We start from the raw sequence: 115,343 nt of genomic DNA on the forward strand, positions 1-115,343 counted from the left end.
CCGCGCGCGAACTCACGAAGGTCTATCGCATGGGCGATGTGCAGGTGGACGCGCTGCGCGGGATCAATCTTACGGTGCCACCGGGCGAGTTCCTGGCGATTCTGGGCGCCTCCGGATCGGGCAAGTCCACGCTCATGAATATTCTCGGCTGCCTCGACCGGCCTACCTCTGGCCAATATTTTTTGAACGGCAGCGATGTGGCCGGGTTGCCGCGCGACACCCTCGCCCGCGTGCGCAATCGCACGATCGGTTTCGTATTTCAGGGCTTCAATCTGCTGGCCCGCACCTCCGCGATTGAAAATGCGGAATTGCCGCTGATCTACACGGACATGAGCGCCCGTGACCGCCATCTGGCCGCCCGCGAAGCGCTCGAGCGCGTCGGCCTCGCCGACCGCCTGGATCATCATCCGTCGCAACTTTCCGGCGGCCAGCAACAACGCGTCGCCATTGCGCGCGCCCTCGTGAACAAACCGGCCCTGCTGCTCGCCGACGAACCGACCGGGAATCTCGATACGCGAACCAGTGAAGAGATCATGACTCTGCTCCACGATCTGAACGGCGCGGGCATGACCATCATCCTGATCACGCATGAACACGATATCGGCGCGCATGCCCGTCGCCGCATTACCCTGCGCGACGGCCAGATCGTGCACGAGGAGGTCAACGCTTGAACCAGCAAGGTCGCCGCGCCGGGTTGCGTCCTTGCAACCCGGCCGGAATCGGAGTCTGCCTGTGAATCTCTCCTCCCTGCTTCGCGTTTGCCTGCGCGCGCTCTTGCGCAACAAAATGCGCTCGGCGCTGACCATGCTGGGCATTATTATCGGTGTGGCCGCGGTGGTGTCGATGGTCGCCATCACCACCGGCGCACGCACCAGCGTGCAAACGCAGATCTCCTCGCTCGGCGATAACGTGTTCATGATCTTCTCCGGCAACTTCCATCGCTCCGGCGCGCGCATGGCCGCCGGAACGCGCAACTCGCTGACCGCCGAGGATGTTGACGCGATCCGGCAGCAGTCGAAAGACGTGCATCAGATTACGCCGACGATCCGCACCAACGCGCAGTTGGTCTCGGCGGACCAGAACTGGTCCACCTCGGTGCTCGGCGTGAATCCCGAGTACATTGATATCCGCCGCTATGAAATTCAGAGTGGCCGGATGTTCTCCGATGTCGATATGCGCGGCGCGTCGAAAGTGTGTGTCGTCGGCCAAACCGTTATCACCAACCTGTTCAACGGCAATGATCCCGTCGGCCAGACCATTCGGATTAGGCGGCTGCCCTTCGAAGTGGTCGGGGTGCTGGCCGCGAAGGGACAGGCCGCGATGGGACAGGATCAGGATGATGTCGTGCTGATCCCGTTCACGACCGGCGCCAAAAAATTCCAGAGTGGCGATACGCGCGTTGGCATGGTCTTCGGCTCGGCCCGCGACGGCCTCTCGTTGACCTCCGCGCAGGCGGAGATTCGCGATATCCTGCGCGCCCGCCATCAGCTCGGCGACAAGGACGACGATGATTTCACGATTCGCACGCAGTCCGACATCTCCAAGACCGTGGAAGCATCGGCGAACGTCATGACCTATCTGCTCGGTTCGGTCGCGATGGTCTCGCTGCTGGTGGGCGGCATCGGCATCATGAACATCATGCTCGTCAGCGTGACCGAGCGCACGCGCGAAATCGGGATTCGGATGTCCGTCGGCGCGCGCGAGGCGGATATTCTGCGACAATTCCTGCTCGAAGCGCTGTTACTCTCCGCGATCGGCGGTTTGATCGGCGTGCTGCTCGGCGGCGGCGTTTCGCTGCTCATCAGCAAGCTGGCCGGCTGGCCCACGCAAGTCTCGATGCCGTTCGCCGCGCTCGCCTTGGGTTTCGCGGCGATGGTCGGCATCTTCTTCGGCTTCTATCCGGCGCGCAAGGCGTCGCGCCTCGACCCGATCGAAGCGCTCCGGTACGAATAGGGCGGAGGGGTGGGTGATTTGTCACCCCGCTTAGCTCCCCTGTGAACGGGGAGAGATCAATATGAAAACGGGACGGCAAGCTGCTGTCCCGTTTCGTCTTGTTTTGTGGCGGCGTGCCCTCGTCCGGTCACGACGTGACTTGGCGGTCGCGTCACGTGAACCGCAAGCTCAATGAGTCCTCCCGAGCGGGGCCCGTGCCGCACATGCCGCCGCGTGCAGGACCAGCATCACAGCCACCGCGATCATAGAAACCTGTGACGACTTCATTTGCTGACTCCTACTTGACGATGTGAAGTTGCTTCACCGTCTCTGTGTTTCCAACTCGTATTGACACGAAGTAGACACCACACGGCATTCCGGCGGTGTAGAGCGTGTAGCGGCGCTCTCCGTTGGACCCGGCCATCTCCATCGGGATCATCAGGCGGCGACCCAAGACATCCGTAATTAGTACCGTCAGATTCCCGTGTTGGGCAGGCTGAACAACCAGTTGGGCTGCACCACTCGACGGATTCGGAATGATCTCTGCTGTGAGCCAGTCAACATGCTCTTGCCGAGCCGGCGACACCGACATATCTGGGTACACTCGTGCCAATCGGATATCGTTGGAACCGGGAGAGAAATCGAATTGGGAGCCCGCGAATATGTAGCCGTTGTCATCGGTGCGAACAACGGTCTGGGCTGCGGCAAACATAGAGCTTCCGATCTGCTTGGTCCATACCGTGTCGCCTTGAGCATCAACACGCATAGCGAAGAAGGTCTGGTCATCGGTTGGGAAATCGGTACGTTCGAACCCCGCAACGATGACGTCCTGCGCATCCCCATACGTTGCCGCCAAGGCGCGTTGCCACCGTCCGTGGAATGCGTAAGTCCGTTCCCACACCAGTTCCCCGTTCTCTAAGATCTTGATCAGGTAGATTTCGTGTAGAGGTGCCGTCGCCGCGTCCGAATTTGCAACAATCACAATGGCGCCCTGCACCGAAAGTACCGCAACCGCCTCATCATCGCGATCTGTCCCGTACCGCCGAGTCCAAAGTGTATCCCCATCGTCATCCAAGCGCACAACGTAAACGTCGATCTCTGTTCTCACTGGCGGCGGGGTCTCGTACATGATGTACCCGGCACACACAATCCCGCCATCCGCACAGTTGGCCACCGCACTTCCGTGTGTCACCGTGGGGTACGGCATTGATACGGCCCGTGCCCAGATCACCTGCCCGGACGAGTCCCACTTCATCGACACTAATTGACTCGTTCCCGTCGACACAGACTGCTGGTAACCGCAGGTGAAGAAGATGTCACCTCCCGCCGAAACTACGTCCTCGATTGCGGCGAAATCGGTGTTACCGGCGCTTCTCGTCCATACGCTGTCGCCGTCGATTCGCATCCGCACCAAGTACGATCTGGCGCCTTGGGCTGAAGTCACGCTGCCCGCTGCAACAAATGACAACTGGTCTATCATGTCGATGCTGTGGAATCGTGAACTGCTGCCTGCGGCGAACAGTCGTGACCACTCAGTCTGGCCTGTTTCAGCGCACATGTATACCGTGCCCCATGCGTGGCCCGAGTCATCGTCCGCTACCCCCGCGAGGACAAATCGACCATCAGGCAATGCCGTGGCATCATATGCGACTTGATCGCCCGCAATCACCCATGTTCGCGTCCACAGCGTATCCGGCGGCTGAGCGAAACAGCTCGCGATCCCCACAAATAAAACACACCTCGCCGCAAGCAGCAAGGTATCGGCAAGGTGTTGGTGCAGTGTGGGCCGTCCGTCAGGAACGGCCAGAATGTTCGGCAGGAAGATACTCATGGTCGGCATGTCAAACCTACTTCCGTTGGGCCCCTCAAGTGCTCTTGAGGGAATATAGCAAGGCGAAGCAGCAGAGTCAAGTTAGCATTGTTACAAACTCATGACGCTGAGGCAGTTCTCATCCCACTGCCGCAGGCGAAGAGCAGCGGATCTGCCCCGTCGAAGTTCGCCCGGAGCCGCGTCTCCATCACCGACGGCGAGCTGGGGAACCGTTGCGGGCGCGCCCACCTACCGGGAACTTGTATCGGACTGAGGAGTTTTGAAGATTAACGACGGCTGATTCGACCGTTGTGTGAATCTCTAACCTCTTCACGGGAGGCCGCCATGAATTTTCTGTCACTCACCCTCACTATCTTACTCGCAGTTTTCAGCGTGCTCAGCGCGCCGGCCGCGTTCGCGGCCCAGCCGGATATCGGCTTCAAAGGCATCGGCCCGCGGCTCGGCTATGTGGACCCCGAATCCGGACTCGACGGCGCGCTCGAGTTCGGCGTGGATTTCCAGCTCGGCGAATGGGCGCCCCAACTGAAGTGGGATGCTTCGCTTAGCTATTGGAGCAGCACGCAGGAATGGGGCTGGGCCGGACGCGCCTACGACTGGTCGTTGAACGATCTCGCCATTCGCACCGGAGTCAACTACCACTTCCTGCAAGGCGATTGGGAACCCTATGCCGGCGGCGGACTGGGCTTGCACCTGTATTCCTGGGACTATGCCGGTTCCCCGACCTATACCGACAAAGATGACAGCGAGCTGGGCTTCTACATCGATGGCGGCATCCACCACCAGTTCAACAAACAGTGGTCCGGGCAGGCGCAGCTCCAATTCGACTTCGCCGATGTTGACCAGACCGCTATCTTGCTGCAGGCCATCTATCATCTCGGCAAGTAGCGAGGACTGACCTCCCTACAACAAGCCAGCGGCTTCAGCCGCTTACGACCCCTTCCTGTCCACTCTATCGAACCGCCCGTCATTCGGGCGGTTCTTGTTCTATCCATCCCGGCCTGCCTGTGCCTTCCCAGGCCTCACCTCTGTAAAAACACGTAGTTGCTCTATTTTGACGATTTGTTGTGAACGTCTTGACAAATCCGTGAGACGGACTTATCATAGTATTACGAAAATGTTACGGTCTTATCGGACAGTTCCGCACCCGGAGGCCAGTCCATGAAAGCACCTACTTCTCTTTTTCGGTTTGCATGGCTTGCGGCGATCGCTGCTGGGCTGCAAACCGCGCACGCGCAGCCGCCCGGCGAAAACTGCTTCAGCGCACCCGTCATCCCGGCCCCATTCTCATTCAACGGGCAGACCGGCGCCACCGATGATTGCCCGCTGGGTCCGCGTAATGACGTTTTCTACATGCTGCACGTGCCGTCCACCGGGAACTACACCGCGAGCCTCTGTGGAAGCCCGGGAGATCTCTCACTCCGGATCTGGACCAATTTTACGTGCTGCAGCGGTCCCAGTGTCACGACCGACAATACGTGTGGTGACGATCCGAGCATCACGGTTCCGCTCACCATCGGCGCATTAGCCTACTTCGAGATCGGAAACACAGTCGCCGGGGGACCGGCACCGTTTGTCTTTCAACTCACCGGCCCGCCACCCGCTCCGTGCACCGGGACGCTCTCGATTCCCGTGGACCAGACCGTGTTCCCGCCCACTGTCCTCGGCATCACGTCGCATCAGGTCTTGATGATCGAGAACACCGGAGCTTCGGATCTTTGCATTACCGAGATTCGCACCAACGGTTCCGTCTGGACCGTTACGCCGGACAGCATCACCCTGCCGGCGAGCAGTCAACTGGGACTTGACATCGCGTTCACTCCGGCTTTCGCTCACGATTACCTCGGCACGATCGAGCTCGTCACTTCCGATCCCGCGAACCCGCTCGATTCGATCCTTGTCGAAGGAACGGGCTGCCGCGGAGTGGTGCAACCGGGTCCGCCGCTTCTGCTCGATGCCTACTCCCCCAACGCGGTCTATTTCCGCCCGCCGTGGGTGCAGGCCAATCCCGATCAGGAATACGCGATTGAAGTCTGGTCACCCGCCGACCCGCTCGAATATGCAAACCATCCGCGGGGGCTGGCGGACAATCCCGTTTGGGCCACGTCCGCGCAGTGGGGCATCGGCAGCGCCGGTGTGATCGAGGGCTTGGCTCCCGAGACCGACTACCAGTTCCGCCTCATCGCCCGCGACTGTACGGGCCAGCAGTTGACCAGCGCACCGGCGTATTACACCACCGGTCCGGAGATTGTGATCGCCAATCCCGACCTCGTGATCAAAGCGGTGGACGACACCACGGCTACCTTGTACTGGAATCCCTGCCGCGATACGAGCGGAGTCGTCGTCACCAACTATGGCTACCTGCTCTATAGCAGCGACCACCCCGACAGCACCGAAATTCCGATCGAATTCGTGCCCCTGCATCTCACCTCGGTCAATGTCCAAGTGGGGACCCCTTGGAAGTTCTACACGATCGAGCCGCACTCGCAGAACTCCTGGTACGGTCCCCGGCCGTTCATCTCCTGGCCGCCCGACGGCTGCACGCTTGCCGGAGAGCAGGACATCATCCTCAAAGATGCGCTGCACTATACGGTCGAGTGGGACTCCTTCCGCATCGAGAGTGATTCCGCCGGCTTTCCCGTTCTGCTCGGTTCCAGCTGGATCAACAACACCGACCTGCTGGGCGAACTCGGCACGCGCGTGGATTTCAACGATCTCGGCAACGGTCCGCATGTCATCACCGCGACCGTCGTTGACGACTCCGGCTACTCGCATTTGTCATCGGTGCTGGTGAACGTCGTGGACGCGCCCTATGCCACGTTCACCGCGACGTATGATCCGGGACCCCGGCAATTCCGCGTGACGGAAGCCGCCACCGTCATTCCCGCCGGCTTTGCTCAGACGGGCACGCTCTGGCTCTGCTCGCATGTCGGCGAGCGTTACGGCCCGGCGATCACGTTGAACTGGGAACCTGCCTTCGACTCACTGATGATCGTCAAGCCGCTCCCGCAGGTCAATGACGGCTTGCTCTATGAACCGAACTACTGGTTCCGCGCTGCCGATGAGAACGGCGGATTACAGCCGCGTTCCGAGCAGACTCCGGTGACCCTTACTCACATCCGCTGCTGCTGTGTCGAGTTGACTCTGAAAACCGCGGGCCAGGCGGATGGCTCCTATTCCGGCTTCAGCGGAGTGCTCGGTGCGGTCGTGAACTGCAGTGCGCGCTCGAACACTTTTGAAGTCGGATTTGGGTTTGAAACCAAACGCAAACTGCGTCTCGAGTACTCTGAAACTCCCGGCGAATGCACGTGGGGGCAGGATGCCAAAGGCACGCGCTACTTCGACACCGGCGTTTGCAAGAACAACACCTGCACCATCGTCAAGCAGGATACGATCACCAAGAAGCACAAAGGGGTAAAATACCCCTTCACCGACTCGACAACCGATGGCTTCGGCAATGACGGTTACGGCAAGAAGGGCGTCGGCAAGTCCGATGGCCGCAATCGCGGGCCGCGCGATGAACGCGGCATGCCCGGCCGCGATAAGGTGAAGAAGACCGGCAAGGCGGAAGGCACGATCACCAGTTACGATTGGCCGGGCGATACGGGAAAGCTCCTGAACAAGCAGTGCGCCCGCGACAACGCGCAGAATCGATTCTTCTCGCGCGTCGATCCGCCCTGCGACGCGGGGCTGCCGTGCTGTCTGATGTGGGATATTAGCTGGGATGTGACGTTTTGCATGGGCCAGAACAGTTGCACCATCACGCAAACCGTACCGCCTACGCTCACCATGGTTCCGACGCCCGAAGGTTGCCCGGCGCTCGCCGGCGACTGAGCGGCACTTCGCCCTGCACGGAGCGGAATCCCCATGCACTGCGCAGCGGGGCAGCCAGCAAGCTGCCCCGTTGCATTTTGACCGCGTGAGGTTGCGCAGTGAACCGCTCTCGCGTCAAACGAGCGGGAGCCCACGCTCCCGAACCGACCACCACTCGCCGGTTTCGGTTCGCCAGGGCACCGACTTGACATGGCACCTGCTTTGCATCCACAATGGCGAAAGGAGGTGCAGCACCTTGAAATCTACCACCGCGCCGAACTCAGCTGCCCCGTTCAAGATCTGTCCGATGTGCGGCTACCAGTGGGTGACCGTCGAGCAGCTTGTGACCGACGGCACGCTGCGAGTCAACGGCTATCAGGCTGCCTTTGGCCGCGCCGAAGATGGGCTGATCTTCCTGACTCACGAATGCCCCGGTTGCAATACCACGCTGGCGGTCGGGGCCGCCAGCTTTGCGCATTGGAATCTCGGTCCGCGCTGCGATCATCTCAGTGCGTTCGAGGAGAACTGCCCCAGATACTGCACGGACCGTGAGAATCTGGAACCCTGTCCCGCCGATTGCTCGATGCGCTGGGTGCGCGATGTGCTGCAATATCTGGAGCGACACGAGATTCCACTCTCCGGGCTGGTGACCAGCGATTCAGCGGACCACCGTGGCTTCAGCGCCTGACGCCGTTCGGTCCACGACAACAGCAAAACGGGACAACCACACAGGCTGTCCCGTTTTTTGTATTCGCAATCCCGCACCGCCCGTCAGCGCATCAGCAAGAGCTTCTGCGTCGCGACGCCGTGTATCGTGCTGAGGCGTACAAAGTAGATTCCGCTTCCGACAATCGAGCCGTGATCGTCCACACCGCTCCACTTCAGCTCCTGCATTCCTGCAGGCAGCGGCCGATTCATCAAGGTCGCGACGCGCTGTCCGAGCATGTTGTACAATTCAACCGTCGCCAGCTCCGCGGTCGGCAGCTCGAATCGAATTGTCGTTTCGGGATTGAACGGATTCGGAAAGCAGGGATGCAGCACCAGGGATTGCGGCAGCGAAACCGGCGGCACCGGCGGCTCGACCGCCAGCATCGAACGCAGCGTGTCAATGCAGGCGCTCAGCAATTCCCGCGCATCCTCCGCTTGCAGAAAATAGAGTGGGAAGCTCAGCAGGATCTGTCCCGGCGCGATGATCCCCACCGGTTGATTTCCAAGTCCGCTCGAATCGGTCGGCAATACGACCGACCGATAGAGCGGCACGCCCGGCCAGCGCGGCCACATCAGGTCGATTTCGGGTAGATAGTCCAGCGAATTGCCCCGCCATCTCAGCGACTGGACCTTGGTCGCATCAATGGCTATGTCCGGGAACGAGGTCAACGTGCTCGTCGCGCCGACGAATTGCAGCGATTGGCTCTGCGGCGACCACCGGTTCCACACTTGCAGAGAGTCAAAATTGAGCGGCAGCAGCCAGTGGAAATCGAACTCGCTGCGTAACCGGCCGACCTGAAGTGCGTGCGTGGTGAATATCCGCCGGCCCAGCCGCAGCAATCGGCCATTATGTTCGAGATACTGTCTGAGCACCTCCGCGCGAGCGACGGCAAGCGGGTAGTTCGTGAGATTTCGATTGTCTTCGCTATGCCAAATGACGAGATCGTAATTGGCCAAGGTCTCCAACGAGTAACGGATGCTGGCCGACTCATGCTGCTGGAGGGTGTCGAACGGCAGATTCAAGGTCTCCATGATCTCCCGATACGCGGCATCGACCAGGGTGTCCGCAATGCCGCCAGTCAGATTGAGGTCATTCAGGTTCGCCGGATCGGTCTCGTCGATGAGCAGAATTCGATGTTCGGGGTGCCAGGCGATAGCACTCGCTTGGCTCGACGGCAGACTGGTGAGGCCGCGCGAATTCAGGGCGAACAGGCGATAGCGATATTCGCGACCGGAGATGAGGATTTCATCATCGAATGCCGTTTGCGTTGCGGGGAGCGTGGACCGCATCGTGTCATCCGCCGCGGAAATGCGCATAATCTGATAACTGATGACGAGCGGATCATTACTCGCATTCCAGCTTACGCGAATGCCGTCGCCAAACGCATGCGCCGTGATACCGGTGACCGGCAGCGCCGCGCCGACTCTCACCAACGTATCTTCGCGCGCACTCGAATAGCCGCTGTCATCCACGGCCTCCACGGCCAGAAGTACGTCCTCACCCAGCTGCAACCCGGTCGCGGTGAATTCCAGGCCCGGGATCGGACTCGGTGTCAGCGGAGAAGCCAGCGAGTCGTTCCAGACCCGGACAACATTGTAACCGACGATGTGCTCACCAGCTGCGGCCGACCAGACCAGGTGCACTTGCGTCGCGTCGTTTCCGACCGGACGCAGATTGGCGACGGGCCGCGGCGGCTGGTAGCTGTAATTGCTGTCCCACATCATCCGCGCGGTGCGATAGGTCCGCAGCAGACCGGTGAAATCGTAGAGCGTGGGATCGATGTACAGCGGATCCACCTGCGGGTGCTCCGGATCATGAAATCCCGGTCCCATCAAGAGCGCGAACGTGACCGTGAACTCCTCGCCCGGATTTAAGCGGTACACGCACGCCCCCGCGGGATCTATGTAATCGAACACGCCCACCGGATCGAGGGAGAGCAGAAATCGTGTGTCATAGCCGTTGACGATGTCTGCGCAGTTCTCATTGACCTCGCTCCGCCACGCCTGACTGAGCAGCTCCGGCGTGCATGGCTCCCGATAGAGTTGCGGGTGCGATTGCCGATAGGCCAGATCGCAGTTCAGCACCTGGTCGTAGTCCTGCTCCCCCCCGTCCAAAAACCGGTACTTCGCCAGGTCTCCCATCGGGGTTCCGGAATCGGGGTGCGCCAACCAGCCCGGCGCAAAGTCGTAGGTCAAGTCGCCATTAGACATCCACCAGTTGTAGCCCGTCACAGCATCTGCATTGTCGCGACTCCAGCCGGAGATCCCGATGGCCGCCGGAATCCCGATCGGCCCGGAATGCGAGGCGCTGCGGCGGCCGTCATTGTCAGCCACGTAGCCGATATTCACCGTGTCGCCCGTCAGGGTGTCCGTCAGCAGAAAACCCGTGAGGTCATCCGTGTGCTCATTGAACAGATCGTAATATCCGACGTCGGAGTCACAATAGAGACCGAGCGCCGGGTTGCGCAAGACGTTGGTGCCGATATTGCGTACGCGAAACTCCAGCAACAAAAAATCCGCAAATTGCGGACTCGTCCAACCCAGAATGCTCTGCGTTACCTCTACACCCAACGGGCGATGCGGTCCATCCACTGGATCATCGACCAGCCAGTAATCTTCCGTCAGCGTGTCCGCATAGACGGCGATTGCTTCGAGGTGCGCCCGCGCGGCCGGATCGAAGATGTCCTCCCCGAAGCAGTTGACCGCACCGGGAATGTTCGAGCGCCACCTGATGCCGTGCTGTTCACCCTCGCCTGGCCAGAATTCGTTCACCGACGGATTCAGCCACCCGTCAACACCCACGCTCACGCGAGGCGTTAGCGAATCCGGTCCCTCGACGATCTCCGCGCCGAACCACAGCGCCGCCTGATACAGATAGTGAACACCCGATCCCGGCGGGTACTCCAGCGACTCCGCCCAGCCACCCGGAGGACAGGGGTCCGTGAGTGCATCTTGGCTCGGATCGCTGTTTCCGATGTACCCGAAATTCGTGATATTCAGATCCAGCCGGCCGTTCCGTATGACGGCGTTTTCAATGTTGGGATTGGCGACATCCAGCGCCCTCCGCCGAACCGGCCCGCGACCCGCCGCCGGATCGGAAATCGCCGCATAAACAGCGATCGGCAGCAATAACACGGAAATGAACAGCCGCTTCATGGTAAGCCCTCCGCAGGTTGAACCGCCCCGGTGTGCAACATGAATTTAATGCCCGCCCGGGTGATTGTCAAGTAGCGGTTCGAAACAACCAAAACTGGTTCGCGGGCAGGCTCGAAACCTACCCGCAGCGAAACTGAAGCAGACTACGGTCACGAACGCCGCGTCCGCCGATGCCAGCTGTGCTCCCCGTATCAGTATTGTCCTGCCGCGCGGTCTGCTGGGCAGAGTCGAACCCCCGCCCGGTGTTGGCACCCCGCTTGCACCCATTTCGGAACAAATATGAGGGTCATTCGTATGCAACCGGCTTCATCTACGACCGTCGCTTCATGTTTCAAGGCCTGCCCGATGTGCGGCTACGCGTGGCACACGATTGAACAACTCGTGACAGACGGCACGCTGCGGGTCAACGGCTATCAAGCCGTGCTGGACTCGCCCGTGGACGGAATCTTCTTCCTGACCCACGAGTGCCCCGGTTGTCACTCCACACTCGCCGTGCCCGTGACCAGCTTCGCCGACTGGAATGTCGGCACGCGCCCCGCGCATCTCAACGCGCTGCAGGAAGGTTGCCCCGGCCACTGCGTCAATCGGGACGATCTCGAACCCTGCTCAGCGGAGTGCTGCATGCGCTGGATCCGTGATGTCCTGCAATACCTGAAACGCCACGAAATGCCGTTAGCGGATTAGTCCGCGTCGGGTGCGGCTCTCCCCATATCCCCTGCAACGAAACGGGACAGCACCTCGCTGTCCCGTTCTGATCTCAGTTCGACATTCCCCGCCAGCGCTTCCACTTGAGCGACCGCCACCGGAGATCGGCTTCGCCTCCGGTGAGGAGCAGGGTAGGGGGGCGCATCGGTCACTCCTTGAGCAAATCCTCCACCCACAACGGCAGCTTGTCGGCCAGATTGTAGTCGAAGCCCAGCTCCTCGTAGCGGACCGTGCCGTGCTTGTCAATCGCGCACAAGTACGGAATCCCGTTGAAGCCATACAGCTTGGAGAGTTCCTTGTTGCCGTGCAGGAGTTCCATCGCGTAGCCCTTCTTCTCCATAAAGATTTCGCTCTTCAGCCCCGGCTCTTCCCACACATTGACCGAAAAAATGCGCACGCCCCGTTTGGGCATCTGCGTCTTGATATACTGATCGATGACGGGCATCGCCATTCGGCACGGCCCGCACCACGTCGCCCAGAAATCGAGCAACACCACCTGCCCGCGCAGGTCCGACAGCTTCACGGTCTTCCCCGTTTCGTCTGTCAACTCCCAGTCCGGCGCGGGCTTGTCAAGCCGATGTTCACGCAGCCCGGCAACCAGTTCCTGCGTCGTGGACGCCTTGCGCGCGGCGACTTGTGCGGTCACGTCCTGCCACTGCGGATCCGCGTGCAGGATCTCCAGATCCGTGTCAGAATCCAGTCGATAGGTCTGCGCAAAGCCGGCGGCGGCCGCGGCCCTCAAATGCGCGAACGCTTCGCCGCTGTTGCCCGACAGGGCATAGAGACAGGCGATATTGTATTCGGCGTCACCATGGTCATCGGTGCGCGGGGGATGCTGGAAGTACGCAATCGCCGCGTCGTACGCGTGCGCCCTGCGCAACGCGGTAACATAGCCGCTTTGAATCTCGCTCGGTTTGTATTCCGCCCCGCGCTGTCCCGCCGCAATCAGCGTTTCAACGTCGGCCGTGATCTCCGCCAGCGCCTCGTCGTACTTGCCTTCAATGCAGAGCAACTGCGCCCGCTGCTCCACACCCGCCCAGTCCGCCGAGTCCTTGACCGCGCGCTCGTACTGTGCTCGTGCCGCCGCCGCCTCGCGCTTGTAAATCCGGTAGGCAAACAGAAATTGCTGCGGGAAAGAAGACTCGGAATCGACCTCCGCAAACCGCTGGAACAGCGGCTCGTCCTTCGGGAGCTCCGGCTTCAGCTCCGCCTGTTTGGACGGTGCCGTCGAGTTCTCAAACAAATCGTAAACATACGTCGCGAGTAACAGCCGGTAGCCGTACGACCACTTGGGGTCAAGCGCCACGACCTGACGGCCAATTCGGATCTTGTCGATCGCCGTCGGCGCGACTCGTCCGTAGAGATAGCCCGCACGAGCGGAGTTTGGGTCGCTCTCCCAAGCAGCGCGAAAACGATCAACGACCCCCGCCGAATCCAGCGCCTTCCACTCGTCCTCGGCCTTGCGTGCGACGTCCATGTCCGGAGCATGGTCGGCGTAATCAGCAAAGACTGCCGTCAGTTCGTCCCGGGTCGTAACTCCCTTGAGCGCGGCCTCATACCCCTTGCGTGAATAGTCCGCGGCCTGCGCTTCGGCCAGCCACAGTCCCAGCAGCAAGGCCGCGGCAATGAATACCATTGAAAATCGCATCATCCAGCGTTCGTGTAAGTTAGGAGTGAACTTGTCGTTATCTAACATAGCTAAGATAGCATTTGTTCCCCGGATTCGCAACCCCGGACTGTCCGGCCTTCAAGCGATGTACAGTCAGACCCCTGCAAAGTTACAGCGGCCTCGTCCGGAGTTGATTTTCAATGCCTTCGGTGCTAACTTAGACCATTCGCCTCCCTTTCCCGTGTATCCGCCATGTCCGAGCACTTTCCACAACGGATCCCCGGCGCGACGTCCACCGCCGCACCGCTCGAAGTCCGCGCTCCGTACGACAACGAGTTGATTGCCACGTGTGACACCGCCGACGCACGCGCTGCCGAGCACGCATTGGCCACGGCGGACGCCCTCTTTCGCGACCGTTCCCGCTGGCTGCCGCTGTCCGAGCGGCTGGCGATTCTCGAACGAGCGATCGACTTGCTGAGACCGCAGGCGGAGTTGCTCGCTGTCGAAGCCGCGCGCGAAGGCGGCAAGCCCTTAGCCGACTCCCGGGTGGAAGTGACGCGCGCGCTGGACAGTCTGCGCATCTGCGTGGACACGATCCGCACCTCAGGCGGGCGCGAGATTCCCATGAATCTGAATGCCGCTTCGACCGGTCGCTTTGCGGTCACCCGGCTGGAACCCATCGGGGTCGTCACGGCGGTGAGCGCTTTCAATCATCCTCTGAATCTGATCGCACATCAGGTCGGACCCGCGCTTGCCGCGGGCTGCCCGGTGCTCATCAAGCCCGATCCGCGCACGCCGCTTTCCTGCCTGCGGCTCGTCAACATCTTCCGCGACGCCGGATTGCCCGCCGCATGGTGTCAGCCCGTGATTACTGCCGACAATACCGTGGCGCAGAGCATTGTCGCGGATCCGCGTGTGGCGTTCTTCTCCTTCATCGGCAGCGCGCGCGTGGGCTGGATGCTGCGCTCCAGGCTCGCGCCGGGCACGCGCTGCGCGCTCGAACACGGCGGTGTCGCCCCGGTGATTCTCGCGGCCGATGCGGACGTCCGCGCCGCCGTCGCGCCGATTGCCAAGGGCGGCTTCTATCATGCCGGGCAAGTCTGCGTTTCCGTGCAGCGTGTGTTCGTGCATGAAAGCGTTTTCGGCGAATTCACGTCGCAACTGGTTCACGCCGCGCAGCAGCAGAAGATCGGCGATCCCACGCTGCCCGAAACGGAAGTTGGTCCACTGATTCAGGAGCGTGAGCTCGTGCGGGTGCATGACTGGGTGCACGCTGCCGTACGCGGCGGCGCCCGGCTGCTCTGCGGCGGCAAGCCCGTGAACGCGTCGTGCTACGAGTGCACGGTGCTTGCCAATCCCGGACCCGACGCGCAGATCAGTACGGCGGAAATCTTCGGTCCGGTGATCTGCGTCTACGCCTACCAGGATCTTGACGACGCGATTGCCCGCGCAAACTCGCTGCCTTTCGCATTTCAAGCGGCCGTGTTCACGCGCAGCATCGACACGGCATTGCGCTGTCACGCGCGGCTGAACGCCTCGGCGGTGATGGTCAACGATCATACCGCGTTTCGCACGGATTGGATGCCGTTCGCCGGATTGCGCGAATCGGGCCTCGGCATCGGCGGCATTCCCTATTCCATCCGCGACATGCAGATCGAAAAGCTGCTGGTAATCAAATCCGCGGAGACCCGAGCATGAGACTTCGATCATACTTCGTTCCTTCCCGCCGAGCGGGGACGCACGGCGCGGCGAGCGCCTTTCAGCAACAGCCCGCACAGCCGTACGCACGGAACCAGACAGAACAGCAGCGGGCGACTCTTTCGAGTCGCCCGCTCCATACTATTCGCGGCGGCAATTGTCTCCCGGAATGATTCGCGGCGGCACTTGTCTCCAAGTGCCCCGCTCTTCCACCGAGCAGCGTTTCCTTCCCAGCCGGAATCAAAAGCCCACCCCTTACTTCACGGCAATCACTCGTGCCGTCAGTTCCTGCCCGCCGCTCGTGAGCTTCAGCAGATACACACCCGTGCTCACGCTCGCTGAACTCCAGCGCAGCGCGTGCGAACCGGCCGGGAAGTTCGTGTTCGCGAGCACGGCCACACGGCGGCCCAGCATGTCAAACATTTCGAGCCGCACCTGACCCGCGTGCGGCAAGACAAACGGAATCGTCGTCTCGGCATTGAAGGGGTTCGGATAGACCGGCCCCAACGACAGTTCCGTCGGTACGACCGGGCCGCGATCGTTCGCGGCATTCGCCGTCGTCACGAAGCTCCAAATCGGTCCCGGTGTCGTGCCGATCGCATTGACCGCGGCGATTTCCCAGAAGTAGGTCGTCGCAAAGTCGATCACGCCGGTGAGATCGTACGAAGTATCGGTCAACCCCTGCGCTAACGGTGCCGGCGGATTCGTCGTACCGAAACACACATTGTACGATTCAGCGCCATCCGCCACGGACCACGACAGCACCGCGTTCAGCGGGATTTCGATCGCGCCGTCGTCCGGCACCGGATTTCCGCTCGCATTCGGCAACACACCCGTGGCAAAACTCCAGGTTTCACCTGTGGTCGTCCCCGCATCGTTGCGCGAATCCACCCGCCACAAATACGTCGCACCCGGCGCCAACGGATCCGGCGCGAATACGGTGAAGCCCGAATGATTCTCCACGAGTAATTCCAGGGAGTCCCCAGCAACTCCAAAATAGATGTCGTGAGTCTCCGCTCGCGCGCCGGGCTGCCAAGACAATTCAATCCCGGATAGCAACTGGTCTATGGCGCCGCTGGCAGGTTGCGGATCCGACGCGGCCTCGGGCGGCTGCGGCACAACCAGTTCCGCGGCGATCGCGACTATCGTGGTGTTGGGGCCCGGTTGCAAGCCTTGGTGCGCGCCGACATACAGGCGGACGGTACCCGTTCCGGCAGCGGGAGCCTGCCAGTTGAACGTCGCCGACACCTGATCAAACTGCGAGAGATGAATGCCGTTCGTCTCGCCCGCGACACTGTAGGTCGAAGTATGCGACCCGCCGGAGAGCTGCCCGGCGTTCTGCGTACCGGTTCCGATGCGGCAGGATGCATTGAAATTCTTGATCGCCAGTCCCGACATCCGCTGAATCGTAATCAGGTACGTGGAATCCGGCACATACTCCGCGGGGAATCCGCTGATTTGCACCGTCCCTCCGGCGGAACCATGGCAGGTTGAAGCGCAGGTCCCACGGCCCGGTGATCCGGAGTAACCGGTATTGGTCGGTACGGCATACAGAGCGACTGTCATCGCCAGGATAATGCCCGCAGTCCAGATTGACTTCATGTTGCTTTCCTCTGCTTGCTTACACTTACAATGGCGGTTACCCGGCGGCAGCCCGACCGTGGTCGCCTCGAAGTCCGGCGGCCACTCGCCCTGCCAATCATTCCTTCCACTTGATCGTACAACCAAACGCCTTGGTCACACGTGTCGTAATCTGATCGGGCGACCCGGCCAACAGCAGATCGAGCGCGTCTTTCAGGTCGCGCTTCTTCACCTGACCCGGCTCCGTGTTATCGTCGATCCGGCCCCGGTACTGCACCGTCATCTCCGGTGGGAATAGCAGATAGGCTTCGGGCGTTCGATTCGCTCCGTAGGCCTTCGCGATCTGCTGCGTCGAGTCGTACAAGTACGGGAACGGGTATTTCTTGTCCGTGGCCCGCTTCTGCATCTTCTCAAAGCTGTCCTCGGGCTGCTTCTTCGGATCATTCGGATTGATCAGAATGAACTTCACGCCCTTGTCCGCATAGTCCTGCTGCAACTGGATCAGTCGCGGTTCGTAGGCCTGCGAGAACGGACAATGATTGCAGGTAAAGACCACGACCACCGCCTTGGCCTCGGCCAAGTCGGTTAGCGACACCGTCTTCTCGTCAACGTTTTTCAGTGAGAAAGCGGGTGCCACAGCCCCCGGTTCCGGCCCGGCCGCAAAGGTCCGCAGGACTCCGGTAAGCATGACCGCAAGCAGCGACCGCTGAAGTGCTGTATTCATCTTGCTCCCGATGGGATTACCACAGGTATGAGTGTTCAATTCGGTTTCTGACTGTTCAGTTCCGTCGGTTCAGGACGACCTTGACATTCTCGCTCTGTTTCGGTATTTTTGAACATATGGTTCGCCAAGCTACTCGTTTCCGTTTTCCCGACAAATCGAGTCTAATTTAGCGGTTATTCCTGTTGAGTGTCAACACCCCGCAGCTTCAAAAACGAAAAACCAATGCAGACTTTCTGCCACATCGAAATCCCGGCTGTCAACCTCGATCGCGAAGCCGGCTTCTACCACCAGCTGTTCGGCTGGACCACCGAGGTCATGCGGCCCGGTGAATACCTATTCATCTCCGCGTCAGATGGAGTTCTGCTCGGTGGCCTCACCCGCGTGGGCAAGATGCCGGACAATTCCGAGTTCCAGAACTATGTGGCCGTTGACGAAGTCGGAGCGGCGCTGGTCAGGGCGCGGTCTTTGGGCGGCTCCGTGAGTCAGGAGCGGCGCGATCTCGGTAACGGTATGGGGTTCATTGGTGTACTGAAGTCACCCGACGGGTTCTACCTCGGTGTGTGGTCCCCGAAGTAGGCGACGACTCATGCTCATCCACCGACTTACTGATTGTACAGAGTTTGTCGCCGGGGACGGCACCCGGCTCCGGGAGCTGCTCCACCCTGCCAAGCACCTCATCTCGGCACGTTACAGCATCGCTCACGCAAGTCTTGCACAGGGGCAGTCCTCTCATCTGCATCAGCTCTCCACCTCAGAAGTGTACTACATTCTGAGCGGCGTCGGGCGGATGCAGATCGATGATGAAACCCGCAGCGTATTTCCCGGAGACCTGATCTATATTGCACCACAGGCGAAACAGCGAATAACTTCACTGGGATCTGATGCTCTTGAATTCTTGTGCATCGTTGATCCCGCCTGGCGCGCCGAGGATGAGGTGATTCTCGAAGCCACATAAAGTGATCGGGCGATTGACCTGAAGTCAATCGCCCGATCCAGTTCGATCTGCTGCGCGGGGTCTTCGGACCCCGGCGAGTCCAGCCGGTTATGCGCGGGAAGAAGCTTTCGCAGTTGCCGGGCGCTTGCCCCGACGATTATCGATCGTCGCCTTCTCCTTGGGTTCGGACATCGAGATCTCTTCGATCATATTCTTGCCGACCCATTCTTGAAGCGCTTCCTGCGTAAACTTTATCTGTCCACCCAGCCGGAAGTGTGGAACCCCCCAGCGCTTGTAGCCGTTTCGCAAAGCAGCGGGAGTCTTGCCAAGGAACTTGGCCGCCTGCTGAATGTTGAGAATCACCATGGTTGCATCGTCCTTTCTTGATGTCGCGTTAAACGCCAATCCGGATACCCAAATGAATGGCGGTCGCACTCTGTAAACCTCGCGCCGATTGAAAGGTTCCCACGAACCTCCAAATCCTTCACCTAATCTCCTAACCCCGCCCGATTTTCCACATCTCTGACGGAATCAAAATTTCGGAACATCAAGATCTTACAAACGAATTCCCCGCGCCGCGACCCCACATCAACCCTACTCAGAGTGACGTGAACCTGCATGGAAAACCCGTGGTCTTTATTGTTACAGATTGCAGCCGCTGGAATGATACTGATATTTCTCTTCTTTCGCAAGAGGAATAACAAATCAGACCAAAACACTCCGATTCAACGAGTGGAGGTCAAACTCAGCGGCACTTTCCACCCGGCGGAGACGCGGATTCAGGTTAATCGACCCACGCAACTGCTGATTCACCGCTTTGAAACCGAACCGGAGCACGAGCTGTTCGAAATCGAGGAGCTGAATCTGTATGAATTGCTTCCGGCGAAGCACACGACAATTATAGCATTTACAGCGGAGAAGCGGGGAAGCTTTGGGATGGTAGTGGCCGGCGAGCGGGAGGCGGGGCGACTGATCGTCGAATGAGGTGAATTCCGGAAGCACAGCGTAGTCTCAGGCAGAGGACTTTAGAGAAGGCAATCTGGCGCGCGAAATAGGCGGCCTGTCTTCCGACCACGGAAGAAGCCGGATCCACAACCCGGACCGGGCGAGGCCCGGGATGGACCGAATTGAGGCGGCGGCCCTTGATTGTGGCCGCCGTTCCTTGTTTTAGCGTGTTGCCGTGAGATAGGCTGCGATGAAGAGGAGCGCGGTAATCGCGCCGAATATCAATAGCGTCTTGACAATCAGTCGAACCGCCTCGGCTTTCTGCCCGGCGATCAAGAGCTGGAGCGGTTGGGCCAGAAAGCAGTATCCCATGACGGCTACGGAAAGGGTGAGCAGGGAGATCATGGCAATCGGGACCACAAACGACGAGGCGCTGTGTTCGATTCCCTGGCTAAGAAACAGACCCGATCCGACGACGGTAATGTAAGCCGCGGCGGCGAGGGCATTGATCAGCGGGTTTTTGGTCATAGCATCAGCTCCGGGTCCAAGACCCCTTCGTGCTTGAGCAGCCATTCTTTCCGCCAGATTCCGCCGCCGAAGCCGGTCAGCGCGCCGTTGGTCCCCAGCACGCGATGACAGGGAATAATGACCGGCAGCGGGTTGCGTCCGCAGCACACCCCCACGGCCCGCGCGGTCTGGGTTTTTTTTGTGAGCGCGACGGCCAGTTGGCCATAGGTTCTGGTCTTGCCGAAGGGAATGCGTTCGAGCGCACGCCAGACCTTGAGCTGCAGATCGGTTCCGGTCATCTCCAGCGGCAGGTCGAATTCGGTCCGCTTGCCCGCGAAATACTCGGTCAGTTGACGCCTCGCTAATGTCAGGATAGCGCTGTCGCCACGAGTTCCGCTCCTGCCGTGCGCCACGCCTGCAAACTCGACCTGGATCAGAGCGTTGTCATTCGCAGCGAGATAGAGGTCGCCGATCGGGGTGGCGAGGGTGGTCCAGCGCATGGGCAGAGAGGATGAAGGATGAAGCAGATTGTGGAAGCAGGCGCAACCTATTTTTGACCAAACAAAGTGCTCTAACGCAATGGGTTAGCCGCATTTATCTCGAATGAGACTAATCCAAACCGCTGATGTCTTTTGCAGATACGCAACCGAAACGGTGGTGTTATGTGTCCGAATGGCGGGGGGATGCAGGATTTTTGACGGAACGAACTTCTTTGCCGAAAACTTACACTATGGATAGTCAATTGCAGAGGAGACCGCGTCCCCAGCCTGGCATGAACGATCGATGCAGATGACAGATGGTACATGGGCTGAGAGTTGGAGCCTCTTGGCATAATATAATATACGAAGAATTGGACAAAAAGTCAATAGGTGAACGGGAAACAGCCCAAGTGACGGACGGGATTAGTATTTAAGGCTCAACGTAAGCGGATACTTGACAAAATGGTGATATTTGTAGATATTGAAGAGAGGGAAGAAGGCGGAGGGATGAGGGATGAAGCAGAAACGAGGAAGTACGTCGCGTCGCATGGGCATGCGCTCGGGATTGGATCGACAAAGCACATTACATTTTAGCGGAGCGGGCGGGATGCCGCCGCGTCGGATAGGAGAGGTAATCAAATGAAGCTCGCGTCAGGATTCATGGCATTGCTGGTGTTTGGCAGCATCGCGTTTGCCAATGTAGCTCCCGTTGTCAGCAACGTTACCGCCGTTCAACAGCCGTTGCCGTCGCAGCTCGTGCAGATCAGCTACGACGTGTCCGATGCTGACAATGACACGATGACTGTCTCATTGCAGATCTCGTCGGATGGCGGCTCCACATGGACTGTGCCCGTGAACACCGTGAGCGGAAACATCGGTGACAGCGTTCTGTCCGGTGTGAACTACCAGATTATTTGGGATGCGGGTGCGGATTATCCGATGCAAGTCGGAACGCAGTATCAGGTGAAGGCGATTGCCGATGATCATCAGGTTCTTGTAGGGACGGTTCCGGTTCCGGCTGGTCCGTATTCTATGGGGGCTACCTATCAGGACGAATCCCAGCCAATCCACACGGTGAATTTACCGCTGTTCTATATGGACATCTATGAAGTGACCAACACTCAGTACAAAGCCTTCTGTGATGCCACAAGTCGCGCCTATCCACCCGATCCGGGATTCTACGTGCCTGACTACTTTACCAATCAGGCCTACTCCACCTATCCCGTCGTCAATGTTGAATGGTACGATGCTGTGGCTTACGCGACTTGGGCGGGAAAGCGTTTGCCTACGGAGGCGGAATGGGAGCGGGCGGCCAAGGGGAGCGTAGACAATCGCCAGTGGCCGTGGGGGGATACCTGGGTCGCGGCCAATGCCAACATTGAGGGCAATCTTGCCGACGGCTACACTTATACTTCACCCGCAGGTAATTACCCGAACGGCATCAGTCCAGCGGGGTGTTATGACATGGCGGGGAACGTGTGGGAGTGGTGTGAAGACGATTATCACTTGAGTTACAACGGTGCACCCACTGATGGCAGCGCATGGATAAACGACCCGCGCGGCTCCTACCGTGTTATTCGGGGCTTCTCGTGGAACGGGCCCAACACGCTCGCACGGTGCGCCTGTCGCTACGAGAACAACCCGGCGGATCGCGACTGGGCCATCGGATTCCGTTGCGCCAGCTCGCAAACAGCGGTTGGCTTTGGCGTCAGCCCGTTGTTTAGTTTGGACACAAGACCAATTAATCCGCCACCCTGTACAAATCTGGCGGGCAGCCTCGTTTCTTCCAATGTAGTGCTGACGTGGGCCGACCCAATACAAGATACACTTAGTCGCCCGTTCACGATAAACTTCGTGGAAGTTTGGCTGGGGGCGGTTGAGACTGGAACATTGCTTGCCACGGTCAACCCCGGCGTGCAGACCTTGACGCATCACAAGAACGAAAACGGTTGCAGTTACTGCGTTCGCGCACTGGCCGGGGAATACTACGGGGCTGCGGTATGCGTCGAGACGCAGGAACTCTGCGATACGACAGGACTCCATCGCAACATGGCGCTGGAATGCGGTACTGGCTACGGGATTGGGCAAGTGGGCGGATCACCGCCTGCGCTCGCCGTGGACAACAGCTTGTCCAGCGCGTGGTACACGGAAAGCACGACGGGAAGACTGGTGGTAGCACTGCGGACCTTGTGCGCCTTGGACAGTCTGGTGCTTCACGTCGCCACCTATCCCGACGGCAGCGCCCGGCACGTCGTCTCGATTTCGTCCGACTCCTCGCAATGGCAGACGCTATTAGATACCACGGCGTTCTGGACCGACAGTCAGCGCCTCGTGATTCCCGCGAGTCCGCTGGATACAGTGAAGTACATCTCGCTCTACACGCCCTCGTCCGTGTCCTTCGTTGCATGGTATGAGGTTGAGGCGTATGGACGGCCCTTGCAATGCCGCGCGATGCTTAATGTCGAGCCCCCAGCTATTGGTTTCGGGACGATCAACTGCGATAACCCCTCTGTGCAATACGTCCAACTAGTTAACCTATCTGCGGTCCCGGTGCCCATTCTCAACCTGATCAATTCAGATCCTCATTTTGTTCCTGAAATAGCGCTGATTGGCAGTTGGATCGCACCCTATTCCAGTGGTTCTTTGACCATACAATTTCAGCCATTATTGGAGGGAGCCTTTCAGGATACGTTGTATGTTGTTTCCCGGCTGTTCGGACCGGATACCTTGCGGATTCCCATGTCAGCAGCTGTGCTCTGCCAAGCGACGCTCAACACAGTACCCTCATCTCTCGATTTCGGAACGATCGGTTGCGATAGTTCGGCAGCGCGATATGTTCAAATAGACAATACATCAGAGTTCCCTGCGCCCATTCTTGGCCTGTACAATTCCAATGCCGATTTTCATCTCGACACGTCGCCAATTGGCAGTTGGATCGCACCCCATTCCAGCGCTGGCCTAACGGTGCAAGTCCAGCCGGTGTCGGAAGGATACTTGTGGGATACGCTACGGATCGTCTCCCGACTTTCCGGATCAGATACATTGCTGATTCCGATAACGGCCACTGTGCCTGTGTTCCCGACCGTTCCTGAGAGTCTGGTCGTAAGGCGGGGGACCGGGACCCATATCAACTTATGCTGGGCACCCGTTACGCATTCCATCTGCGAAAACGCTTTGACAATTTCGCAGTACAAGGTCTTTGCTGCGTCCAGTCCGAACGGACCATTCGCGCAGATTGGCACATCGGTGACGAACAGTTATGTGCATCCATTTGTCCTGAACGCACATCCCATCTACTTCTATCGGGTGACAGCATGGGTGGATACCCCCGTGCCCGAAGGAATGGTTCTGGTTCCGGCGGGGCCGTTCACCATGGGAGCTGACTATCAGCCACCGACTTCGCTACCCGTTCACACTGTGAATGTCCCGGCGTTCTACATCGACGTCTATGAAGTGACGAATGCGCAGTACAAGGCGTTTTGTGATGCGACAAGTCGCACTTATCCGGATGATGCCGGATTCATTGGTATGCTCAATTACTTCACGAATCCTGTCTATGCGAATTACCCCGTAACAATGGTCTATTGGGAGGATGCCGTCAGCTACGCAACATGGGCAGGAAAGCGTCTGCCCACAGAAGCGGAATGGGAACGGGCCGCGAAGGGGACAGACAATCGCCTGTATCCGTGGGGAGATACATTTGTAGCGGCCAATGCAAATCTTGGTCTTAGCAATCCAGACGGCTTCGACTACCCCTCACCGGTGGGCAGCTATCCCGTTGGAGTTAGCCCCGCTGGATGTCTTGACATGGCAGGTAACGTTGCGGAGTGGTGTGAAGATGACTGGCACGATGACTACACTGGTGCACCCACCAATGGCGGCCCTTGGATTGACGATCCGCGAAGCTGGTATCGTGTCTTTCGGGGCGGTTCGTGGGCTCTTGGGTACTCGTGGGCGCGGTGTGCCTTTCGTTCACCCACTGTGGCTGAACGATTCAGCCACGGCGGCTTCCGTTGCGCGAAAACTCCGTAGGCGCATATAGGCTTATATTCTCCGAGCGCATGTCCATGCGGCGCTACGGAGATTTCCGATATCGCGCGGCCGTGCGGCGCTACGGAAACGGACCCCCTTGGCCCCGGTCCGATGCAATCGGACCCTACAGCGGAGGGGTGAAAGCTGACGGGCGGCGCAGCCGGTCGCGGCAAACCGACATCCTGAATCTGATCACCCCTCCCGGTCTCCGGCTCAGCGGGGAGAGAGCTTAGTAAGAACGGCACCCTGCGGGGTGCCGCTTGCTTGTTAAGCACCGATTGACTACCATGCCTCCTCATGGCGCGAGGGCGGCGAGTATTCGCCGGCAGCGCTCCTGCCAGGTGTAGTGCTCGGCCACATGCCGGCGGGCGGCGGCGGGCATGGGGGACTTGTCGATCAGCGGAATCGCCTTGCGCAGGGCCGCGACCAACGCCTCCGGATGATCCGGCTCGAACAAGATGCCGTGCACACCATCCTGCATCACTTCGGTGATCGTGGGAAACGCGGGGCCGACGATCAGCCGTTCCGCCGCCATATACTCGAACAGCTTCATCGGCGAGCAGATCGCAATCGTGCGCACCCGCCAGGTCCACATCATGAGCTCGATATCCGCCGCGGCGAGCCAGCGCGGGACGTCGTGATGCGGCACCTGACCCGTGAACCTCACGTTTGAGCAGGACAACCGGGCGGCCTGCGCCCGGTAGTTCTCCACGTCGCCGCCGACTCCGCCGACGAGCACGAACTCCGCTTCCGGCATCCGCTGCGCGGCGGTCAGGATCAGCTCAATTCCGCGATTGGCGTAGAGCGAACCGGTATAGACGATCAACGGTCCGCGCGGGGCGAGGTTCAACGACTGGCGCGCGTCGCGCTTGCTCAGCGTGTTGACGAACAAGGACAGATCGACGGCATCGTGGGCGACATGAATCTTGTGCGCGGGCACACCGAGCTTGCGCCACTCGCGACCCAGCGCGGCCGAGATCACGACGAACTTTTTGCAGTGACGCCGCCGGGAACCGGCCACCATCAGCCGCTGCATGACCCAGGTCAAAAGTCGTGATTCGCGATGCAGCTCCAGCTCGTGGGCTTCGAAGACGAACGGCACGGCTTGCAACGGCAGCAGCAGCATGGCCCACGGCGCGCGCGTGTAGATCAGATCCAACACCGCTTGCCGAATTGCCCGCCGGGCACCCGGCAGCGAGCCGAGCATCCGCAACCGGCCGAGGACGGTGCGCCGTGGCAGGAATACCACATCAAACAGCAGCGGCTGCCCGAACCATTCGCCCGCTTCTTGCACAGCAGCTTGCTGATCGGCATACCGCTCGTTGCGCGGAACAAACAGGGTCACGTCATGACCGAGCAGCGCGAAGGCGCGGCACATCTGCACAATGTGAACGATGTCCGCGTCGAGCGACGGAAACGGCACGGGATAATAATACCCGATTTTCATCGCATTCTGAGTATCAGTCTAAGTCCGAATTCAGCTAACCCTCATCCCCAATCATAGATGTGCGGAATCTGCGGAATCGTCGATCCGGCGGGAACGATCGAACATAGCGAACTGTCGGCGATGGCCGCGCGGATGCACTATCGCGGGCCGGATGCCGACGGGGCGTGGGTGAGCGCGGACCGGCGATTCGGACTCGGTCATCGCCGCTTGTCGATCATCGATCTTGATCCGCGCTCGAACCAGCCGTTCTTGAGCGCGGACGGGCGCCTCGTGATTTCGTTCAACGGCGAGATCTACAATTACCGGGAGCTGAAGCGCGAACTCGAAGGGCGCGGTCATCATTTTCGCACGGCGTCGGATACGGAAGTGATCCTCTCCGGCTACCGCGAGTGGGGGCTCGACTGCCTGCACCGGTTTCGCGGCATGTTCGCGTTCGGCTTGTTCGATCTGGATCGCGAGCGGCTCTGGCTGGTGCGCGATCGCTTCGGCAAGAAGCCGCTGCTCTATTATCGCAAAGCTGATCTGCTGGCCTTCGCGTCGGACTTTCGCTGCTTCGAGGAATCGCCGCGCTTTGATCTCCAGCTCGATCTGACGGCGCTCTACGATTGCCTGACGTACAATTACATTCCCGCGCCCAAGACCGCGTATCAGCATGTCCGCAAGCTCGAAGCAGGCTGCTGGATGTTGTGGGAGCGTGGCGAATTCACGGAGCGTCGCTACTGGGACATCACGGAATTCGGCACCAACGATGTCCCGCTGGCTCAGACGGTGCAGCGCGTGCGCGAGTTGATCGACGAGTCCACGCGGTTACGGATGATCTCGGATGTGCCGGTCGGCGTGCTGTTGTCGGGCGGACTGGATTCGAGTACGGTGGCCTATTATGCGCAGCAGCACTCCGCGACGCCGATCAAGACCTTCTCCATCGGTTTTGATGTCAAGGCTTACGATGAGCTGCGGCACGCGACCTACATGGCGGAGGCGATCCACGCCGAGCATACGACGCAGGTTTACGACTTCGAGGCCGCGCGTGCGGATCTGAAGGAGACGATGCATTTGTACGGCGAGCCGCACGGGGATTCGTCGATCTTTCCGACGACGGCAGTGAGTCGTATCGCGCGGCAGCATGTGACCGTAGCGCTGGCGGGTGACGGCGGCGACGAGGTCTTCTACGGTTATCGTCATTTCCTCGCCCATGCCCGTCACGCCGTGCAGGCCCGGTTGCCGTTGCACGAAGTCGGCCAGCGGGTCTGGCAGTCGGTTGTGCCGATGGGGGCGAAGGGCCGCAACTACGGATTGCGCTATTTTCTCGAGGATCTCGAATTGCACACCGTGCTGCTGGGCGGGCTGACGCGCGCGGACAAACTGCGGCTGGTGGCGGACGATTTGCTCGATGCGACGAAGGACTACGACGACTACTGGTTCTTCCGCAAGTACTGGCGGGCGGAGCTGCCGCTGGCGACGCGGTTGCAATATCTCGACTTGAAGACGTACCTGGTCGAGGGCGTGTTGATGAAGGTGGATCGCGCCAGCATGTCCTGTTCGCTCGAAACGCGCACGCCGCTCTTGAATCATCCGCTGGTTGAAGAGGTCTTTTCCTGGCCGGAGCGCGTGCGGCTGGACGGCGACACGTTGAAATACCTCTTCAAGAAGGCCATGACCGGCGTGCTGCCTGAGCTCATTATCGACAAACCGAAGCAGGGGTTCAGCATTCCGTGGCGCAGTTGGGTGCGCAACATCGAGGAGTTGCGCATGATACGCGGCCGCGGCCTGTTTTTCAAGAAGGGGTTGGTGCTGCCGCCGCTCTACACGGCGCTGGCGATTCAGGATTGGCTGCGGATCAAGACGCAGGGTCGGTTCGTGTAAGCCCCCGCGTCGCGACCCCACTTCGCGTGCGCGGGTCTGGAGACCCTCGAACTGCTATTTAACGGCGGCCCATGGTCGCCGTTTCTCGTTACAATCCGAAGAAATAGTAGCCGACGAAGACCTGGAATCCGTTGGTCTTGAGCTCCGGCTCGTTGTCCATGTCGTTCGCGCTGGAGTAGTCCGAAAGATCAACCAGGCCGAGGTTATATCGCGCGTCGAATTCCAGCGCGCTTCCGCCGAGCGGCAGCAGCACGCCTGCGCCCACATTCAGACTGTAGTTCTGGCTCTTCCACTTGTCAGTGATCGACTGCTGCTCGCCGGGCGCGTCAACTTCGGCCAGCGTATTGAAGCCGACCTCCGGACCGATTTCGATGAACGGCGATGCCTTGGCGGCAGCGAATTTGAAAAGCAGGAACGGCGCGAGCACGATTTCGTCGTTCTTCAGGGTCCCGTCGCCCGCGGGGTTGGTAAACTTCGCGCCCTTCTGGACGAATAGCAGCTCGGCGCGCAGCGCGAGTGGCGACGCCGCACCGAAGTCGATCAGGGCCATCGGCCCGATCCCGAATCCGGTGCGAGTCTTGTAGTCGATCCCGCTTACGTTTTTTGCAGCCACGTTCGAGAAATTGACGCCAAATTTTCCGCCGAGGCGTAGTGCCGCGTTGCTGACGGAAGTCAGGCCGAGCAGCAGGATCGCGCTGACGATGAACACGCGTTTCATAAATCACTCCTCTTTCAGGGAAAGTTCGGGTAAGAGAGCAACGTTCGGGCACGGTTGCCGCCGGCGGCTCCTGTGTTCTTTAACTCATCGCTGCAGCATCCGTTCCGGCCAGACGAAGAGCTGGGGACGCACTTCGACCTCGAGGACGCGCTGATGCAGCTCACAGAGTCGCCGGATTTCGCGGGCGGTCGCTTCGCCGGCTACGATGATCGAGTTCGCACGCTCCAGCGGCAGCGCGTGTTGCACGAGCACTTCAGCTTGCGGGTGCGTGGGGATGGACTGGGCCAGGTCGCTGCGCGTCGCGCCCTCGACTTCGGCGGTGAACATCGCGCGAAATCCCTCCCGTCCCGAGCCGACATGGCGGCCGCGATCATGCGCCGCGGACATGGCACAGAAGCGCGTCGTCTCCCGACTCAAGAGCGCGAGCTCCAGCGCGAAATGCACCCAGTCGGCCTTCCAATCGCCCTTCGAGCGCCGATAGAGCAGTTCGACGTTGGGCAGCGTCAGCGAGCAATTGACATAGTCGAGACCAACGGCATATTTCTCATAGCGGTTCGGATCGTGCAGGTAGCGCGCGGCGCGTTCACGTCCATGGCGCGCGATCAGCCCGGCGGCGGTGTCGATGACTCCGCTTTCGAGAATCGCGGGCAGGTTCTTGTAAAGATGCGTGGAGTGCAGCAGCAGCGTGATTCCGCGCCGCCGCGCATCCGTTTCCACCGACGCCTCACGAAACGGCCACATCACACGGCTCGCAGTCGCGGTTCACGCGCGAGCACGAAGGACACGGCGATCAGGCAGAGTACGGCGAAGCCGAGCATCGTGATCGACGCGCCGATCCACGCCGCCAGCAGTCCGGCCAGCAGACTTCCCACCGGCAGAAATCCGAGAAAGGCGGTGGTATAGAAACCGAGCACGCGACCGCGCAGATGATCGGGCGAGTGTTGCTGCAACAGTGTGTTCGTGGACGCGAGCATATTTACGAATGAAAAACCCGCGCCGAACAGCATGGCGAGCGAGAACCAATACCAATGCGAAAGCGCGAACCCGCCGACGAACACGGCGAGACTGATCGCGCCGACGATCACAGTGAAGCCCCGCTTGGCGCCGGGCGGCAGCGTGGCCTGCCGCAAGCCGCCGGCCAAGGCGCCCAGCCCGATTGCTCCGGTGAGCACTCCCAGGCCTTCCACCCCCACGTCGAGGATCCGGTCGGCGACGAGGGGCATCAGCGGCACATAAGAGAAGCCGACGACCGCGTAGATCATCACGTTGAGCATGAGCGTGCGGTGCAGTGGCGAACCGCGCACGTAGTCGAACGCTTCGCGCAGTTGCTGGCGGACGGGCGCGCTGTTGCCTGGCGATTGCGGAAGATTCTTCATCATGAACAGCGTCGCGATCAAGCCGAGAAACGAGACCGCATTGACCGCGAAGATCCCGCCTTCGCCGATCACGGGAACGAGAAAGCCCGCGATGGAAGGACCGACCAATCGCGCGGCATTGAATGTTGTGGAATTCAGCGCGACGGCATTGCCGATATCTTCCTTACCGACCAGGTCCTGCGCGAACGAGAGCCGTGCGGGCGTGTCGATGGCGACGAAGATTCCCGACACGACAGCAATTCCGAGAATGATCTCCGGTGTGACCTGTCCGGTGAGCGTGACGATGGCCAGCGCGGCGGCGCTGAGTCCGAGCCCGAGCTGGGTGACGACCAGCACGGACCGTTTGAAATGCCGGTCCACGATCACGCCGCCGAATGGCCCCAGGATTAGGGATGGAAGCTGCGGCATCGCGCCGATCAGACCCAGCCAGACGGTCGAGTGCGTGAGCCGCCAAACGAGCCACGACTGCGCGAGCACTTGCATCCACGAGCCGAGCATCGAGATCGCGAATCCGAGGAAGAAGAGTCGAAAGTTGCGGTGCTGAAATGCGCGAAAGGTCGGGTTCATTCTGTCTGGCTTTCCCCCCACGTTGTGGGGGGATCAAGGGGGGGTCGGTAATCTTGCTCCAGGATGTCACGTTCTTCTGTCGCGCCGCACAGCCGTGCGCGCTCGGGGATACCTGACACCCCCCTATAATCCCCCCTTGAAAGGGGGGATAGGGCTCGGGAGTGATGATTTCTGCTCTTAACTGTTGCGAAGCGCCACTCCGTCAGGTCGCAACAACTCAATGTTGGCACGCTGTCCCCCCGTTCACGGGGGGACAACAGTGGGGTTCGGTCAATCTTGCTCCGGAATGTCACGTCCTTCCGTAGCACCGCACAGCCGTGCGCGCTCGGGGAAATACCTGACACCCCCCTATAATCCCCCCTTGAAAGGGGGGATAGGGCTCGGGAGTGATGATTTCTGCTCTTAACTGTCGCGAAGCGCCACTCCGTCAGGCCGCAACAACTCAATGTTGGCACGCTGTCCCCCCGTTCACGGGGGGACAACAGGGGGGGGCAATCTTGCTCTGGAATGTCACGTCCTTCCGTAGCGCCGCACAGCCGTGCGCGGTCGGAATTCTCCGGTTCAGTATTTCCAGCTCAATGTGACTTGCCGGAACTGCTGATCCGGATAGCGGTCGTCGTACCACGGATAAACCGGCAGGCCGTCATAGTCGATCACGCTCTCATGGTACTGCACGTCAACGCGGCTGAGCGCAGACTCGTCGAACAAGCGGAAGAGTCCGTTGAGGGACACGCCGAACCCGTTGGTCTTGTAGGAAATCCACTGAATTCCGCCGCGCACTTCGCCGCGCCGCCAGTAGAAGATGTCCAGCAGTCCGATTTCCCAACCCTCGCGGACCAGTACATCCTCACTACTCCGTCCCTGCACGAATTGCTTCACCGGCTGGATTCGGCCGAGCGGGTTGGTATAGCGATAGCCCCGGCCGTCATAGCCTTCAATCAACTCATCTTCCGCCTGAATTCCGGCGCTCAACGAGATCGCGTGCACTGCACGACGCTCGTTCACGGGGACATTCCATGCGCTCAAGATGGTGAACCCCAGCTGGCCGTTGCGCGGCAGCGGATCGCCGCCACCCATGGTAAGCCCATCGTACTTGACGGTTCCACCGACATTCGTCATCGTGTAGCTGGCTCCAAGCAGAACGGAAATCGGCAATGGTTTCGCCAGATTCTGATGCTTGGCTTTCCGAATTGCCGCCAGTATATTCCAATGCACCTGCGTGCCGAAATCCGTGGCGAAGGCGTCGGCGTCGTACTGCCCAAGGTGGGAATCGATATATTTATGCGTGAAGCCGAGCCCCAGATTCCAGCAGTCATGGTGCAGGCCGCCCGACAACGTCAGTCCATAAGCCCGCTCCCATGAATGAAACTCGCCGATCATCCGTCCATTTTCATCGTAGGATGAGATCGTGCCCATGTCAAACAGCACTTCGTTGTAGCCGACCGCGATGCTGAGCGGCGCGGTCCAGCCGAAGTACTTTTGTAAGGACTGTGGATCGAAACCGTAATACGCGCCGCGGGCCGCATACTCGAAGTCGAGGCTGGACCCGCCTCCGAGATACCAATCCAGGCGCTCGGTGTAGAGCGCCGCCGTGGCGCGGTGCTCTCTGGCCGCGACGCCAATTTGCCCCGGTCGCGTGAACATGCTGAGCGGATCGGCGTCGAACGGATCAAAATAGAGTCCGCCTCTGCCGATGGCTTCCGGCGATTGCGGATAGTTGAGAAAGAAGAAGGTGCCGCGAGCCGCGTGAAGCTCATTTATTCCCAGCAGCAGGCACAGCAACAGTCCATAGCGAAACATGTTTGCCCCCTTCAGGTGCGTTTGCAGCGATGTCAGTCTCGACCGGATTTCCCGAGCTTCGCAAGTGCCGATGTGAATTTCAGATTCTTGCTCAGCGCGCGCGCATAGTTGACTTCACAACCCGCACCCTTGGCGCGACACAGCTCAAACACGCTCTGCCGTTCGCGGGCAGTCCAGCGGTCGAAATCCGGAATCGCCAGGGCCCACAGGAGCATCTGTCCGGCGCGCACTTTCTCGTCCTTAGTCCATCGCGAGCTGTCCAGCCCCCAGCGGAGGTGACACTCTTTCAGTACTCGTGATTCGAGACCTTTGCGGCTTCCGTTGAACAAGTGCGCAATCGTTTTCGTTGCAAGCAGGCCCACCGACCCGAGCGGATATTCGCGATACTCGCTCGGTGGACGGCCCGCCAGTGAGAGTACGACATCCGCCTCCGCGATCTTCTTGAGCACGGATTTCGGAGTGCGGTAGCCCTTCCGTTTTGCGATTAGCGCGCGTTCGCGATCGGCGATCTTGCGAATCGCCGGGTCAACGGAGCGGAAGCCGAGCTTGTCATAGAACCAGTAGGTCCCCGACACCAACCCCTCCGTATTGCCCTCGCCACCGAGTTGCCAGCGGCGCGTCACCAGCCACGGCGCTGGACAGACCGCGCGGCAGATGCGGCCGTACTGCGCATAGAGCCAGGCCGCTTCACCGCCCCGGAACGTATCGAACACATTGATCGAAATTTCGGAACGCTGGCCGGTCAGGCCGCCCGCGCCGTACCCGATGGGCACGTTGTTCTTCAGAATAATGCAGCCCCAGCCCGCCTCGATCGGCAGCCGCATTTGCGGTTGCATAAACCACCACACGATCCGGATTCCGCGGTCGAGGGGGATGTCATAGACCTCTTCCGGATTGCCGTAGGTGAGCGGGTACAGTTCGCGATGGCGGATCAGGAGCGTCGAATAGACCAAATCGAAGAACTGCAGGCCGAGCTTCCGGGACACGGGTTTCGGCAGCACGAGCGGCCGGTTGATCTCTCTGACGAGGTCAAACGACGTTCGCGCGGCCGTGGGATCCCAGATGAACATTTTCCGGGGTTGCCCATCGTCAACCAGCGTGCGCGACGGACCCTCGGGGATCAGTTCGAGGGCCAGCGGGAGCTGCAGCGGGTTGTAGATGTGCTCGCGGATTCCCGCCGGGAACGCGGCCTCGAACCGGTCCAGCAGCCACGCCAATGCGCTCTGTTTGCCCCGCGCGGCCTCAATCAGGTCGCGGGAGCTCAGGTCGCCGTCGTCGCCGGCATCCGCTTCCACGGCCGTCAGGAACATGGGTAGCAGCGCGGCGAGCGGGTCCGGGTCTTTGTGGTCGAACTCCTCCCAGTCGATGTCGATCTGACCCTGTTGTCGCCCGGCGAGCCAGCGCACGGGCAGGTCGTCGAAGGCATAAAACATCCGCGACCCGACGACTCCGCTTTGGTCAAGGGAGGTTCGCTCGTCGTCGTCGAGGGCGCGAACCCGCGCGTAGAACTGTTGCAGCTCGCGTTCGCAAAATCGACGGACTTCGAGGCTGCGCGGATAGGCCTTGTAGAAGAGCAGCGCTTCGTGTAGTGCGAGTAGTTCGTTGCCGCTCGTGCTGCGTGCGGCGAGCACTTGCAGGATCTCGAGGGTGCGTGGCGGACTGGGCCGCGCGGCGAGTTCCTTGGTGAGGGAAGAAAGGGATGGCATGGATCGGGCGGGAAGGAGGAAGCACTGGGGAATCGGACGACTGAGACCGACTGGCCAGGTGCTGAAATGGACTCACTGAGCAGGGGCTGCGTCCCTGCCGGGAAGAACGGGGCGCGCGAGACAACTCGCAGCAGGCGACCGCACTCCGGAAGCAGAAAGCCGGCCACGGGGAACGAACCCACGGGCCGGCTTTCCAGTTCGCCGAAAACAGAGGCGACAGAATTACATGCCCATCGTGGGCTTCTTCGCCGCGACCTTCTTCGCTGTCCGCTTCTTGGTCGTCCGCTTCTTGGCCTTCTTCGGGGCGGCCTTCTTGGTCGTGGCCTTCTTGGCGGTGGCCTTCTTGGCGGTCGACTTCTTGGCGGTGCTCTTCTTGCGCTTCGGAGCGGCCTTCTTGGCAGTCGACTTCTTGGCGGTGCTCTTCTTGCGCTTCGGAGCGGCCTTCTTGGCGGTCGACTTCTTGGCGGTGCTCTTCTTACGCTTCGGAGCGGCCTTCTTGGCGGTCGACTTCTTGGCGGTGCTCTTCTTACGCTTCGGGGCGGCCTTCTTGGCGGTCGCCTTCTTGGCGGTGGCCTTCTTCGGGGCGGCCTTCTTGGCGGTCGACTTCTTGGCGGTAGCCTTCTTCTTGGGGGCAGCCTTCTTGGCGGTCGCCTTCTTGGCCGTGGACTTCTTGGCCGTGCTCTTCTTGGCAGGCGTCATAACACGATCTCCTTGAACTGATGACTGGGCAGGGACTCGTTCGGAAACGATGAGTGTTGGGCCGGCAAGCTCTCCGCTGCCCACTTCTCGGGGAGCCTGGGATCGGCCAGTTTTAGAGGTCCGTGCGGCGGACCTGTCGTCGCTGGCCTTCCGCACAGTGAGCGGACCGGCCAACAATCCTATCAACAGCCTTCGAACGAAGGCACTGATCTCGTTTCCGAATCGTACGTGACATCGAGCGACGTCAGCGCACTTTCTCGACCCGACTTAGGTTGCAACCATCGGGCCAATTCGCTTGCAAAGCGCGGCAACGCGCGTTGTCGTTCCCGTTATTTTGCGTGTGGTCGCGGGGTTCCGCGCGTCCGCGAAGTGCATTCTGGCGGGATTTCCAAGGGCGGAATTCGCTCACTTGAACCAGCCTCGCCGCCGTTTGCGGGAGGCCGTCTTCGCGACTCTGCGCTCGCTTTTCAGGGCTTTTTCGCGAGCCCTAACGACCTCTTCCTTGGCATCGAGCAGATCGCACAACCAGCCGATGGTCTCGCGTCTTTCCAGGGCTTCCCGGACCAGATCATACTGGCGGGTGTCGAACAGCGCATGGACAAATGGGGCGAAGAACAGCATCGCTTGCGACCCCACGAAGTTCAGCGGTCGCGCGGATTCCAGAAAGAGCAGGGCTGGTACGGTCAGCCTGCGGGCGGCGACGCCGGCGGCCAGCCGGTCGAATAGCTCGACCTGTTCCGGGCTGAGATACTCGGGCGGGGCCGGACCGCTCATCGTTCGGCGCGCGGGATCGATCGTTCCAGAAAGCTCTTGAACTCTTGAGCATTCCGGCCCAGTTGAACCCACAGTCCGCGATACGGATCGAGCCGATTCGGTTCCGCGAACGGGGACAGAAACACGGCCCGCGCCCCCGGTACGAACCGTTTGTACCCGTTCAGCCGGTGCGTCGTGCGGAACCACCAGCGGCTGAATTCGATCTCGGTTTCACTCACGCGGTAGCGCTGTGGAACCCAGAACCGGTTGAGGGATCCGAGCAGGAAGACCAGGCTGATGAGTGCCCATTCACTCGAGTGGAAGCTGAGGCCGACCAGCAGCGGAATCAGCACCAACGCGGCGACGAAAACCGTCGATCGCGCGTGATCCGCGCCCAGCGGCAACACACTCCATTCAAAGATCACATCGGTGTCACGCATCAAACCCGTAACCTCCGATGGCAGATAAGGCGAAATATATAACACGATTCTTGAAAATGCAAGTCCTTTCGCAAAAAAAGCCAGTACTTTGCGTTGGAAACGCGACTGCATCCGCATTCACGGAGCGATGTTGCCCGAATTCATGCATCACACCGCTCCAATCCTGTTCGAGAATTGCTCTCTGCTCCGGTCCGCGCGGTCGAAGATATCCACAGGACGGTGCTCCCATCGCGGTTCGCCGCGTGCCGCCGTGCCGGATTCACCGGGTCAGTGCGCCGCGAGCCAACTTGGGCCGTGGCCGATGTCCACGATCACCGGAACGGACATCGGCAGCGCGTGCTGCATCTCCTCGCGGACCATCGTCTCCAGCGGTTCGCGGTCGGCTTCCGCGACCTCGAACACGAGTTCGTCGTGAACCTGTAAGAGCATCCGGGCGGCAATCTTTTCCGAATGCAAGCGGCGATGAATGCCGATCATCGCGAGCTTGATCATGTCGGCGGCGCTGCCTTGAACGGGGGTATTGATGGCCGTGCGCTCGGCGAATTCGCGGACTTGCCGTTCCTTGGCCTCAATGTCCGGGATGCGCCGCTGGCGGCCCAGAATCGTCTCGACGAATCCCCGTTCCCGGCACGTCACGATGGTTCGATCCATGAATTCGCGGACCCCCGGATAGAGCTGGAAATAGGCATCGCGGAACGCTTTGGCCTCGTTTCTCGGGATGCCCAGCTCCTGCGCGAGGCCGAAATCGGTTTGGCCGTAGATGATGCCGAAATTGACCGTTTTGGCCGCGCGCCGCATGTCCGAATTGACCGTAGTCAGGTCGCACTTGTAGATCAGCGCGGCGGTCTCCGCGTGAATATCGCCGCCCCGGTTGAAGGCCGCGACCAGCCGCTCATCGCCCGACAAGTGCGCCATGATCCGCAGCTCGATTTGGCTGTAATCGGCGGAAACCAGAGTCCAGCCTGCCTCGCCCGGGACGAAGGCCTCGCGGATTCGGCGGCCGACTTCGGTTCGAATCGGGATATTCTGCAGGTTGGGGTTGTTGGAGGCCAATCGTCCGGTCGCCGCCACGGTTTGACTGAACGTCGTATGGACGCGCCCGGTTCGCGGATGCACCATCTGCGGCAGCGCCTCGACGTAGGTGCTCTTGAGTTTGGCCAGCGTCCGGTATTCGAGCAGTTTGAGCGGCAGATCGTGCATCGGCGCGAGGGTCGTCAGCGTGTCCACATCGGTGGACGGGCCGGTCTTGAGCTTCTTCTGGACCGGCAGCTTGAGCTTGTCGAACAGGATTGTGGCGAGCTGTTTGGTTGAGTTCAGGTTGAACGATTCTCCCGCCGCGCGATAGCACTCGTCGGTCAGCCGGATCAGATCGCGATCCAGCTCTTTGCTCATTTCGGCCAGCAGCTCGACATTCAGCCGGATGCCGTTGAACTCCATTTCGCGCAGCACGGGCAGGAGCGGCAGTTCGACCTCGGTCAGGATCTTCTCCTGTGAGGCGAGCATGGGCTTGAGCTTGTGCGCCAGCCGCAACGCGTAATCGGCGTCCTCGCAGGCGTATTCGCAGACCCGCTCGACCGGAACCTCGCGCATGGTGATCTGGCTCTTGCCCAAGCCGATCAGCTCGTCGGTGGCGATCTTCGGCAATTGCAGGTAGTCCCGCGCCAGCGCGTCAATGCTGAGCGTGCGGCTGCCGGGGTTGATGATATAGGCCGCGAGGATGCTATCGAACACAATCCCGCAGGTCACGACCCCGTGGTTCAGCAGCACCAGCGTGTCATATTTCAGGTTCTGTCCGGTCTTGGGCACCTGCTCGTCTTCATAGAGCGCCCTCGCGAAGGACAAGAACGCCTCGCTGCCCCTCCTGCTCTCCCCCCCGTTCACGGGGGGGCTGGGGGGGGGTCCAAGATCGGCATTTGGATTATCGGCCATGCCCCCTCCGAACAGATCCAACCTCCGGCTCTCCCTCCCGCTCATGTGGCCTTCGCTCTCCCCCCCGTTCACGGGGGGGCTGGGGGGGGTTCTCAGATCGGCATTTCGATTTTCGATTTTGGATTTTGGATTTCCGGCATCCCCCAGACTCGCCACATCCACATACCACGCCTCACCTTCGACGATCGCGAAACTGGCGCCCACGATTTCGGCTCGCATCGGATCGACGGATGTCGTTTCGAGATCCATGGAAAGCAGGGGGCGCTCGCGCCGCCACTTATCCACAAGTTGCGATAGTGTCGCTCGATCCTGAATCAAGCGGTAGTTCCGCACCGACAGCGGTGCCTGCGCTCCGGCCGGAGCCGCCGCACCCGCCATCTTGCGGATGCGCTCGAGCAGCGAGTAGAGTTCGAGTTCGTTCAACAGCCGCTCGAGTTCCGCATTCAGGATCGGCTTGAGATCGCACTGGTCATGCCCGAAATCGACCGGCGCGTGCGTATCGATGGTGACGAGTTCCTTGCTCATGAGCACCTGTTCGCGGTCCCGGAGGAGCGCGTCCCGCGCTTTGCCCGGCTTCATTTCCGCGGCGGCGTCGAGCACAGCCTCCACGGAACCATGATCCAGCACCAGCTTGACCGCTGTTTTCGGTCCAATTCCGGCCGCTCCGGGCACGTTATCGGACGTGTCTCCCATCAGCGCGAGCACGTCAATCACTCGTTCCGGCGGGACGCCGAAGTGGGCTTCGACCTCCTTTGGCCCCATCACGAGCGTCTCTTCCTTGCTCGGATTATAGAGAAAGACGTGCTCACTCACCAGTTGCTGGTAATCCTTGTCTCCGGTCACCATGAAGACATCATAGCCCTCGGCTTCCGCCTGCCTGGCCATGGTGCCGATCACATCGTCGGCCTCCCAACCCGGTCGAGCCAGAATCGGAATTCCGGTGGCCTTCAAGACCTGATCGAGTCGGCCCAGTTGATCCACCAACTCCTCGGGCATCTTCTGTCGCGTGGCTTTGTACTCGGTATAGGCTTTGTGGCGAAAAGTCGGTTCAGCGGTATCGAAGACAATCGCCAGATGCGTCGGCCGCTCTTTCTCGATCAAGCTAACCAGCGTATTCAGGAAGCCGAAAATGGCGGACGTGATCTCGCCCCGGCTGGTCTTGAGCGGGTTGCGCAGGAAGGCGAAGTGCGCGCGATACATCTGCGCCGAGCCGTCGATCAGGAAGATTCGCTTGTCCATAGGTCGAGTCCGTGGTCGTTCAATTCTGCGCCCCGGGCAGGGTCAAGTTCACGCCGAGCGGGGTCTTCAGACCCCGCCGGAAACCGCTTTCGCAATTCAACGTCTCCATCAGTGCAATCTAACTAATCGCTGCAAATAGGCAAGCCGTGCGGTTCGTGGATCCCTCTTCGGTGGACCGTCCCGCTTGACTTTCTCCCAGATTCTGCTTCTTTGTAGAGGTGTCTTTCTAACCATTTGTTCAAGTGAAAACCATTCCCATGTCTGCCGACCCGAAACCACAGCAAATCAATATTCAGTTAGACGAGAAGATCGCCGAGGGGATCTACTCCAACCTCGCTTTGATCTCCCACAGCCCGGCTGAGTTCTTTATCGACTTCGCCCGCATGGTACCCGGCGCGCCCAAGGCCACTGTCCAGTCGCGGATTATCATGACTCCGTCGCACATGAAGTTCCTAATGAATGCGATCAAGGAGAATATCGAGCGATACGAGAAGCAGTTTGGCGAGATTAAGCTGCACGGTCAGCCGCAGCCCGGCGGCGGCGGCTTCGGCTTCAAACCCGGCGGCGAAGGCCAGTAGGCCGCGCGCGGCCGGAATCTGCCTCGAGTCCCCCTCCGTTCGCGGGGGGGTCAGGGGGGCTCGGAGCCCCCGCCGAGCCGTGCGTCCTCGCGCGGCCGGACTCGGAGCGTCACGCCGGGTAGGGCACCGGATAGCAAGTTACCCCGAGCAGGGTCTCCCGACCCTGCCGGAATCCGTATCGAGACTTTGATTTTTCAATTTTCGTTTTTCATTGCTTCTTCCCATGTCCCGAATCAATCCACTCATCCTCCTGTTGCTCGTCGCGGGACTCGTGCTTTCCTGTAAAGATCCGAAAGACCCTGTGACTCCGCCTGCGCCCGTGGTGCCGACCGGGCCCAACCTGTTCACGATCGTCAGTGTGACGCAGTACTCGATGAATCTGACTTGGAACGATCGGTCGGAGGATGAAGACGGGTTCAAGGTCCAGGTCTATATCGAGTCGGAAAGCGCCTGGTTTACCCAGGCGAATGTGGCCGCGCATGCCGGGATCGGAACGGTGACCTACGAGCTGACCAACCTCTCACCGGGGACAGTTTACCGGCTGCGGGTGGTCGCGTGGAACGCGGCGGGAGAGTCGGCTCCGTCCAATGAGCAGCAGCGGTCCACGACCGCCGCGCCGTTGCCCCGCGCGCCGTCGGACGTACAGGCGGTGGCGCTTGCTGCGGTCACGGTTCGCGTGACCTGGCAGGACAATGACGTCGTGGATGCTTTCGTGATTCAGCGCCATGTCGCGGGGGGGCAGTGGGCGGATCTCGCCACCGTCGGTGATGCGGTCGTGGTTTACACGGACAACACCGTGAGCGCGGAGACGACATACTACTACCGCGTCGGTGCGCAGAACGAGAATGGGATCGCCTGGAGCGCGGATTCCGCCGTGGTGACGACACCGGCGCCCGGCGCGCCGTTGGCCCCCGACAGTTTGGTCGCCGAGGTCGTGATCGGCCGCCGCGTCATTCTGCATTGGTTGGATCGCGCCGTGAACGAGACGGGCTTCGAGCTGCAACGCGCGCCGTACGGACAGCAGTTCCAGCCGCTGGCCATGCTGGGGCCGGATGTGACCCAGTACAATGATGAGTTGGGGACGAACCCGGATGTTTACAACTATCAGTTGCGCGCCTACAACGGCATCGGCTCGTCCGGCTGGGTTCGCATTACCGTGGATTATCGCTACTGTTCGGACGGGCTCATTCCACTCTGCGAGGGCAACACCTGGGACTACGTAGTCTCCGACACGGTCGGCGAAGATTATGAGATTCGCGTGCAGTCGCTGCGTCCGGAATTCATCGACGATCTCGACTGGTACGGGATCCGTTCGATCCGCACCGGCACGCCCGACGTCGATACGCTGTATTACTGGCGGAACATCGACGACACCGGAACATTCCAGCTCGATTACCCGGCTCCGGTCCCGGCGGCGGGCAACCTGCTCTATCGCTGGCCGGCCGCGCTCGGCAGTTACACCGTAATCAATGGTGACTCCGTGCAGTTGGTTTCGACGGGAACCACCGTACTGGGCCGCACGGAAGCGGGCGAGGATACGGCGTTCACGAACTGCCTTGCGTACGAACATCGTTACCACGGCTCCGACCGCTATGATCAGGTCTTCATTCATCCGAATGATATTGGAGTGGTACAGCTCAAACAGTACGTCCGCGGCATTGGCGTGGTCGCCGTCCGCGATCTGATCCGCTGGCACATCCAAAACTGAACTTGCTGAACCTCCAGTAACTGAGAACGGCGACCGCCTTGGTCGCCGTTTCTGCTCGGGTCTCCCCCCACATCCAGTGGGGGGCCGGGGGGGATGCGCGTCTTCGCGCAGCTGTTCTTCCTCGCCGCACGCTGCGCGTCTCCGCGCCGCTCCACCGCCCTGCTTCCTCCCTCATCCTTCCAGTAGCAGCATTCCCCCCTCCATCGGTCCGCCCGACGGCTCTGCAATCACGACCGGCAGGTTGCGAATCTCGATTTCCTGCTCGATCAGCGGTCGCAGGATCTCGCGCTGTTCCCACAATCCGCCCATGATAACCACCGGCACGGCATGCGCATCGGGCAGCAACGGCTCCGCGATTCGCTCCACCAGGTCCACGAGTTCGATGGCCATTCGCGTCAGCATCTTCATCACCGACGGATCTTCCTGAGCGTATTGGAACGCCAGCGGTGCCAGCTGCGCCCACTCGCTCGGCCCGAAGTTTTCGGAGTAAACCTTGGTGATTAGCTGTGGCGTGAATTCCAACCCCAGTTGTTCCAGGACTGCGGAATGAAACGGGGATAGTTCATCGTTCTCATACTCGAAGAGACACTGCCGGATGATCTCGCGCCCCAGCCAAGCTCCGCCGCCTTCGTCGCCCAATAGCGGTCCCCAGCCACCGACGCGCTTGAATTCGCGGCTGGCCGGTGTCTGGCCGTAGGCAATCGTCCCCGTTCCGCAGATGAGGAGCACACCCTGTCGGCCTCCGGCGAACGCCCCTCGATACGCCAATTCCGCGTCCGGCACGACATGAATCTTGCAGGTCGGCCACTCAGTCCGGGCCGCGACCAGGGCGGCATTCCGTTCTTGTTCGCGTCCGACTCCGGCCAGCCCGAGTACGACGGTATCAAACCGCGCGTCGCCGCCGAGCAGGTGCCGGAGGTCGCGCAGCACGGCTCGCAGGCCTTCCGCTTTGACCTTTCCGAAATTGGACGGTCCGGATTCCGCGGTCGCCAGAATCCGTTTGTTGGGAATATCCACGAGCCACGCCCGCGTTTTGGTCCCGCCGCCGTCCGCGATCAAGGCATGCACGTCAATAGACTCCGTTTTCGAGAATCGTCCCGGGTAGGAAATACCCGAGTTCTTTCAAATCGCCCACCGCCTTTTCGAGCGCGCCCTGCCAGCGGTTATGCATATTCTCCGTTAGCGGCAGCAGGTAATCGGGCTTCAACTCCAGCGAACCCGCCCAAGCCGGTCGGGTCACATCGAGCTGTTGCACCACCGCTTGTGCTCCGGGTGAATTCGTCGGCAACGCCGCCAACACATCGGTAATGACCGTCATGCGCTCAACTTTAGAGCGGGCATTTCGCCGCGCGTCCTCGACCGCGGAGATGGCATTGAAGTAGGCGCTGCCGCCTGCCCCCGTGGTTCCACCGGGCAACTCCGACAGCGTCGTGCGATAGTCCACGGACTTGATATCCTCGTTCATCTCGCTCAGCAGAATATTCCCCTGCCGCGAAAGGGCAACCGCGAGAAACCGGCCAATCTCGCGCCAGGCGTCAGGGGGTTCTTGTTTGTGCCGCAGGCTGATTGCCGCGCAGACCAGACTCGCCTGCAACAGGTACGGCAGGGGGTCTTTGTCCTGCACTTCGAGTGGCCGGACCAGCTCGGTCGTGAGGCGGCAGAACTCCAGCCAGACCTTCATCCGGTCCGGCTTTTCATTGACCAGTTGAATCGCCAGTGCGCGCGCATTCTCGATGTCGCCGCTCTTGCGCAACGATTCGACCTCGCGGAACGACTCGTCGCCGACGCATCCGCCCAGCGCGATCAACAGCGTGAAGATAAGTATAGTGCGCATGATCGTAGGATTTGCTTTCAGATTTCAGCGTTTCACTCGCCCGCCGGGGACTGATAGTTTCGCCGAGCCGTGCGACCTCGCGCGGCCGGGATCGGAGCGTCAGACCGTTCCCCGGTTTCCGGGGCAGTCAGATGGGGTTGGTCTTCGGCAATGGACTCCCCCCCGTCAGCGGCGGAGGACAACGGGGGGTCTGTACCAGCCAGAATTCGTGCCGCACCCGGCGGCACCGTGCTCGGCGCCATCGCCGTGCGGGCTTGTCGCCGAAATCGGAATCCGCCGAGCGGGGACTGTGTCCCCGCCGGAATTGACGGCAGTCAAATTCCGTTGTGCTTCAATCGGCATCAAATGCCTCAGATTCCGGCCGCGCGGGGACGCACGGCTCGGCGAGCGCCTTTCAGCAATAAGCGCCATCCAGCCGTGCGCGAGCTTCAGACTCTATCCGCCGAGCGGGGACTGTGTCCCCGCCGGAATTGACGGCAGTCAAACTCCGTTGTGCTTCAATCGGCATCAAATGCCTCAGATTCCGGCCGCGCGGGGACGCACGGCTCGGCGAGCGCCTTTCAGCAACAAGCCCGTGCGCCGTTGCGGAATTCAGATTCTAAGTCTGCTTCAACTTCGCCAGCACGACCCGGTCCGCCTTCGGGAACGCGTAATCATCGAGTTCGGCCGGCGTCACCCAGCGATAGTCCGCCACGGCCAGTTTGCGAATGCGTCCCGACCGGACCCGGCAGTCATAGCAGTGCAACGTGATCGAGAAGTGCGAGTAGCCATGATCGACGCTCATCAGATGCTTGCCCACGGCGATTTCGATCCCCAGCTCTTCCAGGATTTCGCGCGCGACGCACTCCTCCAAGGACTCGCCGTCATGTTGCTTGCCGCCCGGAAACTCCCAGAGGCCGCCCAGCATCCCTTCGGGTGGTCGCTGCGTGATCAGGACTTTGCCACGTCGCCGGATCACCGCCGCGCCGATTTGATAGTGTGGAATCCGTTTCGCCGGAGTTTTGCGTGGCAGGACCGTGACATCGGCCAGCGAGGCTCTCGCCCGGCATTCCGTCCTCAACGGGCAATCTTCGCACATCGCCGAGCGCGGCCGGCAGAGCGTGGCGCCCAACTCCATCAGCGCCTGATTGTAGTCGCCGGGACCGAGTTTCAGCCGGGTAATCTCCGTCATCAGCGATTCCGCGACGACCCGCAGCCGTTTCAAGGCAGGCGTGGTCTTCAGAATCCGTCGTTCGCGGAGCACGCGGGCGAGGACGCGCTCCACGTTGCCGTCAATTACGGGCACCGCTTCGCCGTAGGCGATCGAAGCGATCGCGGCAGCCGTGTAGGCGCCGATGCCCGGTAGTTTTCGCCATTCCGCCGCCGCATGCGGCAGCCTTCCGGTTTCGGCAACGAGCCTGGCCGCTTTGTGCAGATTCCGCGCGCGGGCATAATAACCGCAACCTTCCCACGCTTTCAGCACCCTGTCCATCGGTGCCGCGGCCAGGGTCTCGACCGTCGGAAACTGTCTCAGGAAGCGCGCGTAGTATGGCTTGACCGTCTCGACTTGCGTCTGCTGAAGCAGAATCTCACTGATCCAAATTCGGTACGGATCACGTTGCTCACGCCACGGCAGCTCGCGCTTCTGTTTCCGGTACCAGCGGAGCAGCGCCCGCAGCGCGTTGGCCGACAGCGCCGGTTTACTTTTCGGCATGCAGGTCCCGGCGGGCAAACAGGTAGAAGTCGGGTGCCCAGTCCGTGACAAAACTCTCAATCGGTGCGAGGACGTCGGTCTTTCCGTTCATCGACGCTCGCCACAGCGGCTCATAGAGTTCGGCGATCATTCCGCCGCGCATGGCGCGCAGATTGTCCTGATTCGCGGTCACGAAAGCATATTCCGGACGTTCCGCGAGCAGGATCGTCTGCAAATCATTCCGGAAGGTCATCGCCTGCGGCCAGACCAAGCCCGGCTCGTCCAGAATCTGCAATCCGGTATAATAGCCGAACGCGCCGAAGTCCATGCCGTAGGCCCGCATTCCGGTAAATGACTTCCCCGCCACCCACTCGCGAATCTTCGAATACACGTTGCTCTCCATCCGGTCACGTCCGAACGCCGCCGCAAACCCGACCCATGCTGTCACGATGAAAACCGCCGCACCGATTGCAATCCTCTCCGTCCCGGGCAGGGGACGCCCGTTGGATTCCCCTCTGTTCACGGGGGGGCAGGGGGGGGTCACGTCGGCCCCGGGCTTGCGGATCGCATCAACCCACACCCCGGCAGCCACCGCCGTCACCACCACCTTATAGAACCAAATTGGCACACAATACCACGCCCATAGATGCGCGCCGGTAATCATCCAGACCAGCAGCAACAGCACGGCCCACGGAGTATAAACCCGCACCAGGGCGGACGCGCTCCACGCGCTGCGCAGTCCAACTAATGTCGTGATTGTGAGCACAAACTGCAATGGGTCCCGCAACGGAAACAGGGCCAGCGTGAAGACCTCATGGTAGTGGTTCGGCAGCGCCATCTTCCCGGCCACGGACTGCGGAATCCAAGTTCCGTAGTACCACCGTTGCAACACCGCCCCCAGCGTGACGATGACGAATCCGACCGCTGCCGCGGCGAGCAATCGCTGCCACTCGGTGCCTCCTCCATGCACGGGGCGCAATGCAGTCTCCCCTTTTTTTACGGTAGGGCAGGGGGGAGTCTCTACCTCCCCGCCGAGCCGGGTCTCCAGACCGTGTTCCCCGCCGAGCAGGGTCTCCCGACCCTGCCGGAATCTACCCGGACTTCGCATTTTTCTCACCACCGCATACCCGAGCATCCCCGCGGCGCACAGCGCCCCTTCCGGTCGCACAAACACGCTGGCCGCAACGATCACGGCGGACGCGATCAGCCGCCCGTCTAAGAGCAGCAGCATCGCCCCCATGGTCATGAGCAGGAACAGTGACGATTCCATGCCGCTCACCGCCGTTTTCGCCAAGAACAAGTCCAGCGCGAATAACCCGACCGCCACCGTCGCCGCCCGCGCGCGGCCCTCGTCGCGCAGCCGACGATAGACGAGCAGTGCGATCACCGCATCGAGCAGCAGTCCAAGCGTTCGGGCACTCCACACGAGCCGCAGGCCCGCTGCCGTCGGAGCGGCCAGCACCAGCCCCCACAGTGGTGTGCTGATCCCCTGCACCCGTTCGCCTGCATTATAAAGAAAACCTTGCCCGGAGACAAGGTTTTCCACAAATCGAAACGTGATGAACGCGTCATCGTAAAGATAGAAGCTGTACATCGCCGCCAGCCGCGACACGATGAGCGCGAGCAAAAGTGCGAAGAAGGGGCGCAGCGGAGGAGGCGGTGAGGTTTGATGGGGAACGTGGCGCGGCAGAGTAACAACCGGGGAGCAGCCATCCTCCCGTTTGACGGGGGATAGCGGGCGGGTAGCGACGCTCAATTCATGGACACTTCGCCGAGGTCCATTTCCAGCAGAAACCGGATCGTCCCGGAGACCGGCTCCATCGGCATGTCATCCGATCGATCTCCGAGCCACCAGCCCTGCACCTCCTCGGAACCATCGAGCCACACTCGCATCATCCGGCGATTGGTCACCACGAGCACCGATTGACCGGGATTGAGCCGCTGGAGTCGCCACCGCCGCCAGAGCATGGCGACTGCCACGAGTCCGAACAGCCCCAGCCAACTCAATAGCGCCAGCGCCACCGCGACCGGATCCTGAAAGATAAACGCCGTGGTCCCCACAATCAAGAGCGGAGTCACGAGCATCATGGTCTTGAGGACCAGGAAATGGCGGGCCTGATGCCGGTTGCGCGGATCGGGCCAATCCTGCACGGTGCTTACGAACTCGTTGGGCCGCAGGTGCTCCTGCAACAGGTCCAGCAGCTCACCGGCCTGCCGGTGGACCGCCATGAACTGCTTGGGCGTAAGCTCGCCGCTGCTATATCTTTTGAGAGTATCGAGGTCCATGATTTGACGTTGCCCGAGTCCCGCTTGGGCACCCCACCATTCAACCACTACAAATATACGCTTCCCGTCTCACTACCGCAAGCCCGCAATGGCCTGCTGCGTGAGCTGGTCAGGATAGGCTAAAGAGTTGCTTTTCAGGAGAAAAAGGCGGATATTGAGACTCCATGAACCCGTATTATCAGGACTTTAGCCGTACTCTCCGGGCTTTCCTCCTTGTACTCGGCTGGACCGCTGTGGTTTCCGCCCAGCCGGTCCCGGATTCGTTGACCTGTCCGGGGGACTCCCTACGGATTATACCTTGCGGTCCGGTCGTCGGTTCGTTTGGCCCGTCGGCTCGCGTCACCGTGGCCGATACCGTGGCAGGCTGGGCGAAAGTGTATGTCGAGGGCTGGGTCCCGGTGGACCGGGCGATCCCGTTCCTCAATCAGGTTCGCCTTGACAGCGTTTCCGCAAGGGCCGCCCTCGACCTATTGCCGGCCTCCGTCAGCAAGCCGTCCGACGTCCGCCGGCAGTGTGAGGCGACGACTACCAAGGGCACGCGCTGCTCCCGCAAAGCCGAAAAGGGCTCGCGGTACTGCTGGCAGCACAAGAACTGAGCGTCTTTCTGCCGAGGCACCCATCCCCTGGTGCCCGGAATCTGTCGCCGCGCCGTGCGTCCCCGCGTGCCCGGAACGTGTCAATCGTAGCGGCGCACTGCGTGCGCTCTGTTTCGCCGGGCAGGGACCATGTCCCCACTGGAGTCGGTTCGGTTCGCCGTAATCATTCTCGAAGTTTCGCATTTCCAATCTTGAAATTCCTGCTTTCCCTCCTCCTCTTGTTACCAGCCGTCGCACCCGCTCAGCCGCTCCTGCAGCCGACGAGCGGTCTCGCCACGGATTACGAGTGGGAGTTACAATCGCCCAATCGCACGTTGTTCCGTGATCTGACTCCCGTGGGCCGGATTTCGCTGCGGCACATCGGCGGCATGGGCGGTATGTTGGGCAAGAAGGGTAAGGACACGGGTGAAGACCTCTTCGTACAGGCGGATGTCGCGTTTATTCCGGGCGATACGGTACGGTTCTTCGCCGCCAACATCTCGCTGACCAACGGCGGCGTGCAGGCCGAGAGCATACTCGATGCCGGCGAGCTGCCCGCGCTCTATTCCGCGTTGAAATACATGTTGCAGACCGCCGGGCATATTATTGATACGGATCGACCTGACACGCGCGTGCAGCATCGCTCGAAGAGCGGTTTGACGTTCATGTTTAGTCAGCGGGGCACAGAGCAGGGTTTTTCGATCAGCTGGCCGGTCGGGCCGGGCCGGGTTGTCGAACGCGGACTTGAAGCGGATCAGTTTCAATCCCTGATTGATCTGCTCGACCTGACCATGTTTGAACTGCGGCGGCAGGGTGCGGTGATTCAGGCCGTTGTGGAGCTCCCGCGATGAGTCCGGAGCCGAAAGTTCCGGCCCAGCCGCGTCGCCCCAAACCGCGAATTCCGCTTCCCACCCAACCCGCCAAGGTGATCGACGACGACAAGGTTTACAAGCGTAAACCCAAGCATCCCAAGCGCATCCAGCCTTAGTTCGCCGTGCGTGTCGCGCTCGCCTTCTTCCGCCGCGCGGGTTGTCTTCGCGTTTTTCCGCCGCGCGGGTTGTCTTCAACTCGCCGGAATCCGACTGCTTGTGGCGGCACGTCAAATAAGTCTTGACGTGTCCACCTCTGCCTTCAGGTTTCAAGTTTCACGTTTCAGGTTTTCTGCACTTCTCCCCATGTTCTACAAAGACCTCATCCCCAAGACCGCCGCGCTCGCCGCGGGCCGACATGTCATCTACGCGTTGAACGACGGTCGTGTGGAGATACGCAACGTCGGCCGGCGTCATCATAGTCTGGCCGCGCAGCCGGAATTCCGCCTGCATCTGCATTTCGATCAGCGCGAGCTCACGCCGCGCCATAGCGATTTCTTCAGCGATTTTCTGCTCAAGATCGAAACCCGGCACGAGTTGCGGTTGGCCCTGACGGAGACCTGCGAACTGGTCTGCAACGGCAGCGATCCCATTGAGAGCGCGCAGCATCACAAGCTGCCGGCCTATTTTGCCGAATGGGGGGAAGGCACGTGGTCGTTTCAGATGGGCATGTATCAGACGGGCGGCCTGCCGACGGAAGTGTTCCTGTGCGGGTTGCAGACGCTAATTCGCGTCTATCAATTGAATGATCCGACGCGCAACTGGCCGGAACTCTATCGCGTCGGTTTTGTGAATCTGGAGAAGGGCCAACCGTTGCTCGACGTGGTGAGATCGCTGGCTCCCATCGTGCGCCCCGGCAAGCGCTATTTTGACCGGCAGGAACGCAAGCTTGCGTGAGCTGTTGTGGGTGGGCAGCGGCGGGTTTCTCGGCTCGGTGCTGCGCTATTATGTCGGCGGCTGTGTACAGCGCGGCTTGCCCGGCTCCGCGTTTCCCATGGGCACGCTGGCCGTGAATGCCCTCGGCTGTTTGGTGATCGGATTGCTCGCCGGCCTCGCGGAGTCGCGTTTCGTGCTCTCGGCGGAAGCGCGGCTCTTCTTGTTGATCGGCGTGCTCGGCGGCTTCACGACGTATTCTTCGTTCGGCTACGAAACGGTTGCGCTCGCTCGTGACGGCCAACTGCTCGCGGCGTTCGGTAACATCGCATTGCAGCTCGTGCTCGGCCTCGGCGCGGTCTATCTCGGCCTCGTGGCCAGCCGCTTCCTGTAACCGGGTCCGCCGCGCAGGGGCTGTGTCCCTGCCGGAATCGGAATTCCTGCGGCAGCACGTCTGCTGAGTCTTGACGTTCCCCGCTCTGCCTTTCACGTTTCAAGTTTCACGATTCAAGTTTTTCTTCCCATGCTCTCCGGCGACGGCCAACTACTTAGAATTTTCATCGGTGAAAGCGACCGCATCGACGGCAAGCCGCTCCACGAGTGGATCGTCTTGCGCGCGCGCGAACACGGCCTCGCGGGAGCCACGGTCCTGCGCGGTCTCGAAGGCTTCGGCGCGCACAGCCGCCTGCACACGGCCAAAGTACTGCGGCTATCGACGGATCTTCCGCTGGTCATCGAGATCATCGACAAGGCCGAGAGGATTGAAGCGTTTCTGTCGGTGATCGATTCGGCGATCGTCGAAGGCCTCGCGACCGTGGAGAAAGTGCACGTTCGCTGGTATCGCGGTCGCCAGCCGCGCGAGGGTTGATGCACACCGCGGCCTGGATCGTGCTCGGGGTATGTCTGCTGGCGATGCTGCACACGTACGCGCTCTATCCGCTGACGCTGCGGCTGTTTCGCCGTCGCTTTGTCGATCCGCCGCATTTTCCCGACGGGGCCTGGCCAACCGTGGCGGTATTGATTCCGGCGTACAATGAAGAGCGCGTGATCGGCGAGAAGGTCCATAACGCGTTGGCGCTGGAGTATGGGCCGGGCAAGCTGGAAATCCTGATCGGCTCTGACGGTTCGACCGACCGGACCAACGAGATTGTGCGCGGGATTGCCGATGCGCGCGTGAGATTGATCGAGCTGCCCGGTCGCAGCGGCAAAGCCGGCGTGTTGAATGCACTCGTCGCTTGCACGGAGGCCGAGATCCTTGTCATCTCGGACGCCAACGTGGAACTTGCCGCGGACGCCGTGGGCAATCTGGTGCGGCATTTTGCCGACCCGCACGTCGGCGTCGTGAATGGCGGCAAGTACATTCGGGTTCCGGCCGGCGCCATCGACGTCGCGGGCGAAGCGACCTACGGCACGTACGAGAATCGCCTGCGCACGATCGAGAGTGAGGTGGGCGGCATGTCCGGCGCGCTTGGCTCGCTGATGGCCGTGCGCCGCTCGCTGTATCAACCCTATGGACGCGGCGCGCTGAATGATGATACGGTGCCCGCGATCTGGGCCGTACTCGCGGGCTTGCGGCAGGTGCATGATCCCGCGGCCCGCGCATTCGAAGAATCGGGGGCGTCGGTGCGCGAGGAATACCGCCGTCGCGTGCGCATCGGTGCGGGCAATTTCCAGACGCTCTTTCGCTACGCCCGCGTCTTGCAACCGCGGTACGGTCTGGCCGCCTACAGCTATTTCTCGCACAAGGTGCTGCGCTGGGTCTTTCCCTTCCTGATGATCGGCGCGCTGGTTTCCAGTTTCTCGCTGCGCGCCACGCTGCCGGGCTACTACCTGTTTTTAGTCCAAGTGTGCGGCTATGCGGCGGCGCTGCTCGGTGGCCTGCTCGGACTGGTGGGAATCAAACTGCGCATCCTGTCCCTGTTGTTTCTCTTCGTGGCCCTGAATGTGGCGCTGTTGCAGGGCTTCTTTCGTTACGCGCGCGGCATTCGCGCCAGCACCTGGGAGCGCACCGACCGCGCCTGAGGTCCCGTCTCAACTCCGCTGAAGCGGGCGGCAGGGGCCGACGGCGTCGCCCGCTTTTCCCCGCCGAGGCGCCCGTCCCTGCGTGCCCGGAAGCGGATCGTCAAGTTCCAAGTTTCACCTTTCAAGTATTCTTCGATGCCCCGCATTTCCTGGGACGAATATTTCTTCGGCATTTCGCATCTGATCGCGCAACGCAGCGTCTGCCCGCGGCGCAAGGTCGGCTGCCTGATCGTCCGCAACAATCAGATTTTGTGCACCGGCTACAACGGTCCGCCGGCGGGCCATCCGCATCCCGATGAACTCGGCGGTTGCGAGCGCGAGCGCGAGGGGGTGAAGTCCGGCGATCGCCTCGAACTCTGCTGGTGTTTGCATGCGGAGCAGAACGCGATTCTACAGGCCGCGCGCAATGGCGTGTCGATCGAAGGCGCGACGATCTTTGTGACGGTCTTTCCCTGTCCGATTTGCGCGCGCATGATCGCCAACTCCGGCATTCGTCACGTGAAAGTGTTCGGTAATTACGCGGGCGAGGAGCGCTCGAAGCTCATGTTTGAACGCACCAAGATCGACGTGAGTTGGCCTGACGTGACCGGTTTCAAGTTTCCTCTCGAAGGCCCCGACGGCTGGTGACGAATCCGCTTTTCTCTCGCCTCCTGTGTGGGGATCAAAGGGGGAATTAACGTTCCCTGCCGGAATCGTGCTTGACCGGTCCCCGTAGCGCCGCACCGCCGTGCGCGATCTGCCTCTGCCGCCGCCAATCCAATTGCCCATCGCCGGGTTCGGGTGTGTTGTCCCGATCTTCCCGCGGTGGGCTTTTCTTGGGGATCAAGTTAGATCAACTCCGCCACAGATTGTCTCGCAAGCCGGGGGCAGATAACGCACCGTATCGGGCACGGAGTTGATTCTAATTGTTGCGGTCACTACCTTGTTGACAGGATGGCAACAATCACCGGAATCGATCCATGCAAATACGAAATCTGTTCTGCCTGCTGCTCTGCGCCGCAACCTGCACCGCGCAAGTTCAGCAATTCAACCCCGCCGGCATCGGCGGCGGCGGTGGTCTCTTCTACCCCGCGCTCAGCCCGCAGGATTCGGCGGAGTTCCACCTCGCCTGCGACATGGGCGAGTTCTTTCAATCTTCCGACGCCGGAGTGTCGTGGCAAGTTCCGTCTTTCCGCGAGTTGCGTTCGAGTGACCGGGGCCGCGTCAAGTACAGTGGCGATCCCCTCGTTCGCTACGCGCTCAGCGGTGGTGACGTCATGGGTTTGCACAAAACCACGGATGGCGGAAACGACTGGTTTCCGGTGGTGGCCGATCCCACCGGCGGTGAAGCTTACGGCCTCGCGGTTGCTGTGAATTCAAGCAACCGGCTCGTGGTCTCCGACTACAGCAGTGTGTACTACTCGGGCAACGGTGGCAGCACCTTTTCGACCCTCGCCTCGAACGGTGGCGGTTTGCATCTCGCCGGAGCGGCGTTCCTCGGAGACACGATTTACGTCGCCACCGGCAGTGGTCTATTCAGTTCCGCAAACGGTGGCAGCAGTTTCGTTCCGCTGAATCTGCCCGGCATTCCGGCGGGTCAAACCTACCTTTCCTTCTGCGGCGCCAGACAGGGCGCGACCGTTCGCCTGTTCTGCATCGTGGCCGCCGTGGCCGATGTCTATCCCGGCATCGGCGGCGCGGATTACGGCATCTTCAGCGGGCTCTATACCTGGACGAGCGGCGACGCCTCCTGGACGCAGCGCACGGCCGGGATTCAAGGCGGTGATCGGCTGTTCTACATCGACTGCGCGGTGGACAGTGTCGAGATGGCTTATGCCGCGGGCGCGAGCATTTCCAGTTACAATCCGATCGTGCTCAAGACCACGAATGGCGGCACCGCTTGGCAGAGTGTGTTCCTGACGACGAATAACCAGAACATCACGACCGGCTGGTGCGGTGACCACGGCGATGTCAACTGGGGTTGGGCCGAGTGTCCGCTCGGCTTCAGCGTCTGCGCGACGGCTCCGCAGCGGGTGCTGATCACGGATTATGGTTTTGCGCATTTGAGCACCGACGGCGGAGCGAGCTGGCGGCAGGTCTATCTCGATCCCGCCACTTCAAATCCGGCGGGCAGTCAAACCCCGCGCTATCAAGCGTACTCCAGCAACGGGCTGGAACCGACCTCCGTATGGCAACTCCTGTGGGTGGATTCGCTGCGCATGATCGCGAGTTTCACGGACATTCGCGGCGTGCGCTCCACCGACGGTGGAACTTCGTGGTCGCGACTCAAGCTTGACACACTCGGGACGTTCGGCGTGAATACAGTCTATCACACGATCAAGCACCCGGTATCGGGACTGCTCTACGCCGCGACCTCTTCCGTTCACGATCTGTACGAGAGCACGTATCTGACCGACGGTTCGATGGACGGCGGCCGCGGGCAACTCTGGTACAGTGGCGATTTCGGCGCGACCTGGTCCGTGCTGCATGACTTCCTGCATCCCGTGATCTGGGTCGCGAGTGATCCGACCAATCCCGCGCGACTCTATTGCAGCGTCGTCCACAGCACGCTCGGCGGCATCTATGTCACGAACAACTTGCCAGACGGTCCCGCGGCGACGTGGACCAGGCTGAGCGCACCGCCGCGTACGCAGGGACACGCCTTCAATATTCATGTGCTGAACGACGGGACGCTGCTGGCCACCTACTCCGCCCGTCGCGCGGGATCGCCGTTGGCGTTCACGCCGAGCGCGGGCGTCTTCTATTCCACAAACGGTGGCACGAGTTGGCTTGACCGCTCTGACCCCATGATGATCTACTGGACGAAAGACCTCGTGATCGACCCGCACGATCCTCTGCAAGACTCGTGGTTCGTGACCGTGCGGCGGGGCTGGGGCGGACCTCCGAATGAACTCGGCGGATTGTTTCGCACCACCGATCGCGGCGCGAATTGGACGCGCATCAGCGATCAACTGTACGCCGAATCGTGCCGCATCAGTCCGCTCGATTCCAATGCAGCCTACCTCTCCACATCCGAAAGCGGCTTGTGGTATTCCTCGAACGTGCGCGCCGCCCTGCCGACCTTCACGGAGTTGACCGCTTTCCCGTTCGCGCATCCATCCCGGATCTTCTACAATCCCGCGGATCCCGGCGAAGTCTGGTTCGGCAGTTTCGGCAACGGGCTGCGCTATGGCTCAGCGGCTTCGCCGCCGCCAGCCGTCTCCGATCTCACGGCGATCTTTGCGGCAGGACAACTGCTGCTCCGCTGGTCGGCAACCGCTGGCGCACAAAGTTACCGGATTTACGGAAGTCCCGATGCCGCGTTTGGTTCGTTGACGTTGCTGGGTACCACGAGCTCCACCGAGTATGCGCTGCCGACTCCGGACGATCGCTATTTCTATTACGTGACAGCCAGCGACGCGCCGTAGTCGAAGGCAGCCCTGCGTGCCAAAAACAAATCGGGAGACCAACATGGGTCTCCCGATTTGTTTCCATCGCAGCGGGCCGGTATCTCGTCCTCCGCCGAGCAGGGATTGTACCCCGTTCCGCCGAGCAGAGATTGTAACGCGTCTTCCGCCGAGCAGGGATTCCTTCCCTGCCGGCACCTCGCTCAACCATTCACCCCGCGCAGGGTCTCCAGACCCTGCCGGATGGTCGCCCCGCCTATCGGATGTTCAAGTCGATGTCCACCTGTGCCGTGAAGTAGTTCTCCACGCCCGCCAGATCGGCATCATTGAGAATATCGTAGCCGAGCAGGATCGATGCATTGTCCGCGAACTTCCATGAGCCGCCGATGTTCATCGTTCCATACGCGCTGTTACTTCCGACATACTCCAGACAGAGCCACAGCTTGTCCGAAATCTCCGGCATCGAGCGCTCCCAAGCCGCCAGCAAACCCGTGTTCGATTTCTCGCCTTCGCTGTCAAGCAACAGCTTGTCATTTCCGCTGAAAAAACCTACGGAGAGGCGGCCCACCTGCTCGAACGACATCGCGGCCTTGCCATACACCACGTTGTAGTCTGTCTTGTCCGACTCGGTGCCGACATCAAAAACACCGACGGCCAACGCCGGAAAGCGACTCATCAGTGTGTTCTCGGGCACACCCAGCTTCGCGTTGAAATAGAGCGGATAGCGATCAAACGCGCCGAACCCGGCCTTGTGATCGACTCCCACTTCCAACTGCACTTCCTTGGTGGGTAGCACACCGCAGGTCAGTCCCAGATTCGTCACGGGCGGCAACTGCACACCCACGTCTCCGGGCAGCGCGTCCAGTTGTGTCGGCAGATACATGTCCGCCGTGACATGCAGGACTTTGAACGGTTGAACGTCCGTCGCCGGTCCCCAGATGTGCGTGGTCGCTGTCGCCAACGCCAGGTTCGCCGCCGGGACCATCAGTGAAAGCAAAATGATCGTACGCAAAGTTCGCATGAAGCCTCCTATTCGTATGCGATTTCGCCGTGCAGCGATTGGTCCAGTCCCTTTTCCTCCTCACCTTCCGTCGTGCGAACGCGGGTCAGCTTGTTGATGAGCCACAGCATGCCCCACGTGAACACAAAGGCATAAATCGAAGAGACCACCACCGCCATGAGTTGCGCCATAAAAAAGCTGGTGTTGCCCAGCAGCAGTCCGTCCGCGCCCGCCGAGTTCACCGCTTTGTCCGCCAGGATCCCGAGCAGAATGATCCCGATCAAGCCGCCCACGCCGTGCACGCCCCAGACGTCGAGCGCATCGTCCCAACCGAGTTTGTTCTTCAGGCTCACGGCGAAGTAGCACACTATGCCTGCGACAATACCGATCAACGCCGCGCTCGTCGGAGTCACGTAGCCCGCGCAGGGCGTGATCGTCGCCAGACCCGCCACCGCGCCCGTCAACAGTCCCAGGAACTTCGGTTTCTTCTCGATCATCCACGCCAGCAGCATCCACGTCGGGCCGGCAAATGAGGCGGCGAGGTCCGTGTTCAGAAATGCGAGTCCGGTTACCGCATCAACCGCCAGCTGACTGCCCGCGTTGAAACCATACCAACCGAACCACAGCAAACCCGTGCCCAGCGCCACCAGCGGAATGCTGTGCGGGACCGCATCCCCCACTCTCCGCCGTCCCACATACAGCACGGAGGCCAGCGCGGCCATTCCGGCGATATTGTGCACCACAATCCCGCCCGCGAAATCCAGCACTCCCATCTTCGCCAGTACACCGCCGCCCCATACCATGTGCACGAACGGAAAGTACACCAGTGTCAGCCATGCCACCAGAAAGAGCAGGTACGCGCTGAACCGGATGCGATTGGAAAATGCGCCCGTAATCAACGCTGGCGTGATGATCGCGAACATCATCTGATACGCGACAAACACATACAGCGGGATGTTCCCGGCGCCGAACGGACACGGCGTCGTGAGCGAAATCCCGCTCAGGAACGCCTGATCCAGATTCCCGATAATCCCGCCCTCACCGCCGCTGAAGCAGAGCGAGTAGCCGTAGGCCCACCACACGATCGTGGTCACGCCCATCGACACAAAGCTCTGAATCATGATCGTCAGCACATTCTTCCGCCCGACCAAGCCGCCATAAAAGAACGCCAGTCCCGGTGTCATCAGCATCACCAGACTGGTCGCCACCAGCATAAAGCCAGTATTTCCAGTGTCAAACATCGAACGTCCTCCAGGTGAATCGGATCAATCCATGGAGGACCAATTTAGGTGGCGACGCGGTTAACCGCCATCGGGAAAACGCTGATTCTGAGCGGGGGAATCCCTGACACCCGGTCCCGCTACTCCAAGGATGTCAACCCCTCGCGGATCGCGTACCGCGTCAGATCCGCCACGGTGAACAGATTCAGCTTTTCCATGATATGCTGACGATGCGTCTCCACGGTCTTCACGCTCAAACTCAGCTTGTCCGCGATCTGCTTCGTCGTGTTACCCTCCGCGATCAGTTGCAGCACGGTGCGCTCGCGTCCGCTGAGTAAATCGTAAACCCCCGTGGCGGGTGGAGCGGCGAGCTTCAGGAACTCCGCGATAATCTGCTGATTCGTGGATTCAGACAAATAGTACTGATTCTGCGTCACGCGTCGAATGGCCCGCACCAGCTCCTCGGGTGCCGCGTCTTTCAGGACATAGCCACGCGCGCCCGCCCGCAACGACTCGATCACGTAGCGACGGTCGGCGTGCATCGAGAGCATCACCACGCGGATATCCGGCTCCTCGGAAACGATGCGCCGGCACGCCTCGATGCCGTTCAACTCCGACATCGAGATATCCATCAGGATTACATCCGGATGCAATTCCCGCGCCAGTGAAATCGCTTCCAGTCCGTTGCCCGCCTCACCCACGACGTTGAGCCCTTGGTGCGACGTGAGCAACTCCCGCAGCCCCAGCCGAAAGAGCTTGTGATCGTCCGCCAAAATCACGCGAAGTTCGCGCATCTACCCCTCCCGCCGCAATAGCAACCGAACCCGTGCTCCCGCTCCCGGCGCCGCCTCGATCTGCATCTCGCCGCCCAGATACCGCACGCGCTCCCGGATGCTGAATAGACCAAATCCTGCCGCATCGGAACGCACGGCATCCGTGATCGCCGGGTCGAAGCCGCGGCCATTGTCGCGCACTTCGAGCGAAATTTGCCGCCGATTCGCTCGCAGCGAGACCGTCACCGCCGCGGCCTGCGCGTACTTGACCGTATTGGTCAACAATTCCTGCGTGCACTTGAATAACGTCACACGTTCCGCCTCCGAAAGGGTGCTCGCATCGCCGGTCGCGCTGAACGTGACCGGCAGCCCATGCCGGGTCTGATACTGTTCGACCAACCACTCCAGCGCCGCGGCGAGTCCCAATTCATAGAGAATCGGGGTGCTGATCTCAAAGATCAGCCGCCGCGCATGCCGGATCGCCCGATCCAACAGCGTGGCGATTTCTTCCAGATTCTGCTCGAAGCCGCAGAATACCGCGTCGCCGCGAAACTGCTGGATCCGCAGCCGCAGGAACGCGAACTCCTGAATCACATGATCGTGCAGGTCCGTCGCCAACTCCCGCCGTTGCCGCTCCTCCGCCAGCGCAAGTTCCGCCGCCAACTTGCGCAGCCGGTCGCGGTACTCTTCGATCTGCGCCCGCGCCGAACGATGCTGCGCGATCTCCTGTTCCAGTGCCGCCGTACGCTCGCGCACCAGTTCTTCCAACCGGCGCGCCGTCGCGAGGATCTCCGCATCCGCCAGCTGGTGTTGAAAATAAGTCTCGAGCATGTCTGCCAGCGACTCAATCAGCTCGCGTTCCTCCGGCAGAAACGGCCCCTCGCCGCACTCCGGACGCGCTTCGAGATAGCAGACCTCAACGGTTCCGCAAAGTCCCTCGCGCGGTTCAAACGTCGCCGCCTGCCGCCACACCGTCGCGCGAAATCCGGGCGAAAGCGCCTCGTGATCCTCAAACTGTATCCGCGCGCACGCAACATCGGGATATTGCCACGCCGCCGGAAGCTGCGCGGCAACCGCGCTCAGGCAGTCGCCAATCGACAACCGCTCGTCCTGCAACAGGCGTGCCGTCCGGTGCAGCGCCGTGAGTTCCTTCACGCGCTCTTCCAGCCGCCAGCGGGTCTCGTCGGCAGGCGCGGTCACGCTGACCCCGGCCACGTGTGTGCCACCGCTGCCGCGTCCACCCTCGGCTTCCGCGCGAACCGGTCCAGGAGCGTGTACATGACGGGAACCAACACGAGCGTCAGTAGCAGGGATGAAATGAGTCCGCCGATGATCACGATGCCCATCCCGGATCGCATCTCCGAGCCCTCGCCCAGCGCCAGTGCCAGCGGCATCATGCCCAGCACCATGGTCATCGTCGTCATCAGAATCGGCCGCAGCCGCAGCGGTCCCGCCGTGAGCAACGCCTCGCGCATGGTCAGGCCCTGACTCCGCAAGTGCTGCGTAACGTCCACAATCAAGATCCCGTTCTTGGTCACCAGTCCCAGCAGGATCAGAATCCCGATCATCGAGAACATCGAAAGCGTTGCTCCGCTCAGCGCCAGACCGAGAAACGCGCCGATCAGCGCCACCGGGACCGAAAACATGATCGTCAACGGATGCACGTAACTCTCGTACAGCGTCGCCAGAATCATATAGACAAACAGCACCGAGAGCGCGATCGCCGTCAGCATGTCCGTCATCATCGTGCGCATATTCTCCACGTCGCCGAAGGCGAAAAACGTCACGCCGCGCGGCGGTTCATAGGACTCCATCGCCTGGTCAAAATCGCCCTGCACCGCGCCCAGCGAACGGCCCACTACATTCGCCGACACCGTAATCAACCGCTCGCGATCCTTGCGCGTAATCGACGATGGGCCGCCGGCCCGTTGAATTGTCGCCACGTCGCCGAGCTTGACCATCCGCCCGGCCCGATTGCGAATCTCGATGCGCGAGATCAGCGACGGATCCTGCCGGTATTGAGACGATAGCAGCGAGCGAATGTCCACCTCCACTTCGCCCGTGCGAAACCGCGTGATGACGGTCCCGGTGACCGCGTTGCGCAAGGTCCCCGCGATTTCGCCCGGCGTCAACAGACTATTCGCGGCGCGCGCCCGATCAATCGAAATCTGCATCTCGGGCGAACCCAGCTCGTAGCTGGTCTGCACGTCGCGCGCGCCCGGCACCGCCCGCAACGTCTTGAGCGCGTATTGCGCCGCCACCTGCACCGAGTCGAGGTCTTGCCCGCGCACCTCGTATTGAATCGGTTGCGCGTTGGCCATGCCGAACAGCCCGATATCACTGACCACAACCTCCATCCCCGGAATGCCGCGCGCGAAAGCCGCGATCTCATTCTGCGTCTGCCGCGTCAACTGCCGCCGCTCGTGCTTCGCGCTCAACCGCACCTGAATCGTGCCCAGCCGGGCGTTCGTCGTGATCCCATTCTCGGTTTCCTGCTGACCGATAATGGTCAACATCTGCACCAGATCAGGGTTGTTCAGAATGAACTCCTCGATCTTCGCCATCGCCGCGTTGTTCTCGGCCAGGGTTGTGCCCAACGGCATCTTCGTCGTGACCGCGAACTCGCCGCGATCCGTCGGCGGAATGAAGTCCGTGCCGATCAGGCCGAGCGGAACCAGCGCGATCGAACCGATCATCAGCACGGTAATTCCCAGCAGCACCAGCCCGCGGTGGTCGAGCGCCCACGTCAACACCGTGCGGTACCCGTGTTCCAGCGCGGCAAACCACCGCTCGAAGCCCCGCGCGAAGCCGCGCATCCAGCGCTCGCCGGCCACCGTCTCCCGCGTGTTCATCCGACTGGAAAGCAAGGGCGTGATCGTAAACGAAACCAGCAGCGACATCAGCACGGCCGTCACGAACACTCCCGAGAATTCGCGGAAGATGTTTCCCACCAGCCCGCCCAGAAACGCCACCGGCAGGAAGATCACGACGTCCACCAGCGTGATCGAAACCGCCGCCAATCCGATCTCATTGCGCCCCTGAATTGCCGCGGTCTTGGGATCGGCCCCCGTTTTCAGACAGCGATGGATGTTCTCCAACACGACAATGGAATCATCCACCAGCACGCCGATCACCATGCCCAGCGCCATCATCGTCATCAGATTCACCGAAAACCCGAACAGCTCCATGCTGATGAACGTGGACACAATGGAAATCGGTATGGCGATCAGCACGATCAGCGAATTGCGCAGCGAGTGCAGGAACACCAGCAGCACCAGGGCGACCACGAGCAGCGCCTCGGACAGATTGCGCTGAACTTCGGCGATGGCGTTGCGCGTGAAAATCGTAATGTCCTGGGCGACTTCGATCCGAATCGAGCCCGCGTAATCCCGCTCCAATTTCGCCAGTTCCGCGCGAATCCGCTGCGAAGTCTGAACACTGTTCGCCTGGGCCTGCTTGACGACTTGAATGCCGAGCGCGGAACGGTTATTCAGCCGCGCCAGCGAGCGTTCCGCTTTGATCGTATCCGTGACCGCGGCGACGTCCCGCAAATAGATAGCGCGGCCATCCGCCAGCGGAATCCGCGTGCGTTCGATCTCTGCCAGCGATCCATACTTGCCGGCGACGCGCACCGTGAAATCCTGCGACGCGCCGTACACCTTGCCCGCGGGGACATCCAGATTGTCGGCGACCAGCACGCCGTTCACATCCTGCAACGACAAGCCATAAGTCTTCAACTTGGCCGGATCCACGGCGATCTCGATCTCGCGTTCTTCCGCGCCGGAGATCGCCACCTGACCGACGCCGTCCACCTGCTCCAGCCGCGGCCGGATCTTCTGATCGATCAGCGTGAACAAGTCCGGCCCCGCGAGTCCGCTCGTGACCGCGATTCGGAGAATCGGCAGCGCGCCGATATCCGCCTTGTAGAACTGCGGCTCCTCGGCATCGTCCGGCAACTGCGCCCGCATCGCGCTGACCACGCGCTGCGTCTCCTGGGCAATCTGGTCCGCATCGGCCGACATGTCAAATTCGAGCACGACCACCGAAGCATTCTCCTGATTGTAGGAGCGAATGTGCTTCAGCTTGTTGAGCGAGATGACTGCGTCCTCGATCGGCTTCGTCACCATGGTCTCGATTTCCTTCGGACCCGCCCCCGGCCATACCGTGACCACCGTAACCCACGGCCAGTTCATCGATGGCAACAGGTCCACGGCCAGCCGCTGGTAGAGGAAGAGTCCGACCACCGCGATCGCCACAAAGAACATCGCGACCGCGGTCGAACGCTTGATGGCAAGTTCGGTCAAGGTCATCTGGACTCACCCCGCAGCGAGAGCTGAATCGGCGTGCCTTCGGCGAGGAGTTGATTCCCGGTAACGATCACCGTGTCGCCCGCCTCGATTCCGCTGACGGCTAACAGATCGCCCTGCGTTCCCAGCGTCTTCACTGCGACCTTATGCGCTGTCTGTCCCCGTGCGACAAAGACGACCAACCGCCCCATGTCCACCAACGCCGCGGCGCGCGGAATCAACAGCCCGTGTTCGTCCGTGCTCCCCGCAATGATGACGCGCGCAAACATCCCCGACTTCAGTCCGGCGCGACCCGGAATCTTGACTTCCACCGGATACGTCCGCGACCCCGGCGCGGCGCGACTGCCGATGGAATACACCTCACCGCCGATCGAGTCCGCCAGCGTCTCCACGATTACGGTGGCCGGCGCCCGTTCTTTAACCAACGGAATCTCCGCCTCCGAAATCTGCACCGTGATCTTGAACGCGGAAGCGTCAACAATTTGGGCAACCGGCATCCCGCGCTCCAGCATCTGGCCGACTTCCACGAAGCGCGAGGCCACGCTGCCGGCAAACGGCGCGCGCACCGTGCCGTCGCGATAATTCTTGTCCGCCAGCCGGTACGCCACCTCCGCGCCCTTCATTCCCAGTCGCGCACCCTCCAGCTCGGAATCGGAAACGCTGCGTTGCTCGTGCAGCTTCCGAACGCGCTCGAAATCGAGTGTCGCTTTGTCAAAGCCGACTTTCGCGCGCTCGGCTTCGAGTCCCAACAGCTCATCATCCAACCGCGCCAGCGGGGCCCCGGCGGCCACCTGCTCTCCCGCTTCCACCGCGACGGCGGTCACGCGACCGCCGACCTCGGCGGAGATCACCGCCTCGCGATTTCCCTGCAACGTACCGGTTTCTTCCAGGCTTCGCACGAACGCTTGCGGCGTCACCACCAGGCCGGCGACGGGCACCGTGAGGCTCACGCCATCGCTCGCGACTTCCGTGCGCGCCGAACGAATCAGCCGCGTCGTAATGAGCGCCAGCAGCACGATGGCGAAGATCAGGAGTGTTGATTTGGTCTTTCGTGTCATGATAGTTCTCGGTATCGTTAGCGGGTAAAGGGTGCGTGCCCCGCCGCCATTCTGGCCTCCGCCGTGGCCATCAGCCGCCCGAACTTCGCGTTCGCCAGCGCCACCCGCGCCACCAACTCGTCCAGGAGCGCCGCGTCCATTTCCAGCGGCGTCAACTGCCCCTGCGCAAATTTCGTCTCCGCGATCGTTCGCGCCTGCGTCGCCGCGTCCACCGTCGTGCGCGCCGCGGCTTCGCTCTCCAGCGCCGCGCCATACGAACGCAGCGCCGATTCGTATTGCAACCGGGCTCCGCGTTCGGCCTTGCGGACGTTCAAATCCGCCCGCAGCCACTCCGCCTTTTGCTGCTGTGCCCGGCCCCGGTAGTAGCCGCCCGTCCAGATGGGGATGGACAGGCCCAGCCCGCCATAGACCGCCGAGAGATTATTCCGCGGCTGGATTCCCCACTGGTCGTTCTGCCACGTCCACGAATATTTCACCTGCCCGCCCAGGGTCGGCCAGCGCGCGTTGCGGTAGATCACGTAGATGCTCCGCTGCATCTCGTTCAAATCGCGCAGCGCCTCCAGATCGTCCCGCGCCAGGATCCGTTCGGCGCCGCCGGTCGAATCGATTTGCAGCGTGAAGTCATCAAAGTCGCCTTCGCAGCGGAACGCGGTGTCCAGCGACACTCCCAGCCACTCCTTGAGCGCGAGTTCCGCGAGTTGTCGCTGATTCTCCGCCTCCCGCAGCGGCGGCCGCTGATTCATCGACTGCACGTTGACGCGCAGTACATCGTAATCGCTCAATAACCCCACGTCGCGCATGCGGGTCGCGCGCGCCAGCGAACTGTCACTGATCGACAAGCTGAGCTGTCGCGCCTGCACGACGTCGTGCGCGAGCAACACACTCCAAAACCGCCGCAACGTTTCCAATTCCACCGCGCGGTCCGTATTCGCCGCCTGATGGGCGGTGGCCCGCTGCGCGGCGTACGCTCCGCGCAATCCGGCTGCGATGCGCCCAAACGTCAGCAACGGCTGATTCAACGTGAGATCCGCCTGCACGGTGTTGTCCTGCTGCATCTTCAACGCCATGTAGTCGCCCGTCTCGGGATTCGGAAAGAAGATCTTGCTCGCCTTGAACGCGCGCTGGTAGCCGATCTCCCCAGCGAGTTGCGGCAGCGCCGCCGACCACGCCTCCGCAATCTGACCTTGCACGCCCACCCGATTGATGCGCGGATCCTCCAACGCCAGCGCGCGCGACTTTGCAATCGCCAGCGCTTCATCCAGCGTCAACGCGTACGCGTTGCCGCCGCCCAGCAGCGTCAGCAGGATGGCCGCGGTCCACCATCGACGAGCCCTCATGCGCGCGCCTCCGGTGAGCGGGGCGCGGCCGCGGTGACCAGGGCGTCGTAGATCAGCTTGGTCGTGGTCTCGATCACCTCGATCGGATTGATGCTCGGATCCATTTGTGCCCGGATCATGATGCCGTCGTATAGCGCGTTGATCGCCTGCGCCACCTCGCGCGTGCGAAAGGCGCGGAAATGTCCATTCTCGACCGCGCGGTCGAAGAGCGCGGAGACCGTGTCGTCCCATTCACGGTGATACTGATTCAGCCGGTCGCGAATTTCCGGATAACGGTTCGACAGGCTCACCAGCTGATTGAACAGCAGGTCATGCGCCGGATTCGTCTGCATCCGCTCCAGGAACGCGCGATGGCTCTTGTACAGCGCCTCGACGCCCATCTGATCGGGATCGGCCATATGCACGATCTCCGCCTGACTGCCGTGCACGAAGCGGTCCGTGAGTTCAAACAGAATCTCGAGTTTGCTCGGAAAGTGCCAGTAGATTGCGCCCTTGGATAGTCCCGCGGAACTGGCGATGTCGTCCACGGAGCTGTTCTCGAATCCCTTGCTCGCGAAGAGCTGGAAGGCCGCATTCAGGATCTGTTCTTTGCGGACGTCTCGTGATTGATGCTCTGTCATGGTTCCTCCAATACTGACCGGTCGGTATAAAATGGAGTAGCTGATCCCGACAATTGTTGCCCGAGACCGGAGCCGAATTGGACCAAGTTGGTATAAAAACCGACCAGTTGGTATAATCTAATATCTTTCTCGACGAGAAGCAAACCCAATCCGCTGACCCGCTGCGAAAATAATCGATCTAAATTATTTTATTGCAATGATTTAGCAGATCTCTATAGCGACGTATTCAATATCATCCCCGCTGCCTCCTGCAGACGGCCGCTGCATCGAAATACTTCACCATGCGGCCAAAACCCACCAAGGATCCCTCATGCGCCGGTTTTCACATGCGACAGTTTGCGGCATGAGAAGTGCTACGGTGTGGGATAACGAATCGTCCTCTCGGCGTTACTCCACAGAAACTCGCAGCACCTATGCGTCTTGCTATCTTAACCAGCGGCGGGGATTGCCCCGGTCTCAATGCGGTCATCCGCGCCGTCGTGCGCGCCGCGAACGATCGTCATCAGTGGGAAGTCGTGGGGATCAAGAACGGCTGGAAAGGCGCGGCCACCGGCGAACTGGTCCCGCTCCCGGCTAAGGCCGTCTCCGGCATTCTCTATCGCGGCGGCACGATCCTCGGCACCTCTCGTTTCAACCCCATGCAGGATAAGCAGACGACCGCCCGCATCTTAGAGAATCTCACGCTGCATCAGATTGATGCGGTGATCTGCGTCGGCGGCGACGGGACGCTGCGCGCCAGCCATGAGCTGGCCAAGCTCGGCGTCAACATCATCGGCGTCCCGAAGACCATTGACAATGACATCGCCGCCACCGATGTAACGTTCGGCTTTCACACGGCAGTGCAGATCGTCACGGATGCGATCGATCGGCTGCACTCCACCGCCGAGTCCCATGCCCGCATCATGATTCTCGAAACCATGGGTCGGCACACCGGCTGGATCGCGCTCATGGCCGGCATGGCGGGCGGCGCGGACTTGATTCTGATTCCCGAGCGGCCGTTCAGTTACGAAACGATTTGTGATCAGCTCGCCAAACGCCACGAACGAAAATCCTTCTCCATCGTCGTGATCGCGGAGGGCGCTCACCCCGCGGGCGGCAAGCCGGTGGATCTCGGCGAACTGGACGCCTTCGGTCGGCCACGGCTGGGCGGGATCGGCTTTGAGCTGGCCCACGAGATCGAAACGCGCACGCAGATTGAGTCCCGCGTCACCGTGCTCAGTTACGTGCAGCGCGGCGGCTCCCCCGTGGCTTACGATCGCATCCTGGCCACTCGCTTCGGCGTCGCGGCCGTCGCGGCCGTGAAAGCCAGGCAGTACGATCACTTCATTGCGCTCAAAGGCGAACACCTGGTCCCGATTCCCATTGCCGATGGTATCGGCCAGCCTAAGACCGCCGACGACGAACTGTTCAGCGTCGCGGAGCTGTTCTTCGGGTAATTGAGACTCTTCGCCGCGCCGGGCCGGCATCGGAGCATCGGCTCTCCCCCCACATCCTGTGGGGGGCCGGGGGGGTGCGCGTCTTCGCTCATCGGGAACTCTCGTCCGACATCGGAGCTCGGCACTCCCCCCCACATCCTGTGGGGGGCCGGGGGGGGCGCGTCTTCGCGCATCGGGAACTCCTCGTCCGGCATCGGAGCATCGGCTCTCCCCCCACATCCTGTGGGGGGCCGGGGGGGTGCGCGTCTTCGCGCATCGGGAACTCCTCGTCCGGCATCGGAGCATCGGCTCTCCCCCCACATCCCGTGGGGGGCCGGGGGGGTGCGCGTCTTCGCGCATCGGGAACTCCTCGTCCGGCATCCCGCTCCGGTCGTCAACCAGACCAGATTCCGCCGCGCAGCAGGTGCGTCAAATCCTGCACATCCTGTGCCGTGCACCCCTGTCGGGGCGGCTCCGCGACCTGCCCACTGAACCGCACGTTTGGAAGCGAGCCCTCCGCGAACCCTCCCCAGCGGGTCATCTGCCGCCATTTACCGCCGCGTGTAAACCTTGGTCGGGGCGACCGTGGATTCGTTCTTCGATATCTTCAACTCAGTGGAGCTGCCACCGCGGCGGATCTATGCCGTCGTCGTGACGACCCCGGCCTTCGGCGGTGGTGGACACGGGGGCGGGCTGACGAGTGCAACCCGCGAGTGGCTGTCGCAACAGACGGATCTTGAAGTGATCAGGACCGAACTTGACCGTCGCAAGATCAAGTTCCGGATGGTCACCAGCGCCGACGAACAGTAACGCGTCGGCTTGGAGGAGCACGCGCGGAATAGTCTGTCCCCCTACAATGAGAACGGATACACAGCAGGGCCTGCAAGCAAATCGCTTGCAGGCCCTGCTTCCTTCTGCAGGCCGGCGGCGCGGTGATCGCCTCGCACTATTGAAGCTTGACTCTCGACGATTAAAGCCCCCCTCCGACACACCCGCCTACCACCACCCTACCGCAGCAGCATCAGCCGCTTCGTCTGCGAGGGTTCTTCCGGTTCCGGGCATTCCAGTAAGCTCCGGATGCGGCAAGGGGACAGCGGATTCGACTCCATGAAGCGCTCGGTCGAGTGAATACGTTCAAATTCACCAATGATGTAACTAATCGTTAACAATTCGACTCTTTGAGAAATAATGCGTTCACAAGTGACTATGGCTTGACACAGAAGCGGTTTACCATTATATTTGTGTATCAACTATGGTGCTACATGTCAAGAGTGTGAAGAAGGAGAAGGTTGTGAATAGTTTCTCAAAGATGTTACTAATGTTGCTGATCACGGCGGCAGCGGTGGACGTGGTGTGGGGGCAAGATGACTGCGGCAGCCGTGCCATTGTCACGGGTTTGCCCTACGTGTCAACCGGTAGTATCTCAGAAGCGGCACACAATTTCGGGGGGGAATCACCCTGTCCGCTGGGTGGTCCGGATGTGATCTACGAGTTCACCCCGCTGGTCTCCGGAGCGTATTCGGTTTCATTATGCGGGAGCCAGTTTGACACTTTCCTCTATGTGCGATCTGGCGGTCTTTGTCCCGGGAGCGTGCAAATCGCTTGCAATGACAACGGCTGCCACGCCCCTGCCGATACACTTACTTTGCCACAATCCTACTTGGATCTGCCGCTGGCTGCGGACTCAACTTACTTCGTTATCGTGAGCAGAGCAGATACATCCACTAACGGGGACTATGTGCTCAGTATCTCGCTGCAGAACCAGGGTGACAACTGCGCGTCAGCAATCGCAATTGATTCACTTCCGTATCGTGCGAGCTGGACCACCATCGGAGCACTTGACGACTATCACTGTGGGGGCAATACAGCACCGGATGTCATCTACAGTTTCACACCCGATCAGTCTGGCATCTACGCGGTGACCAGTTGCGGTTCTGCCGGCGCTGTCAGATTGGAGACCCGTGTGGGCGGTTCGTGTCCCGGCAACTCTCAGTTATCGTGTGCTGACATCGGTTGCACCCTGAACGGGGACACGATACCAACGTATTACGTTCAGCTTGACCTTACCGCAGGGTTAGATTACTATGTTATTGTGGACGGTGCAGACGGTCAATCGGAAGGCAACTTCTCCATTGGAGTGGTGCCGCTCGGTGCGGAAGATCACATCGTTTGCCCGCCCGGTGAGAGTTTCTTCGAGTCAAGTTCATTCCCAGCCGAATGGGCGAGCTACATCAGCAATGATGCAGGTGCTACGTGGAGCCAGGGGTATCACCCCGCACGTCACGCTATCATGACGTATCCAACCTACGATCCAATCCTCGGCGGCACCGTGCTTCCCTGCACGCGCGAAGGGACTTACGGGATCCGGCTCGGTAATGACTATACCAATAATGAAGCCGATGGGCTGAGCACATACTTCACGGTCTCCGCGGCCGATCCGATCTTGCGATTCAGTTATGCCTTGGTTCTTCAGGATCCAGGCCACTCCGCATCGAGTCAACCCACCTTTTCGTACACAGTCTATACAATGGGCATGCCCTGGCCGGTGACAATTACCTCGATCGTCAAAGGAGCTGACGCGAATGATCCGTATTTCATCTTGGCAGCATCTACACAGGGGGGTACCGTTGTCTATCATCCATGGGAGTGCGTCGCTGTTGACCTGAGTGCATATGTTGGGCAGACCGTCTTCGTGGACTTTCGCACCGCGGATTGTTCGCTGGGAGGGCATTACGGTTATGCCTACATCGACGGTTTCTGTGACTCCGGTTACCAACCGGTTTTGACCATGGCCGACACTGTTTGCGACGATGATCCCGAGTTCTGGGCGGACGGAAGCGCGACTACCGGCGAAATCTCCCACTTCTGGTCAGTGGAGCAGTCAGATGAATTCGGTAACCGTTACCCGCTAACAGAACGGTCACAGTGGTTCGTCGGCCAGCAAGCGGGAGTCAAAGATCTCAAGTCCTTCTATCTTGGCTTAGGCGGAACCTACATCTGCAATACGTGGTACCGGGCAACGTTGGCGCTATGGGACGGGGGATGCTTTGGCTGGCGATCGACGGAGAAGCTCTTCTTCGTGGCTTGCTGCGGTCCCGGCTGCTGCTGCTACTGCGACTCGCTGAACCACACGTTCCAGGCCATCACGACGTTTGCACTCTGCAATCAGCTTGCTGGTCTGTGGACGCCTAACAGCACATGCGGCTCTCCCTGCGTCTTTCCCGAACACGTCAAAGTGAATTCGATCCAGGCGCCCGAATTCTCGTGCGTAAATGGCGTCTTCAGTCCCACCATTTTTGACTTGACCGTTCAGGTCCACAACTCAGCGCCCTACTATTGCGATGTTAGCGGCGTGCAGCTCAGCGGCGGGTCAGGACCGGGGGGAGTCGTCATTCCCCTCACTCCCCTCTCCACGAGCTTCCTGCTTGCCCCGGGAGGAACACAGGTGGTCACGTTACCCGTTCAATTGACAAGTATATTCCCTTCCGGCGGATGCGTCAACGTGACGATTAGCATCACTTCGTCCTGCTGCGAAGCTGATTCGGACTACTGCATCAACATTCCTCCCTGTCCGTGCCCGTTCCAAGACTACGAGACGCAACACAATGTCGAGAGTTTCAACAACTCCTGCGAAACGATTGAGGCGTCGATCGGCTGCGGTACCTATTGCGGGACCATCGTTTCTGCTATCGACGTGGACTTTTATCGGATCTCGACGCTGAATCCCTTCCCTGGGCACTGCGTCGAGCTTGACGTGAATGTGTACGGCAATGATACCCCGACCGAATACCCCTACGGCAAGGGACTCAATCCCCGCGTCTCCATCTACCATTCGATGCCCGGAGGGATGTTCGGATTGACTTGCGCATCCTTGTTAGCCACGGACGATAGTCTCGGAGTCGGAAATGACTGCCAAATTGCACCCTGTGTCAATCCGCTCCCGGAGTATTTTATCAAGGTTGAAGGCGAGGGCGGTAGTTCCGGCCCCTATGTTCTCGACATCCAGTGTCACAGCTGTGACTGCTCGCCGGCCTGCGAGGACTCCTGTGACAACTGGCTCACCGACTTGCAGAACTGGTGGCCGCTCGACGAACTCGCGGGGACTACGTCGGCGGACGTGGCCAGCAATCGTGACGGCACCTGGCAGGGAACGCCGACGCCAATTCCGGCGGTGGTCGGCCCGCGGGGCTTGCTGTTCAACGGCTCCAACGACGTGCGTTCCCCAGACCATCCGTATAACAACGTGAACGACGGTTCCTTCACGCTCGATTGCTGGTTTGAGCAAAGCAATCTCTCCCCCGGCGCCGAAAGCATTGCCGGCAAGGAAGACGATCAGGGCGGATTCCAGCTTTACGTCGAAGACAGCCAGCTCTGCTGCCGGGTTAACGATGCCGTGGGGAATCCCGTTGCGGTGAAGTGCGGACCGAATATTTCTTCGGGTGTATGGTACTTTGCCGCGATGACATTTGAAAAATTCAACAGCGGGATTGGAACGGGCATTCTCCGGTTGTACGTGAATGGCGTGCAATGGGGCGGCATTGTTGTGACCACCCAGGGTTCGCTGGCCAGCGCGGGAACGTACTTTGGTATCGCATCCACGCAGGTTACGGGCTTCGGCAAGTTCAACGGTGCCATCGACGAAGTGGAACTCTTCCGCCGGGCCCTGCGCGCTGATGAACTGCTCAAGATCTACAATAGCGGCTCCGTGGGCAAATGCAAAGAGTACTGCCACATCACCGGCCCGTTCAACTGGAACGGGAGTGTCGCGCAGTACACGCTCACACTTTGCAATTCCGGTCCGCAAGCCAACTATTCATTCCTGTTAGGCGGCGTAACGCCAACTACGCCGGGCTGCGCCTACATGCCCCCGACCGTCCTTAGTCCGTCCGGTTGGCAAGGCTCTTATCCGCTCCCGAGCGGCGGAAACAACTGCCAAACCTTCACGATCAACGTGACACTGCCGGCGGGAATCCCGCTCTTCGAGTGCGCCTGCTTTCAGGTTGAGGTACTGAACGAGACCACTGGAGATATCTTCTGCTGCGAGCACCAGCTCTGTAACTCGCCGTTCGAGGGTGACACCGGCGGCGATTCCAGCCTCACCGGCAGAATCGGCGTCCCCGTCGGCAACGACAGCACCTACTCGCTGCGCATAAAGAAAGACCTCGATATGTTATGGAGCGGATACGGGCGGCTGCGCGAACAGGCGCCCGATGCATCCACGCCGCGTGTCCGCATCAGTGGTGCTTCGCCCGGTGTGGCATTCCCCTTCACGATTCCCGATCTGGCCTTGGGCGATTCGGTGGTCATCCCCTTCACCCTCGAATTCACGAGTCGCCAAGCGGTCGCCGTACACGACCTCGTGATCGAAGTTGATCGCGGCGACGGCGAGTGGGTTCCACTGCACAACTACTGGTTGCAGAGCCTTGACGATTCGCCGCCCCCCACCGACGTCACGAATCTGGTCATCAAGAAGATACTTGAGGCCATCAAGAAGCTCTATTGGCCCCCGGTAGCGGGTGCCGCGAGTTACGCGGTGTATTCGTCGCCCGATGTCACCGTGGATCCGTTACTGTGGACGCTGGAGGGCATGACCTCTGACACGACGTTCACCGACTCCACGGACGGCTTGCGCAAATTCTACTTCGTTCGCTCCGTGAATTAGCGGATCGAGTTTGAAATCGACCGCCATCACCCCTGCCGCTCCGGCGAGCGGCAGGGGTGAATTGCGCGGGTGCGGTAAGATTGCCCCAATTCCCTCAATCTTCATTGCAAGGTAGCGTGCCATTACCGCTGCCGCTTGATATGTTGGCTGAAACTATCCATGCCCGCGGAGTGTATCTCATGACGCACACCATTCGCATTCTGTTTGCTCTCGCGGTGCTGTTCGCGAGTTTGCCCGCCCGCGCGATTACGACCAGTTGGACCAACGCCACCGGTGGCTTGTGGTCGGTCTCGGGCAATTGGGGGCAGGGCACGCCCGGTCCCAACGACACCGCTGCGATTCAACTCAACGGTACTTATTCCGTGACCGTGGATATCCCCGTCACGGTTGAAGCGCTCCTCCTCGGCGGCGCCGGCGGAGTCCAAACGCTGGTCGTGAATAGCCCGTTCACCTGCGGCCAGACCGCGGTCGCCTGCTCCGTCGGAGTCAACGGGGTGCTTGATCTGTGGAGTCTCTTCACCACCGCCACCTCGGCTCCCGTCGGCCTCATGAATCACGGACTCATTCAGGTGCGGACCGGGACGGGGAGCTTAACCCTGTCAACCACGCGCCTCGACAATTATGCTTCGGGCATGCTGATTCTCGAAGGCTTTTGTGTAGTAGGTGACGTCACCACCGTGCGGAACTATGGATATCTGGGTACTCTCGATGTCGGCTGCCTGATCGACGGCGATGTCGAGAATCTCTCGCCCTCCGGCATCGTCTCGATCGACGGCTTCCTCAGTACACACGATTTCCTCAATGAGGCGACGGTTCAGGTCAGTCAGGCCTCTCAGCTCTTTCTGGACTCGCTGGATACCGGCGCCGCCGCGACATTGAATAATGACGCAAGCGCCACGCTCGAACTCTATCCCGGGTCGTCAATCGATGGCCGCTCCACCGATTCCGGCGAACCGGCTATCGACAACTTTGGCCGCGTGTCTGTCATCGACACGTTGCTCGTGGACGACTGGGCCACCGTACTCATCCCGTTCTCCCAGTACCCGCCCGCTGGGATGTTGTCGCTGCTCTCCGGGAAACTGGAATTGACGGATACGACCTATCTCGACGATTCCACGCGTGTCTCCGCGTCCTGCACACTGAAAGTCCACGGTCTTTCCCTGCCCGGCACGGCGGAAACGACGGGCGGCGGAGTCATCCAATTCGCGGGAGATCCGGCGAACCTCGCGGGAACCGCCCCCTACGTGCGCGGTACCTGGGGCTTCACCGGCTCGCTTTATGTCACCGCGGCCGCGTCATTTCCGACCACGGTGGACTTCATTGCCGACGGCGGACCGACGATCGTCAATCTGCGCTCGCTCGTTTTGCCCGATCCGCTCTCGCGCTTCATCGCCCCCGACATTCCTGCGGCAACGGTGCGCATCGATTCCATTCGGCATTACCGTGGCCTCTTGAACGGCCTGGTCGAGCCGCAAGACTACTATCAGTGGGCCGGCGGCACTCTTACCGCCGATTCGGGCACGGACTTCCTGATTCCTTTTGGTGCGACCCTGCTGCTCGATTCCTCGATCTCCAAAACGCTCGACGGCATCGCGCTCGTCGTCGAGGGCAGCGGGACTCTGGCCGGATCGGGAGTGTTGACCTTGACGGACTCCGCCCGCCTCGCCTCCCAGCCCACGGGTACGCTCAGCTTTGAAACCGGCTTCGAAATGACCGGCATCGGCGACTTCTACAATTCCGGCCAATCCGCGTTCGATGCGCAGCCGGACACCATTCTCATCGACGTGTTTGTCGAGAACACCACGGTCTCCCGCACACCCGGCACGATTGACGTGCTCTCGGGCAAAGTCGTGTGGAGTGGCAGCGGATCCAACAAGGGCACGATCACGATCTACGAAGACGCGACTTTAATCATCTACGGCAGCTTTGTGAACGAAGTCAGCGGCACGATTCAAGGCACGGGCACCCTCGACATCACCGAAGCGCTATTCACGAACCGCGGCACGATCAGCCCCGGTCTCTCGCCCGGCGCGCTGACCATGCTTGGGGATGCCGTGCTGGACTCCGCAGCCGTGCTCCGCGTGGAACTCGCCGGTCCGATTCCCGGTACGCAGCACGATCAGCTCCTCTGCAACGGCGCGCTGCAGCTTGGCGGCACGCTGAATCTGCAATTCCTGAACGGCTATATTCCTCCGCCCGGTGCGCTGTTCCCGCTGCTCACCTACTCCGGCATCACCGATAGCTTCGCGGCGATCACCGGGACCAGTATCGGCAACGGGCAGTTCCTGGAGTTTGACTTCGGCCCGACCGGGATGACCGGACTCCTCTGCGAGGGCGTCTCCAATTTGACCGTACCTGCTCTCCTTTCGGACACGATTTGGCAGGCGTCCGCTCCCATTGACACGCTGGAGTTTGACATTTTGAATAGCGGTCAATGTCCGCTCACCTTCAGCATCACGGTCGGAGCCCTCAATCCGCCGTCGCCCAACTGGCTTTCCGTTGTGCCGTCGAGTGCAGGAACGCAATTCAGCCCGTTACGGAGTGCAAAGACGGCGAAGGAGCTGCTTCGCATCAACACCGCAGGTGGACCGACCGGCACCTACACGGGTTCGATCACGATTCATTGCAACGACCCGGACGACTCCGCGCACGTGGTCCCGCTGACGCTCCAGGTAATCCACGGGCCGGATGTCTGGGACATTGGCGGAGGTAGCAATGATTTCGCGAACTTCACTCAGGCGGTAAGCTATCTGGATTCCACCACCATCAGCTATCCGCAGCTCTTCAATGTCTATCCGGGTACGTTCGTCGAAACGGTCACGCTGATTCCCGTCGCGGGAGCTTCGGCGACAAATACGGTCACGTTTCGGCGGAAGCTCATGGATGAAGAAAGTCCCCGCCTGCAATCTCCGGTGGCCGCGGTACTGCGGTTCAAGGGTGCGGATCACATCATCTGGGACGGAATCGACATCACCCATCTCGGAACCGGAGCAGGCTCCGCGATTGTGGACACCGCCGGAGCGGATTCCAACGTCGTGCGCAACTGCACGCTGACCAATGCTCAGACGTCGGCCCAGACACAGGGAATCTTTGTGCGCAGCGCCAGCGGTCCGACCACGACCAACGACTACAATCTCTACGAGAACGTGACCATCGAGGGCTTCACGACCGCCGTGCTCCTCGGATCGGCAACCGGAGTCGTCACGTCGCAATCCGGAAATGTCGTGAGCAACTGCGTCATTCAGTATTGCGGCTCGGGCGTCGTCGCCGGATGTCAGAACAAGGCCCGCCTTAAGAGGCTCAAGATTTCACTATCACATCCCTACGTGTCCACGGTCAAGGGAATTGAGATCGGGCAGCTGAACAACGGCGATACCGTTCGTGTCCAGTCCAACGAAATCCACGATCTGACCGGCAGTCTGGCCTACGGCATCAATCTCGTCACCTTCAATACCAACAGCATGGTCTGGGTGTACAACAACACGCTCCATAGTTGGAATGCGGGTCTCTGTCAGGCCATTGTCGTGAACGAGGGTTCCCGCGCGGGAGTTCACTTTAACAGCATCTATCTGAACGAGAGTCCCGCGGCGACGTTCTACTACGGCATCGGCGGCGGCGGCACCTCCAACTGCACGATCTCGAATAACATCATCTTCAGCGACGCCACCGGCGACACCTCCATCGCCATCGCCATGGGCTCGTTAGTGAGCTTCACCAGTGACCACAACTGCTTCTATGGCAGCGGATCGCGCTATCTTGTTGGCCGTGTCTTCACGACATCATATCCGACATTCGCCTCGTGGCAGGCCAGCGGTCGCGACTCGAACTCGCTCTTCGATCTGCCCGGCTTCGCCGGTTCATCGGACCTGCACATCGACGGTTACTACACGACCTGCGATGCGCAGGGCGTCCCGGTCACCGGCATCAGCACCGACATGGATGAACAAGCGCGTAACGCGCTCACGCCGGACATCGGTGCGGACGAATTCACGACCTTGCCCGGACCGGTCACCGGCCTCGTGATCGCGCGCGCGCCCTTGAGTCAGAATGTGCGGCTGGACTGGTCTCCGGTGGCGGGTGCGCTCAGCTATCGCGTCTATCGTCACACCGATCCGGCTGCGCTCGCACCGGTTGCCACCCAGTACAGCGGCAGCGCGTCAACCACCACCTATCTTGATCCCGGCGTCCTGGCCACACCGAATCTGAAATTCTTCTACCTCATCCGCGCATCGACTCTCCCGTAGTGCCGCCCGCCCGTCCGGCATCGGAGCGTTGGTTCTCCCCCCACATCCTGTGGGGGGCCGGGGGGGTGCGCGTCTTCGCGCATCGGGAACTCTCGTCCGGAATCGGAGCGTCGGCACTCCCCCCACATCCTGTGGGGGGCCGGGGGGGTGCGCGTCTTCGCGCATCTTTTGCTCGCCGAACACGGATTTCTTCCCTGCCGGAATGATTCGCGGCGGCACTCGTCTCCAAGTGCCCCGCTCTTCCGCCGAGCGCGGATTCCTTCCTCGATCAGCTCGCCGAGCACGGATTCCCTTCCCTGCTGGAATCTCGCTCAACCAATCTTCCGCCTCGGGTCCTTCCCCAGTTTCTGGGGAAGTTAGATGGGGTCGGATCTCCTCCCGGCGCACCCCACGACCCGCACCGTAGAACCCACCTCCACAGTCTCCCCCCGGAACCTCCACCTAAAAATCGGAGTATTATTGTCGTATTTCACACGAATGCGAATAAGTTAAGTTCAACCGATTGAAAGGGTTACAATGCCTGAACGGAAGTTGATTGCGGTGACAGGTGCGACCGGCGCCCAGGGCGGCGGGCTGGTTCGGGCCATTCTGGCGGACAAGTCTGGCCAATGGACCGTGCGTGCGATCACGCGAAAGCTCGATTCTGACAAAGCCAAGGCCCTCGCGGCGGCCGGCGTCGAAGTCGTGGCCGCGGATTTGGACGATGTTGATAGCCTGACAAAAGCCTTTGCCGGTGCGCACGGAGTCTTCTGCGTGACGAATTACTGGGAGCATTTCTCGGTAGAAAAGGAGATGCAGCAGGCGAAGAATCTTGCGGCGGCAGCGAAACTTGCTGGCGTCCAGCACGCGATCTGGTCCACACTCGAAGATACTCGCGCCCTCGTTCCGTTGAGCGACACGCGCATGCCCACACTGCACGAGAAGTACAAAGTCCCGCATTTTGATGGCAAAGGCGAGAGCAACCGGTTCTTCAGCGACGCGGGCGTACCGACGACCTGGTTGAACACGTCCTTCTACTGGGAGAATTTCATCCACTTCGGCATGGGACCGATGCGCGGACCGGATGGGGTGCTCGGCATCACGATGCCCATGGGTGACACGAAGCTGCCCGGCATTGCCGCGGAAGACATCGGCAAGTGCGCGTTTGGCATTTTCAAGAAGGGCCATGAGTTCATCGGCAAGACGGTCGGCATCGCGGGCGAGCATCTGACCGGAAACGAAATGGCCTCAGCCCTCACAAGAGCGATCGGCCAGCCGATTCGCTACCATGATGTCCCTGCGGATGTCTATCGCGGATTTGGCTTTCCCGGTGCGGACGATGTCGGCAACATGTTTCAGTACAAGCGCGACTTCAACGCGGATTTCGTCGGCGGTCGCAACCTCGGTCTCGCTCGGTCGTTGAATCCGGAGTTGCAGTCCTTTGAGACCTGGCTGAAGTCGAACGCGGCAAACATTCCGCTTCCGCAGTAGGCTCTGCTCGCCGAGCGGGGACTGTGTCCCTGCCGGAATCTCGCTCAGCCGGTGTTCTTCGCCGCGCGGCGCGTTCCCGCGCCTCAGCCAACAACACAAACGCGCGCCGTCACTTCCCGGGAGGTGACGGCGCGCTTATTAACGTGCACACAGCGACGCGGCGCGGATAGACGAGCATCCTGCTCGTCCGATCATCAGTTCCTCGTCGGCGCTTCCTTGACCGGCACCGGCGGCGCGACCGGTGTGAACAGCGGGTCATCGGCGGCAACTCGGGTCGGCCCCTGCACCGCAGTGGCCTTCGCCAGCGCGCTGAGGTCACGCGGCGCAACGGCGTTTGCGGCGGAATAATTTTCCACGATCACCCCGAAGAAGTAGCTCATGCCGAGATTGAAACACTCTGGGCAGGCGTACGAACTCCCCGTAACGTCCGCGTACAGATGCTCTGGAGCGAACAGATCATCAGGTGTCGGCGACGCGTAGATGTGATAGACATCGGCCGCGCGCGCCGGGGCGTCCCAGTTGAACAGGACTTCGCCGGCGCCCGCATTGATCTGCACCACGACATCGACAATGGGGTCCGGCGCGACCACACACGGGGTTCCCGTCACGTTGAGCGCGTAGTTGCCATAGTAACTGAAGAAGCCGTGCACCAGAATTTGATAGTTCGTATTGGCCTCGGCCTGGAAACTGGCCGTGCTTTGAGTGGTGAACAAACCGCCGCAGAAATTGTCATCATCGCAGGTGATGAGCGGGGCAATGTCGGGGCAGACGCCGCCGAAGATTCCGATTTCAGTGTCGAAATCGGAACCACAGAGCGAGACCGTCACCATCTGGCACGTCGGCAGGCTGAACTGATAGACGATTTCCGGCGATAGCGCGGGACTCGAACAATTGGTGTAGTTGGGATTCAGGCACGAGGTACTTCCGTAATCGGTAAACGGCAGCGCCGGAATCTGAATCCCTGTGCAAACATCGCCGAGATGCGGCAACGCATTCGGATGAGTTTCCAGGTTAAACCAGAACGGACCTTCGGACACATCGTAGAAGCCACCGACGATAATGTAATACGTGCGATTGGCATCGGCTCCCCATGTTGCATTACTCTGCGAACCGCAGGCATCGTCATTGATGGCCACGATCGTCGAGCCGGGGCACGGACCGCCGGTGCGGATCTCCACCGCGGTATCGAAGCCATTCATGCCGCAGGTGCTGAAGGAAAGGTTCTGACACGTCGGGGAGGTATATTGAAAGAATACTTCCTTCGACGACGCGCCATAGTACGTCGCGAAGTCATCGCGCGCGGGCCGCGTGTCCCCCGTGCTGTAGGTTGGTACGTCCGGTAGCACGAACGGCGAGGAGCAGTCGTCATTCGCAGCTTCGAGTTGAAACGACGTCGTGCCCTCCGCGCCATTGAAGCCGTCGATGTGGAACCAGTACGTTGCGCCGGTCTGCGGGAAGAAGCTCACGCTGCTGCCCAAGCCGCAGGCATCGTCATTGCAGCCCGCGCTGGACCCGCCGCTGGTGCAATTGCCGCCGCGAATAACTTCCAGCACCGTGTCGAAGTTGGTATTGCAGGTCTTGGCGCGCATCTGCTGACCGTAGTTCGCAACCCAGTTGTACACGACGTCACTGCCACCGTTCGGCCAGCACGAGGAGACATGGTCGTCCTGTGCGCAATAGTTGTCGGTGAACGTGAAATAGGGCAAGGCGCCGACCGTCGTCCCGGGACACAATCCCGTCGGCTGCACGGCGACCGGCGCGCCGGTAACCGAGAAGCTGTAGTTACCGGACGACGATGCGTAGCCACTCACCCAGACCGAGTAAAGATGTCCCGACAATGCCGTGAAGCTGAACTGACTTCGCGTTCCGCAAAAATCGTCATTACCGCCTTCGGCGGCGCCCGACCCGTCGCAGTCCGGTGTCGTGCGGTAAACGTAGATCTTGGTGTCGAAGTCGGCGCCGTCGCAGGTGCTCACCGTGATCGCATAGTCGCACGGGAATTGCAGCGTGTACACCACATCGGGTGAACTCGAAGACTGGCCATTGGCCGCGGCCCATTTCGTGCTGCCGCTATGGGCGTACGGAACGGCCCTAATCAAGGGCACGCCAGGCATGCCGCAACTGTCGTTCGGCGGTCCCACCGGTTGGAACGCGTCCACCCACGTTGCTCCGGTATTCGCGGGATCGAGCCAGTCGCGCAGTCGGCCCAGCGCCGTGCCGTCGCCTTCCCAGCTTGTGGCAATTTTACCGTAGCTGCTGATGTCCGCGGTCTCGACCACGCAATCGGACGCACCTCCGTGAAGCTGTCCCACCACGCGATGGTTCTCGTCAAACAGCGGCGAGCCTGATGATCCGCCTTCCGTGATTCCGCCTTCCCATTCCACCGTCCAGTGAGTATTCGGTCCGACACCGTTCCAGTCGTCGCTGACGGCCGGCTCGATGTCATAGGAGCCTTTCTTCACATCGCCGGCGGGATGGTGAACTCCGGTGGACGACAGGGGCGCGATGTCGTTGCGATCCCATCCTTCAAAGCGGGGTATGAACGGCCCCTCGGGACGCGGCCTGGACAGCCGCAGCAGCAGGAAATCGGACGGCGCATCGCGGGCTACTGTGGTCGCGTTGGAAATGGTCAGGGAGGTCGGCCCATCCGTCGTGGGATTGCACTCCGGGCTTTCGTATTCGAAGTAGAACAACCAATTCGAGATGTCCGCTCGCCAGCAGTGGTCAGCGGTGAGAAAGTTCGCGGCCCCATCTTGCGCCGTACTATTGAGCATGACTCCTGAACACCAACGACCGAACGCCGGAGCGAAGATCATCGCCACGGAATGCTTTTCGTCCTGCCAGGCCGGGAGGCAGCGAATATTGAATTCGCACGCCATCGCATCACCGTAATTGTCGAGCGGATTCGCCTCGCGCGCCGTCTGGTTGAACATGTTGCGGTAGCCGTGCAGCACATTCTGAATCGCCAGCTCTCCTTGATCCGCATCGACCGGGACAAGATACTCGAGCGTTACCGCTTCGCCGGTCGTAAACGGCGTGACATTCGTGCCGTCCCAATTGTCGATGTAGGTGTAGGGGCCGAGCACCTGCGAGCGGTCATCGTTGTAGAGATAGAGTTCGCAGGGCTTGTGCAAGGTCCACCTGTCGTAGTGGAGACATAGGTCGGTGGCGCCGGGCGAAAGGATGCGCAGTCGCCACAGTCGATCGCCTGAGGGCAGCGTTTCCCAGCTTCCCGAATTGTTCAGATTCAAGTTTGCGGCCAGTGGAACGGCGCTGCGAAACGGAACGTCTTCACCGCTGAGTTGAGCGGCGGCGAGTTCCGCTTCATCTTCCGCGATGAAAACCGCATTATCCACGCGGGCCATGGTAGCGGCGGTGACTTGGGACTGGCGACCGAGGCTGATGCTCGGCAGGCGGACTCCGGCGCTGGTTTGGCAAAGTGCGGACGAACATAGCGCGAAGGTCGCGCAGACACCGGCCACCCCCGCGATGAACACTCGTGAGACACATACGGATAAATAATTCCTCTTCATGACGTACCTTCTGTTGGGGATTTGAATAACCGGGAATCCAACTCTAAGAGCTTTCGCGGTTAATATGATAAGATACGGAGAATTTACAGATAAGCCTAACGAAGCACGTAATTCACAACAAGATACACTTATGTAACACTTAGTTTATTTCTGCTGAATTCTACTCGCTCATCCATCGAGTCGTCGCAAAATTTGCACTCTCACTGCGGCAAACACGATAGCTCTGCCCAATAGACGCCTCCGTCAAATTGCAGGTCCGCCCGCTATTTCGTATCTTTTCCTTATAGGTCGAGGACGGCTTCGCCTGCCCGCGACCGCCGGATGGGGTGCCCCACGCGGCCCGAATCGGACTCCGGCCAGGGGGGCGGCTTCCAAGTTTCAAGTTTGAAGTTTCAGGTTTTCTTTTTTGAGGATACCCCATGTTTGAAACGATTCCCGGTCTGGATCTCGGGACCAACGGCAACGGCAAGCAAGACAACGGTCCGTTCGATGAGATCGAGACCCGCGAGTGGCTGGAGTCGCTCGATTATGTGCTCGAGACCTCCGGCCGCGAGCGCGCCGCGCTGATCATGCGCCAGTTGCGCTATCACGCGCAGCGGCAGGGCGTCGCGGTTCCGCTCTCGCTGAACACTTCCTATCAAAATAGTATTCCGCTTAAAGAGCAACCCGCGTTTCCCGGCGACCGCGCCCTCGAGCGTCGCATCAAATCGCTCGTGCGCTGGAACGCTATCGCCATGGTCGTGCGCGCCAATCGCGCGGATGCCAGCATCGGCGGTCACCTCTCGACTTACGCCTCAGCCGCCACGCTCTACGAAGTCGGCTTCAATCATTTCTTCCGCGGCAAAGATCATCCGAGCGGCGGCGATCTGGTCTATTTTCAGGGTCACGCCTCGCCCGGCATTTACTCCCGCGCGTTTCTCGAAGGCCGCTTAAGCGAGCAGCAGCTCGCCAACTTCCGGCATGAACTGGCGCCCGGCGGCGGTCTCGCCTCCTATCCGCATCCCTGGCTGATGCCCGACTTCTGGGAGTTCCCCACGGTCTCGATGGGCCTCGGTCCGATCAACGCGATCTATCAGGCGCGCTTTGAACGCTACCTCGAAGATCGGGGCCTGAAGCCCGTTACCGACTCCAACGTGTGGGCCTTTCTCGGCGACGGCGAAACCGATGAACCCGAAGCCCTCGGCGCGATCTCCCTCGCCGGCCGCGAGAAGCTGGACAACCTGATCTTCGTCGTGAACTGCAACTTGCAGCGGCTCGACGGACCGGTGCGCGGCAACGGCAAGATCATTCAGGAACTCGAGCGGGTGTTCCGCGGCGCGGGCTGGAATGTCATCAAAGTCATCTGGGGCGATGACTGGGATCCGCTGCTCGAGCGGGACACCGAAGGACTGCTCGTCCGGCGCATGGCCGAAGTCGTGGACGGCGACTACCAGAAATACTCCGTGGAGCCGGGCAGCTACGTGCGCGAGCATTTCTTCGGCGTGGACCCCCGGCTTCTGAAAATGGTCGAACACCTGAGCGACGATCAGCTTCAGCGCATGCGGCGCGGCGGCCACGATCCGGAAAAAGTTCACGCCGGGTTCGCCGCGGCGGTGCAGCACAACGGCCAGCCGACCTGCGTGCTGGTCAAGACGATCAAAGGCTACGGTCTTGGCGAGAGTGGCGAAGCGAAAAACATTACACACCAGCAGAAGAAGCTCGACACAGATTCCCTGATCGAATTCTGCGAGCGCTTCGAGCTCCCGATTCCCAAAGCCAAGGTCGGCGAGCTGCCGTTCTACCGCCCTGATGAGAAGAGCAAAGAGATTCAGTATCTGAAGGAGCGTCGCGCGGCCCTCGGCGGCGCGCTGCCGCGGCGCGTCGTGCGCGCCAAACCCGTTCCCGCTCCGCCCGCGGCCCTGATCGAGGAATATGTCGCCGGAACGAAGGATCGTGAGGTCTCCACCACGATGGTCTTCGTCAGTCTGTTGACGAGGCTATTGAAGGAGCAGGATTACGGCAAGCTGATCGTGCCCATCGTGCCTGACGAAGCGCGCACCTTCGGCATGGAATCGCTGTTCCGGCAGATCGGCATCTATTCCCACGTCGGCCAGCTCTACGATCCCGTCGATCGCGACCAGCTGCTCTATTACAAGGAAGCCCGCGACGGCCAGCTGCTCGAAGAGGGCATCACCGAAGCCGGTTCGATGTCTTCCTTCATCGCGGCGGGCACGGGTTACGCGAATTTCGGCGTGCCCACCATTCCGTTCTACATCTTCTACTCCATGTTCGGCTTGCAGCGCACGCTGGACCTCGCCTGGGCCGCGGGTGATATCCGCTGTCGCGGGTTCATGATCGGTGCCACCTCGGGCCGCACCACTCTGAACGGCGAAGGCCTGCAGCATGAAGACGGCAACAGCCATCTGCTCGCCTACACGATTCCGAATCTGATCGCGTATGACCCCGCCTATGCTTACGAGCTCGCGGTGATCATCCGCGACGGTTTGCGCCGCATGTACGAGCAGAGCGAGGACATCTTCTACTACGTGACCGTGATGAACGAAAACTACGTGCATCCGCCGATGCCCGCCGGCGCCGAAGCCGGGATCTTGCGCGGGATGTACAAGTTGCGCGGTCCGCTCCAGGGCGACAAGCCGAAACCGCAGGTACATCTGCTCGGCAGCGGCACGATTCTGAACGAAGTCGTCGCGGCGCAAAAACTGCTCGCCGAGCAATACAATATCGTCGCCGACGTCTGGAGCGTCACGAGTTACAAAGAACTCTACAAGGACGCCACCACCTGCGATCGCCAGAACATGTTACGGCCCGCCGCGAAGTCCCCGCGGGTCCCCTATGTCACCCAGTGCTTCTCGCCTTCGGAGAGCAAAGCCACCCGCAGTGTGTTTGTGGCGGCGACGGACTATGTGAAAGCGTTGCCCGACAGCATTGGCCGTTGGCTGCCCGGTCCGCTGCACAGTCTCGGCACCGACGGTTTCGGCCGCAGCGAGAGCCGCGCGGCCCTGCGCAGCTTCTTCGAGGTCGATCGCAACTGGATCGCGTACGCCGCGCTGTTCAGGCTGATGCAACAAAAAGAGATCGACGTCGGCCTGCTGATGAAAGCGCAAAAAGCGCTGAACATCGACCCGGGCAAGGCCGAAGCGGTGTACGTATAGTCTGAGGGCGCACATCCATGTGCGCCCTTTGTGTTCCCTTGCGGCGGCCTGTCTGTTGAGGCATGACGTGCCCCGCTCGGAACTTCTTCGCCGCGCGGGGTGCCCTCACCCCGCCGCAATCGGTCTTCGGAATTTCAATTTCCAATTTTGGATTTCCGCCGTGCCGGGCTGTCGGGGCCGATTGCATCGCCCGCTTCGCGCCCCCGCGGGTACTTCTTGCCGCGGCATGTCTCTTGAGCATTGACATGCCCGCAATCGGTCTTCGGAACTTCAATTTTCAATTTCCAATTTTGGATTTCCGCCGTGCCGGGCTGTCGGGGCCGATTGCATCGCCCGTTAGAACCCTTGACCATCGCCGCATCCGGCTGATCGCTTTCGCACTCCATCCCCCCTTTCAAGGGGGGATCATAGGGGGGTGTCGGGTCTTTCGGAACTCGGTTCTGGATTTTTGATTCTCGGACACGAGCACGGGCGCCCCTTTCGAGACGCCCGAGTCCTGCAACCAGAAATTCAGATCACCATTTCGGTGGCGGCGCTTCGGAGGCCATCGGCAATCGAAACGTCGAGAACGCCGTCGTGTTCACGGTCACATAGTAGAACTGTTTCGGTGAAGCGGCCACGGCACCCACATCCGTATAGGAGAGCGAGTCCGAGCTCCCGATATTGGAGTAGGTTCCCGCGACCTCGCCGCTGCGATAGACGTTGAACGGCGTGTGATCGGGATTGGCGATCCACGACAACACGATGTTGTTGCCCTGCGGCTTGATCACAAGCACGGGTCCGACCACGAACGTATCGAGTAGCGTGATCGACCAGTTGCCGAGTTCATCGCGGAAGCGGATGCCGAACAGGTGCACACCCGTGGGCACGCCCGTGATATAGAACGCCGCGTCTTCGTTCAGTTCATCCCACGCGCTGTCCTGTGGCAAGAGCACTTGCATGCCGTTGCCGATGCCGGGATCGACATTAACAAACCACTCGGCGGCGGTGAGTCGGGCGTTGCCGCGCGGTCCGACGCCGGTCCAGACGAAAAACGGTCGGGCTTCGGTGGGGCCCCACACGCCGGTGTCATCGCGGTAGCGCAGATAAAAGCGATGCGTGCCCGCCGCCGCGTAATGCGCGACGGAATCGAGGAAGTTCACATTCCAGCCGTCGGCGATGTCGAGCGTCGTCGCGGCGGTGGAATCGACCCAGTACTGCAGGTGCGTGACGATTCGCGGCTCGTAGTCGCTGCCGGGATCATCATGCAGGAAGAAGTAGCGCGCTTCGGGATTGCTCCAGAGGCCGCGGTCATCGAGGTAGCGCACGGTGAACTTGTGCGAACGGTTCACGGTTAGCGCCGCCGCGGGGATGAGCGCGGTCCAACTCTCGAACGTCGCATCGGCGAGATCGATCAGCACCGGCGCGTCGTTATCGAAGAAATATTCGAGGTGCGTGATCCGGCGGATGCCGTAGCCGCCGTCGTCCGCGTCGCGATGAATAAAGAAGTACCGCGCCTCCGGATTGCTGAGCTCTCCCGTATTCGAGACATAGCGCACGGTGAACTTATGTGACGTGTTCAGGGCGAGACCCGTCGTCGGCAACAGCGCCGACCATGTGGCATGATGCTCGTCGGGGATGTCAATCGTGACCGGCGCCTGATTGTCGAACCAGTATTGCAGGTCATTGACATTCGCCTGATGTTCCAGCGCCGGCTCCGGCTCGAACAGGAAGAACCGCTGCATCAGCGGCGCGCTCCACGGCCCTTCTTCGGAGCGGTAGCGCAGGAACACGCGATGCGACAGATTCTCGCCGAGGCTGCCCGTGGGCACGAACAGCGCGGAAATCGTGACCGTGTCGGCGGTCGTGACGGCGATGGGCGTACCGTTGCCCGCTCCCGGATCCGTATTGACGAAGTACTCCGCTTGAGTAATCGTCAGCGCGCACGCAAGCGGCGCCAGCACGGCCAGCATCGCCAGGATCAGCATGGTTTTCATGGGCGGATGAGCTCCGCTCATTAGTAGCGCGGCCCGATCCGGCCCGTCGAACTCACGCCCACGGAATCGCCGACTTCCACCAGCGGATCGATCGTCAGCGTCAGCGCGAACGGATACGCCGCAATGCCGTGAACCACGAACGGTTTCGGCCCCCCGTAGATGCCGAGATCGGAGCGCGAGCCGTCCAGATCGAGGACCGACGGGTATCCGGTATTCGTACAGGCCAAGCCTCCCGCCAGCGCGTTCAGGTGCAGGTCGGTCCCCGGATAGCTGTAATTCGCCCCGGTGGAGTAGGTGACGAACGGATTGTCACCGCCCAGCGCGATGTTGTTCGTGAAGAAGGCGTTGAACGCGGGCGCGCTGTTGTCCGTGGCCGTGTACTCGAAGATACTTCCGGCGGGCAGCGTGCCCCAGGTCGGGCTGTTTTGCCAGTCGAAGCAGATATTGTTCAGTCCGATCACCTGCGCCGTGCCGACCAGATTGAAGGCATACTGCACGTTGACCCACACGTTGTTGTAGAGCTCAACGGTAGCGCCATGCGCGCCGCTGATCGTATAGCCGGTGTATCCCGGCAGATAGGTGAACACGGTATTCCGCACGACCAACGGTCCCGCGTTGGCGGTGGCAAATCCCAGCAGGGTAATGCTGCTGTTGCCGAACAGTACGCAGTCTTCCACGTTCAGGTGGCCCGCATCATAGTAGATACAGCCCGTGCTACTCGAAATGTGGCAGCGCCGGATCGTGATCGAGTCCACCGGTGCGACGGCATACAGCGCGTAGTAGCTGGCGTCAACCTTGAAGCCTTCGAACACGCTGCCCGTCGACGTGCCGTAAAACCAGAGGGCATAACTGCCGGTAATCGTCGTATAATCCCAACCAGCGCCGATCCAGTGCAGCCTCTTGTAGCTGCCGAAGGAAGCGCTGTAACTGCCCGGTCCGACGACAATCGTATCGCCATTCACGGCGGCATTGTACGCATCACCCATCGTGGTAAACTGGGCGGCGCCGACAACGGGAGAGACGGTACGGACGGTGGCCTGGGCCAGGTTGCCAGCCGCCAGGGCGGCAAGGAAAAGTGCGGCGAGTATTGCGCTCAATTTCATCGGATCTCCTCTCGATTCCGGGTCACATCAGGTCAGGGTCAGAACAGTTTTGTTCCACATTACAGGAAACCGCAAATATAAGCAGAAGATTCCCCAAACGCAAGTCACATATCTGCCTCTTCACCAAATTTGCGTCTTTGCGCGTCTTCCGCCGTGGCGGGCTATCGGGGCCGATTGCATCGCCCGCTTCGCGCCCCCGCGGGTACTTCTTGCCGCGGCATGTCTCTTGAGCATTGACATGCCCGGAATCGGTTCTCGGAACTTCAATTTTCAATTTCCAATTTTGGATTTTCCTGCGGCAGCCCGTCTCTTTCGCTGTTGACGTGCCCCGCTCGGAACTTTTTCGCCGAGCGGGGTGCCCTCACCCCGCCGGAATCAGAGCGAGTCGCATTGAATTTGTGAGCCCCTTCTCAGATTCCGGGCACCCGGGGACGCCCGCCTCGGCGAATTCACCTTTGGGCAACGAGCGCCGCACAGCCGTGCGCGACCTGCCTGTTCGCTTTTTCGCATCTTCGTTTTCTTCTTCAACCTCGGAGGACCAACCATGAATCGCTGGGTCATGATTCTGCTAACGGTGGCCTCAACACTTGCTTACGGCACACCGCTGCAATGGGACGAGCCGGGAATTACCGTTCGCACCGGCACATTTTTGCGATCGGAAGGCAGCGTCTCCCGCGCGGATGGCACGACGCTGCTGATTTGGACGGACGCCCGTCGCGGCGATCGCGACGTTTGGGTACAAATGCTCTCGCCGCAAGGCCAACCGCTCTGGACGCCCGGCGGGGTGTGCCTGTCTGGTGCTTCGGGCGTGACCGATGACCGCCCCGTCGCGGCGGATGTCGGCGACGGCTGGGTGCTGAGCTGGGGCGGGAGCACGGACACGCACTGGGGCGGCATTTGGTCGCAGAAGATCAGCGATGCGGGGGCGCTGGTGTGGGGCGCCGAACCCGTGCACATTTTCGACAATACGAGCCCGGCGAATATCCGGCTCGCCAAAGCTCAGGCTGGCGGCGCATTTCTGGTTTGGACAGACAATTGGAGTTCTGGACAAATCCTCGCGCAGCACGTGAACAGTATAGGTACATTGTGGCCGGAACCCCTTGCGATTTCTCCGGCCGGGAGCTATGCGGAACTCGGGTCGTTGGTTTCCGACCTCAGTGGCAATGTCCTGATCGGTTGGAACACCGTCTCCGGAAACCCTAATCCCGGTGATCCGCGCGTCACCAAGCTCACCGCCGACGGCCAATTTCCGTGGGGTGAATCCGGCGTCGCGCTCGAACAAAGTCCCGGATATGAATTTGGAGTGCAGCTGACTCCCGACGCGTTCGGCGGAGCGTATGCGATCTGGAGCGGTGATCGCGGCCTTGCCGAGCCGCACATTCTTGCCCAGCGTCTGAACTCCAACGGGGAAGCACAGTGGGCGGTCGGTGGCGTACCGGTCTGTGCTGCCGAGCAGCTCTCCTCCCGCTATGTCCCCCGCGCCACCGCGCTAAGCATCATGATGGACTCCTTCGATGGCCTGCTCGTCGCCTGGACCGACACCCGCGCTACGCAATATGCCAGCGAGCTCTGGGCGCAAAAACTCTCCGGCGACGGCGTTCCGCAATGGGCGACCGACGGCCTCCGCGTCTGCGGCGATGGCGAAGCCGGTGAGTGGGCGCATGATCGCTGGGATCCGGCGCTGAGTAGCGACGGGCTGGGCGGCGCGGTTCTGTGTTGGACGGACGTACGCGAGAACTGGGATTGGGCAAACACTCAGCTCTATGCGGCGCGCCTCGACGGTGCCGGTGAATTTGTCTGGGGCGACGGTTGCGGAATACCGCTGGCCACATTGCCGGGTCAACAACAGGAATCGTCGCTCGTGCTGCAAGGCGACCGGCTGCTCGCCGCATGGGAAGACGTTCAAGCTCCGCTCGAGTCGGTTCGCATTCAGCGCCTCAGTGTGTCCGACGGCGAGCGCGAATTCGCGGAAGCGGGTCTGGTGATGACCGGCGGCAATGTTGGTGAACCCATGAATGTTTCCGCGGCGACTCTTGGCGGACATCACGTCGCCCTCTTCTGGAGCGACACTCGCGGACAGAGTTTCCAGCCGCAGCCCTATTACGCGGTGGTGGACTCCAGCGGGGAGCAGCTCGGACCCGTGGACGGTGCGCGCATCGCGCCCGGCCTCGAACTCGCTTACGGCACCTATCACGCCCCGTCAGCCTGTCTGGATGGCGACGGCGGAGCGTTCGCGCTGTGGTCGGCTATTTCCGAATCCGGCGACGCGCGATATTATCTGAGCCATATCGACCAGAATGGCAATCTGCTCTCGGACCCTGCGGGGACTCCCGTCTGGCACGAACCGGGCTTTTATGACCAAATCTTGGGTGCCTGTATCTCCGATGGCGCTGGCGGCTGCTTCGTCGCCTGGTCGGGATTTGATCAGGATTTCGCCCTCGATGTTTACGTCATGCGCATGAGTTCTACGTGCTATCCGGTGTGGGCCGCTCCCGTGCGTCTGTGGCGTGGCGTTACCCCCGATGACTACCTTGGCGGCCTCGTCTCGACTCCCGATGGTTGCATCGCCTACTGGACCTCCGGTGCGACCGCGGAGCACAACATTTCCGCCGCGAAGCTGCTGCGCGACGGCACCGTGGCGTGGGACCGCGATGTCTGCGACGCGGTCAACCAGCAGAACGAGCCGCTGGCGGTGACCGACTACGCAGGCGGCGCCTATTTCGTGTGGCAGGACCATCGCATCGTTGGCCAGTCAGATATCTTTCTCCAGCATCTGGCCAATGACGGCACCGACTATCTGGCGGACAACGGAATTCATGTGCCCGGGGTTTCCGTCGGCACGTCGATTCACCCCGCGCTGGCCGTGACCACGGCGGGCCACCTCTACGTAGCCTGGGAAGACTTCCGCGGCGGCGAGCAGACTCGTGCCTATGCGCAAAAGCTTACCTCCGCCGCTGAACCGCTATGGGAATCCGCGGGGCGCGCCCTCGGTCCGGTGACAGCGGATTTGTCCGGGGGAACCCTCCGCATCTCCGCCGATGATGCTCATGGCCTGCTCGCCGTTTGGTCCGCCTTCACGGGCGAGTCCGTGGACCTCCTCGGCGAATACTTCGACGCCGCGGGCAATCCCAAGTCGAACTTCTGGCAGAATCACGACGCGGTGATTGCCGGCGGGCCATTCTATCAACACGGTCCCGTCCTCGTTCCCGACGGCACACACGGCTTCGTCGTCGCCTACCTGCACGAGTATATTGCCGACGACGACAATACCCGTTGCCTTCGCGTCCAGCGCATCCTCGATGGCGATGTCTGGTCCGCCGGGGATCATCGAAATTTCGCCAACGAATTCTCGCTTGAGCAGAACTATCCGAATCCGTTTAATCCGTCCACGGAGATTTCCTTCACCATTCCGCAGTCCGGCTACGTGACACTCGAAATCTTCGATCTGCTCGGTCGCTCCGTCACGACGTTGGTCAACGAATCCCTGACCGCGGGCCACCACACCCGTCTGTTTGATGCCGCGTCGTTACCTACCGGCGTCTATTTGTATCGCCTCCAATCCGCCGGCCTGAGCAGTGTCAAAAAGCTGATCCTGCTCCGGTAGCCGCACAGCGTCTCGGTGAGCCCCCCCCCGAATTCCGATTTGGGGGGGCAGGGGGGGGGTCTCGGAGTCCCCGCCGAGCCGTGCGTCCTCGCGCGGCCGGAATCGGAGTGTCTTGCCGAGCAGGGATTCCTTCCCTGCCGGAATCGGCCTCGGGTCCTTCCCCGGTCCCCGGGGAAGTTAGATGGGGTCTATTCTTCTTCGCGCATCTTCCGCCGAGCCGTGCGTCCTCGCGCGGCCGGAATCGGAGTGTCTTGCCGAGCAGGGATTCCCTCCCTGCCGGAATCGGAATGTCTTGCCGAGCAGGGATTCCTTCCCTGCCGGAATCTCGCTCGACTCTCCCCCCCACAACCCGTGGGGGGGCAGGGGGGGTCTCGGAGTTCCGCGTTCCACTTCTCAAATTTCTTCCATGCTCCCCGACCACATCCTCACTATCCTCGCCGTCCGCGATCTGTCGCGCGCGGTAAATTTCTATCGTTCCGCCTTCGACTGGAAGACCGTCGTTGACGTTCCTGTGTATGTGGAGTTCGAGCTTCCCCGCGGCCAACGCCTCGGTCTGTATCAACGTGAAGCCTTCGCTCGCAACACGGGTCAGTTGCCGGCCTCGGTCGAGCCGGGCCAGTTGACCGGCACGGAAATCTACCTCTATTGTACGGATCCAACTGCCACACTCGCGCGTGTAACCACCTTCGGGGGGCGTCTGCTATCGCCGCTAAGCTTGCGCGATTGGGGCGACGAAGCGGCGTACACCGCCGACCCCGACGGTAACATCATCGTCCTCGCCCGGCGAGCCACCTGACCGCGAGGCTCGCCGGAATCTCGCCTCGCCGAGCCGTGCGTCCTCGCGCGGCCGGAATCGGAGAGACACCCCGAGCAGGGATTCCTTCCCTGCCGGAATCCGCTTCGGGTCCTTCCCCGGTCTCCGGGGAAGTTAGATGGGGTCTTCTCTTTCGCGGCCTGTGTCTTTCTTCGCCGCGGCATATGTCTTCATATGCCCGGAATCGGGATCTTCTTCGCCGAGCCGTGCGTCCTCGCGCGGCCGGAATCCGTTTCGGGTCCTTCCCCGGTCTCCGGGGAAGTTAGATGGGGTCTTCTCTTTCGCGGCACGTGTCTTCTTCGCGGCGGCACGTCTCTGGAGTCATTGACGTGCCCCGCTCGGCTTCTGCTTTCACGTTTCACGTTTTCGGAGTTCCAATGACCATTGAGGTTCAACTTCCCGAACTCGGGGAGAACATCGAGCGCGGCGACATTGTAAAATGGCTGGTCGCCGTCGGCGATCTCGTGCAGGCCGACCAGCCCATTGTCGAAATCGAAACCGGCAAGGCCGTCGTCGAAGTCCCATCCACGCAAGCGGGCCGTGTGACTCGCTTGCATTTTGAAGAAGGCGACGCGGCCAATGTCGGTGACGTCATGATTTCGCTCGATAGTGATCTCGCGGCCACCGTCGCGCCTGCACCCGCTGTGAAGTCTGCGCCCAAATCCATGCCCAAGCCCGCGCCATCACCCGCGCCGGTCCTCGGTCCTCAGCACGGCGATACGAGTCTGCTCCCCGCGACTCCGGTCGTGAAGCGCATGGCGCGCGAAGCCGGGATCGATCTGGTCGCGATTCACGGCAGCGGCCCCGGCGGTCGCATCACGCCTGCCGATCTGCTCACGCACGGTGCCGCGCCGGCACCATCGCCGGCCGGAATCAAACTGCCCGACTTCAATCTGTGGGGCGCTACCGAGCGCAAGCCGTTGACCGCCGTGCGTCGCGCCGTCGCCGACCATCTTTCGCGCTCGTGGGCGAACACTCCGCAAGTCACGCAGTTCGACAAAGCCGACATCACGCAGCTTGAGGCTCTGCGCAAGCAAACGGCTCCGCAGGCCGCAGCGCGCGGCGGCAAGCTCACGCTGACCGCGCTCGCGTTGAAAGTTTGCGCCGTCGCGCTGACGAAGTTTCCGCACTTCAACGCCAGCCTCGATCTCGCCGGTAATGCCGTGATCTTGAAACAGTATGTGAACATCGGCGTCGCTGTCGATACCGACCGCGGTCTGCTCGTTCCCGTCGTGCGCGACTGCCATCGCAAAGGCATTCTCGATCTCTCGGTCGATCTCGCGCAACTCTCCGCGCGCGCTCGCCAGGCCCAATTGAGCGTCGAGGAGATGCAAGGCGGCTGCTTTTCGATTTCCAATCTCGGCGGCATCGGCGGCGTCGGCTTTTCGCCCATCGTCAACGGTCCCGAAGTCGCGATTCTCGGTCTGTCCCGCGCCGTCCTCGAGCCCGTCTGGAACGGCGAGCAATTCGCGCCGCGCCTGTTGCTCCCGCTCGCGCTGTCCTACGATCATCGCTGGATCGACGGCGCCGCCGCCGCGCACTTCCTCCGCTTCATCTGCGAAGCTTTCGAGCAACCGCTGCTACTATCGCTATAGCCCGCTCATTGCCGGAATAAGCCGTCTTCGCCGCGGCATGTGTCTTCACATGCCCGGCATCGGGATCTTGTTCGCCGCGCGGGGTGCCCTCACCCCGCCGGAATCTCGCTTCGCCGAGCCGTGCGTCCTCGCGCGGCCGGGATCGGAGCGTCCCCCCGTCTTCGCCGCGGCATGTGTCTCCACATGCCCGGCATCGGGATCTTCTTCCCCGCGCGGGTTGTCTTCAACCCGCCAGCATCGTTTCGGGCGCACCGCTTTCGCCAATCCCGCACCTCATGCTCAAGTACATCCTCCTGCTGCTCACGGTCACGACGTGCGCCAGCGCCGACGATCTCGACAGCGCGCTGCACGTCGTCGGCCTCACTCGCGCCGACTTCCGCGTCGATCCCGGCATCATGCTCACGCGTCCCGGTCAGCGCGGCAAGCTGCCCATCTTCGATCAGTGGTTCTCCGATCCGCTCCGCATGCCGACCTATGAGCGTCATCTGCGTGACGCGTTGCTCAAGAGCGACGGCCGGCTCGATCCGCAATTCGCCGTCGCCGCCTCGCTGATTGCCTCGGGGACGCGCCGCGACCTGATTGGTCCCACCGCCGCCGATCGCTATCGGCAACTTGCCTCGATTCCGGACGCGCTGTCTTCCGCGCTTCACGCCATCGATTCCACCGCGCGCGTTCCGCTCCTCGATGCGATCCCCGGCGAGCTGCAAACCTTCGTCGCCGCGAATCTGTTTGCCCTCGCCGACGCGATTCACTGGCGCGATATGGCGCTGCGCGACGTCGATGCGCAAGCCGCGCTCACACTACTCACCACCCCACTCGAATTTTCCGACCGCCATCCCGCCGCGCGCGAAGACACGCTCTTTCCGCGAAGTTTCGCCCGCTACTATGCCGGCATGGAGCAGTTGGAAAAGCTCGACCTCGCGCTGCTCTGCGCCGCCGCGGATGATCTGTGCTCGATGGTCGATGCCACCGTCGCCGCGCTCGATTCAGTGTCCCTCCCCGCCAATTTGTCATTCATCTGCCGCACGCGGCACGGCGACACCATCCTCCGTGGCCGGAACGCGCCACCGGGCATCGCCGCCGACGAGCAACCGCTGTTCGCGCTCGGATTTCCCGGCAACAGCAACCATCACTTCGCCCTCCACTCCGGAATCAGCGTCGTAATCGATGTCTCCGGTAATGACCATTACACCGGCAGCGCCGGTGCCGGTCTGCTCGGCATCAGTATTCTCGCGGATCTGAGCGGCAATGACACCTACACCTCCGGCGATTTCTACGCGCAGGGCTGCGGTCTCGGCGGTGTCGGTATTCTACTCGACCGCGCCGGCGACGACCATTACCATGCTCTCGGCGGCGCGCAGGGCTTCGCCAATTGCGGCGTCGGACTACTCTCCGATCTCCGCGGCAATGATACCTATCACAGCTTCAATTGCGCGCAAGGCTGCGGTCTCTTTCGCGGTGGCGGCCTGCTGACGGATTTCTCGGGAAACGACCGTTACATCGCCGACGATGATACCATTCTCTTCCCCAGTCCGCAATCCAAAGCACACAACGCGAGCATGTGTCAGGGCGCCGGCTACGGTGCGCGCCGCGACTATATCGACGCGCATTCCAGCGCGGGCGGCGTCGGCTTTCTGCTCGATGCCGCGGGCGATGACGAATACGTCGGCGGCGTCTTCTGTCAGGCCGTGGGCTATTGGTACGCCATCGGCATTCTCGACGATCGCGCCGGCCACGATCGCTATCGCGGCGTGTGGTACACCCAATCCGCCACCGCGCACATGGGTGCCAGCCTGCTCGCGGATGGCGGCGGTGACGACGACTACACCGCGCTCATGACCATGAGCGGCGGCGCCGCGCACGATTTCTCCGTCAGCATCTTCATTGAGGAATCCGGCGCCGACGCCTATCATTACAAGGCCAACGCGCTCGGCAATTCGCTGAACAGCAGCGCGGCGCTCGCCGTCGATTTCTCCGGCGACGACATCATTGAAGTCGAATCCGGCGCCGGTCGCGCGCACAACGAATCCACGAGCGGCATCCGCTCCGCGGCCGGAACCTTCGGTGTGTTTGTCGATCTCGACGGCGCCGACCGCTACTCACAATCCTCCGGTACCGACAACGCCCATTGGGAATTTCGCGAACCGGTCTCCACGCCGCGCCCGGTTATGCGCGCCTGTGGTTGGGATCGGCAATCCGGTCATCTCATCTGGAACTAAAGCGGAGCGCAACGATGATTCGCCGAATGCTGCTGTGCCTGTTGCTCGCGCCCGCGGCGCATGCGCTGACTCCCTATGCGCCGCTGCCCGACATTCAGGCCCGCGTCGATCAGCTCAGCGCGGATACCCTGCTCGCCACCGTGTCCCGCCTCGACGGTTTCTATTCGCGACACACCTACAGCGACACGACGAGCGAGATCTACGGCATTGGCGCGGCGCTGCGTTGGGTCGAAGCCACGGCGCGCGGCTACGATGCGCTCGGCCGCTTCACGTTTGAGAAATTCGCCTGGACTCAGCCGGGCCGTCCGACTCGTCACATTCTAATCGCGCGCGTTTCCGGAACCGCCGTTCCGCGCGGCAGATATCTCATCGGCGGTCACCTCGATTCCCGTACCGTCACTATCAACGACACCGGTCGCGCGCCCGGCGCCGACGATAACGCGAGTTCCTGCGCCGCGCTCTTGGAGTTGTTGCGCATCCTGCCCGACACCATACAGCACGATCTCGAAGTCATCTGGTTCACCGGCGAGGAGCAGGGCCTGTGGGGCAGCGCGGCGTATGCGGACCACCTCGCGGCGAGCGGCGCGCGTGTTGACGGGGTCGTCGCCATGGACATGATCTCGCACATCACCTTGCCCGGCGGGCAGGTCGATTCGACCTCGTGTCGCCTGTATGCGCAGGGGCTGACCTCGCAGGGCGGTTCGTCGAGTGTCTCGCGCGTCTGGCAGCGCAGCTTTCATTGGAGCGCCGACGACTACGTGCCGGAGTTCAACTTTGCGGTCAACGCAGCCACCGATCGCCCCGGTCGCGGCAGCGATCACATCAGCTTCTCCGAAGCGGGCTATCCGGCCCTGCGTGTGATCGAGCGCAACGAGGACTTGGCGTTTCAGCACAATGCGAACGACCTGACGCAGTATGTCTCGCCGGGATATGCGCGGAAGGTTTCCGCGCTCACGCTGGCCGGGTTGCTGAATGCCCTGCTCGCTCCCCTGCGCCCGCCGCCGCCGCGTGTCGAAGTCCCCGTGGACATGCTCGGGATCTTTGTCGCGGATACGGTCGCGCTGCCCGACGGCGGCGACTTCTTCCTCGCCATTCGCGGCTACTATTCCGCGACCTGGGATACCGTCATCAACCTCGGCGGCGATCGCTTCTATCCGTTTGACTGGGGGACGCCCGGTGAATTGTACGGCTTCGCCCTTGCGCGCTCCGATGCTCAGGGTCATGTCTCCCCCTTCTCGGGCGAAGTCGTGAGCGAAGATGTGGAGGCCGCCAACCGCCGCGCACGACCGGTGCTGCCGGCGAATTCGATCATCGCCTCGCCCAATCCGTTCAATGATGAACTGCGGTTGGAGATTCAGCTCACCCAGTCCGGCCCCGTCGAGTTACGCATTTTCGATCTCCTCGGCCGCGAGGTTGCGCTGCTCGCCGGCGGCTATCGCGCGTCCGGCGCATTCACCGTATTCTGGGAACCGCATGATGCCGCCACCGGAATATACGTCGTGAACTTGCGCACCCCATCTCAATCGCTCTCGCACAAGCTCCTCTATCTGCGCTGATCTTTCACCCCGAATCGGGTCCTTCCCCCATTCCATGGGGGAAGTTAGATGGGGGTCGGATTCCCATGCCGCGCCGGGATTCCCCCCACTTCCGCCGCGCAGGGATTCCTTCCCTGCCGGAATTTCGCTCAGCCACGAGTTCGGAGTTCACCGTCAATCCTGTCCGCACCCCGTCCCCCCTTCCAAGGGGGGACCATAGGGGGGTTCTTTCTTCGCCGCGGCAGGTATCTTCCGCCGCGCCGGGATTCCTTCCCTGCCGGAATTTCGCTCAGCCACGAGTTCGGAGTTCACCGTCAATCCTGTCCGCACCCCGTCCCCCCTTCCAAGGGGGGACTACAGGGGGGTTCTTTCTTCGCCGCGGCAGGTGTCTCCACCTACCCGGAATCGGCTTTCAAGTTTCACGTTTCAAGTTTAGACTTCCAACTCCGCCTCTGTGATCACCTTCATCGCCGTCGCGCTTTCGATTTCCGGTCTGATTCACTGGTTTCTGTACGCACGTTTTGTTGCCGCGTTTGGCATTACCGCGCCGCAACTGCTGTGGCTGTTGCGCGGCGTTGCGACGCTGCTTGCGGTCTCCTACCTCATCGCGCGCAATCTCGAATACTCCGGCGCGCCGTGGCAATTGGTCACGACCGCGCACTGGATTTCCTGCGTGTGGCTGGGCTTCATGCTGCAGTTCTTCTGGATGGGACTGACCGGCATGCTGGTCAAAGCCGGGCTGGTCATGACCGGCGAGTGGGCGCGCATGGGCCCCCTCAATCAGGCCGCGCTGGGTCGCAATGTCGGCCTGCTGGCGATTGCGGCGGCGACGCTGCTCTGTGGTTATGCGCTCTGGCGCGCGGCGGCCCCGGCGGAGCTTGTGCGCTTCAAGGTTCCGGTGAAAAGCATCACCGACGAACTGCGCAAGCTGAAGATCGTGCTCGTCAGCGACCTGCACGCGGGAATTCTGGTCAACGAGCGACAGCTCAACCGCATGGTTGAGCAGGTGAACTCGCTGAAGCCCGACGTGATTCTGATTCCCGGCGACATCATCGATGCTCCGGCCCGGCTGCTCGGAAATCTACCGCCGTATTTTGCGCGACTGACGGCCCCGCTCGGCGTGTTCGGGACCACGGGCAACCACGAATACTACATCGGGCTCGGCGGCGCGCTCGACTTGCTGGCGCGCAGCAACGTCACCGTGCTCATGAATTCGCAGGTCGAATTGCCGAACGGCTTGCTGATCGCCGGAATTGAAGATCGCACCGCGGGCCAGATGGGGCTGCCGCGTCCTCCGGTGGAACAGGTGCTCGGACCGCGCGCCAAAGCACTGCCGACCATTTTGCTCGATCATACACCCGGCACCGCCGAAGTCAATCGCGCGACACAAGCGGGCGCGGATCTCGTCGTCAGCGGTCACACGCACGGCGGCCAGATGTGGCCGTTCAACTATCTCGTCAAGCGTGCGTTTCCCTATCTTCACGGCCTGTACCCCACGCCCGGCGGCAACGTGATCACGACCTGCGGGATCGGCTACTGGGGTCCGCCGATGCGTCTCGGCGCTTCGCCGGAGATCGTCATCATCAGCTTGACCGGCATGGACGAGAGCTATGAGAACCCGCCCAATCCCGGCGTCGTCAAACCTTCTCGCGAAAGCGAAGTTGACGAGCGCTAAGCCTTCGCCGCGGCAGGTGTCTTCCGCCGAGCAGGGATTCCCTCCCTGCCGGAATTTCGCTCAGCCACGAGTTCGGAGTTCACCGTCAATCCTGTCCGCACCCCGTCCCCCCTTCCAAGGGGGGACTATAGGGGGGTTCTTTCTTCGCTGCGGCAGGTGTCTCCACCTGCCCAGAATCGGATCGGGTTCTTCCCCCATTTCATGGGGGAAGTTAGATGGGGGTCCTTGCCGCGCCGGGATTCCATTCTTTCTTCGCCGCGGCAGGTGTCTCCACCTGCCCGGCATCGGAATCCGGCCCCGCCGCGGCACATGCTTGAGCCGTTGACGTGCTCCGCTCGACTTCGGCTTTCACGTGTCACGTTTTAACCCCGCTTAGCCGTATTCCTCACCATCGTCGTTCCATGTCTCGTTGCCTGCTCCTCGAACTGCTGATCGCCGCACTTTTGCTTGGCTCCTGCGACAGGTCGAGCGACGAGCAGCCGGATCCGATTCCGGCCGGCCACGCCCGCGTGATGGGTGTGGTAACCGACGAAGCGGACGGTCAGCCGCTGATCGACGTCGCTTTCCATGTTGTGTACCGGATCGACTCCGGAGCTCCGGCGCGGGAGTCCCGTAACCCGCCGACGCTCGATGAAGACCCGCAACTCTCGCAGAACTTCCCGAATCCGTACGCGGACACGACCCGCGTGGCCTTCGATCTTGCGGTTCCCATGGACGTCCACCTCTGGGTCACGGCGCACGACGCGGATTCGGTGGTCTGGGATCTGGGCGAATTCACCCTCGTCGCGGGGCACCATGCGATTCCCGTTGCCAACAGCGCGTTGGCGAACCTCATCTACGATTTTCACCTGCGCGCCGGACCGGTTACGAGCCGCATTGTCATGCTCAAGAACACGCCCAACGACGGCCGTTTGCGCGCGGCTCGACCGCTCGCTGTCTCGGCGTCCGACGGCAGCTTCGCGCTGAATGTCGCCGTCGGACAAACCATCGCGCTCGTCGATGACCAATCCCATTCGCTGGGAAACACCACATTGCGGATTATCGAGCTCGTCGCGATCAAGGCCGGGTATCGTTCGGAGTCCATCACGCAGAATCTCGATCCCGGTGTCCGGCGTGAGGTTTCAATTCAAATGCAAAGGGAGTAAGTGGAATGCGCAAGTTGTACAAGCAGCTCGGGTGGTATGTCACGATCGTGCCGCTGGTCCTAACGGTACTGCAGCTGGTGAGCTGTCGGGAGAAGGACGAAGAAGGGGACACCGGCGGACCGGCGGCGATTCCCCCGGCCCTCGCGCGGATTCACGGCGTGATCTCCGATTCCAGCGGCGTACCGCTTTCGGACGCGACGCTGCGCGTGTATTATCCGCTGACGCAGGGCGGCGCCCTGTCGGAGCCGCTGTTTCCGTCCGCGGCGATTTTCTATACGGAACAAGTGCTGACCACGCAGTGTGACAATTCGATTCCGCTCTCCGACGGAATACTCGTCAAAATCTTTTGGGACGCTAACGGCAACGGCGCCGATGCCGCCGACCTTCAGCCGCCGATCTGTCCGAACGCGCCGTCGTGCGAAGGCGACGGCCCCGGCTATGTGAACATCAACGAGCTTCCCATCAACGGCGAGCGCCTCGCAGGTTTGGATCCCGGCACATTTTACGCGGAAGACGTCTTCAACACGACGATGGACGAATTCGTGCCCAATCTCTTCTATGGCCGCATCTATTGCGCCGACGGCGACGTGCTGTGGACCAGTCGGGTGATCGACCTGCCCGGCGGTCCCAGCGAGCAGCGCATGGTATTCGATGAGTGCAATCACGACTGCAACGGCGCGCCGGAGATTCCGCAATGGTCGCTGGGTCAGGCCTATCCCAATCCGGCGACGACCAGCGCCACGATTCTTTACAGCCTGCGTGAAGCCGCCAGCACGCTGCTCACGTTCGGGCTGTCGGGCAGCGGTCGCGCGGATACACTGGTGGACGGGACGCAGGCGGCGGGTTCGCGGACGCTTGACGTATCGTTCTCCGGCCGTGCCAACGGACTCTATCGCTACGCTCTCCGCGCGGGCGACTACTCGAACAGCGGCACGGTAATCTACAACATCGCCGACCGCAACGCGATGCATGCGCAGCCCGCGCTGGCGACGTCGGACAATAACGGCGCATATACCTTCGACTGTGCGGCGGGCGAGCTCCTCTCCCTGCGCGACACGCAGAACGGGCCGACCGGTGTGGCAACCTTGACGCAGGTTCGGGTCACGGCCACGCGCACCGGTTTTCAGGATACCGACACGACGATCGCGATTGCCAGTTCGCAGGACATCGAGCTGAATCTGCGTCTCCGTCCATAGTAGTTGGCGAAACAAAAAAGACAACGGGGTCAGCCGCTCGGCTGACCCCATTTTCATTTCCGCCGAGCGGGGACTGTGTCCCCGCCGGAATCCCACGCACCGGCTCACTTCGCCGCGGCCTCCATCCGTTCGGCTTCGTCGATGGTTCCGTGAATCCGCTTAAGCAGCAGCATCAACACGCCGAACGCGATGAGCGACGCGACGACCAGCAGCAGGAAGAACGTGCTGTGGGCCATCTTATCCCAGCCGACGCCGACCTGTCCGGACAGCCAGCCGCCAATCGCGGTCGAGGCAAACCACGCGCCCATCAGCATCCCCTGCTTATGCGGCGGCGCGAGTCTGGAGACCAGCGAGAGTCCCATCGGTGACAGGCACAATTCGGCGAACGTAATCATGGCATAGGTGCTGACGAGCCAGCCCACATTTACGCGTCCGGTATCGCCGCCGACGAACCCTGCCGTGGTCATGATCAGATAGGCCGCGGCGGTGAGCAGCATGCCGATCGCAATTTTTGACGCGGTGGCGGGTTCCCGCTTGCGATCGCGCAGGAACGTCCAGAACCGCACCAGGAGCGGTGTGAACAGCAGAATGAAGAACGGATTAATGGACTGGAAGATCTCCGGCGAAATACTGGTATCGGTATTATCGCGCGCCCAGAACGTGAGTGTGTAGCCGTTCTGATCGAAGGCGATCCAGAACACGATCACCACGGCGAAGATCAGCATCAGGGCGGTGACGCGCTCGCGCTCCTGCTTCGGCGTGAGCTGAATACCGTGCTTGCGGACCTGCGTCGCTTTGGTGCCCGGGGTGATGTCGCCGGCGATGATATGCCGCTTGAAGCCGATGAAGATCGCGAGCGAGATGATCATCCCGATCCCCGCCGCGCCAAACGCATAGTGCCAGCCGAAGTTATTGCGCAAATAGGCTGCCACCAGCGGCGAGGCCAGCGCGCCGAGGTTGATGCCCATGTAGAAAATGTTGTAGGCATCGTCGCGCTTCTCCGGCATGTCATGATAGAGGTTGCCGAGGATCGTGGAGATATTCGGCTTGAACATGCCGTTGCCGATGATCAGGCAGATCAGTCCGGCGAAGAAGGTGGGCAAGGGCGAGAACGCCAGCAGCAGATGGCCGAGTCCCATCACGACGCCGCCGATCAGAATCGCTTTGCGGAAGCCGGTGAAGCGGTCCGCGATCCAGCCGCCGATCAGCGGCGTGAAATAGACCAGCCCGATATAGCCGCCGTAGATTTGGCCGACGATGTCATTGGAGAAGCCGAGGCTCTCGTCCATATAAAGCGTCAGGATCGAGAGCATGCAGTAGAAGCTGAACCGCTCCCACATTTCGGTAAAGAACAGCACCGGCAATCCCGCCGGATGCTTACGATGGACAGGGTGTGTGGTCATGGGCGAAGGGGAGTTCATTATTTATCTTGGCGGCGCTTGTCTCCAAGTGCCCTCTCGGGTGAGAGTTCTCCTCTTGGCGGCACTTGTCTCCAAGTGCCCCATCGGGCGAGAGTTCTCTTCTTGGCGGCACTTGTCTCCAAGTGCCCCATCGGGCGAGAGTTCTCTTCTTGGCGGCACTTGTCTCCAAGTGCCCCATCGGGCGAGAGTTCTCCTCTTGGCGGCACTTGTCTTCAAGTGCCCCATCGGGCGAGAGTTCTCTTCTTGGCGGCACTTGTCTTCAAGTGCCCCATCGGGCGGGAGTTCGTGGCTTGGCGGCACTTGTCTCCAAGTGCCCCATCGGGCGAGAGTTCTCCTCTTGGCGGCACTTGTCTCCAAGTGCCCCATCGGCCGAGAGTTCTCCTCTTGGCGGCACTTGTCTCCAAGTGCCCCATCGGGCGAGAGTTCTCTTCTTGGCGGCACTTGTCTTCAAGTGCCCCATCGGGAGAGAGTTCTCTTCTTGGCGGCACTTGTCTCCAAGTGCCCCATCGGGAGAAACAAACAGCAATCACGGCATCAACGGCGGCAACTTCTCTTTGGCAACCGTAACGAGTCCCGGCTGATTCAACAGGTAATCCCGCGCACTTGACCAAGGGTAGGCCTCAGCGGTTTCCGCGAAAACTTTCTTGACCGGGTTGTGGTGCATGTAGTTCAACTTCAAGTGCATCGCATCCGGTCCGGGGATGTAGTTGTCATCGAATCTCCTCCGCCAGAGATCACGCTCAGGATACTCGGCTGGTCGAAACGGAAACGAGGTCTTGCGCTTGAATCGACGCATGAATTCTGAGACAATCGCCCCATCGACTTCTTGCAACATGAGTGCGTGCAGATGATCCGGCATCAGCACATAACCAAGGCATATCACTCCCGTGTCCCTGCGATGCTGTTCAAATATCTCGAGCATTTCCGTGCAAATGGACGGAACCACGAACCACTGCCCCCGAACGCTCGTAACCGTCGTGACGAAATGCACACTTCCCGCAAACGCTAACCGCTTGTGCCTACGAAGCATGTTTCACATCATTCCTTGGCGGCACAGAAGTCTTTGGCGGCACTTGTCTTCAAGTGCCCCATCGGACGATTCCTCTTGGCGGCACTTGTCTCCAAGTGCCCCTTCGGCCGAGAGTTCGTGGCTTGGCGGCACTTGTCTTCAAGTGCCCCTTCGGCCGAGAGTTCTCCTCTTGGCGGCACTTGTCTTCAAGTGCCCCATCGGGCGAGAGTTCTCCTCTTGGCGGCACTTGTCTCCAAGTGCCCCTTCGGCCGAGAGTTCTTGGCTCGGCGGCACTTGTCTTCAAGTGCCCCATCGGACGATTCCTCTTGGCGGCACTTGTCTTCAAGTGCCCCATCGGGCGAGAGTTCTCTTCTTGGCGGCACTTGTCTTCAAGTGCCCCATCGGAAAAAACTCTTGGCGTAGTCCAAACGTGTTCGGTCCGGCACCCTGTCTCCCGAAGGGGCACTTGAAGACAAGTGCCGCCAAGGGCTGTGTCCGGGCCATCCCCATGCATGTCAACACCTTGCACAATATTAAAAAAGTACTTGACTTTAGTCAAAAAACGTTGTATATTACACCCATAGAATTGAACACAAAAACAGTATTTCTCCCCCCATGTCCACTTCCCTTCTCCCCATCCTTCACCCGACCGCCTCTCGCCTTCACCACCAAACCGGCCCCAAGTCCGTAGCAGGCAAGCAGCGGTCCCGCTTGAACGCCGTCAAGCACAGCCTCTCCGCCACCGACGAGGTATTCCTGAACGGCCTCAAGCCATCTGAGCGGACCGCCTTTTCCCAAATCCGTCGCGGCCTGTGCAAATTCTACGAGCCGGAGACTGCCTACGAACGCTTGATTGTGGACCGCATGGCTGTGCATCACCTCCGCATGCTCCGCCTCTACAAACTCGAGTCCGACTCCTTCGAGATTCTTCCTCTGCACAAAGGCCCCGATCAATCCATTCTCCCTCACCTCGACCGCCTCTCCCGTTACGATGTCCGCATCGAACGGCAGCTTCGTATCCTCCACAACCGCCTGCTTTCGCTCTACAATCAACGCCTCTCCAACACGCTTAAGTCCTTTCCCACCCGCGAGTAACCCTCATTTCGTTTTGTCAAAAAAGAGCTATCGAGTCGGACCCCTTGGCGGCACTTGTCTCCAAGTGCCCCCTCGGGCGAGAGTCCGTGGCTTGGCGGCACTTGTCTCCAAGTGCCCCTTCAGCCTGTTACCGCACGGCCGTGACTTGGAAGTAGAATTGGTCGTACGGGATCGAGGTCATGGGAATCGTGACCGTTGTGTCCGTGGTGCCGGTGAGGTAATGCTCGGGGGTGATGATGTCGTCGGGTGTGCCGGACAGATAGATCTTGTACGAACCGGCATCAGCGGAGGGTCGCCACGCGAGCACGACCTGATCGAATTGCACGTCGATCATCAGGTCACGCGGCGGTTCGGGTACGGTGGGCGCGCCGATGATCGTGATGTCATCGATTGCCGCCTCGACGAGCGACGCGGGCGCGGCATCCTCGGCAACGAAGCGCAGGACCATGTTGTTGGTGGAGACGACAAAGTCCGCGAGCTGAATCGTGGTCTGCTTCCAGCCGACCGTGCTGCTCGCGGTGTTGACGAGGTTCACCCATTTGAGACCGCCATCATTGGAGATTTGCACGCGGAAGAAATCGCCGCGACTCGGTCCCTTGTCATTGGAGTACCAATAGGAGAAATTCAATTCCGGTTCCGCGAGTTCGATCAAACTGAAGCGCGGCGAGCGCAGCGAGGTGCTGCCGCCGTCCACGTCGGCGCTGCCGGGTTCGGCGGACTCCGCATTGGCATTCGCCGTGACGAAGCAGAGCTTGCCGCTGTTGGCATAGGACGGCTGGACGTACGCGCCGTTGGCCTTGGAGCCGACGGGCAGCGCGCGCGTCCACTCGCCGCCGGTGGCATTGTCTTCGGGATCGCCCAGCAGCCAACCCTGATCCTCTTCCACATCATCATAGAAGCCGCGGGTCATATTGACGATCAGGTCGATACCGCCGCGGGCCGGAACGGTCACGGGCTCGGGATATTCGTAGTTCAGGAAGCCGAACCGCCCGACGCGAATCGTGTACGGTTGATCGGCGATGATATGATCGAAGCGGAACGCGCCGCCGCTGTTCGTGGTCGCATAGACGTCGCCGAACGACCCGCTGAGTCGCACGCGGGCGCCCTCGACGGGTTCGCCGCCATAGCGGACGGCGCCCTGCAGGAATCCGGTGTTGGAATTCTGGGTTGCCAAATCGAGCGCGCCGGGGATGTTGAGCATGCCGTTGCCGAACGAGTTGTCGGGTCCGGGCGTGCCGGCATCGGTGGCGCCGAGCAGCAGCGCGCGCTTCATATCGAATACGGAGAGCCCGGGGTTGGCTTCGCGGAGCAGCGCGGCGGCTGCGGCGACATGCGCGGCGGCGATGATCGAACCGCTGGTGCGCGCGTAACCCGCCGGAACATCGCGGCTGGCGGTGCGCACATCGCGACCGGGCGCGACGAGCTCGGGTTTGATGACGCGACCATCGCAACCGGACGGACCGTGCGCGCTGGCGGGATCATGTTCGGGCCGCATGCCGCGCGCGTCCACGCTGCCGACGGCGAGGAATCCTTCGAGCGCGGCCGGGCCGTTCATCGTCGCGAGTTGATTGTCGCTGTTGTTCGCGGCGAAGACGAGCAGCGGGCCGAGCGCTTCGACATTGGCGAAGGCGGTCGCGGCCAGCGCCGGCAGTCCGCCGAGGCACGGGGCGTCGAGCTGCCAGGCATTGAGAATGGCATCGGGCACGTCGCTCATCGTCTGGCTGTTGCCGTCCGGATCGACGGCCCACTCGTACGATTTGAGCAGCGTGGAGAAGCGCGATTTTCCGCAGACGAACAGATCGGCGCCGATCCAGTGCGCGGCGGGAGCGACGCCGAGCGTGTCGTGCAGCGCGGGATCGACGCCGCACATGACACTGAGGGCGCGCACGGAGAGGTCACCGCAATACTGATCGGTGCGCAAGCCGAGCGGATCGAACAGCGCGGTATTTGGCGGGGCGAACTTGGTCTGCCGGTTGCCGTCGAGCGCGGCATTCGGTTTGGCAAATGCTTCGCCCATGATGCAGAGCAGTCGGCCGTGGCCGGTCCAGCCGCGACTCCAACTCTCGGTTGCGCCGACGGCGCGCAAGTTCAGTTCGACGTTGTTGGAGAGTGGTGTCGCGTCCTGCGACGCGACGCGCGGGATGAGCGTGATATCTTCATCGAGTCCGACTTCCGCGACTTCGGCCATGTTGGCAATCAGCTCGGCTCCGGTCCTGGTCAGTTCGGCGGCGAACATGTTGCCGATCCAGAACGTTCGGATGTTGCGGGCCATGGCCGTGGTTTCGAGGATCTCGAGGGACTTGCGTACCGGCGGCTGCGCGGTGGCGGCGCGGTTTTTCAGTTGATCGAGCAAGCGTTCGTGCACCTGATTCAGCGGCACACCGGCGCGAGCCATGACGCCGATTTCCGTGCCGGCATTGATGCGGTCAATCAGACAAATGATGACGGGGGCGCGCTCGGACTCGCCGTGCGCGGCGTACCACGCGATGAGTCCGGCGGACAGTCCACCGGCGAACAGGAGAGAGTTAAGCACAAGAATAGCGATCAGGAAGAGTAGGGGACGCATGCGAGATCCAGTCGTTATGTTCATCCGGGGCGGTGGAAAGACGAAGCGGTGAAGATACGGTTTGCGGCGAGACCTTGAGACACCGCTCGGCGAAGAAAGAGTGGGGCACGTCAAGTCTCAAGAGACGTGCCGCCGCAGGGAGTGCCGACGCTCCGATTCCGGCCGGGCGGGGACGCCCGGCTCGGCGGCGATTCTGCGGGGACGGCTGGCTCGGCGAAGAAAGAGCGGGGCACGTCAAGTCTCAAGAGACGTGCCGCCGCAGGGAGTGCCGACGCTCCGATTCCGGCCGGGCGAGGACGCCCGGCTCGGCGGGGGACGGCTGGCTCGGCGAAGAAAGAGCGGGGCACGTCAAGTCTCAAGAGACGTGCCGCCGCAGGGAGTGCCGACTCTCCGATTCCGGCCGGGCGGGGACGCCCGGCTCGGCGGCGAGCTAATCGAGGCGTTCTTTTTCGCGGAGGATGGCGCTGGCTCGTTCGAGTCGTTTTTGTTCGGAGCGGGTGAGTCCGTCGAAGCCGACGCGGCTGACTTTTTCGAGCAGGTCATCGACTTCGCGGCGGATTTCATCGAGCCGGTGTTCTTCCTGCCAGCGTTTGCGGATGGTATCGTGCTCGCGTTCATGTCGGCTTTTGAAGACGGACGGCATGAACTTGGCGCGTTTGAGATAGAGGTAACCGATAACCATCCCGCCGAGATGCGCGAGATGCGCGACGCCGCTGCCGGTGTTGAAGCTGGAGAAGAATTCGACGGCGCCGAAGATCAGGGCGAACCACTTGGCTTTGAGCGGGATCACGAACCAGACATAGATGATGTTGTCGGGGAAGATGATCGCATAGGCGGCGAGCAACCCGTAGATGGCGCCGGAGGCGCCGACAGTGGGGATCGGAGAGCCGATGTTGAACAGGGCGTAGCACAAGCCGCCGCCGAGTCCGGTGAGCAGGTAGTATTTGGCGAATTCGCGGGAGCCCCATTCGCGTTCGAGCATGGAGCCGAACATCCAGAGCGCGAGCATGTTGAAGAAGATATGTCCGATGCCGCCGTGCAGGAACATGTAGGTGAAGACCTGCCAGATCTTCCCGGCGAAGAACAGGCGGGGGACCAGGCCGAAGTTCAGCGCCAGCGTGTCCTGAATTTGCAGGATTTCCTGCAGGGCGAAGACGGCGACATTGGTGATGATGAGGACGCGCACGACTTCGGTCCAGCCCATGCCGGGCATGAACCGCAGGACGGACGAATCGCGGAGAGATTGGCGGATGTTGTCGCGGAGTTTTGTCATCGGGCGATTCAGAGAACTTCGATCTTCCACAGGTAATGATAGACGGTGTTTCCGGGGGCGGAGCGGATGACGATGCGATTCGTACCGCGGGTCAGGGTGGCTTGCAGCGACCATTCTTCGAAGCGGTCCTGCGCGGCGGCATCGGTATTGAGTCGCGGGGCGTACGCGGGGAGGAAGCTGCGGCCGTTGACGGTGACGATCAATTCGCTTTTGCCGCCGAGCGAGAGGGGATAGCGGCGCGGGGAGCGGTACAGGTACAGGCGGAGCTTGAGGTCCGTTTCGAGCGGTTGATCGGCGGGCAATTCGAAGCTGAACTCGAGATAGTCTTCGCCGGGCGGGTTGCGGTTGGGATCGCCCATGGCGAGCTCCCATCCTTGCTTCGTGGTCCCGGGGATATCGCGGATGCGCGGGCCTTCGGCGGTGGTGGGCTGGAAGCCGCCGGCTTCGGTGTACACACCGACGCTGACCTGCGCGTCGCCGCTGACGGCGGGCGCTCCGGCCTCGGCGGCGGCAGAGACCCTGAACTCCCGGACATAAACGCCCTTGACCTCGGGTCGCGGTTTGCTGGGAGTAATCGAGAGTCGGACGGGTTCGGGCGTATGATAGCCTTCGACCTCGCCGAAGCTGATGTTGTACACTCCGAACTCGTGCGTCACCACAGCGTTGCCGGTTCCGACACTGACGGAGTCCAGGAAGATTTCGCCGGCGACCGGCTCGGTCGAGATGCTGATTTCCTTTTGGGCGATCGGTTCGAGCGTAAAGAAGACGAACTGGCGCGAATTGGAACGACTGATGCGAACGCTATGTTCGCGGGGATCGCAATGGTGGCCGGGGAGCTGCAGACTGATCACGTACATGCCGAAGGGCAGATCGAGGTTGGCGGGCGTCACCGATTCGGTCAGGGCTTCATTGACGAGAATGCGAGCACCGGGTACCGAACTTGAAATCTCAATCGTTCCGGTTTGCGTTTCGACGGGCGGGGAGAGCGGCTCGCGCGCGGCGGCCGGGGGTTCGCTCTCCGTGACCGGCGGTTTCGGAGGTTCGATCTGCGGCGGGGCTTCCAGGCTGGCCTGTTCCTCGGCCCGTTCTTTCAGCAGTCGTGCCAGTAGTGTGTCCGGTCTGGTCTCCGGAGCCGTGGACAGCTCCGGCGGTGGCGTGCTGCGGGGGACGGGCTTGCCCTCGGCCAGCGGCTGTAAGCGAAAGGCAACGGTATCGACCTTCCCGGCGCGGACCTTGACGACTTGAACGAACGGAACGGACAGATGCTGATCTAACTTGACGGTAATCGAGTGTTCTCCCGCAGCCAGATTAGCCAGCAGACCTTCGGTGAGGATCGACGTTGGTCGCAAGTCGAGCAGGATCTCAGCGCCGGGCGGATCGGACCGCACGAGCACGGATCCGGTTCCCCCGGACCAGAATTGTTCGAATGCGAGGTAGCCGATCATGGCGGCTACCCAAACGGCGAGGATGGCGATCAGGATGCGCATAGCTATTCAACTAAGATAATCATCTTGAACAAAATCGCAACTTTAGGGCCAAGGGGCTGGGCAGAAAGGGGGAAGTCGCGAGGATGTGAAGAAGCGCGCCGACGCGCACCCCCCCAGCCCCCCACAAGATGTGGGGGGAGAGCCGATGCTCCGATTCCGGCCGCGCGGGGACGCAGGGCTGGGCGGGGGAAGACCGACCCCATCTAACTTCCCCAGAAACTGGGGAAGGACCCGACGTGGACTCTGCGGGGTCAGGAGACCTCGCTTGGGGTGACTCTCTGATTCCGGCGGGGTTTGACTCCGAGGCGAACTCTTCGTATTATTAATAGTTTAATTCAGGTGGCAAAATTGGTGGAGTGCGGCCACGCGAGGAATATTATAAGTAGCGAATTTACAATAACATCTATTGAGTACGCCGGACTTCCGGCATATTCAAGGATTTGGCAGGAGACGGTTTCAGGCGAGCGGCTTAGCCTCGCTGCATTTGCACGCCCGGCAAATAGCTGGGAAATGTGCGCCGAGGCGGCGCGGGAGCAGCTTGCAGCAGAGCGGGACTGGAACGGTCTGGCGGATCTGCTCGTTGCCGGGTCGCAATCCTACGGTGTTTCCGCGGCGGCGACAGCGCGGGCCGAGCTGCTGCGACAGGGGAAAGCGGTTGCCGTGGTGACGGGGCAACAGGTGGGTTATCTCGGTGGACCGCTCTACACATTTTTGAAAGCCTATCACGCGACGCGGCTGGCCGTCGAGCATGAGCATCGCACGGGGATTCCGACGCTGGCGATTTTCTGGCTGGAGGGCGAGGACCACGATCTTGAGGAGGTGCGCGATGCGCACTACCTGACGAAGGGCGGCGAGGTCGCGGCACTGCGCTTCGTTCCGGAGCGCGAGCTTCCGCATTCGGCGGTGGGACGATATGCGGTTCGCGCGGCGGCGCAGGTTGAGGAATTGGCCGCGGGACTGGATGCGCCGGACGAGGCGGCGATCGCGTTGCTGCATCGTTGTTACGATGATGCGACGTTGGCGGACGGGCTGGGGCGGTTGCTGGCGGCGACGCTGGGGCCGCGCGGGCTGCTGCTGGTGGAGGGCAGCGATGCGCGCTTGAAGGCGTTGGCGCGACCGCTGTGGAATCGCGTGCTGGCTCGCGGCCCGGAGCTGTCCGGACTCCTGCAGGCGCGTTCGGAGCAACTCGCGGCGGCGGGGTATCCGGCGCCGATTCATCCCTCGCCGGAGAACTGGCTGTTTTACGTGCTGGACGAATTGCAGCGACGCACTCCGCTCAGCTATGCGGGCCAGCTGCATGGTGTGGACGGCGGGACGCGCGAATTGACGTTGGACGGGCTTCGTGAGCGGGTTGAAGCGGCGCCGGAGCGGATCAGTCCGAAGGCGGCGTTGCGGCCGTTGTATCAGGATTTTGTGTTGCCGACCGTAGCGTATGTCGCGGGTCCGGGGGAGCTAAGTTATCACATGCAGCTGGCGCCGTTTTACCGAGAACTCGGCGTGGCGGCGCCGTCGCTGATCCCCCGGTTTTCGGCGACGATTCAGGACGCGAAGACGGCGCGGGTGTGCGCGAAACTCGAGCTCGGTTTGGCGGAACTATTGCGCGAACCCGAGCATGTTTTGCAGAAGCAGGTATTGCGCGGGGCGGATGACGGCCGGACGGTGGAGGTGTTTGCGCAGGCGAAAGCGGAGATCGAAGCGGCGCTGGAGCGGGTGAAGGGATATGTGGGTGAGATCGATCCGACGTTGGCGGGGGCCGCGGCGGGCGGCGTGGGGAAGATCCTGCATCCTTTGGAGCAATTGCGCGAGAAGACGGACAAGGCGTTGAAGCAGCGGCATGCGACGAGTTTGACGCGGTTGGAGAAGGCGTTGAACGTGTTGCGGGGCGGCGGGACGAGCGCGGAGCGGAAGCTGGCGACGGGCTACTATCTGGCGCGCTTCGGCGGGGCGCGGCTGTTGCGGGCGCTGGACGAGCTGCCGCTGGAGCCGGCGCGACATCATTTGATCACGATGGAATAGGAGAACGCGACGATGAAACAGACGATGACGTTGCTGTGTCTGGCGGGCGCGCTGGTGGGGTTGATTCTGATATTTGTTCCCGAGACCCCCCTTGGCCCCCCCATAAATGGGGGGGAAGTGAGACGGGAACCCACCCCTCCTGGCCACCCCGTGAACGGAGGGGAATCCGAGGCGGAGGAGGAGCAGCGGCGCATGCTGGCGCCTTCCGATTGGTTTTTGCAGCAGCGGACGTGGCCGCGGGGCGAGCTGAATCGCCCCGCGATAGAACAGGCGCGCGCGCAGGCGCTCGGCTTGCAGCGGCGCGGGGTGCGGACGCTGGACGATAGTTGGACGTTTGCCGGACCGACGAACGTGGGAGGGCGGGTGACGGCGCTGGCGGTGCATCCGTCGGCACCGGACACGGTGTACGCGGGCGCGGCGATTGGCGGAGTTCTGAAATCGACGAACGGGGGATTGAATTGGACGACGGTATTTGAAGAGGATTTTGCGTTGTCGATCGGGGCGCTGGCGGTGGATCCGCAGCACGCGACGTGGGTATGGGTGGGGACGGGCGAGGCGAACGCGAGCGGCGACAGCTACGGCGGGAACGGGGTCTATTTAAGTCAGGACGGCGGCCGGACGTGGCAGCACAAGGGCTTAGAGGCGACGCGGCATATCGGGAAGCTCGCGGTGGATCCGGCAAATTCGAATCGGGTATTCGTGGCGGCGGCGGGCGAGAATGTGGGGACGAATCCGGAGCGCGGGGTGTATCGCACGACGGATGGCGGGACGAGTTGGGAGCGGGTGTTGTACTTAACGGATTCGACGGCGTGCATTGACGTGGCGGTGAATCCGGTTCATGCGGACACGGTTTATGCGGTGATGTGGGAGCGGGTGCGGCGGCCGTGGAACCGGCAGGCGGGGGGGCTAACGAGCGGGATCTGGCGCAGCACGAACGGGGGGGATACGTGGTCGGAGTTGATCACCGGGCTGCCGCATACGACGACGGTGGGTCGCGGGGGGATCGCGGTGTCGCCGGTAAATCCGCAGCGGTTGTATGCGGTGTACGCGAACGATCCGGGGAGCATTCTCGGGACGTATCGCAGCGATAATGCGGGCAACAGTTGGACGACGGTGGCGAATCCGAGCGGGAGTTTTTACAGCACCTTCGGCTGGTATTTCGGTCAGGTTTGGGCGCATCCGACGAATCAGAATACGGTCTTTGTGCAGGGGGTGCAGATGTTCCGCAGCACGAACAGCGGTTCCAGCTGGACGACGCGCTTCGGCGATGCGCATGTGGATCATCACGCGTTGTGGATCAATCCGGCGAACGCGAACACGATGATCGACGGTCACGACGGCGGGATCAATGTTTCGACGAATGGCGGCACGTCTTCGACGATGTCGGTGGATTTGCCGATCACGCAATTTTATGCGATCACGTCCGATCCGCAGTTGCCGCAGCGGTTGTACGGCGGGACGCAGGACAACAGCACGCCGCGCACGTTGACGGGGGCGGTGAATGACTGGGATGTGTTGTACGGCGGCGACGGATTTTATTGTCTGGTCGATCCGCGGGACAGCGACGTGATCTATGCGGAGTCGCAATACGGCGGACTCAGCAAGTCGCTGGATGGGGGATTGAGCTGGGACTACCTCGGCTCGGATTTCGATTTGGACCGGATTAATTGGAACATGCCGGTGGTGATGTCGGCGCAGGATCCGGACGTGCTGTATGTGGGGACGTATCGCGTGTGGAAGTCGGTGAACGGGGGGCTGACCTGGACGGCGATTTCGGGTGATTTGACGGGCGGTCCGGGGCCGGGTGGCCTCGTGTTCGGCACGGTGACGACGATCTCGGCGAGTCCGGCGGATGCCCAGGTCGTCTATGCGGGGACGGACGATGCGCGGGTGTGGGTGACGACGAACGGCGGCGGAGCGTGGACGAACATCAGCGCGGGGCTGCCGCAGCTGTGGTGTACGCGAGTGGCCGCGCATCCGGATTCGGGGGGGGTGGTGTATGTGACGTTTTCGGGATACAAATACGAGGATTACCTGCCGCACGTTCTGCGCAGCGGCGATTACGGCGGGACGTGGGCGGATGTGGGAGCGGGCTTGCCGGAGGGGCCGGTGAACGATGTAATTGTCGATCCGGACTTTCCGAATTATGTTTATGTGGCGACGGATTTCGGGATCTATTACACGCCGAACTGGGGCGCGGAGTGGTTGCCGGTGGGAACGGGCCTGCCGACGAGCAGCGTCTATGATTTGGAGCTGACGACGGGGACTCCGCGCTATCTCGTGGCGGGTACGCACGGGCGCTCGATGTGGCGGCATCCGGTGCCGTCCTCCGCGCCGGCGGCGCCGACGGAATTGGTCATGTCAGACGACGGCATGTTGCGCTGGCAATCGGTGGCGGGTGCGACGAGCTACAGCGTGTATGGCGCGCCGCATGTGGATTCGACGGGCAGTCTGCTGGTGGCGGGCGTGCTCGATACGGTATGGACGGACTTGCTGTTCGGGGGTCGTCCCGCGACGTACTTATATTTTGTGCGGGCGGCGAGGTGAGGGAGTAGAGCGGGAAGCGGGAATACAGCCCCCCCTAATCCCCCCGTGAACGGAGGGGGATCCGATTTCCGATTCCGAGCGGGGCACGTGCAGACTCAAGACACGTGCCGCCGCGAAGAAGGGCGGACTCTCCGATTCCGGCCGCGCGAGGACGCACGGCTCGGCGGGGAAGAGCGGGGCACGTCAAGTCTCAAGAGACGTGCCGCCGCGAAGTAGGGCGGACTCTCCGATTCCGGCCGCGCGAGGACGCACGGCTCGGGGGGGGGAAGAGCGGGGCACGTCAAG

79 protein-coding genes (1 of these 79 only partly in view) are annotated in these 115,343 nt (G+C 61.3%); 39 read left to right on the plus strand and 40 right to left on the minus strand.

Annotated elements, in window-relative coordinates:
• Positions 1 to 671, plus strand: the 3' portion of a protein-coding gene (locus tag HZB60_02325; GenBank protein ID MBI5058600.1) for an ABC transporter ATP-binding protein. 31 nt of this gene lie to the left of the window's left edge; 671 of the gene's 702 nt are visible here — the last part of the coding sequence; its start codon lies off the left edge, out of view; the stop codon is at positions 669 to 671.
• 61 nt (positions 672 to 732) lie between these two features.
• Entirely contained in the window at positions 733 to 1,953 is a 1,221-nt protein-coding gene (locus HZB60_02330) for an ABC transporter permease (protein MBI5058601.1), read from the plus strand.
• Positions 1,954 to 2,230: 277 nt separating this feature from the next.
• On the opposite strand, the gene HZB60_02335 is transcribed toward HZB60_02330, so the two are convergent.
• On the minus strand, positions 2,231 to 3,772 hold the full coding sequence (locus tag HZB60_02335; protein MBI5058602.1) for a T9SS type A sorting domain-containing protein: 1,542 nt from the start codon (positions 3,770 to 3,772) through the stop codon (positions 2,231 to 2,233).
• A gap of 315 nt (positions 3,773 to 4,087) precedes the next feature.
• Between HZB60_02335 and HZB60_02340 the strand changes: the two genes are divergently transcribed.
• From HZB60_02340 to HZB60_02350, 3 genes are all read left to right on the plus strand, one after another.
• The gene (locus HZB60_02340) at positions 4,088 to 4,648 is read left to right on the plus strand and encodes an outer membrane beta-barrel protein (GenBank protein MBI5058603.1); all 561 of its coding nucleotides are present in this window, start codon (positions 4,088 to 4,090) and stop codon (positions 4,646 to 4,648) included.
• Positions 4,649 to 4,921: 273 nt separating this feature from the next.
• On the plus strand, positions 4,922 to 7,594 hold the full coding sequence (locus HZB60_02345; GenBank protein ID MBI5058604.1) for a hypothetical protein: 2,673 nt from the start codon (positions 4,922 to 4,924) through the stop codon (positions 7,592 to 7,594).
• Positions 7,595 to 7,829: 235 nt separating this feature from the next.
• Entirely contained in the window at positions 7,830 to 8,261 is a 432-nt protein-coding gene (locus HZB60_02350) for a hypothetical protein (protein MBI5058605.1), read from the plus strand.
• An 83-nt stretch (positions 8,262 to 8,344) separates the two neighbouring features.
• On the opposite strand, the gene HZB60_02355 is transcribed toward HZB60_02350, so the two are convergent.
• A complete protein-coding gene (locus HZB60_02355; GenBank protein ID MBI5058606.1) occupies positions 8,345 to 11,437 on the minus strand; it encodes a T9SS type A sorting domain-containing protein in 3,093 nt (1,030 codons plus the stop codon).
• Positions 11,438 to 11,716: 279 nt separating this feature from the next.
• Between HZB60_02355 and HZB60_02360 the strand changes: the two genes are divergently transcribed.
• Entirely contained in the window at positions 11,717 to 12,121 is a 405-nt protein-coding gene (locus HZB60_02360) for a hypothetical protein (protein ID MBI5058607.1), read from the plus strand.
• Between the two features lie 169 nt (positions 12,122 to 12,290).
• Here HZB60_02360 and HZB60_02365 read toward each other — a convergent pair whose 3' ends face one another.
• Positions 12,291 to 13,619, minus strand: a complete 1,329-nt coding sequence (locus HZB60_02365) for a TlpA family protein disulfide reductase (GenBank protein ID MBI5058608.1) — start codon at positions 13,617 to 13,619, stop codon at positions 12,291 to 12,293.
• A 384-nt stretch (positions 13,620 to 14,003) separates the two neighbouring features.
• Here HZB60_02365 and HZB60_02370 point away from each other — a divergent pair, with 384 nt between their 5' ends.
• On the plus strand, positions 14,004 to 15,449 hold the full coding sequence (locus HZB60_02370) for an aldehyde dehydrogenase family protein (protein MBI5058609.1): 1,446 nt from the start codon (positions 14,004 to 14,006) through the stop codon (positions 15,447 to 15,449).
• A gap of 255 nt (positions 15,450 to 15,704) precedes the next feature.
• Here the strand turns inward: HZB60_02370 and HZB60_02375 are convergent, their stop codons facing one another.
• Complete coding sequence (locus HZB60_02375; protein MBI5058610.1) at positions 15,705 to 17,051, minus strand: T9SS type A sorting domain-containing protein; 1,347 nt, start codon at positions 17,049 to 17,051, stop codon at positions 15,705 to 15,707.
• Between the two features lie 97 nt (positions 17,052 to 17,148).
• Positions 17,149 to 17,718 (minus strand): thioredoxin family protein, encoded by a 570-nt coding sequence (locus HZB60_02380; GenBank protein ID MBI5058611.1) that lies wholly within the window; start codon positions 17,716 to 17,718, stop codon positions 17,149 to 17,151.
• Between the two features lie 258 nt (positions 17,719 to 17,976).
• On the opposite strand from HZB60_02380, the gene HZB60_02385 reads away from it, so the two are divergent.
• Together HZB60_02385 and HZB60_02390 are read left to right on the plus strand one after the other, a co-directional pair.
• Positions 17,977 to 18,330, plus strand: coding sequence for a hypothetical protein (locus HZB60_02385; GenBank protein ID MBI5058612.1), 354 nt, complete (start codon positions 17,977 to 17,979; stop codon positions 18,328 to 18,330).
• 10 nt (positions 18,331 to 18,340) lie between these two features.
• Entirely contained in the window at positions 18,341 to 18,709 is a 369-nt protein-coding gene (locus HZB60_02390; GenBank protein MBI5058613.1) for a cupin domain-containing protein, read from the plus strand.
• Positions 18,710 to 18,796: 87 nt separating this feature from the next.
• Here HZB60_02390 and HZB60_02395 read toward each other — a convergent pair whose 3' ends face one another.
• Positions 18,797 to 19,054: a helix-turn-helix domain-containing protein gene (locus tag HZB60_02395; GenBank protein ID MBI5058614.1), complete on the minus strand. Its 258-nt coding sequence runs from the start codon at positions 19,052 to 19,054 to the stop codon at positions 18,797 to 18,799.
• 297 nt (positions 19,055 to 19,351) lie between these two features.
• On the opposite strand from HZB60_02395, the gene HZB60_02400 reads away from it, so the two are divergent.
• The gene (locus tag HZB60_02400) at positions 19,352 to 19,672 is read left to right on the plus strand and encodes a cupredoxin domain-containing protein (protein MBI5058615.1); all 321 of its coding nucleotides are present in this window, start codon (positions 19,352 to 19,354) and stop codon (positions 19,670 to 19,672) included.
• Positions 19,673 to 19,855: 183 nt separating this feature from the next.
• On the opposite strand, the gene HZB60_02405 is transcribed toward HZB60_02400, so the two are convergent.
• Complete coding sequence (locus HZB60_02405; protein MBI5058616.1) at positions 19,856 to 20,161, minus strand: hypothetical protein; 306 nt, start codon at positions 20,159 to 20,161, stop codon at positions 19,856 to 19,858.
• On the minus strand, positions 20,158 to 20,640 hold the full coding sequence (locus tag HZB60_02410; protein MBI5058617.1) for a methylated-DNA--[protein]-cysteine S-methyltransferase: 483 nt from the start codon (positions 20,638 to 20,640) through the stop codon (positions 20,158 to 20,160). Before HZB60_02410 ends, HZB60_02405 begins: the two co-directional genes overlap by 4 nt.
• A 618-nt stretch (positions 20,641 to 21,258) precedes the next feature.
• Here HZB60_02410 and HZB60_02415 point away from each other — a divergent pair.
• A complete protein-coding gene (locus HZB60_02415) occupies positions 21,259 to 24,651 on the plus strand; it encodes an SUMF1/EgtB/PvdO family nonheme iron enzyme (GenBank protein MBI5058618.1) in 3,393 nt (1,130 codons plus the stop codon).
• 295 nt (positions 24,652 to 24,946) lie between these two features.
• Here HZB60_02415 and HZB60_02420 read toward each other — a convergent pair whose 3' ends face one another.
• Positions 24,947 to 26,098 carry a glycosyltransferase gene (locus tag HZB60_02420; protein ID MBI5058619.1) on the minus strand — a complete coding sequence of 384 codons (1,152 nt, stop codon included), beginning with the start codon at positions 26,096 to 26,098 and terminating at the stop codon, positions 24,947 to 24,949.
• Positions 26,099 to 26,155: 57 nt separating this feature from the next.
• Between HZB60_02420 and asnB the strand changes: the two genes are divergently transcribed.
• Positions 26,156 to 27,961, plus strand: a complete 1,806-nt coding sequence (asnB, locus tag HZB60_02425) for an asparagine synthase (glutamine-hydrolyzing) (GenBank protein ID MBI5058620.1) — start codon at positions 26,156 to 26,158, stop codon at positions 27,959 to 27,961.
• 88 nt (positions 27,962 to 28,049) lie between these two features.
• Here the strand turns inward: asnB and HZB60_02430 are convergent, their stop codons facing one another.
• From HZB60_02430 to polA, 9 genes are all read right to left on the minus strand, one after another.
• The gene (locus HZB60_02430) at positions 28,050 to 28,679 is read right to left on the minus strand and encodes a PorT family protein (GenBank protein ID MBI5058621.1); all 630 of its coding nucleotides are present in this window, start codon (positions 28,677 to 28,679) and stop codon (positions 28,050 to 28,052) included.
• Positions 28,680 to 28,763: 84 nt separating this feature from the next.
• A complete protein-coding gene (locus HZB60_02435) occupies positions 28,764 to 29,420 on the minus strand; it encodes a DUF4433 domain-containing protein (protein ID MBI5058622.1) in 657 nt (218 codons plus the stop codon).
• On the minus strand, positions 29,420 to 30,622 hold the full coding sequence (locus tag HZB60_02440; GenBank protein ID MBI5058623.1) for an MFS transporter: 1,203 nt from the start codon (positions 30,620 to 30,622) through the stop codon (positions 29,420 to 29,422). The genes HZB60_02435 and HZB60_02440 overlap by 1 nt, the downstream gene beginning before the upstream one ends.
• A 561-nt stretch (positions 30,623 to 31,183) precedes the next feature.
• The gene (locus tag HZB60_02445; GenBank protein ID MBI5058624.1) at positions 31,184 to 32,422 is read right to left on the minus strand and encodes a hypothetical protein; all 1,239 of its coding nucleotides are present in this window, start codon (positions 32,420 to 32,422) and stop codon (positions 31,184 to 31,186) included.
• 32 nt (positions 32,423 to 32,454) lie between these two features.
• Entirely contained in the window at positions 32,455 to 34,128 is a 1,674-nt protein-coding gene (locus HZB60_02450) for a hypothetical protein (GenBank protein MBI5058625.1), read from the minus strand.
• Between the two features lie 222 nt (positions 34,129 to 34,350).
• Positions 34,351 to 34,827, minus strand: coding sequence for a hypothetical protein (locus tag HZB60_02455; GenBank protein ID MBI5058626.1), 477 nt, complete (start codon positions 34,825 to 34,827; stop codon positions 34,351 to 34,353).
• Positions 34,828 to 35,232: 405 nt separating this feature from the next.
• The gene (locus HZB60_02460; GenBank protein ID MBI5058627.1) at positions 35,233 to 35,601 is read right to left on the minus strand and encodes a hypothetical protein; all 369 of its coding nucleotides are present in this window, start codon (positions 35,599 to 35,601) and stop codon (positions 35,233 to 35,235) included.
• On the minus strand, positions 35,598 to 36,020 hold the full coding sequence (locus HZB60_02465) for a hypothetical protein (GenBank protein ID MBI5058628.1): 423 nt from the start codon (positions 36,018 to 36,020) through the stop codon (positions 35,598 to 35,600). The genes HZB60_02460 and HZB60_02465 overlap by 4 nt, the downstream gene beginning before the upstream one ends.
• Positions 36,021 to 36,287: 267 nt before the next feature.
• The gene (polA, locus tag HZB60_02470; protein MBI5058629.1) at positions 36,288 to 39,188 is read right to left on the minus strand and encodes a DNA polymerase I; all 2,901 of its coding nucleotides are present in this window, start codon (positions 39,186 to 39,188) and stop codon (positions 36,288 to 36,290) included.
• Positions 39,189 to 39,445: 257 nt separating this feature from the next.
• Between polA and HZB60_02475 the strand changes: the two genes are divergently transcribed.
• Together HZB60_02475 and HZB60_02480 are read left to right on the plus strand one after the other, a co-directional pair.
• Positions 39,446 to 39,766, plus strand: a complete 321-nt coding sequence (locus HZB60_02475; protein MBI5058630.1) for a DUF3467 domain-containing protein — start codon at positions 39,446 to 39,448, stop codon at positions 39,764 to 39,766.
• Between the two features lie 223 nt (positions 39,767 to 39,989).
• Positions 39,990 to 41,474, plus strand: a complete 1,485-nt coding sequence (locus HZB60_02480) for a fibronectin type III domain-containing protein (protein ID MBI5058631.1) — start codon at positions 39,990 to 39,992, stop codon at positions 41,472 to 41,474.
• A gap of 171 nt (positions 41,475 to 41,645) precedes the next feature.
• Here the strand turns inward: HZB60_02480 and HZB60_02485 are convergent, their stop codons facing one another.
• The 5 genes from HZB60_02485 to HZB60_02505 form a co-directional block, all read right to left on the minus strand.
• Positions 41,646 to 42,542, minus strand: coding sequence for a hypothetical protein (locus tag HZB60_02485; GenBank protein ID MBI5058632.1), 897 nt, complete (start codon positions 42,540 to 42,542; stop codon positions 41,646 to 41,648).
• 1 nt (position 42,543) lies between these two features.
• Positions 42,544 to 43,308: a hypothetical protein gene (locus HZB60_02490; GenBank protein MBI5058633.1), complete on the minus strand. Its 765-nt coding sequence runs from the start codon at positions 43,306 to 43,308 to the stop codon at positions 42,544 to 42,546.
• A 598-nt stretch (positions 43,309 to 43,906) separates the two neighbouring features.
• The gene (gene mutY, locus HZB60_02495) at positions 43,907 to 45,001 is read right to left on the minus strand and encodes an A/G-specific adenine glycosylase (GenBank protein ID MBI5058634.1); all 1,095 of its coding nucleotides are present in this window, start codon (positions 44,999 to 45,001) and stop codon (positions 43,907 to 43,909) included.
• A complete protein-coding gene (locus HZB60_02500) occupies positions 44,988 to 46,607 on the minus strand; it encodes a hypothetical protein (GenBank protein ID MBI5058635.1) in 1,620 nt (539 codons plus the stop codon). Before HZB60_02500 ends, mutY begins: the two co-directional genes overlap by 14 nt.
• A gap of 125 nt (positions 46,608 to 46,732) precedes the next feature.
• Positions 46,733 to 47,266, minus strand: coding sequence for a hypothetical protein (locus HZB60_02505; protein ID MBI5058636.1), 534 nt, complete (start codon positions 47,264 to 47,266; stop codon positions 46,733 to 46,735).
• A 164-nt stretch (positions 47,267 to 47,430) separates the two neighbouring features.
• Between HZB60_02505 and HZB60_02510 the strand changes: the two genes are divergently transcribed.
• From HZB60_02510 to HZB60_02550, 9 genes are all read left to right on the plus strand, one after another.
• Positions 47,431 to 47,862 carry a hypothetical protein gene (locus HZB60_02510; protein ID MBI5058637.1) on the plus strand — a complete coding sequence of 144 codons (432 nt, stop codon included), beginning with the start codon at positions 47,431 to 47,433 and terminating at the stop codon, positions 47,860 to 47,862.
• 191 nt (positions 47,863 to 48,053) lie between these two features.
• A complete protein-coding gene (locus tag HZB60_02515; protein MBI5058638.1) occupies positions 48,054 to 48,692 on the plus strand; it encodes a hypothetical protein in 639 nt (212 codons plus the stop codon).
• Complete coding sequence (locus tag HZB60_02520; protein ID MBI5058639.1) at positions 48,689 to 48,829, plus strand: hypothetical protein; 141 nt, start codon at positions 48,689 to 48,691, stop codon at positions 48,827 to 48,829. Before HZB60_02515 ends, HZB60_02520 begins: the two co-directional genes overlap by 4 nt.
• Positions 48,830 to 49,016: 187 nt before the next feature.
• Positions 49,017 to 49,607 carry a hypothetical protein gene (locus HZB60_02525; protein MBI5058640.1) on the plus strand — a complete coding sequence of 197 codons (591 nt, stop codon included), beginning with the start codon at positions 49,017 to 49,019 and terminating at the stop codon, positions 49,605 to 49,607.
• Positions 49,600 to 49,977 (plus strand): fluoride efflux transporter CrcB, encoded by a 378-nt coding sequence (crcB, locus tag HZB60_02530; GenBank protein MBI5058641.1) that lies wholly within the window; start codon positions 49,600 to 49,602, stop codon positions 49,975 to 49,977. Before HZB60_02525 ends, crcB begins: the two co-directional genes overlap by 8 nt.
• Before the next feature lie 129 nt (positions 49,978 to 50,106).
• Positions 50,107 to 50,451, plus strand: a complete 345-nt coding sequence (locus HZB60_02535; protein MBI5058642.1) for a DUF190 domain-containing protein — start codon at positions 50,107 to 50,109, stop codon at positions 50,449 to 50,451.
• A complete protein-coding gene (locus HZB60_02540) occupies positions 50,451 to 51,605 on the plus strand; it encodes a glycosyltransferase family 2 protein (protein ID MBI5058643.1) in 1,155 nt (384 codons plus the stop codon). The genes HZB60_02535 and HZB60_02540 overlap by 1 nt, the downstream gene beginning before the upstream one ends.
• A 135-nt stretch (positions 51,606 to 51,740) precedes the next feature.
• Entirely contained in the window at positions 51,741 to 52,232 is a 492-nt protein-coding gene (locus tag HZB60_02545) for a dCMP deaminase family protein (GenBank protein ID MBI5058644.1), read from the plus strand.
• Positions 52,233 to 52,564: 332 nt separating this feature from the next.
• Positions 52,565 to 55,012, plus strand: coding sequence for a hypothetical protein (locus HZB60_02550; GenBank protein ID MBI5058645.1), 2,448 nt, complete (start codon positions 52,565 to 52,567; stop codon positions 55,010 to 55,012).
• Positions 55,013 to 55,247: 235 nt separating this feature from the next.
• Here HZB60_02550 and HZB60_02555 read toward each other — a convergent pair whose 3' ends face one another.
• From HZB60_02555 to HZB60_02590, 8 genes are all read right to left on the minus strand, one after another.
• The gene (locus HZB60_02555) at positions 55,248 to 56,012 is read right to left on the minus strand and encodes a hypothetical protein (protein ID MBI5058646.1); all 765 of its coding nucleotides are present in this window, start codon (positions 56,010 to 56,012) and stop codon (positions 55,248 to 55,250) included.
• An 8-nt stretch (positions 56,013 to 56,020) separates the two neighbouring features.
• The gene (locus HZB60_02560; protein MBI5058647.1) at positions 56,021 to 57,232 is read right to left on the minus strand and encodes an ammonium transporter; all 1,212 of its coding nucleotides are present in this window, start codon (positions 57,230 to 57,232) and stop codon (positions 56,021 to 56,023) included.
• Between the two features lie 119 nt (positions 57,233 to 57,351).
• Positions 57,352 to 58,005: a response regulator transcription factor gene (locus HZB60_02565; protein ID MBI5058648.1), complete on the minus strand. Its 654-nt coding sequence runs from the start codon at positions 58,003 to 58,005 to the stop codon at positions 57,352 to 57,354.
• Complete coding sequence (locus tag HZB60_02570) at positions 58,006 to 59,199, minus strand: hypothetical protein (GenBank protein MBI5058649.1); 1,194 nt, start codon at positions 59,197 to 59,199, stop codon at positions 58,006 to 58,008. It lies immediately after the preceding gene.
• The gene (locus HZB60_02575; GenBank protein ID MBI5058650.1) at positions 59,181 to 62,294 is read right to left on the minus strand and encodes an efflux RND transporter permease subunit; all 3,114 of its coding nucleotides are present in this window, start codon (positions 62,292 to 62,294) and stop codon (positions 59,181 to 59,183) included. The genes HZB60_02570 and HZB60_02575 overlap by 19 nt, the downstream gene beginning before the upstream one ends.
• Entirely contained in the window at positions 62,291 to 63,349 is a 1,059-nt protein-coding gene (locus HZB60_02580; GenBank protein ID MBI5058651.1) for an efflux RND transporter periplasmic adaptor subunit, read from the minus strand. The genes HZB60_02575 and HZB60_02580 overlap by 4 nt, the downstream gene beginning before the upstream one ends.
• A 17-nt stretch (positions 63,350 to 63,366) precedes the next feature.
• A complete protein-coding gene (locus tag HZB60_02585) occupies positions 63,367 to 64,686 on the minus strand; it encodes a TolC family protein (protein ID MBI5058652.1) in 1,320 nt (439 codons plus the stop codon).
• Positions 64,683 to 65,306 (minus strand): TetR/AcrR family transcriptional regulator, encoded by a 624-nt coding sequence (locus HZB60_02590; protein ID MBI5058653.1) that lies wholly within the window; start codon positions 65,304 to 65,306, stop codon positions 64,683 to 64,685. The genes HZB60_02585 and HZB60_02590 overlap by 4 nt, the downstream gene beginning before the upstream one ends.
• Before the next feature lie 413 nt (positions 65,307 to 65,719).
• On the opposite strand from HZB60_02590, the gene HZB60_02595 reads away from it, so the two are divergent.
• The 5 genes from HZB60_02595 to HZB60_02615 all read left to right on the plus strand — a co-directional run bounded on the left by HZB60_02595 (position 65,720) and on the right by HZB60_02615 (position 78,097).
• Positions 65,720 to 66,742 carry a 6-phosphofructokinase gene (locus HZB60_02595; GenBank protein ID MBI5058654.1) on the plus strand — a complete coding sequence of 341 codons (1,023 nt, stop codon included), beginning with the start codon at positions 65,720 to 65,722 and terminating at the stop codon, positions 66,740 to 66,742.
• Positions 66,743 to 67,306: 564 nt separating this feature from the next.
• Positions 67,307 to 67,531 (plus strand): hypothetical protein, encoded by a 225-nt coding sequence (locus HZB60_02600; GenBank protein ID MBI5058655.1) that lies wholly within the window; start codon positions 67,307 to 67,309, stop codon positions 67,529 to 67,531.
• Positions 67,532 to 68,030: 499 nt separating this feature from the next.
• A complete protein-coding gene (locus HZB60_02605; protein MBI5058656.1) occupies positions 68,031 to 72,383 on the plus strand; it encodes a LamG domain-containing protein in 4,353 nt (1,450 codons plus the stop codon).
• Between the two features lie 179 nt (positions 72,384 to 72,562).
• Positions 72,563 to 76,627: a right-handed parallel beta-helix repeat-containing protein gene (locus HZB60_02610; protein MBI5058657.1), complete on the plus strand. Its 4,065-nt coding sequence runs from the start codon at positions 72,563 to 72,565 to the stop codon at positions 76,625 to 76,627.
• A gap of 516 nt (positions 76,628 to 77,143) precedes the next feature.
• Positions 77,144 to 78,097 (plus strand): NmrA family NAD(P)-binding protein, encoded by a 954-nt coding sequence (locus tag HZB60_02615; protein ID MBI5058658.1) that lies wholly within the window; start codon positions 77,144 to 77,146, stop codon positions 78,095 to 78,097.
• Between the two features lie 194 nt (positions 78,098 to 78,291).
• Here HZB60_02615 and HZB60_02620 read toward each other — a convergent pair whose 3' ends face one another.
• On the minus strand, positions 78,292 to 81,630 hold the full coding sequence (locus tag HZB60_02620) for a trypsin-like peptidase domain-containing protein (GenBank protein ID MBI5058659.1): 3,339 nt from the start codon (positions 81,628 to 81,630) through the stop codon (positions 78,292 to 78,294).
• Between the two features lie 419 nt (positions 81,631 to 82,049).
• Between HZB60_02620 and aceE the strand changes: the two genes are divergently transcribed.
• A complete protein-coding gene (aceE, locus tag HZB60_02625; GenBank protein MBI5058660.1) occupies positions 82,050 to 84,782 on the plus strand; it encodes a pyruvate dehydrogenase (acetyl-transferring), homodimeric type in 2,733 nt (910 codons plus the stop codon).
• A gap of 515 nt (positions 84,783 to 85,297) precedes the next feature.
• Here aceE and HZB60_02630 read toward each other — a convergent pair.
• Together HZB60_02630 and HZB60_02635 are read right to left on the minus strand one after the other, a co-directional pair.
• On the minus strand, positions 85,298 to 86,758 hold the full coding sequence (locus HZB60_02630; GenBank protein MBI5058661.1) for a hypothetical protein: 1,461 nt from the start codon (positions 86,756 to 86,758) through the stop codon (positions 85,298 to 85,300).
• A gap of 20 nt (positions 86,759 to 86,778) precedes the next feature.
• Positions 86,779 to 87,861, minus strand: a complete 1,083-nt coding sequence (locus HZB60_02635) for a right-handed parallel beta-helix repeat-containing protein (GenBank protein MBI5058662.1) — start codon at positions 87,859 to 87,861, stop codon at positions 86,779 to 86,781.
• 544 nt (positions 87,862 to 88,405) lie between these two features.
• Between HZB60_02635 and HZB60_02640 the strand changes: the two genes are divergently transcribed.
• The 8 genes from HZB60_02640 to HZB60_02675 all read left to right on the plus strand — a co-directional run bounded on the left by HZB60_02640 (position 88,406) and on the right by HZB60_02675 (position 101,644).
• The gene (locus HZB60_02640; protein ID MBI5058663.1) at positions 88,406 to 91,465 is read left to right on the plus strand and encodes a T9SS type A sorting domain-containing protein; all 3,060 of its coding nucleotides are present in this window, start codon (positions 88,406 to 88,408) and stop codon (positions 91,463 to 91,465) included.
• Between the two features lie 406 nt (positions 91,466 to 91,871).
• Entirely contained in the window at positions 91,872 to 92,261 is a 390-nt protein-coding gene (locus HZB60_02645) for a VOC family protein (protein ID MBI5058664.1), read from the plus strand.
• Between the two features lie 395 nt (positions 92,262 to 92,656).
• Positions 92,657 to 93,874 (plus strand): 2-oxo acid dehydrogenase subunit E2, encoded by a 1,218-nt coding sequence (locus tag HZB60_02650; GenBank protein ID MBI5058665.1) that lies wholly within the window; start codon positions 92,657 to 92,659, stop codon positions 93,872 to 93,874.
• Between the two features lie 275 nt (positions 93,875 to 94,149).
• Positions 94,150 to 96,093, plus strand: a complete 1,944-nt coding sequence (locus HZB60_02655; GenBank protein ID MBI5058666.1) for a hypothetical protein — start codon at positions 94,150 to 94,152, stop codon at positions 96,091 to 96,093.
• A gap of 14 nt (positions 96,094 to 96,107) precedes the next feature.
• Positions 96,108 to 97,649, plus strand: a complete 1,542-nt coding sequence (locus HZB60_02660; protein ID MBI5058667.1) for a M20/M25/M40 family metallo-hydrolase — start codon at positions 96,108 to 96,110, stop codon at positions 97,647 to 97,649.
• A gap of 433 nt (positions 97,650 to 98,082) precedes the next feature.
• Entirely contained in the window at positions 98,083 to 99,303 is a 1,221-nt protein-coding gene (locus HZB60_02665) for a metallophosphoesterase (protein ID MBI5058668.1), read from the plus strand.
• Between the two features lie 401 nt (positions 99,304 to 99,704).
• Positions 99,705 to 100,448, plus strand: a complete 744-nt coding sequence (locus tag HZB60_02670) for a hypothetical protein (GenBank protein ID MBI5058669.1) — start codon at positions 99,705 to 99,707, stop codon at positions 100,446 to 100,448.
• 5 nt (positions 100,449 to 100,453) lie between these two features.
• The gene (locus HZB60_02675; protein ID MBI5058670.1) at positions 100,454 to 101,644 is read left to right on the plus strand and encodes a hypothetical protein; all 1,191 of its coding nucleotides are present in this window, start codon (positions 100,454 to 100,456) and stop codon (positions 101,642 to 101,644) included.
• Between the two features lie 104 nt (positions 101,645 to 101,748).
• Here the strand turns inward: HZB60_02675 and HZB60_02680 are convergent, their stop codons facing one another.
• From HZB60_02680 to HZB60_02705, 6 genes are all read right to left on the minus strand, one after another.
• Positions 101,749 to 103,047 carry a peptide MFS transporter gene (locus tag HZB60_02680; protein MBI5058671.1) on the minus strand — a complete coding sequence of 433 codons (1,299 nt, stop codon included), beginning with the start codon at positions 103,045 to 103,047 and terminating at the stop codon, positions 101,749 to 101,751.
• Between the two features lie 544 nt (positions 103,048 to 103,591).
• Positions 103,592 to 104,095, minus strand: coding sequence for a transposase (locus HZB60_02685; protein MBI5058672.1), 504 nt, complete (start codon positions 104,093 to 104,095; stop codon positions 103,592 to 103,594).
• Between the two features lie 534 nt (positions 104,096 to 104,629).
• Entirely contained in the window at positions 104,630 to 105,127 is a 498-nt protein-coding gene (locus HZB60_02690) for a hypothetical protein (protein ID MBI5058673.1), read from the minus strand.
• Positions 105,128 to 105,296: 169 nt separating this feature from the next.
• Complete coding sequence (locus HZB60_02695) at positions 105,297 to 107,735, minus strand: S8 family serine peptidase (protein MBI5058674.1); 2,439 nt, start codon at positions 107,733 to 107,735, stop codon at positions 105,297 to 105,299.
• A 430-nt stretch (positions 107,736 to 108,165) separates the two neighbouring features.
• Positions 108,166 to 109,008, minus strand: a complete 843-nt coding sequence (locus tag HZB60_02700; GenBank protein ID MBI5058675.1) for a rhomboid family intramembrane serine protease — start codon at positions 109,006 to 109,008, stop codon at positions 108,166 to 108,168.
• A gap of 8 nt (positions 109,009 to 109,016) precedes the next feature.
• Entirely contained in the window at positions 109,017 to 110,495 is a 1,479-nt protein-coding gene (locus tag HZB60_02705; protein ID MBI5058676.1) for a hypothetical protein, read from the minus strand.
• Positions 110,496 to 111,005: 510 nt separating this feature from the next.
• Here HZB60_02705 and bshC point away from each other — a divergent pair.
• Both bshC and HZB60_02715 read left to right on the plus strand, forming a co-directional pair.
• Positions 111,006 to 112,511, plus strand: coding sequence for a bacillithiol biosynthesis cysteine-adding enzyme BshC (gene bshC / locus HZB60_02710; protein MBI5058677.1), 1,506 nt, complete (start codon positions 111,006 to 111,008; stop codon positions 112,509 to 112,511).
• A gap of 12 nt (positions 112,512 to 112,523) precedes the next feature.
• Positions 112,524 to 115,058 (plus strand): glycosyl hydrolase, encoded by a 2,535-nt coding sequence (locus HZB60_02715; GenBank protein MBI5058678.1) that lies wholly within the window; start codon positions 112,524 to 112,526, stop codon positions 115,056 to 115,058.
• Positions 115,059 to 115,343 lie beyond the last annotated feature (285 nt).

The organism is candidate division KSB1 bacterium (assembly GCA_016214895.1).
Lineage (GTDB): Bacteria > Electryoneota > RPQS01 > RPQS01 > RPQS01 > JACRMR01.

What these genes read in the sequence shown, in the direction of transcription:
- HZB60_02400 (MBI5058615.1), top strand. Translation starts at nt 19,352, where the DNA reads ATGATACTGATATTTCTCTTCTTTCGCAAGAGGAATAACAAATCAGAC.
- HZB60_02610 (MBI5058657.1), top strand. Translation starts at nt 72,563, where the DNA reads ATGACGCACACCATTCGCATTCTGTTTGCTCTCGCGGTGCTGTTCGCG.
- HZB60_02440 (MBI5058623.1), bottom strand. Translation starts at nt 30,622, where the DNA reads ATGAACCCGACCTTTCGCGCATTTCAGCACCGCAACTTTCGACTCTTC.
- HZB60_02705 (MBI5058676.1), bottom strand. Translation starts at nt 110,495, where the DNA reads ATGCGCATCCTGATCGCCATCCTCGCCGTTTGGGTAGCCGCCATGATC.
- HZB60_02605 (MBI5058656.1), top strand. Translation starts at nt 68,031, where the DNA reads ATGTTACTAATGTTGCTGATCACGGCGGCAGCGGTGGACGTGGTGTGG.
- HZB60_02405 (MBI5058616.1), bottom strand. Translation starts at nt 20,161, where the DNA reads ATGACCAAAAACCCGCTGATCAATGCCCTCGCCGCCGCGGCTTACATT.
- HZB60_02640 (MBI5058663.1), top strand. Translation starts at nt 88,406, where the DNA reads ATGAATCGCTGGGTCATGATTCTGCTAACGGTGGCCTCAACACTTGCT.
- bshC (MBI5058677.1), top strand. Translation starts at nt 111,006, where the DNA reads ATGTGCGCCGAGGCGGCGCGGGAGCAGCTTGCAGCAGAGCGGGACTGG.
- HZB60_02335 (MBI5058602.1), bottom strand. Translation starts at nt 3,772, where the DNA reads ATGCCGACCATGAGTATCTTCCTGCCGAACATTCTGGCCGTTCCTGAC.
- HZB60_02360 (MBI5058607.1), top strand. Translation starts at nt 11,717, where the DNA reads ATGAGGGTCATTCGTATGCAACCGGCTTCATCTACGACCGTCGCTTCA.
- HZB60_02685 (MBI5058672.1), bottom strand. Translation starts at nt 104,095, where the DNA reads ATGCTTCGTAGGCACAAGCGGTTAGCGTTTGCGGGAAGTGTGCATTTC.
- HZB60_02475 (MBI5058630.1), top strand. Translation starts at nt 39,446, where the DNA reads ATGTCTGCCGACCCGAAACCACAGCAAATCAATATTCAGTTAGACGAG.
- HZB60_02480 (MBI5058631.1), top strand. Translation starts at nt 39,990, where the DNA reads ATGTCCCGAATCAATCCACTCATCCTCCTGTTGCTCGTCGCGGGACTC.
- aceE (MBI5058660.1), top strand. Translation starts at nt 82,050, where the DNA reads ATGTTTGAAACGATTCCCGGTCTGGATCTCGGGACCAACGGCAACGGC.
- HZB60_02525 (MBI5058640.1), top strand. Translation starts at nt 49,017, where the DNA reads ATGTTCTACAAAGACCTCATCCCCAAGACCGCCGCGCTCGCCGCGGGC.
- asnB (MBI5058620.1), top strand. Translation starts at nt 26,156, where the DNA reads ATGTGCGGAATCTGCGGAATCGTCGATCCGGCGGGAACGATCGAACAT.
- HZB60_02365 (MBI5058608.1), bottom strand. Translation starts at nt 13,619, where the DNA reads ATGGACGTCGCACGCAAGGCCGAGGACGAGTGGAAGGCGCTGGATTCG.
- HZB60_02560 (MBI5058647.1), bottom strand. Translation starts at nt 57,232, where the DNA reads ATGTTTGACACTGGAAATACTGGCTTTATGCTGGTGGCGACCAGTCTG.
- HZB60_02385 (MBI5058612.1), top strand. Translation starts at nt 17,977, where the DNA reads ATGCAGACTTTCTGCCACATCGAAATCCCGGCTGTCAACCTCGATCGC.
- HZB60_02670 (MBI5058669.1), top strand. Translation starts at nt 99,705, where the DNA reads ATGTCTCGTTGCCTGCTCCTCGAACTGCTGATCGCCGCACTTTTGCTT.
- HZB60_02505 (MBI5058636.1), bottom strand. Translation starts at nt 47,266, where the DNA reads ATGGACCTCGATACTCTCAAAAGATATAGCAGCGGCGAGCTTACGCCC.
- HZB60_02430 (MBI5058621.1), bottom strand. Translation starts at nt 28,679, where the DNA reads ATGAAACGCGTGTTCATCGTCAGCGCGATCCTGCTGCTCGGCCTGACT.
- HZB60_02680 (MBI5058671.1), bottom strand. Translation starts at nt 103,047, where the DNA reads ATGACCACACACCCTGTCCATCGTAAGCATCCGGCGGGATTGCCGGTG.
- HZB60_02375 (MBI5058610.1), bottom strand. Translation starts at nt 17,051, where the DNA reads ATGAAGTCAATCTGGACTGCGGGCATTATCCTGGCGATGACAGTCGCT.
- HZB60_02510 (MBI5058637.1), top strand. Translation starts at nt 47,431, where the DNA reads ATGAACCCGTATTATCAGGACTTTAGCCGTACTCTCCGGGCTTTCCTC.
- HZB60_02415 (MBI5058618.1), top strand. Translation starts at nt 21,259, where the DNA reads ATGAAGCTCGCGTCAGGATTCATGGCATTGCTGGTGTTTGGCAGCATC.
- HZB60_02595 (MBI5058654.1), top strand. Translation starts at nt 65,720, where the DNA reads ATGCGTCTTGCTATCTTAACCAGCGGCGGGGATTGCCCCGGTCTCAAT.
- HZB60_02695 (MBI5058674.1), bottom strand. Translation starts at nt 107,735, where the DNA reads ATGCGTCCCCTACTCTTCCTGATCGCTATTCTTGTGCTTAACTCTCTC.
- HZB60_02460 (MBI5058627.1), bottom strand. Translation starts at nt 35,601, where the DNA reads ATGAGCGGTCCGGCCCCGCCCGAGTATCTCAGCCCGGAACAGGTCGAG.
- HZB60_02575 (MBI5058650.1), bottom strand. Translation starts at nt 62,294, where the DNA reads ATGACCTTGACCGAACTTGCCATCAAGCGTTCGACCGCGGTCGCGATG.
- HZB60_02550 (MBI5058645.1), top strand. Translation starts at nt 52,565, where the DNA reads ATGCAAATACGAAATCTGTTCTGCCTGCTGCTCTGCGCCGCAACCTGC.
- HZB60_02465 (MBI5058628.1), bottom strand. Translation starts at nt 36,020, where the DNA reads ATGCGTGACACCGATGTGATCTTTGAATGGAGTGTGTTGCCGCTGGGC.
- HZB60_02565 (MBI5058648.1), bottom strand. Translation starts at nt 58,005, where the DNA reads ATGCGCGAACTTCGCGTGATTTTGGCGGACGATCACAAGCTCTTTCGG.
- HZB60_02585 (MBI5058652.1), bottom strand. Translation starts at nt 64,686, where the DNA reads ATGAGGGCTCGTCGATGGTGGACCGCGGCCATCCTGCTGACGCTGCTG.
- HZB60_02390 (MBI5058613.1), top strand. Translation starts at nt 18,341, where the DNA reads ATGCTCATCCACCGACTTACTGATTGTACAGAGTTTGTCGCCGGGGAC.
- HZB60_02580 (MBI5058651.1), bottom strand. Translation starts at nt 63,349, where the DNA reads ATGACACGAAAGACCAAATCAACACTCCTGATCTTCGCCATCGTGCTG.
- HZB60_02655 (MBI5058666.1), top strand. Translation starts at nt 94,150, where the DNA reads ATGCTCAAGTACATCCTCCTGCTGCTCACGGTCACGACGTGCGCCAGC.
- HZB60_02590 (MBI5058653.1), bottom strand. Translation starts at nt 65,306, where the DNA reads ATGACAGAGCATCAATCACGAGACGTCCGCAAAGAACAGATCCTGAAT.
- HZB60_02420 (MBI5058619.1), bottom strand. Translation starts at nt 26,098, where the DNA reads ATGAAAATCGGGTATTATTATCCCGTGCCGTTTCCGTCGCTCGACGCG.
- mutY (MBI5058634.1), bottom strand. Translation starts at nt 45,001, where the DNA reads ATGCCGAAAAGTAAACCGGCGCTGTCGGCCAACGCGCTGCGGGCGCTG.
- HZB60_02445 (MBI5058624.1), bottom strand. Translation starts at nt 32,422, where the DNA reads ATGTTTCGCTATGGACTGTTGCTGTGCCTGCTGCTGGGAATAAATGAG.
- HZB60_02380 (MBI5058611.1), bottom strand. Translation starts at nt 17,718, where the DNA reads ATGCTTACCGGAGTCCTGCGGACCTTTGCGGCCGGGCCGGAACCGGGG.
- HZB60_02410 (MBI5058617.1), bottom strand. Translation starts at nt 20,640, where the DNA reads ATGCGCTGGACCACCCTCGCCACCCCGATCGGCGACCTCTATCTCGCT.
- HZB60_02435 (MBI5058622.1), bottom strand. Translation starts at nt 29,420, where the DNA reads ATGTGGCCGTTTCGTGAGGCGTCGGTGGAAACGGATGCGCGGCGGCGC.
- HZB60_02535 (MBI5058642.1), top strand. Translation starts at nt 50,107, where the DNA reads ATGCTCTCCGGCGACGGCCAACTACTTAGAATTTTCATCGGTGAAAGC.
- HZB60_02620 (MBI5058659.1), bottom strand. Translation starts at nt 81,630, where the DNA reads ATGAAGAGGAATTATTTATCCGTATGTGTCTCACGAGTGTTCATCGCG.
- HZB60_02355 (MBI5058606.1), bottom strand. Translation starts at nt 11,437, where the DNA reads ATGAAGCGGCTGTTCATTTCCGTGTTATTGCTGCCGATCGCTGTTTAT.
- HZB60_02455 (MBI5058626.1), bottom strand. Translation starts at nt 34,827, where the DNA reads ATGACGCCTGCCAAGAAGAGCACGGCCAAGAAGTCCACGGCCAAGAAG.
- HZB60_02645 (MBI5058664.1), top strand. Translation starts at nt 91,872, where the DNA reads ATGCTCCCCGACCACATCCTCACTATCCTCGCCGTCCGCGATCTGTCG.
- HZB60_02520 (MBI5058639.1), top strand. Translation starts at nt 48,689, where the DNA reads ATGAGTCCGGAGCCGAAAGTTCCGGCCCAGCCGCGTCGCCCCAAACCG.
- HZB60_02615 (MBI5058658.1), top strand. Translation starts at nt 77,144, where the DNA reads ATGCCTGAACGGAAGTTGATTGCGGTGACAGGTGCGACCGGCGCCCAG.
- HZB60_02340 (MBI5058603.1), top strand. Translation starts at nt 4,088, where the DNA reads ATGAATTTTCTGTCACTCACCCTCACTATCTTACTCGCAGTTTTCAGC.
- HZB60_02660 (MBI5058667.1), top strand. Translation starts at nt 96,108, where the DNA reads ATGATTCGCCGAATGCTGCTGTGCCTGTTGCTCGCGCCCGCGGCGCAT.
- HZB60_02545 (MBI5058644.1), top strand. Translation starts at nt 51,741, where the DNA reads ATGCCCCGCATTTCCTGGGACGAATATTTCTTCGGCATTTCGCATCTG.
- HZB60_02700 (MBI5058675.1), bottom strand. Translation starts at nt 109,008, where the DNA reads ATGACAAAACTCCGCGACAACATCCGCCAATCTCTCCGCGATTCGTCC.
- HZB60_02630 (MBI5058661.1), bottom strand. Translation starts at nt 86,758, where the DNA reads ATGAAAACCATGCTGATCCTGGCGATGCTGGCCGTGCTGGCGCCGCTT.
- HZB60_02395 (MBI5058614.1), bottom strand. Translation starts at nt 19,054, where the DNA reads ATGGTGATTCTCAACATTCAGCAGGCGGCCAAGTTCCTTGGCAAGACT.
- polA (MBI5058629.1), bottom strand. Translation starts at nt 39,188, where the DNA reads ATGGACAAGCGAATCTTCCTGATCGACGGCTCGGCGCAGATGTATCGC.
- HZB60_02490 (MBI5058633.1), bottom strand. Translation starts at nt 43,308, where the DNA reads ATGCGCACTATACTTATCTTCACGCTGTTGATCGCGCTGGGCGGATGC.
- HZB60_02370 (MBI5058609.1), top strand. Translation starts at nt 14,004, where the DNA reads ATGTCCGAGCACTTTCCACAACGGATCCCCGGCGCGACGTCCACCGCC.
- HZB60_02555 (MBI5058646.1), bottom strand. Translation starts at nt 56,012, where the DNA reads ATGCGAACTTTGCGTACGATCATTTTGCTTTCACTGATGGTCCCGGCG.
- HZB60_02650 (MBI5058665.1), top strand. Translation starts at nt 92,657, where the DNA reads ATGACCATTGAGGTTCAACTTCCCGAACTCGGGGAGAACATCGAGCGC.
- HZB60_02675 (MBI5058670.1), top strand. Translation starts at nt 100,454, where the DNA reads ATGCGCAAGTTGTACAAGCAGCTCGGGTGGTATGTCACGATCGTGCCG.
- HZB60_02715 (MBI5058678.1), top strand. Translation starts at nt 112,524, where the DNA reads ATGAAACAGACGATGACGTTGCTGTGTCTGGCGGGCGCGCTGGTGGGG.
- HZB60_02450 (MBI5058625.1), bottom strand. Translation starts at nt 34,128, where the DNA reads ATGCCATCCCTTTCTTCCCTCACCAAGGAACTCGCCGCGCGGCCCAGT.
- HZB60_02540 (MBI5058643.1), top strand. Translation starts at nt 50,451, where the DNA reads ATGCACACCGCGGCCTGGATCGTGCTCGGGGTATGTCTGCTGGCGATG.
- HZB60_02635 (MBI5058662.1), bottom strand. Translation starts at nt 87,861, where the DNA reads ATGAAATTGAGCGCAATACTCGCCGCACTTTTCCTTGCCGCCCTGGCG.
- HZB60_02345 (MBI5058604.1), top strand. Translation starts at nt 4,922, where the DNA reads ATGAAAGCACCTACTTCTCTTTTTCGGTTTGCATGGCTTGCGGCGATC.